This window comes from Pelagicoccus sp. SDUM812005 (assembly GCF_031127875.1).
Lineage (GTDB): Bacteria > Verrucomicrobiota > Verrucomicrobiia > Opitutales > Opitutaceae > Pelagicoccus.
This window is the reverse complement of record NZ_JARXIA010000001.1, coordinates 634,386-749,728: the sequence shown is the minus strand read 5'-3', so window position 1 is coordinate 749,728 and position 115,343 is coordinate 634,386. Positions and strand designations below refer to the sequence as shown.

Below are 115,343 nucleotides of genomic sequence, written 5' to 3'. Positions count from 1 at the left end.
CGGTATCCGCATCCTTAGCGAGCGCCATGACCGGAAAGCGCCGTTCCTTCGTTTCGTCATAAAAAACGGCGCTCCCTCCCGACGTTAGAAACAGGTTGCGCTCGATCCTGGCCCCTTCCAAGGGAGACTCCCGCAAAACCAAGTAGGACGGCGGAATCGACTCTCCGCGGAACTCGGCCGGCACTAAGTCCATCACCAGGTTGTTCTCCACGCGATTGTTCAGCTTCAGGACGATGCCCTTGGCGGTGCACTTGTAGATCACGTTTTCCGCAATCAGCGTATCCCGCTGTCCACCATCCGTCCGGATCGCAGCCTGCATGCGGGTGGGACCGAGAAGGTGGTGGATGTAGTTGCGACGGATCACGTTTCCCGGACCGGCCCCGCGAACATAGATTCCGTTGCCGTCCCCCATGTCGCTCATGACGTGATGGATCTCGTTGTACTCGATCCGGTTGTCGTGGGAGTGCAGAAAAGGCACGGCCTCCTCCCAGCTTTCCATCGTTTTCAACTCTCCCATTTCATGCCAACGGATGGTTCGTACCAATTCCCGGCCGTCGGGACGCCCGAAGAAGTGCGACAAGAATCCGGATACGATGATCCCGCAGTACGGGGCGTCGTGTATCAAGTTATTGACCACTCGATTCTCGCCGCTTTGCCACAGCATGATCCCAGGAGAGTGACGATAGATCTCCCCAAACTTTCGTATCCGGTTGTTAGATACCTCGTTCCTACCGTTCACGTCTTTCGTGCCCGGACCATATCCGCACAGCAAGATCCCGGTTCCTCCAATTTTTTCGATTTGGTTCCCCTGGAATCGATTCCCGCGTCCATACAGATCCAGACGAATCGCTCCGCCGCCGCTATCGCTAAAGCTGCACTTGTCCACAACGCAATTCTCCGCCCCTCGAAAGCGCATCAAAGCATTGTCGACATCCAGCATCTCCCAATCGTGCTGCAAGCCCGCATCGTCCTCCTTCAAGGTGTAGCGGTCTCCGTGCTTAAAGTGTAGCCCACGAAAAACGAGGTTTCTCACAGGAGTATCCACAGGCCCCTTACGGTCGATAGAGCCTTCCACCCGAATCAGCTCCCGCAATTGCGGACGGTAGACCGGCGTATCGGATCGAGGCCACAAATAGAGCTTTCCTTCCTGCGTATTCAAAACCCACTCGCCCGGCTCATCCAGTTCCTCGAGCGCATTCTCCACCCAAGCCAGCTTCGACTCTACCAGCTGTATGATCTGCGGGCGCAGGGTGTAGCTTCCCGGAATTTTAGTATAGGCCACGCCTGCCGCCTCGTCCACGGACGCCAAGGGAAGAATGTTGAAGATCCAAGCGTGCTGCGGACGAATGAAGAGCTCCACATCCTCCAGATTCGGCCAATCCTTGAGGGCGCCTTTCGGATAGTAGAGCTTGTTCTTGGTTAGCTTGAAGGCGGCTTGCTCCTCCTCCGATTCCGGAACCTGCGCCGCGAAGGAGGCCGAACGAGCGCGCGGCAAACGCCCTTCCCCGTCGTAGAGGGTAAGGAATTTCTCATCTACCTCCGCAACCCGTACCTTGCCTCGAGCCCTCGCCGGCAAAGCCGACGGGTATTCCTGCAAAAGCTTCCAGCCTTTCACCTCGACGGAAGAACGAAAGACTGGAGTCTCGCCGGAATAGGCTGCGTAGGTAACCGTTGCGGCCCCGCGACCGGAATCCTGCAGACCGAAAACCACCGTTTCGTCCAAGCGATATTCTCCGCCGCGGATCGATACCAGGATATCGCCGCCCTTCGCCTTCTTGAGTTCGCGCACCGCGTCGCGGGCTCGTGACAAGCTCGCGAAGGGACCATCGCTCCTATCGGCATTCGGCGAAGCCAAACGCCCCGACCACCGATCCGAGCCGTCCGTCGCGACATAGAAATCCGCCTGCGCAGGAGCAGCAGTGAGCGGAAAAGCGAATCCAAGCGCTCCGAGAAGCAGCAAACATAAAACAGGCATCTTCATAAAACAGGAAATAGTTCGTATCTTGATTTTCGATACAGGATCGCAGCAGAAGCAAACTGCTGGGAGCGGGATTCTAGTCCAACAGCGTGTAAGCGTCCGCACCCTCAGTCCTCAAGCCGATTTCCGACACGTCGATTTCGACGATGCCCATCTTCAAAGCAGGAGAATTCGGGCGGAATCGGAAGTCCTCGTTTTCCAAGTCTCTAAACAAGGGATCCGCCACGCGGCTATTCGCGTCCACGCCGTCGCTTTGCAGCTTGGCAAGCGTCTTCTCTGCGATGCTCGGGTCCGCCTTGCAGTAGAAAATATTGAAATCGGAATCCATATCCGCGAAACGGGCGTTCACCCGACCGCGGCTGTCTTCACCGTCGAGTCGGCCTCCTCCGTCCCCTGGCTCGGTCAGGAAGTTGCAGTCATCCAAGGTCGAATAGAAAATGTTGCGAAGGTTGCTGGCTCCAGTGGAAGGACCTTCCACGATCTTCATGTAGATCCCGCGCGGAGCAATCACGTCGGCGATGATATTGTTCTCGAAGCGGTTGTTGAGCTTCAAGGTCATCCCCTGCGACTTGCATTTGTACAGGATGTTTTCAGCGATGAGCGTATCCATCTGCCCCCCGTCGGTACGGATGCCACTCTGTTTGTTGGTGGCGGCCACGAGGTGGTGAACGTAGTTGCGGCGAATCACATTGCCCGATCCGGCGCCGCGAATATAAATGCCGTTGCCATCCCCGAGCTCCTTCATGACGTGGTGGATTTCGTTGTACTCGATGATGTTGTTGCGGCTGTGCAGGAAGCGCTCCACATCAGCGAACTCGAAATCCTTCGGCAGCTTCCCGACTTCATGCTTGCGAATAGCCCGTACCTGCTCCCGCTTTTCCGGCATATCGAAGAAGCGAATCACGCAACCCGAGACAATTAGGCCAATATAGTTCGTATCGTGTATCAGGTTATTGGCGACACGATTTTCCCCGCTCTGCCAGAGAAAGATCCCCGGAGACTGCCAGTAGATTTCACCCACATGGTGGATGTAGTTATTGTAGACGAGATTCCCCTTGTTCACGTCCTTGGTTCCCGGACCGTATCCACAAAGCAAGATACCGCCTCCGCCCATGTACTCGATGCGGTTGTTGGAAATTTGGTTTCCGATCCCGTGCAGGTCGACGCGGATCGCTCCACTCCCGCTGTGGAGGAAATGGCAGCGCTCGATGACGCAATTCTCCGCGCCACGCAGCCGCAGGACGGCGTTGTCCTTGTCCAGCATATCCCAGTCGTGCTGTAGGCCCGCGTCCTCATTCGTGAGCGTGTAACGTTCGCCATGCTTGAAAGTGAGACCGCTGAAGCGAAGGTTGCGAACCGGAACATCCGTCGGCCCCTCCTTGTCGATTTTTCCCTCTACGCGGATCAACTCCAACAACTGCGGCGCCACCACCGGCGAATCGCCGCGCGGCCAGAGGTAGACCTTGCCCAACTTGGAATTCAGGACCCATTCTCCCGGTTGATCCAGGGCCTCCAACACATTCTCCACCCAAGCCCCATGCCTGGTCATCCCATAGGTAGCCTGAACGGCGACGCGAGCCACGCCTTCGCTTTCGTCCACCGAAGCGAGCGGCAGCATGTTCACGATCCAGTCCCGAGTGGGACGCACGAAAATTTCCACGTCCTCGATATTGTCCCATTCCTTCAAAGCCCCCTTGGGAAAACGAAGTTCCCAAGCGTTGCTTTCCTTCAAGGGCTTGAACGACTCCGAGCGAGCCCGAGGCAATAGGCCTTCCTCATCGTAGAGAGTGAGGAACTTGCCCGATACCTCCGCTTCCCAAACCTTCCCCTGGGCCTCCTGCGGCAAGCCCGGCAGCGGCCGCTCCACCTTGCGCCAGCCCTTTATCTCGCGCCCGGAACTGATCACCGGAGTCTCGCCCGGATAGGCCGCGTAGCTGATGGTGGAATCTCCGAGGCCCGAATCCTCCAGGCCAAACACAAGCGTCTCATCGAGGGGGTAGGTTCCGCCCCGCACGTAGACGACGATATCCGTAGGCTTGCTCCGCTTCAACTCCCTCACCGCGTCGCGCGCTCGCTGCAAGCTGGCGAAAGGACCGTCCTTTCCATCGGCGGATGGTTCAGCCAAGGTGCCGGACCAGGCATCCGATCCCTGCGGCGACACATAAAAGTCCGCCGCAACTCGGGCCGCGAATGCGGAACCCATCAACGAAAAAGCCAACGCCAAGGCGCCGACATACCTCAAACAACGCTGCAACCGTATCATTTGTTTAATCATAGCAATAGGAATCCTCTCGTGGTCTTTCCATCGCCATCTAGGCAGCCGTTGCCTAAATTCCAGAGCGTGCCAGCTTGCGCTTCGCGAGCAACCTAGTCTCGCGCGCCAACCAACATGCATGGGGTTTCGGGGAAAGATTCCGGCGGAATCGTGAAGCAGCCATCCTACGCGAAACGCGCTCTGGCAAGTACCCCTCTTTTCAGTAGCGAAAGCGAATCTCCTTCGCCGCCGCTAGGCAAGGATGGGCGTTTCCTACAAAAGGCCGTCCCGTTAGCAGCACTTGCGAGAGCAACCTCCAAAAGACGCAATTCCTAAGGAAAGGACAAAATCGAGTTCGGACTCGCTCCCGCAAAGTGCTGGTTTCGTTTCGATCATCTAACAGGGGGCATCCAAGGGGATGGAGTTCATGATCGAGAATTCCCTCGCATGCATATTACCAAAGTTCCGAGCCGGAAGTTACCCTCAATTTGAGTAGTAATCGCTGGATACAAAAAACCTGCCCCCAAAATCCGAGGGCAGGTTTGCAATTTAAAGATCCGAATTCGCGACTTGGCCCCTAGCGGAAGGAAACGGAGACGCTGTTCACCGACCACTTATTGGTCGTCGCCGAGGAATTGGTCAACAGCGAGAAGTCGGAAACAAGCTCCGTTCCGGCCACCGCCTCGAGATCGATTTCATCCGGATTCGTTCCCAAGGATCCCAACGCGTAGACATCTCCCGCGACGCTTACCGCGATATTATCCTTTCCTCCGCTTTGACCATTGGCGATCTCGACCGACTTAAAAGACAAGTCCAAGACATCGGCGCTCGTCAACGAGCCTCCATTGGCCTGGAAGTCGATCACGCGCAGATTGCCAACGCCATCGATCGCTTCTCCATCGCTTCCCCTGAAGATCGCATCGGCTCCTACGCCCCAACTTGTCGCAGAGGTAGAACCGCCGCTGCTGCCGCTCTTGATCGAAGTTCCCACTTGCGGAACGACGTCGAACGCAATCTTGAAAGTCGCGATCCCATCGTAAGCCGTAAGCGTATCGGAGACCAAGGTCGCAACTTCGTCCAGACCGTAGTCGGTATTTGGAGACGCAAATACATCCACATCCCTCAAGGCGGGCACAACAAACGCAACCAAGGTCACAGAGGCGCTGTTAACACCGTCGCTAACAGTGAGCACGACCTCGTTTCGGCCGTAGTTGGCCGCAGTCGGGACGCCGCTCAAGCGCCAAATGCCGGTGCTGAACGGCTCCAGACTCAACCAGTCCGGACCGCTCACCTTTTCCAAGACAAGGGAATCGCCCTCGAAGTCATGGAAGTCGATGCCTTGGATCAGGAAGGTCTCGATCGCGCCGGGCACTTCCAAATCTTCGAGCGTGATCCGATCGCTCGACCAGACAGGAAAACCGGGAGCTCCCGGTACGAAATCCAAGGGAGTCGCATCGACTTGCAGTTCGATCTCCCGCGATCCGGAGCGTTCGTTCTCGGCTCGCAGGGTAAAGGAGTACTGCTTCGAGCTGGAAGCAGTAGGAATCCCGCTCAAGATCCAGACGCCTTCTTCTGTAGTTGATTTTTCAAGACTGAGCCACGCTGGGAAGTTCTTCGCATCCTCAACTGAGAGGCTTTCGATCGGGCTCCCTTGCGGATCCCAGAAGTCGACTCCTTCGACGAGCTCATGATAGTAGGCTTGCCCCGCTCTCGCCACGGGAAGAACCGTGAAGACTCGCGACCAGTTCACTTCATCGGGAGACTGAACCTCCTGCAGGTGATCGTCCATCAGGGTCAACTGAGCCAAGGCCCAAGGACGGAGCAACAGCGCCCCTGGAGCCGTGCTGTCGTCCGCAACCAAGGGAGCGCCCCAAGAGATCGCGCCCCCGCCGATCATCGCCTCGCGGTTCCAGAGGAGAAACTCCTCATCGGTCAGCCCCGGGTTGTTGCCGGCGTTCCAGGCGGCCGTACTCATGGGCGGATCGAAGTGCCCTACGACCTTGTCGTCCCAAGTCCAGGTTTGCGGATCGATGCCGGAGTGCACGTTGCCGTTGGTCTCGGTGATCTTTTGGATATGGGCGTAGTTGCGATCGTAGAGGCCATTGTCATGACGCCCGATCGTCTTCCCTCCATTGTACGGGTGACCGAACATGTAGTCGTCGAAGCGAGTCGCTTCGGAGAATGGGTTCAGCTCCTCCGTATCGCGCTCCGGACTGTTGTTGAAGGATACGGCGGCGTTGGCGTTCCCCGCGCGACAAGCAAGGGCGAAGGCTTCGTAGAGGCGCTGATCCTCCACGTTCCCTTCGGTAGCGACATCGCCATTGGTATACATCGCACGTCCCGAATCGAACAGCCAACCATCGATTAGCTCGCCATACTGAATGGAATAAGCCCTCAGCACGAATTCCGCATAGCAAAACATGTACTTGCGCTCCGGATACATTTCGGTCCCGTCTGCGTTGTATGCGATTTCATACTGCCCCGTCTCCGCGTTCCACACGCCTCGGTGGTAAAGCTTGCTGTCGATAAAGGCCTGGGCCGCCGGATTGGTATCGCACCATTCCTTCCAACGCTCCGTGATTTCCGGGAACACTCCTGGATTCGAGCCAGAGCGGGCCAGCATATTGTAGCTGTTCACGTAAACTTGGTTTCTCATCCCCGCATCCCGCACGGCTTCCAGCTGCTTCAGGTACGGGTCGAAACCGATCTCCTCCCGCGGCACCACGAGGTTGATCGGCAATCCGTTTCCATCAAGGTCTCCCTCCCAGAAGCTTTCCAGCAAGGGATTCGGAGCCATATGGGCCGGCGAATAGACGGAAGATTCGTTCAGGTGAGTCTGGATGTAGTCGATCGTGCGCAGCCCGCGGATTTGCTCGAGAAAGTCATCGATGACCAAGCTCTCGCTCAACCCGTTCTGTCGACGCGTCGGCTTCCAATTCAAGCCCCACGAACCGCGAAGCCAGTTCGCTCGTTCGCCTAAGCCAAGAATAACCTGCTCCTCCGCAGGCATGACCGCGCTTATCGAAACCTTGTCGATACCGGTGCTGTCGCCCTCGGTTTCCGAAGTGGTACCGCCCCACCAGGAAAGGCGAAAGGTAGCCGAACCGCCCTTGCCCAAATCCTTGTCGGCAAGCTGGCTGAGGTCGACGGATACGTTTTCCCAACCGGCCCCGCCCACGACCTCGCCGCGCGCCACGGTCCCCAGCGTGAGATCTCCCGATTCGACCGACAAGGTCCAGAAGCGTTGGGCAGCGGGATTGTTGGCGGATACGCTGAAATCGAACGAACGCAGTTCCGTACGCGGCCCCTGAGCCGTTACCGTAAAATCGACGAAGAAGGTTTCGTTCGCTTCGTTCCGCAGATAGCTATCGCCAAACAGCCGCCGCAAGAAGCTGAAGAAGCTACGGCGTCCGTGGCTGCGCTCGTAGCGCCGGTCCACCTGAACGCCGGAGCCGGCGGTCGCTACGCCGTTAGCCCCCCAACGGAAGGTCGGCCTTTGGGCGGACGCGCCTTGCCAGGCGTCCCAAAGCAGAATGGTTCTGCTCGATTCCTGCATGCGGGTCCTCACCGAAGAGGTCCACCGCTCGAAGGCCGCGTTCTTCTCTTGCCAGTGGTCGAGAAAACTCAACCGAAGGTCTGCCAGAGGACTCGGATGAGTCGCGCCAGCCGAACCTGTACTTCCGAAGTGAGCCGCGTATCCGACGCTACACCAGAGCGTCATCGCAGCGCCCAACAAAACGCCTTTTCTATTCATATTACTTTTGGGGGACTAGGTTACCTATTGATGCATCCAACCCTGCCGACGAGTTCGACGGAACCGGGGTGGAAAAAGTGGGGTGAGGCATCGCCTTTCGCTCAGAGACATACCTCCAAGATACAGAGAGAATAACCTGTCGCTAAAATTCCACTACCGCTGAATTCAGTGGTAGGGCCAATTTTAGATGGACACAAAAAAACTGGCAGCGCCGACCTGAGGTCTTCGCTGCCAGTTGACCATTATACTGACTGACTTACAAAAGTTAGCGGCTACTCGATGGCCTTCAGCTTCTTCTTGTTGATTTGAGGCGGCACGCGACCGTAGCTCGGATCGTAAACTGGGATTCCCATTCCCGCTGGCGTTTGCCAACCGCGCTTCGGCTTATGGGTCACGTAGGCATAGTACGGCGTCGCGGTGAGTTCCGGACTGATAAAAGTCGGGGCCAGCTTGGTAATGCCCTTCTCCAACCGCACCCGGAACGTTACTTCCTTAGCGCCTTCCGGGATGTCCTTCGTTTCATCGATATCGCCGATACGCAGGCGAGCTTGCTGGTAATTGTAAGCCTTGCCGTAGGTGCCGTCGTTGATCGCCTTGTCGGTTTCGACCGGCCAGCGTCGTAGTGAAATTTCGTATACACCAGCCCGTTCTACTTCGATCGCCCAGTGCGAAACTTCCGCGACGTCGCCGTTCTTGATGTGATCCTGGTTCCATGGCGGCAGCATATCGATCAGCCAGTCGTGCGAGGAAAGCGAAACGATGGGAGAATGGTCCGACCCGATCACCATGTAACTGGTCAGGTCGTGCTCGCGGGAAACGTCATTCCAAAAAACGTCGTACTCGGCCCGTAGGCGTTCGACCAACTCTGGATACTGAGGCGCCAGATCGGTCGTCTGCTTGGGGTCGTTTAGAATGTTGTACAGCTCCGTTCCGTTCACCAAGCGCCACTTGTCGGTCATGACCGCGCTCTTGCGCCACTTGATCGGGTCCACCACGCGCTGGCTCTCGACGATCAACGAACGGTCCGGCCAGTTTTCTCCGTCCGTGTAAAGCAGGTCCCTGATGTCGCTGCCGTCGAAGTCGATATCGGGCGCTTCCAAGTCGCAAAGCTCGATAAAGGTGGGCAGGACGTCGATGTGGGCAGTCAAGTTCTTGATGGTCTTGCCAGCTTCGATCTTGCCGTTTGGCCAACGGATGATGAAGGGAACGCGATGGCCGCCGTCGTATTCCGAATTCTTTTGGCCGCGCATGTTTCCGTCGTAGCCGCGGTCGCCTTCCAGGCCCGCAGCGGTTCCGTTGTCCGTCATGAATACGAGGATGGTATTGTCCGCGATGCCTTCCTTCTCCAGCATGTCCATCAGCTTGGCCATGTTGTCGTCGATATTGGTCACCATGCCGTAGAACTCGGGATGGGAAACGCGAGGATCGCCTTCGTAAGGATCGCTGTATTCGGTCGGGCAATACAAGGGCTTGTGCGGAGCATTGGGGGCGATGTAGGCAAGGAATGGCTTATCCTTGTTTTCCTTGATGAACTTCATTCCCTCTTCGAACCAGACATCGGTGCAGAAGCCTTCGATGCGCTTGAGTTCGCCGTTCACGACATAGGTGTCGTCGAAGTAGTCGTTGCCCCAGTAGTCGGGAGCCTGCCCCACGCCGCCGGCCTGGTGGTAGACGGTGTGCTGGAATCCGCGATCCTCGGGACGGTAGGGATAACAGTCGCCGAGGTGCCACTTGCCGAACATGCCGGTAGCGTACCCATTTTGACCGAAGATCTCGGGCATGGTTACCTCGCGGCGACGCAGCATGCTGCGGCCTTGCACGGTGTGCCAGACCCCGACGCGGTTCGAATAACGTCCGGTCATCAACGCGGCACGAGTGGGAGCGCAGGTGGGGTCGACGTGGAAGTTGTCGAGCAAGGTACCTTCCGAACGCAGCCGGTCGATGTTAGGCGTCTTGATGGCAGGGTTTCCGGTGAAGCCGAGATCGCCGTAGCCTTGGTCGTCGGTGATGACGATGATGACGTTTGGTTTCTCGCTCTGCCGCGGGGCCGCTTGCGTAATCGCAAGGCCCGTCGCGCAGGCCAGCAGGACAGGTAGTATAAATTTCAATACCGTTCTCTTCATAGTCGTTCTAGTTTTCTAAGTTTCGGAAATTGGAGCTGGCTGTGAGCTCGCCGGAGTTAAGGTTGACGAAGCATCCCGTAGCGCCCTTCGGCACTCGAGCGCTCACGACCCACTTACCGTCGCGTCGCTGCAATTCAGCGGCCGACTCTTCCCAGTGGCGGTCCCCCGGGTAGCCGCGGTCCTTGGTCCAAATCAACACGGCTCGGTCGAGCGCTTTGGACGAGTCGAAGACCACTTCCCAATCTTGCCCCTCCACCTGCTCGCCCACTTGCATGCACCAGGGCTTGCCGGAGCTTACCACGCTCTTGGCGAAGGCGTAGCTGTCGGGAGGATTGTAAGACGCGGAGGTGCTGTGCTTCATACCCGGCAGCAGGGACACCATGTAGGGCCCCGCCATGGCCTGGTAGCTCGCCGCCTGGCTATCGAGCGGGAAATGCTTGTCGTTCGGCCAGGAGAACCAGAGCGTCGGCATCTTGGCCCGCGGCAGGTAGTGCAACGGATCCCAGACTTCGCGATAAAATTCATTGTCGCCCAAAGCCTGGCCCCAGTGGTTGTCCACATCGGCCATCATCCCGCAGCCGTAGGTGGGAATTGCGAAGGCAAAACGATCGTCGATGCCCATCACCGTACTGGTGATGACGCCGCCCCAGGAAACGCCCATCACGCCGATCCGGTCCGCATCGACTTCCGGCAAGGAACGCAGCAAGGAGTTGGCCAGAACCGTATCCGCAACCGCGTGGTACATCCATTGGTCCTGCAAGGGCTTGTCGACGTCCTTGTAGTGCCCGCGGCGCCACGGTCCCGCCCAGGCGTGCTTTTCCCATTTGCGGTTTTCGTCGCGCCGCTCGACCTGGCCTTCGTGAGCGAAGGCGACCGCCGCGAATCCGTGATCGTTCCACTTCTTGACCCACTCACGAAAGGCGGTACCGCCGCCGCCGTGGACCAGAACGATTCCCGGAACCTTGCCCGAGCGTCCTTGCGGAATACCGAGCCAAGCGAAGACCTTGCTCGGCTTTCCTTCGTAGTCCAAGGTATCGATAAAGATCGGGGAAATGCCCTCCGAGGTCTCGAATCCCTCCGCCGGCATCGTGGCGGGCGCTTGCCTTAGCTCCCCTAAAGCCAGCACCCTTTCCCGCAGCTCGGCTGCATCTTCAAGGGAAAAAGCGCCTTGGGCAAAGCAGAGCGAAACGAGGAATCGCAGCACGAAACAAGTGGCTTTCATGACAACTACTTAAGGATGACTTTGAGCGCATAGCCGTTGGGACCGATCTCAATTCCACTGAGATCGACTTCCAAGGCCTTGTCCGACTGCTTCCACTTCAGCTCGCGCTCGCTACCCAGCAAACGGACGCTCGTGACCTTGCCCGCTTCCGCGCCCAAAGATTGGATACGGGCCTTGTCGCCCGGGTCGGCCAGGCTCATGGCGTAGACTGCGTCTCCCTTGGCGCTGAACCAGAATTCCTTGCCATTGGACACGGGCTGCTTGCCGCGCCCCCGCACCGAAGGCTGAACGTTCTCGTTGAACTTCGTCCAACGGCGGGTGCCAAAAATCGCCTCGGAATTAGTCTTCACCCATTTGCCCATTTCGCGAAATCCATCCACGCAGGGCTCCGGTACCTTGCCCGATTCCTCCGGGCCAATATTAAGCAGGTAGTTTCCGCCCTTGGATACGATATCGACAAACTTGCGCAGCAGCTCGTTCGAACTGTGCCAATCATGGTCGTGCGCCTTGAATCCCCAGGAGTGGTTTGCGGTGCCGCAGGTTTCGAAGTGCTTCGCCGCCAACTCGCTCTCGGTCGGAGTCTTGTTATCGCCCGCGTCCACGTAATCTCCGAAATTGTATCCAATTCTTCGATTCACCACGATATTCGGGTTCAGGTCGTAAACCATCTTGTAGAAGCGGAAGGATTGCTCCTCGGTGATGAGCCCGTCCCCATCGAACCAGATCAAGCGAAGGTCCGGCAGGAGCTTGATGAGCTCGGCCACTTGCGGGTAGGCCTTCTCCTCGAGATAGGCGGCATGGGAATTCGGGCTCGGATCCCACAGGTTCTTCCCGTTGGGGCGCGTATAGACGCCGTAGACGTCGTTGCGGGCCTTGACGTTCGCGTAGTTTCCGTCGCCGCCGTCCATCCAATCGTTGCCGTGGGAATAGTAGACCCCGAAGTCGATCCCTTTCGCCCGGCAGGCGTCGTAGAGTTCCTTGATCAGGTCTCCGTCGTAGGCGGTATGGTCGGCGATATCGAAATCTGAATACGCTGAATCGAACAGGGCGAAGCCATCGTGATGCTTCGAGGTGATGACCATGTAGCGCATGCCGGTTTCCTTGGCCAGGCTTGCGAAGTTCTCGGCGAAGGAGGAGTCGGGATTGAAGCGCTTGGCGTACTCGCGGTACTCCTCGCGGGAAATGTTGAAGGTAAACATCAACCATTCCGCTACTCTCGGACCGGAGATGGGCGAATCTTCGATCTTCACCCCTTTCCAGCTTCCAGCCGCCATCGAGTAGGCGCCCCAGTGGATGAACATGCCGAAGCGAGCGTTCTTGTACCACTCCATGGCTGCCACCTTGGGCGCCGACTGGTGCATCTCGAGCCAGGGCTCGTAGTACTTTTCGGAAGCGATGTAGATGCGGCTCTTGACGTAGCCCTCCGGTACCAAGCGCACTTGGCGAACCTGCAAGTCCGTATCCAGCGTAAGGGTATGCCTACCCGCCTTCTCGATCTTGGCCGGAGTCACGAAGCCCGAAACCAGGCCGTCCTCAATGATATAGGACTTTTCCAAGCCACCCTTCAGCGACACGCCGTCGATCGAAACCGCCGCCAGCTGCTTCTCGTAAGCCTGCTCCAGCGGGAGCACCAACTCGACCACGTAGTTGCCTGGATGGGACAAGTCGAAACTCCACTGGCGTTTGCCTTTGGCAACCGAGGCCTCGTCGACAGGCATCAGTACGCAGCTATCGGGCCGCTGTTCGATCGGAGACTTGTTCGCGCTCGCCTCGGCTAGGCCAAGGAACAGAGCGAGAAGGACCGCAAGAGAGCTAGGGATACTTCTAAACATCATGGGGATACACATTGGGTTTCCGTCATTATGGACCAAAGAAACGCGGGCGAATACCCTCTATTTGATCAATTTTTCTCTTCGATGGGCTTTTTTAGGGTCACCTTCACCACCGTGGCCCGCTCGTCGAGCGGCTTGCCTGGCAAAGAGAGGGATAGGGTCTGGCCCGACTGGGAGAACTTCACCTTCTTGCCGTTGGCCAGTAAGGAGGCGGACTTGACCGACTCCGTGAGCCCGCCCAACGCGAGGCTGCCGGACTCGGGCCAATCGAAAACGTGCAAGTAGAGCGTCTTGCGGTCCTTGCTCGCGGAAAGGTCGCCCCACTCCGGGCGATCCGCCAAGGGATTGCGCACGCAGCCGTAGATCGCCTCCCCGTTTTCCTCCAACCATTCGCCCATGGAGCGATAGATGCGCACGGCCTCCGGGTCCAGCTTCCCGTTGCCCATCGGCCCATTGTTGATCAAGGCGTTTCCGCCGGCGCAGACCGTATTTATGAAACGGTGCAGCATCTCCTCCTCCGAGTGGTAGTAGTGCTTGCCCTTGGTCTTGTATCCAAAGGAGGAGCTCACGCTGTCGGGCGACTCGACGTAGAGCGGGAGCTTCTTGGTCGGAACCTCCTTGTCGCCGATCGAAACGTAGTCGTAGTACGGCAAGTACTGGGCCTCGATCTTGCCCTTTCCCTTGTGGATGATGCGCGAGTTGATCAAGCAATCCGGCCGGTACTTGCGCACCATGTCGCTGAAGAGCTTCACCCGTTCCATGTTCATGCCGGCAGGCGTGTCGAACCAGATCAGATCGATCTCGTAATTCTTCATCAGCTCCTCGACCTGAGGCAGGCTCTTCTTGAAGATGTAGGCATCCATATCCGGCTCGTAGTCCTTCGGCAGGTCGGGATGCACGTCCCAGCGAAACTTCTCCTTGCTGGGAATGATGAGCGGCGCATCCGGCTCGTCCCAATCCTGGGCCTGCGAATAGTAGACGCCGAACTTGAGGCCGTGGCGATGGCAGGCTTCGCTGAGCTCCTTGATAAGGTCGCGCTTAAAAGGCGTGTAGTCGGCGATGTTGTAGTCGCTGACGTCCGAGTCGAAGAGAGCGAATCCGTCGTGGTGCTTGGACGTGATCACCACATAACGGATACCGCATTCCTTGAAGGTCTTCGCCCACTCCTCCGCGTCGAACTCGGAGGGATTGAACTGGGAGGCGATCTCTCGATACTCCGTCGCAGGAATCTTTCCGGAGATCTGTATCCACTCGCCGTAGCGGTGCTCCGAACCGCGTCCCTTGTATTCACCTTCCAAGGTCGAATAGACGCCAAAGTGGATGAAGGCTCCGAACTTCGCGTCGCGAAACCACTTCTCCTGGCGGGCGATGGAATCTGGAGTCTGGCGCAAGCTGTCGTCGAATCGGTATTCGAAGCTGCGATCGTCCACTGGCTCGTCGGGCGGCTCTTCCGCTGTCGTATTCGCAAAACAATTCAAGGCGCTCGCCGAAAAGGCCAGCAAGGGTAGTAAGCTTGTCTTCATAGGTTATCGGTATCGTTTCGTTAACAGGTTATAGTTCCTCGGGGGCCCACTCCGGTATCCCTCGCGTCTTCAGTTGCTCGTAGTATCGAATCGCCAGCGGCTGGTCCTCGGGCGAGACCTTGGGCAAACCTTCGTTCACCATCATAGGCACCACTGACGCCCACCACTGGTCGTAGGCCCTCCTGAGCTCCGCCACCACTTCCGGGTACTGGGCCGACACGTCGTTCTCTTCAGACGGATCCTTCGAAATGTCGAAAAGCATCTGGTTGTTCACGAAGCGCCAGCGATCCGTCCGCACCGCAACCTTCTTAAACTTCGCATCCTCGATCCCACCGGGATTCCAGCGGCCGCAATGCACGAACAGCTTCCGATCCGGCCAGTCCGCCTCGGTGTCCTCCAGCAGCGGCAGCAAGGAACGGCCGTCCAGCTCCTGCATCTTTGCAGGAAGCTTGGCTCCGGCCAGCTCGCAGAAGGTGCGATACAAGTCGATGTGGGCAGCCAGGGCATCGATATCGACGCCTTCCCCCAATACGCCTTGCCAGCGCCAAAAGGCCGGCACGTGCGTCCCGCCCTCGAAAGGCGAGTTTTTGCCGCCGCTCAAGTTCGCGTTGAAGTGCGTGATCCGCTCTCCATTCAACTCCCCCTTCAGGTGGGTGGCTCCATTGTCCGTCATGAAGATGACCAAGGTATCCTCCAGGGCTCCCCACGCTTCCAGCTTCCCTATCAGGCGCCCAAAGTTGTCGTCGATGTTCTCGACCATGCCATAGCGTCCCGCCGTACCGTCGTCGTAACCGAGCTCCAGGAAGCGCTTCTTGTAGGACTCCGGAGCGATCAGCGGACCGTGCGGAGCATTGAGGGAAATATAGGCGAAATAAGGCTGGCTCGCTTCGCGCTGCCGCTTGATCCAAGCCAGCCCGGACTGGAAGAAGAGGTCAGTGCAAAATCCCTTAGTCTCCACGATGGTATCGTTGTGCAGCAGGATGTTGTCGAAGTAGGGATTCTCTTCGTTCGGCGGAAAGTCCCCGTAGCGGGTCTGCCCGATTCCTCCCGCCCCGTGGATGAGCACCTCGTCAAAACCGCGGGCGCCGGGGAGGTACTCCTCCTCGTCCCCCAGGTGCCACTTGCCAAAAATCCCGGTCGCGTAGCCGGCCGACTGCAAGGCCTGCGGAAAGGTAAACGTATCCAACGCCATGCGCTCGCGCTGGAAGATAGTATGGGTCACGCCATTCTTAAAAGGAACGCGACCGCTCATCATGGCCGCTCGCGTCGGGGCGCAGGTCGGGCTCACGTGGAAGTCCGTAAAGCGCGTCGACTGCTCGTAGAAGCGGTCGATATGCGGCGTGCGGACGACCTGGTTTCCCATGCAGGATAGGTCGCCCATCCCTTGGTCATCGGTCATCACCAAAACGATATTCGGCCGGCGTCCGACCAGCTCTTCCGCTGCCGCGCCAGAACCGCAAGCGAGCCCGATGGATACCAACGCCAGGACCAACGTCCGAGGGGCTAAGCGTTTCGAAACGCGTTTATAAACGCTAAACATTTTCATGACATTTTCTCCTCTATAAACGTATTCATTCTATACAGACAACTTCCTTCAAGGTACGCGCGTACAAGCGGCCACTCGCGTAGCTCAGGGAGCTGAGGCTCCATGTCTCGCCGGCTGGCCCTAGGTCGTTGATCGCGACAATCGCGTTCGCGTTAAAGTTAGGCGCCTGGGTATCGATCACGTAGACCGTTCCCGACATCATGGGAAAATACAGGTATCGCCCCACCAGGATCGGACTGGCGGCCGAAACGTGTCCCCAACCGGTTCCCCGCGATCGCTGGTCCGAGAGCAATTCGATGCCACGGGAGTTTCGAGGCACGGAAGGAATAGCCTGCCGCAAATCCCAGATGAGCTGGCGGCTTCCGTCCGCTTCCACCGATAGCTGATACGGCAGGTCCAAATACTCGACCCGCTCGTTCCTTAGATCCACGCGACCAATCGCATTCGTCTCGTGGGCGAGGAAGTAATGCCAATCCCCCACCACGATATTGGTCGCATAAGTGTTCAAGCGCGGCTTCTTGCCCTCGAGGTCGACTCCCGCCTGAAAGACCCAATCGCCTGCCTCCGCATCGTAGCGCCATCGATCCACTTCGCGCCGCAAGGATCGCTGCGAACGCAGCCTCCCTGTCTCCGTATCCAAAATAACATGATCTTCGCCCGCGAAGGCGTAAACGCCCTGCTCATCCCAAACGTTTACCATCATCGGATTCACATCCTGGATCTCAGTCGACCACAAAGGCTCCCCTTCCCGCCCACGCGATAAGCTGCTCAAGCTCAAGCCGTAAGGCGTTTCCAAAGCGTGGTGGGGCCCTCCCCGAGCGTGCAGGACCGCCCATTCTCCGTTCGCGAGCCTGCCGACGCTGGGACAGTTATGCACCACCGTCCCCGTCGATTCGGTCCAAAGCAATTCACCCGAATACGCATCGTAGCCATGCACGTAGGTCCAAACCGAACGCGCATTCACGTCCTCCGGCACCGGCTGGTGGCGCTGCAGCTTCCGGGCTGCCTCCTTGTCTCTCACTTCGACCACCAGCAGCTGGCCGTTCAAGAGTATCGGCTCCGCTTGCCGGTTGGTATGACGATTGCGAGGAACGTATTCACGATTCCATACGCGCTTGCCCTCCCAATCGTAGCAAGCCATCGAGCCGCTGCGGTTGAAGAACCACACGTAACGTCCATCCGTAACTGGAGCAAATACGCTGGCGTCGCTAAAGATCCCCGCTACCCCTACCGCGACGGACCCCGGCAATTCCGCCGTCCACAAAACCGACCCGTCCTTCGCGTCCAGGCAATAGGCCAACAAATCCGTACTGCTCGCCGCTTCCGCCGCCGACTCCAAGGGCTTGTAACTCGTCAAAAACAGGCGATCTCCCCAAACCGTTACCGAACTCTGACCACCTTCCGGCAAGGTGGAGCGCCACTTGATATTTCGATCCTCAACCACGCTCCATTCCGTAGCCGCCGTGCCCGCCACCTTCCAGCCGAAGTTCGGGCCCGCAGCTTGCGGCCAATTCTCCCCCGCAAGCGCGGCACTCGCCAAAATACCCTGAGCACAAAGCGCTGCCACGACGATTCCCCTTCGCAACCCAACAACCGCTCCCCTCCTGCGCGGCAACGCCTCCCGAAAACGCTCTTCAAGCGTAGCCGGCAGCCAAGGGAACAGCTTCTGCAAGGAAGCTATCCTTGTATTGCTTTGTTCGGTACAGGTCATCAAATCACTCGCAACAGCGGGAATGCCCTACATCGCAGGGGCGATGCGAATGGACTTCAAGCTCGCCGAATCCAGATTCCCCTCAAGGCAGGAAACGGCAACTTGATACCGACCCGCTTCCGGAAAATTGAGCCAGCCAATCGGAAACTCCTGATAGTTGTGCGATGAGTTCTGCTGATTCTGGATACGCTCGCCGCCTACGACTTCCACGCCCCAAACCAATCGACCCTCGCCCGCGTAGCTCAGGCTTACGCTATAGTCTCCGGGACGCAAAACCTCGACCTCCCAGACAACCTTTCCTTCCGACGTCCACTGGCGAGCGGGATAGACGCAGATCCATTCGCCAAACTTCTCCATCCAGCGATGCTTGACGATCTTAGCGCCAGTCGCCGTCGCGAACTCCGCCAAAATCTCGGTACCTTGGCTCGGATCAATACCAAAGGTTTGATCCACCTCCGGCGTATCCACTAACTCGATCTCGATCACCGAAGCCAATTCTTCGGGAGGGCGAGCCGGCAGGTCCAGCACCGTCCAACCTTTCTTGCGCTTGAAGCCGAGCGTTTCGCTCTCTTTCCCCATCAGCAAACGGGCAGACTCGATCTCCGTTTTCAATCCCGGAACGTAAAGCCTGCCGTTTTGCGGCCAATCGAAGACCGACAAGAACAGGCGATTGCCTTTCACCGTAACGTCCCCCCAGGGCAAGGCGTGCCCCCAAGGCGAGGAATCAGTGCCGTAAACCACTTGCGGATAGCGACGAATCCACTCGCCAGCTCGCCTCAGGGAGCGGGCAGCCCTCTCCGGCACCACCCCTTTGGCGTCAGGGCCTACGTTCAACATGTATGTGCCGCCGCGCCCGACGCAGGCTACCAGGCGATTCAAGATCTTAGCGGGCGACTTCCAGTTCTCGTCGTACCAGGCATAGGCCCAGGAATCGTTGGTCGTATCCACGCTTTCCCACATGCCTTCCACATTGTGGTGCGGTACTTCCATATCGCCCAAGGTACGGTAGTCTCCGAGGTCGTGGCCCGCACGTCCGGAAACGAGGGCCCGAGGCTGGTTCTTGCGCACAACGTCAACCAGCTGCTGCACATAGGACTTCTTCATGCCGCCGGGAGTATCGAACCAGATCAGTTCGATCGGACCATAGAGCGTGGTCAACTCCTCCACCTGCGGAAGACACTTTTTATAGAAATAGTCATCGAAGGAAGCAGGCTTTCCGTTCGCGTCGAACTCAGGCCCCTTGCGGCCGCCCGGAAAGGTCCAGTCCTGACTATGGGAATAGTAGAAGCCGAACCCCAAGCCCGCCTCGCGACAAGCCTCCGAGAGCTCCATCATCGGATCCTTCCCCCAGGGCGTGGCATCCACGATATTAAAATCGTCCACCGCCGTATCGTACATGGCGAACCCGTCGTGATGCTTCGCAGTGATCACGATGTACTTCATCCCGGCTTCCTTAGCCAAGGCAGCGATGGCCCGAGCGTCGAAATCGACCGGATTGAAAGTCCCAGCCAGTTCCTTGTACTCGTCGACCGGGATACCGGCCATTTTCGGGTCCATTATCCATTCGCCGATTCCGTAGTAAGTCTTCCCGTCGACCTTGTTCGCCAACTGGGAATAGAGCCCCCAGTGGATGAACATCGCATAGTTCCCTTCATCGAAGAGTTCGCCCCGCTCGGCATTCTCTGCCCTGAGCTTAACGGTAGTCTCACCCCAAAGGGCATCCATCTCCTGCTCTTTCTTCGCTTGGAGCGAACACACACAAACAATCACTCCAAGACCAATAGCATATAAATAGTTTTTCATATAAACGTATTACTAACCCAAACAAAATCGAGCGAACTCACGCGCTTCGCATTCCACACAAAAAATCAAAGTGCAAATACTCTCAATCGTTCACATACTTAATCAGTCAGCCCTTTCTTTATTTTCATTTTCTACAACAAGGTCTCCGAAGCGGTTTTCTGCCACCTCGGAGACCACTCCAATTAAACTTATACTATATTCTAATCAAAACTCTACATCGAGACCGAGCTTGGCGCTGCGCGGAGCGCTAATGCGGTACGTCACGCCATCCAAGGTAGTAGCATTCACCGTGGTATAGCGGAAATTGAGATCATCGAATGGATTCGTTACATTAAGACTTACGTTCCACTTCAAATCTTGCCAGTGAAAACCGTACCGAGCGAAGGTCGTCATCTCGTAGTAATCGTCCACGAAGATATCATCCCCCTCTGCTGTCCGGTTGATGTTATTCTTTCCGCGATACTTCACGCCACCCCCGAAAGCGAAGCCCTTCAGGGCGCCGTCTCGGAAGGTATACTTCGTCAATACGCTACCGTTCATTTTCTGCACGCGGGTGTTCGACAAACCATCGGTAGAGCGGCGATTGGCGATGATCGTATTGATGCCATCGATAACGCCTTGCACGTAATCCGGAGTGGTAGGATCGGCATCCTCGGCAGCGAGCGCCAACCAACGCGTGGTTTCCTGGGCCAAGTACTCATCCATGGCAAAGCCGTAGGAGTCGGTATTCGACGTCTCAGGGAACGCCAGATTCGCGGTCAAGGTCCAGGATTTCGTTGGGTTGCCAGTCACGTAAATTTCGTATCCCGTGGAGGTAGTGGTCGCAGTGTCGCTCCGTTGGCCCAGTTCTCCCAATCCCAGTCGCTCGTGAATGAGGCCAACTCGATTGATGATATTGTTCACGTTGATCGGATTGTTCTCCTGCAAGGAATCGTAGGTTCCAATCGATCCGGAAAGCTTCCTGCCTAGGCGGAAGCGGAGCCCAAACTCAGTGGATTCGCCAATGGGAGGCGCCACCGTTTCACCGAGGAAGCTCAGCTGGCGCTTGTCTCCGAAAACGAAGGACTTGCTATAGTTACCGTAAAGAGAAACGGAATCGGTCAAATGGTAGACGGCTCCGTAGGATGGCGAGTCGATGGTGTCTGCATCGTTGTCGCTCAATTCGCTGCGCAAGTATTCCTTGGTAACCGGATCCGCGATGTATGTATTATAAGCGTCTACGTTGAACTTGTCCCTGCGAATACCAACCGTCGTCTTCAACTTGCCCTTTTCACCCCAAGATCCGGAGGTGAAGAGCATCATGGAAGTGAGCTCGTCCACGGTGTGGGCTTGCCCCGCTCCATTGCCGGCGTTCACGAACTCCAGCACGGAATCGCCGATCGTGTAGGTCTCGCCATCGCGGTACTGGGTGAACTGGTCGAGCGGATCCGTCAAGTAATGGCGGAAACGGGGGCGATTGGCCGCTACCGACTGGTCTGGATTGCTGCCATTTATAATCGTCAACGACTTACGGTATTGGCCGCTGCGCGACTCGCGATAGCTCACGTTGCCACCGATATCGAGCTCGAACCAATCTCCCGCCAAGCGATAGATCGCGAGAGCGCGGTATTCGTCGCTCTGCACGTAGTCCTGCCTCACTCCGGGAGTGGCGGAGATGAACGGCTTCAAGAAGTTGGGATTCACGTTCGAACCATCGATCAAATAGCCATCCGGCAAGGTCTGGCTGAGGTCGTAGTTGATGATATTAGGGTTGCCGTCCTGCGAATGCCATTTCCGGTCCTCGTCCTGGTGGTTGTAAGCAACCTCCATGAAGAACTTGTCCGAAAACTTCTTTTCGAGAAACAGCGAATAGGTTTCGTGCTCTCCTACCACCGAACCTGCCATCAACAGGTTGCCATAGTCCCAGTCCGGAAAGACCAAGGCCGATTGAAACTTGTCCGCCGGGTCCGTTACCAAAGTAGCGGGTTCGGTAAGGCTTGCCTCTTCGTATACCGTACCGGAGGTCAGGCCCACGTCGACGAAAGGCTTCAGGAAGGAGTTGCTGCCAGCGGAAATCAGCTTTCCACCCCAGCTTACGGCCCCTGCATCTGGACGATTAACGTCGATATAAGGAGCGGCGTTGGTTCCCTCGAGCGCTACGCCCGCTGCTGCGTTAGCCGCGTTTTTCTGGGCGTTGGTTCCGGTCGTGGCAGCCGCTAGCGTGTAGTGGTCCCAATTGTTGGTGCTATCGCGAATGGCCGTTTTCGGGGAAATGGTTTCGGAATACCCTTTCTCGCCTTCGAAGCGAACGGTGAATCCATCCATAACCTTCCAAGTACCCGCCAGGGCGAATCCGTCCTTAGTGCTGTTGCCGTAGTCGCGCCAAGTATCGATATCTTGATAGAACGCGTTGAACCGGAGGGCTAGCTTGTCCTCCAGCAAAACGCGATTGATATCGATGGCCGCGCGACCGCCGCCTTCCGAAGCGAAAGAAGTAGAAACCTTGTTCAGATCGGAGAAAATGGCTTGCTTGGTCGTTATATTATTAAGCCCAGCCAAGCTCGAGGCGCCGAACAGCAAGGCGTTCGGACCCCGCGAGGTATCGATACGTCCAACGTTGAACTTGTCGGAATTGATCGACCACTTGAAGAAATTTCTCGCTGCCGTGGACTGAATCCCTCGGATATCGATCGTTAGGTTTCGTCGCTCACCGTCGGCGATACCTGTCGCGTCGCTACTGGTGCTATCTCCTACGTCGGAAGCGGTGGAATTCACCGACCAATCCATGGCTTCCTGCATGTCGAAGGCGCCAAGGTCCTCCATCATCTCCGCCGTCATCACAGAAATGTTTGCCGGAATATCCGAAAGGTTCTGCGAGAAACGAGAACCTGAGAGCGACTGCGTGGTTACGTAACCGGAATCGCCCGATCCATCCACCACAAAGGGACTGAGCTCGAATACATCTTCCCCCTCGGCTTGGTCAACTTGCGCATCTAGGGCAAAAGGAAGGAGGCCAAACAAAGCAAAGGAAGGCATAGAGAGTCGGAAAGTCCGACAAGCATGGGAATAGCACGTATACGTTTTCATTATTAGGGTTGTAGTTTAAGCATGAACCGACCAGCCGCGCCTGCGACCGCCCGTGCTCTAGTTCATCGCCAATCTAGGGTACGACGCCTGAACCGCCTTAAGTTTACCAGATAATCCAGTCATTTAACACCCCTATTTTGTGTGGTAACTAGCGAACTCCCTCGGAATCCACCGGCGTTCCTGCCAGCAAACGAACCGCTCAAACAAAGCAAAAAGCTACCGATACGCTTTCGCGCATCGGTAGCCGGTAAAGAACCAAGATGCTTCCCAGGCTAGAAGTCTACGCCGACGCCCAACTTCGCGCTTCTAGGCGAACTGATGTTATAAGTAATACCGTCCAGAGTCGTGGCATTAACCGTCTTATATTCGAAGTTCAAGTCGTTGAACGGGTTGTCAATATTGAGGCTAACGTTCCACTTGAGGTCCTTCCACTTGAAGCCGTACTTCGCGAATACCTTATAAGTGAGGTAGTCGTCCGATACGATCTCGTCGCCTTCAGCCGTACGGTTAAGCACTCTTTCGCCGTTATAGCGGACGCCAGCGCCCAAGGACAATCCCTTCAGCGAACCTTCGCGGAAGCTGTAGCGAGTAAGGAAGTTTCCGTTGATCTTAGACAAGCGCGTCGCGCCGAGACCGTCGTTTACGCGACGATTTTCGATGATATTGAGGATATTCGTCCAACGAGTGGTGATGGCATCGATAGCCTCCACGTCCACGCCAGACCCTTCGCTGGTATCGATATTTGCAATGTCGTCCGGAGATGTGATTCCAGCAGCAGTCGCGGCATCGACGCCCGCTGCTTCAAGCCAAGTAGCCGGTACCGTAGATAGGTATTCGTCCATGGCGAAACCATAGGAATTCGTATTCATTCGCTCAGGGAACGAAACGCTACCTGTCAAGGTCCAGGACTTGGTCGGATTACCCGTCAAACGAAACTCGTAACCTTCCGAAGCGGTAGTTGCCGTGTCACTACGCTGTCCCAGTTCGTCCCAACCGAGGGCGTCGTGAATGAAACCGATTTGATTAACGATATTGTTTACGTTGATCGGATTGTTCTCCTGCTGCGAATCATAGGTATTAAGCGATCCGGACAGCTTACGTCCAAAGCGGAAACGTACGCCGTACTCCGTGGATTCGCCGATCGGGGGCGCTACCGTTTCACCTAGGAAGCTAAGCTGACGCTTGTTTCCGAATACGAACGACTTGCTGTAGTTTCCGTAGACAGAGAGCCAATCAGTGAGATGGTAGACGGCGCCATAGGAGGGCGAATCGATCGTATCGGCATCCGTATCGCTCAATTCACTACGAAGGTACTCCTTGGTAACAGGATCCGTGATATAGTTATTGAAGGCTTCCACGTCGAACTTGTCGCGGCGAATGCCAATCGTAGTTTTCAGCTTTCCTTCATGGCCCCAAGAGCCGGAGGTGAAGAGCATCATAGAAGTCAGCTGATCCTGCGTGTGAGCTTGCCCGCCACCTGTGCCAGCATTGACGTATTCGAGAGTCGAACCGCCGATCGTGTAGGTTTCTCCATCGCGGTACTGGGTGAATCCATCGGTCGGATCGGACAGGTAGTGACGGAAGCGCGGCTTATTCTCCGAGGCAGAAAGGTCAGGATTGTCGCCATCGACAATAGTAAGCGCCCGGCGGTATTGTCCGCTTTGGGACGAGCGATAGCTAACGTTGCCGCCTACATCGAGCTCCAACCATTCCCACTTCATGCGGTAGATTCCGAGCGCACGGAACTCGTCGCTCTGCACGTAATCCTCGCGCACCCCAGGCATGGCCGTAATATAGGGCTTCAAAAAGTTTGGATTATCGCTCGAACCATCGATCGTATAACCGTCCGGCAAAGTTGGGCTCAGATCGTAATAGATCTGGTTCGGTCCACCGTCTTGCGAATGCCACTTGCGGTTTTCGTCCTGGTGGTTGTACGCAACCTCAACGAAGAAGTTATCGGAAAACTTCTTCTCTAGATAGACGGAATACGTTTCGTGCTCACCTACGACGGAACCAGCCATCAATAGATTACCGTAGTCCCAATCAGGAAGCAGCAGGGCGGATTGAAAAGAATCCGCAGGATCATCCACCAGTGTCGTCTGTTCGGTTAGATCCATGGGGACATATTCCGTCCCCGAAGTAAGTCCCACATCTACGAACGGCTTCAGGAAGGCTCCGTCGCCCCTTGATATAACTTGGCCAGCCCAGCTTACGGCGCCCGCGTCCAAGTTGTTGATATCGATGATCGGTGCATAATTGGCAGCGATTGCAGCTACGCCCGCCGCAGCGTTCGCAGCGTTCGCGGCGCGTCGGTTCGCAGCCGTATTGGGATTCGCAACCGCAACTTCGAGCGTGCTGTGGTCCCAACCGTTCGTGTTGTCGCGAATCGCGGATTTCGGAGCCACGTTTTCCGTAGTGCCCTTCTCTCCTTCGAAACGAACGGTGAAGGTATCGTTCACCTTCCAAGTACCGGCCAGCGCGAAACCGTCCTTCTTGGAGTTTCCGTAATCTCGCCAGGAATCCATATCATGGTAGAAGGTATTGAAACGAAGGGCCAGCTTGTCATCGATCAACACTTTATTGACGTCGAGAGCAGCGCGCCCGCCTCCGGTAGAGGAAAAGGAAGTAGAGACCTTGTTTACTTCCTTAAAGATGGCTTGCTTCGTGGTAATGTTATTCAAGCCCGCCAAGCTGGAAGCTCCGAAGAGCAAGGCGTTCGGTCCGCGCGAAGTATCGATACGGCCGACGTTATAGCCATCGGAATTGATCGACCACTTGAAGAAGTTCCGCGCCGTAGTCGACTGGATGCCGCGAATGTTAATGGTCAAGTTCCGTCGCTCCAAGTCCGTGATGCCGGTAGCATCCGAACTGGTCGTCTCCCCTACCCCAGATACTTCGGAATTGACCGACCAAGCCATGGCGTCCTGCACATCGTAGGCGCCCAAGTCCTCCATCATTTCAGCGGTAATGACCGAAATATTGGCGGGAATGTCGTTAAGATTCTGGGAGAACCGCGAACCTGACAAAGACTGGTTTGTTACGTAGCCGGAATCCTCCGATCCGTCGACCACGAAGGGGCTCAATTCGAACACCTCCTCCGAGGCTTCATTGGCGTCATCCTGCGCCATCAGGGCAGATGATCCCAGTCCGACGCAGGTCAGGCTGGCAAGGAATCGTCTGACATAACGACTCTTGGGGTTATCGTGTGTAATCGCTTTCATAGTTTGTATAGGTAGGGTACGTTATTAGGGGTTGACTGGGGTTAGCCAAAGGTCGTCTCTCGACCGAGAGAACCAAGAACAGCCTACAAGACACTCGAAATAGCGAATACCGCCATTTTTAGGGGTGCCCTAAAAAACCATTCCGTACGACAATAACCAGAACCCCAGCTCCTCGACCCTCAGTGCCATTCCCCTTCTTCAAATACAGTACCGTTTGCTGCTGCCTCCTTCTGGCCATAGCCTGCGCCATCACGCTCGGCCGGGATGGCCATGCCCAGCAGCAGTCGCAGTCCCTCAGCCAGTTGGAGGAGCTGTCGGGAAGCGAACTCGAAGCGCGCCTGGCCGAGATCAACTTCCAGCTGGCCAACCTGGCCAGCTTCAGCCTACGCGGCGGCACCGGCGCCATCGGCTACCGCTCCTATTGGAGGAGCCCCACCGAATGGGTGGAGATCAAACTGGAGCGCAGCTACCCGCTCGACGAGATTGTCCTCGTCCCCTGCCTTTGGCGCCACCCGGAAAAAGGCTTCCTCGCCGACGCCTTTCCGCGGAAGCTGAGAGTCATCGCCGGGAACGGCCCGGACGACCCAGGCAGCGAAATCGCGAGCTTCGAGCAACCCGCCGGAGCCTCCCAGGGAATCGACCCGCTGGTGCTCCACCTCCCTCCCACCGAGGCGAACTGGATTCGTATCGAAGCCCTCGAGCTCTCGGAACGTAACTTCGACGGGCTCAAGGTCCTGCAGCTGGCCGAGGTCATGGTTTTCAGCGGCGAAGAAAACGTCGCCCTCCACCGCCCCGTAACCTGCTCCTCCACCGACCGCCGCGGCGTAGCGGGAGTCTGGCACGAGCGCTTCCTGGTGGACGGCTTCCTGCCCTACCTCATGGACGCTTCCCAAGGCACCCGCAGCAACGCCTTCATCGCCTTCGCCGACGGCGACTCCCACATCACCTTGGACCTAGGAGAGCCCCAGCTCATATCCCGCTTCCGCCTGCACGCCGTCGACCAGAGCGACACCGTTCCCCAGGCCTATCCGGGCGACCTGGGGATTCCCGACAGGATCCGCTTCGAGGGGGCCCTGCGCGCAGACTTTTCCGACGCAAGCCTGCTCCTCGACTACCGAAAAGGGGGCATGCTCGAAACGGGCCCCACCATTATCCAACAGTTCCCCGCCACCCTCTGCCGCTACGTTCGCCTCATCCCCCTGCCCCCATCCCTCGAGGACTTCGCGCCCATCAGGATCGGATTCTCGGAGATCGAAATCCTTTCCGAGGGAAAAAACGTCGCCCTCAACGCTCCCGTATCCAGCTACGGGCTGCGGTCCGGACACCGCTCCCCCTCCGCCCTCACGGACGGCAACAACCTCTACGGCGAGATCCTCAGCATGCGGGACTGGATGAACCAGCTCGCCCAACGCGGCACCCTCGAACGCGAACTCCCCATCGTGCAAGCCGCCCTGACCCGGCACTACGAACGGCAAAAGAAGCTGCTGGCCCGCATGTTCCAGCTCGTGCTGGTCCTCGTCGTGCTCATCGCCTTCGTCATCCTCATCGACCGGCACCTCCGCCTCCAAAAGGTCAGCCAGATCCGCGAACGGATCGCCGCCGACCTGCACGACGAGCTAGGGGCGAACATCCACACCATCGGTCTCATCAGCGATATCGCGAAGAACTCGCTCGACTCCCGAAGCGAGACGGAAGCCCTGCTCGACGAGATCCGCGCCTACTCCGAAAAAAGCGGCGAAGCCGCCCGCTACTGCACCAATATCCTCGAAGCCCGCGGCGTCTGCGAAAACCTGGTGGAAGAGATGTCCCAATTCGCGAACCGAAGCCTCGCCGACCTCGAGCACGAATTCCACGTCGAAGGCGAGGACATCATCAAAGACCTTCCTACCCATACCCGCATCGACCTGTTGCTTTTCTACAAGGAATGCCTCACCAACATCCTGCGCCACTCGGGAGCATCCAAGGTCAAGACTCGGCTCTTGGCGGATCCCAAGGCCATCAGCATGATCGTCAGCGACAACGGAATCGGCCTCGAAGCATCCAACCAAGAGGAAACGCCTAAGTCCCTCAAGCGGCGGGCCAAGCTGCTCAAGGCGTCCATCAAATCGGAACGCTCCGTAACCGGCGGCACCCGCGTCACCCTAATTCTAAAAACCCGAAAATTCAGATTTTTCAAATGAGCAACAAATACAACATAATGCTGGTCGAAGACCACGTCGGCTACCGCACCACCCTTATCCGAGCCCTCAAGTGCTCCATAGACATCGGCTGTATCCACGAATTCAGCACAGCGGAAGTCGCCCTCCGCAAGCTGGAGCAAATGGGGGCCGAAGAAACGCCCGACATCCTCCTGCTCGACCTGAACCTCCCCGGCATGACCGGTATCGAGTCCATCTCCTGGTTCAACAAATACTCCGAAAAGCTCAAGATCATCATCCTCACCCAATCCATGGTGGAAGAAGATATCCTGGCCGCCATGTCGGCCGGAGCCTCCGGTTACCTGCTCAAGTCCTCCACCGTTACCCAGATCTCGGAGGCGATCCAGTCCGTGCTTGACGGCGGCGCCTCCATCGATCCGAAAATGGCGAAATTCATCCTCAAGCAGATCGAACTCAACTCCAGCAAGAAGCCCGCCCTCAAAAAGACCCTCTCCGATCGCGAACTGGAGATCCTCCAGCTGCTCGCCCAGGGCAAGGTGCGGAAGGAAATCTCCCAGGAGCTCGACATCACCATCAACACCGTCGCCTACCACGTGGACCACATCTACGAAAAGCTGGAAGTCGTCAACGCGCCCGCCGCAGTCGCCAAAGGCTTCCGCTCCGGACTCCTTTAGGCCTCGCCTAAACTCTTCGCTCTGCGGACTGGCAATTCGATCGCCGCTCGCTACCATGCCGTCCCTTCATGAATAAGTCCGATACACCACGACCGCCCACCGCGCGAGAAGCCTCCCTCTGCCCCTGCAAGAGCGAGCTCAACTACAATATTTGCTGCCAACCCTTCCACAACGGAAAAGCCAAACCTCAAACCGCGGAACAACTGATGCGCTCGCGCTACAGCGCCTACTTCTTCCGCAAGCCCGACTACCTCTACGAGACCACCCATCCGGACACGCGCGACGCCAACCTCAAGAAAGAGCTCTACGACACCATCAACGACGTCAACTGGAGCTTCCTCACCATCGTCAACACCACCCGCGGCGGCAAGGACGACAAGACCGGCAAGGTGGAGTTCATCGCCGAATACTTCGCCAACGGCGAACCTTACGAGCTGCACGAGCTCTCCCGCTTCAAACGCCATAAGGGCGCCTGGAAGTACCTCGACGGCAAATCGGGCTAACGAGCCGCCCCCCCGCGACCTCAGCTGCTAACGCGGCAATTCCAAAGGCGGTTTATCCGCCTTTTTTCGTATCCAATTTATGGAACGATGCACCTTCCCCAGCTTCACGATCCGAATCTGCAGTTTCCGCTTCCCGGGGAAGTCCACCAACCCCACCCCCAAGGCGATCGTCAGCAGCCCTTGACCGGGCAAAAGCAACATCGCCAGCCCAGCCACCAGCAGAATCCAGCCGAGGACATTCTTGAGGATCCGCCGCAGCAATCGCAAGGGGTTCAGCGGGATGCCTCGCTTCTCCGGCCGCACGAAAAAGTCCGCGTCCATGGCGACCACCACGATCGGCACCGCGATCAAGGAGCCCAGGAAGGTCACGACGCTGACGCCTACCATCCAAGCCACCCACGCTTGCTCTTCCTCGAAAGCGCTCGCCAGCCAATCCCAAGCAGCTGCCAACGAATCCATCATAGCGGCAACTCCTCCAAGCTCGTCCGCACGTGGTAGGCGGCGAGGAACTGACGGGCCTGCTGCGGATCGTTCAACAGCAAGGAGCCCTCCACTATTCGCGGGCGCTTCTCTTCCGAAAGCCGCAGCGGACACGCCTCCAAGCAACGCTCGCCCCACTCCGCCAAGCTCGAGCCGAAACGCTTCTTGACCTGGGCCTTGCTCACCACTTCGAAGAAACCGACCGATGTCGCCGCATTGCGCTGCCCCAGCTCCAAGGCCACTCGCCCCATGGTGTAGCGCGGATTGAACTCGACCACCGGCTTGAGCAACAGCCGCCCCGCGCCATCGCGAAAGATGAAGGCATCGATTCCCATCGGCCCTTGAAATCCGATCTCCAACAGAGACTTTTCCAGCGCCGGCAAAAGCGTCTCTTCGTACCAATGATAGAGACGGGGACGCCCCTCCACCCGCTGCATGATGAACTTCACCAGCTCCGGATCGAGCCCCTGGCAAAACCCGTTGGTCACGATCCCGCGAAACTGTCCGCGAGCGTTGTTAAGCAGCCGCGTGTACCCCAGGACCCGCAAACCTTCCTCGCGCATCTCCAGCTGTATCGAAAAATCGTATACGCGATCAAGCCACGGTTCCACCACGAGGCTCCCTTGCTCCCGCAACACTTGTTCGATCCAAGGCACCAGCGCCCCAGAAACGGCCTCCCCAGCCAGTAGACGCCGCATTCCATTGGCAGCCGTACCAAAGGGAGCCTTCAAGGCGACAGACGGATACGACTGCTCCGCAAAGGCTTCTCGCAAGCGCGTCACCTCTTCCAAAGTCTCGGCAGTCTGGCCTAAAACCTCGCCGCCCACGATCCAATCGCAGGGCTCGCCTTCCTCCAAGAAAGCAGCAGCCCAGCGGGCTCCCCAGGCCTTCGAGTGCAGCTCCCGGACGCGCTCGTTCCACAGTGTATCCACCTTCCGAGGACGCGTTACGCGAGCGAACAGCTCCGACAGGAAAGCGACGCTATCGGGCGTCCAGGCCCAGGGCCGGATTCCGCCCAATTTTCGCTTCAACGCGGGTGCCTTGCTTCGCTCGTTCGGCTGGTAGCAATAGATCTCCGGCAGTTCCATTCCTGCGGCCTTCAGCGATTTCAGAAAGGCGGCAGAAGGCCGCTCCTGCATTAGCAGCACGTCGTCCCGACGCGACAGGAAGGCCGGGAGAAACTCCAGGTCCCGCTGCACTGCCGACAAGGCCTTGGCATCGAAGCCAGCCGCGGAGTCCTGCGCAGCAAAACGTTCCGCGTCCGGATTGAACCAATACACGAAAGGCGTCCGTCCGCGGGACTGGCTGAAGACCTCGAGGTCCTTGATGAAGGAACTGTCCAAACCGGCCTCGCTGCGACCTTGGCGATTGAAGAAGTTCCCCTTCGCCCGGGCTGGCGACAGCGGAAAAACGAGGCGCTCGCGGAAGGCTTCCCAATCGGTCTTTCCCTCCGCCTTCCAGCGGCGAAACCACTTCAGGCCAAAGCCGACATGGTCGATCTCGTCCCGGTAGATCTTGTCGAGGATGTTCGCGGTAGCGCTATCGCCCACCGTTTCGAATATCTTTCCGTACTCGCGAGAGTAGTCCAAGTTCGCTTGCTCGAAGGTCAGCGACAAGCGCGTCACGTAATCGAGCGGATCTTCCATGGACGAAACGCTGCGCCAAAAGTAGTCGCTCAAGGGCAACTCCCCGAACTCCACCCCGCACTGCCTCATCCGGTGCAGATACAGTTGGGTATGCATCTGCTCGTCCTTCAAAGTCTCCAGCAAGCCCCTGCGAAAACTGGTCGGCGCTTCGGGAAACTTCAGGATCGCCAAGGCCATCAGCTCCGTAGCAAGCAGTTCGTGGTTTCCGAAAAAATGCAGCAGGCGCCCGCGCTCCTTCTCGTCCACCAGCTTCGCTTGGCTCGGATGGCTGGCCTTGACTCCGTTCTCCCTCAGGACCAAATGGCTCGGACGGGAGAGCGTCCGAGGCGTTTTGATCGCTTCGCCACGTTTCGTATCCACGATTTCCTCACGCGGAAAGGAGAGCTTTTCCTCCATGGTCCTGCCGAACAAGACCTGTTTTGCGAAATCCTCCAGCTGTATCGCCATGACAACTACAGTCGCCCCCAAGCGCGTACGCAAACCGGATTCCCGATTTCGATGCGCGTATCCACCGGGTCGAGCTCACCCGACTCGGGATCGATCGCAAACACCCGCACCTCGCCGGAGTGTTGACCAGCGACGATCAACCATTTTCCGGAATCGCTAATCGTGAAGTTCCGCGGCCAATTGACCCGAGCGTCCTCGCTCTCGATTCGCTGCAAAAGTCCCGTTTCCGGGTCCACCGAAAACGCCACGATCCGATTCAAGCCCCGCACCGCCGTGTACACGAAGCGACCGCTTTTGTGCCTTTGAATCTCCGAAAGGTTCGAGTTCTCCACCTGATCCTCCGCGTTAACCGCTGAAACGTACTGCAGCGGGCTGAAGCGGCCACTCGTCGCATCGTAGAAAAGGGAATTGACCACGAGGTTCAGCTCGCCGCTCACGTAGGCGACTCCCCCTTGCTCCGGCAAAGCCATATGGCGCGGGCCGGTCCCCAGCGGAAACTTGACCTTGTGCTTCAGGACCACGCTTTCCGCCGCGTCTCCCACCGCATAGGTCCAGATCTCGTCCGTCCCGAGGTCGACCGAATGCAGCAGGCTGTCGCCGCCCGCAAAGCTCACCCAATGCGGGCGGGCCTGACGCTGCGGTCGCTTCGGTCCGCTCCCTTCCTGGGCCAGCCGCTTGATACGGTTCGAAATGCTGCCGTCCGCCTCCAGCTCGAGCACGTAATTGACCCCTTCGCTATAGTGCGCCCCCGCCAAGAAACGACCGTTCGCGCTCACCGCCAAATGAGCCGTGCCGGAGGCCACCCGCTGCACGCTCTGCAGCTCCAGGCTCCGGCCGTCGCCGCTCGGCTTAAACGACGCGTACCCCGCCCCCTCCTCGTCCGCGTAGCTCGAGTACAGGACATCCAGCTCCGGATGAATCGCCAGATAGCTGCCCGAATTGTAGGCGCAGGCCAAGACCGGCTCCGACAAGCGGCCGGACTCGTCATCCAGCTCGACCCGGTAGACGCCTCCTTCACCCGCGATCCAGAGCGGCTCGCCGCCGAGTCGGGCGAGACAAAGGAAACCACAGAGGAATAGAGAGCTTAGGGGCGATACTTTCATACCCTTCAACCTGTAAGAAAGCGCCTGTTCGTAAAGCCGCATCTTATCGCTGCCGGAGAATTGAAGCTCAAGCGAGCGCTACTCAGCTAATCAACAACAACCTAGCCGCTTCGCCATCCCGCGTCGTAGGGGCCCGATGAATACAGGGCAGGACCGGACTGCCGGGGCATAGGGTTGCAATTCGCCACAGGTGCCCGAAGCCAAAGGGATACGGCTTGGCTCCCTCCCGCGCCGCGTAGTGCAAATCGTAGAAGCGCTCCGTCAAGTAGGCCGCAAACCCGGCGTCGGCCGCCCCGCCATACTCTTGCAACGCCTGGGCCCGATAGTCCGGCAGATCCACGTAGCGAACGGCCTCCTCATTGCGAATCCCCTCCGAGCTGGCCACCGTGTAGCTGCAAAGGAAGGTATCCGTGGCCACCGTGGCGCTGTCCGCATGGAAGTCGTAGACGTCCACCGGGATCGCTCCCGCCGACCCGCTTCTGGGATACGACGGAATCAGGTCCAGGTTCGGCTGCAGCCCGGCCGATCTCAGCAGACGCAAGTCCTCTATCAGCTGCGCTCTCGCCGCGGCGCCCGCTGGACTCAGATTCAGCGACTCCAGATCGTCCTCCTCCAAGCTGGTAATCTCGTCGAGCTCGCCCACCACCTCCGCGATCTCATCGAAATTCCCTTCGAGCGAGCGCTTCCAGCAAATCGCGTTCACCTTGCCCTCGAAACGGGCCGCCAGCAGCTCCGAAAAGCTGTCCACAAAGCGCACGCAATCCAGCCCTGAGGCGGGCTGCAATGACTCGGAAATATCGTTCATCGCCGCACCTAAACGCTTCGTCCCTCCGGAATCAATCTAAAGCGGGAACGGCCCTTCCCGTTCTTCTCCCCCGGCCAGCTCCGGCCAAATTCCTCCGACAGTCAACAAAGGTTGCCTTTTGGCCGCCCGCAAGTACCCACGAATCATGAGACCCCTATTACCTCTTTGTATCCTGATAGTCATGACCGTATCGACCGCCCTCGCCGAAACCACCTACAAGCTCCCCCTCTGGGACGGAACGCCGCCGAACCATAAGGCGTCCGACCTAAAGGAGACCGTCTTCAAGCGAGGCGCCGACCACGATCTCGACCGCATTGCCTACGTGCAGGATCCGACCATCGAGGTCCGCCTTCCCTCCCCGCAAAGCGCCACCGGCCAAGCGGTCGTCATCTGCCCGGGCGGCGGCTACACCGTGCTCGCCTACGACTGGGAAGGCGTCGATACCGCCAACTACCTCAACGCCCACGGCATCGCTGCCATCATTCTCAAGTACCGCTTGCCGGAGGATGCCAGCAACGAGGTCCCCCACCTTAGCCCGCTGCTCGATACCAAGCGCGCCCTCCGCCTCACTCGCTTCCACGCCAAGGATTGGAGAATCGACCCTAAGCGCGTCGGCATCATGGGCTTCTCCGCGGGCGGCCACGCCGCCTCCACCCTTGGCACCCACTTCGACGCGGGCGATCCCGAGGCCGCGGATCCTGTCGACCGCCTCAGCTCCCGTCCCGACTTCATGGCCCTCATCTACCCGGTCATCACCATGGATTCGGATTTCACGCACGGCGGTTCCCGCAACAACCTGATCGGCAAGTCTCCCAGTGCCGATCTGATCGAGCTCTACTCCAACGAAAAGCAAGTCAGCCCCGAAACGCCGCCTACCTTCCTCGTGCATTCCGCCGACGACAAATCAGTCCCCGTGCAAAACAGCCTCGCCTTCTACCAGGCCCTGCTAGCCAACGGAGTCGACGCTGAAATGCACTTGTATCCATACGGCGGACACGGCTACTCGCTCGCCATCGGCCGCGGCCACCTTTCCGATTGGCCCGCCCGCTGCGTGGCTTGGATGAAAAGCCTGGAAAGCGAATAAGCAGCGCCACCTCGCCCAGCTACGGAAAAGCCGCCAGTCGCATCACGACCGGCGGCTTGAAAAATATAGCTACCTTGCGGCTACTCGCTGGCTCGGGCTGCTACCTGAGCATCGGGAACAACCTTGGACTCGCTCCCCTTGCCGTAGATCCACTTCAGGGCGTTGCCCATATCATGCACCACTAGGTTCGTAATCGGTACGAAGTAGAGCGTAATAAAGGTGGCGAACAGGATTCCCCATCCCAGCGACACCGCCATCGGGATCAGGAACTGGGCGCTCAAGGCGCTCTCGAACATGAGCGGCAGCAAGCCGACGAAAGTCGTCAAGGAGGTTAGCAAAATCGGACGGAAGCGCTTGGGACCGGCCATGCGCACCGCGTCCGGCAGGCTCATGCCTTCCTTGCGGCGCTGGTTGATATAGTCCATCATGACCAAGCTGTCGTTCACCACCACTCCGGAAAGCGCCAACATTCCGAGTATCGACATCATGGTTACGTTAATCACCGGATTGTTCGAGCGTTCCAGCACCGATTCGTAGACGAAGCTCATCAAATCGTGCCCCATGATAGCGCCCACTACTCCGAACGGAATGGCAGTCATCACGATCAGCGGCTGCACGTAGCTCTTGAACGGTATCGCCAGCAGCACGTAAATCACCACGAGCACGAGGTAGACGCCTTTCATGAACTCCCGATTGTTGTCGCGAGATTCCGCCGCATTTCCCTGCAAGGTGAAGGACATGCCCGAGTAGTTGCTCACCAGCTCCGGCAGGAAGTTCTTCTCCAAATCCGTTTGGATAGCCTCTTCGTCCGTCTGGTTCTCGTCGCCCGAGGCCGTCACGCGAATGATGCGGTTCCGGTCGAAACGCTGGATCGACGGAAGGCTCTTGCCGGGCACGACCTTGGCAACTTCCTCGAACGGCACTTCGGAACCGTCCTGGGTTCGGATCTTCATGTTGTGCAGCGAGGCAATGCTCTTTCGCTGGGCCTCCGGATAGCGCACCATCACGCGAATATCGTCCCGACCGCGCTGGATACGCTGCGCCTCCGCTCCGTAGAACGCCGTTCGCACCTGCGAAGCGAGTTGTCGCGAGGTTACGCCTAGGTGCACCGCTTGCGGCTTCAGCTCGAGCTCCAGCTCCTCGGTCGCCTGCTGGAAGGAATCCTCGATGTCGTACAATCCTTCGTAGGTGGCCAGCTTGCGCTGCAAGGCCTTGGACGCTTCCACCAAATCCTCGATCCTCGGTCCCTCCAGCTGCACGTTGACGGCATCGCCGCCCCCGCGAGCGAAAGCGATATCGAGCGACTCCGCTTCCGGCACCGGCCCGACCAAACGCCGCAGCCCCATCGAAATTTCGCGGCTACCGATCTCCACTCCGGACTCCTGCACGGAAGCCAGCTCCAGGACGATCTCACCTTCTTCCGCCACTCCTGCCGACGAACGCCAGCTGGAGAACGGACGCCCGCCCGCGGTCGCGAAAATGTTTTTGATGATCTCCGTCCCGTGCTCTTCCCGCAGGTTGGTCTGCAGCTTCATCGCCGCGGACTCCACCCGGTCGACCACTTTCTGGGTCGCCTCGAAAGCGGTGCCCACCGGCATCACCACGGTAGTGGTCACGATGGTACGGGGAATACGAGGAAAGGTCGTATAGGAAAGGTGCCCTGCCATAAAGCGAGCCACGAACAGGCCGAGCACTCCCAGAAAGACCATCAGCACCGCGTATCGATATTTCAAGCACACCTCGAGAGAGGGACGGTAGATCTTGTCCACGAAACGCTCCAATCCATTGGCGACCCCACGCTGCATTCGCGTGATAAAGGATTTCTTGGAGGTGTTCGCGTTGTTGATCGGCCGACAATGCTTCAAGTGGGCAGGCAAGATCAGCTTCGATTCGATCAAGGAAAAAAGCAGCACCGGAATCACCACGAAGGGGATCTGCTTGAAAATATTACCGCGAAATCCCGTCATGTTGACCAAGGGATAAAAGGCCGCGATCGTGGTCAGCACCCCGAAGATCACAGGAATCGCCACCTCCTGGGTTCCCTTAATCGTGGCAGTCAGGGAGTCCTCTCCCGCTTGCATACGCTGGTAAACGTTTTCCCCAGTCACGATCGCGTCGTCCACCACGATGCCGAGCACCAGGATGAAAGCGAAGAGGGTGATCAGGTTCAAAGTGATGCCCATCATCGGCAGCAGGAAGAAGGCGCCGGAGAAGGCGATCGGAATCCCCAAGGCCACCCAAAAGGCCAGCGAAGGCCGCAGAAAGAGCGACAGCACCAGCACCACCAGAATGTATCCAAAAATGGCGCTTCCCTTCAGCATGCTCAAGCGCTCGGAAATGCGCTGCGAATCGTCCTGCCAATAGTCCAGCGTGATGCCCTCGGGCAACTGCTCGCGCTTGACCTCCAGGTAATTCTTAACCTTCTCTCCGAGCTCGATAATGTTTTGCGTACCCACTCGGTAAACGTCGATCGCGACGGAACGCTTTCCGTTGAAGCGGGGATTGATCGGCGTCTCGTCAAAGCCGTCGTTTACGCGGGCCAGCTCGCCTACCGTGATGCGCGTTCCATCCGCTCGGGTAAAGACGACGATCTCCGAGAACTCCTCTTGGGTGTACGCTTGCTGCGAAGTGCGCAGCATGATGTCGCCGCTGGTGGACTTGATTCGACCCGCGGATAGGTCCAGCGAGTGGGCCCGGATAGCGGCAGTGAGGCTATCGAGCGTCAATCCGTATTCGCGTAGTGTATCCTCGGATACCTCGACCGAGATCTCATAAGGTCGAGTCGCCTTCAGGGAAGCGATGGTAATGCCCTCGATATTCGTCACTTCGTCGCGGATCTGCTCGCCGAGGCGCTTGAGGTCCATCTCGCTCAAATCTCCCGAAGCGACGATCGTGATGACGCGCTCGCGCCGCTCAGGCATGCTCACCTGCGGACGCTCCGCTTCCGCCGGGAAGGTACGGATCGAATCGACCCGGTTCTTAATCTTATCCTGCGCTTCCGCCAAGCTGTAGCCTTCCTCGATCTCCAGCGTCACCGTTCCCGAACTGGACGAAGCCCGGCTGGTCATTTCCTTGATGCCGTCGATATCGTAGAGCTCTTCCTCCAAGCGCGTGATAATGGCCTGCTCCACTTCGCGCGGCGTCGATCCTGGATACGGCACTGAGACCGTGATGTCTCGCGACGGAAAGTCCGGAAACTCCTGCAGCACCACCCGATTCATCAGGGAGTTTATCCCCAACGCCACGATCGCGACCATCAACAGATTCGCCGCGACGCTGTTCCTTGTAAACCACTCAATTAATTTGTTCATACCAATCCCCTCTTGTTTTGTTTCGGCCTAGCCACGTGGTTGCCCAGCCATCGGATTCGGAGGCATCTCCTCGCCGTTAGCCGCAGCCCAAGAGGCGATCTTTCCCATCAAGGGACGCAGTTTGCTGAAATCCTTCGAAGCCTTCACCGCTACCAGCTCGTCCTTGAGAGCCGCCGGCATCTTATCGCCCAACTTGGCCAGAACCTCATCGGGATAGGAAGCCCCGCCTCCGCCGCCGCGATTGCCCGGAGAGCCCTCCGCCATCATCGAGCTCTTCTTGGGGGCGCCTTCCATATTGGCCACCACCTGCCAACCCTCCAGGGCATAGGGCACGTCGGTCAAGCAAAGCAAATTGCCCTCCATCAAGCCCTCCCGCACCACGATGTTCTGATCGTTTTCCCAAACCGTCTCCACCGCCCGGCGCTCCAGGCTGCTGCCTTCGCCAACGACCAATACGTAACTATTTTCTCGATACACCGTGCGCGGCACGACGAAAACGTCCTCCAGGGTGCTGCCTTCGATTTCCGCTTGCACGAAGGTGCCAACCTTCAAGGGAGGACGCCCGGGGACGGAAGCTCCGTAAGGATTCTCGATCTGGGCAACGACGAAGATTTGCCGCGTACGCTCGTCGACCGCGCCTTCCGAACGCACGATTCGCCCTTCCCAGCTATAAGTCTGCCCTCCCACCGCAGTGCTGAGCACCACCTTGGGTCCATCCTTGATCGAAGGATTCGAACCGCGATAGATCGACGGCAAATCGAGGTAGCCGATTTGGGAAGCGGTCAAAGGCAAGCGCACCTCCGCGAAGTCGACCGCGTAGATGTCCGCCAGCTGGCTGCCGATAGAGACGTACTGCCCGACGTCCACATTCTTCGATAAAATGCGTCCCGCGTAGGGAGCGGTCACTTTCGAGCGCGTAAGATTGAGCTCCGCCGTGGCGACGCGTGCTTCCGCCGACGCAACCGCTGCTCTCGATTGACGTATCTGCGGTTCGCGCAAGGTCAGCTCCGAAGCGTTTACCCCCGGATTGAGACGCTCCCAATCTCGGCGAGCTTGCTCGTAGCGAGCAGTTTCCTGCTGCAACTCGAGCTCTGCCTGGGCCAAGGCAGACTTCGCCATGGCGAGCTCCGCAAGGTAATCGCTGTCGTCGATCTCCAGCAGCACCTCGCCTTCCTCGAAAAAGGCGCCTTCCTGGAAGTTGGGCGACACCTTTACGATGCGTCCGCGCACCTCGGGAATCAAGCTGCTACGGGTTCGGGCCCGTACCGCCCCCTGAGAGCGAAGCGTGATCTGGAAGTCTTCGCGAACCAACTTGCGAACCACCACTTCCGGACTCGGCGGAGCGTAGCGACGCTGTTGGGGCTCTTCCTTGCTCGCGAGAATAAGGACAATCACGACTCCGAAAAACAGGAGGATGCCAATCGGCAACAAAACTTGAAGGATGCGTCTCATAACTTGGTGTGCGTAAAAATTCTAAAATCGAGTGCCTAAGCGACTAGTGCGCCAATCATGCTCCGAAGCCTCCGCCCAGAGCTAGGTAGAGATCGATCCGGCTTTGTATCCGTCGATTGGCTACCTGAATAAAGGAGCGCTGCGCCGAGATGGAACGTCGGATCGAATCGAGCACCGTGGTGATCGTGGTCAATCCGCTGGAATACTCCTCCCAAGCGAGCTTCTCCGCTTCAACTGATTCGAAGGCTGCAACCTTCAGCGCTTCGTAATCCAAGCTGAAAGATTCCTGGTCCGACAAGGCGTTCTCCACCTCCCGAAAAGCCGTCAAAACCGTATCCGAATAAGTGGCGACCGCCTGCTCGTGCAGGGCCTTGGCCCGTCGGTAGTTCGCCTTCAAACGCCCGCCCTGGAATAGCGTCTCGGCCACGCTGAGCGATTGCGTCCAGATGCGCTGCTCCACGAAATCGAAGATGTTGTCCAAGTCGTTGACGCTGGTTCCGCGACTCAAGCTCAAGTCCAAGCTGGGCAAGCGAGCCTTGCTCGTCTCGAACTTCCGCTGCTCCGCAGCCGCCAAGCTCCGCTCCGCCGATACCACGTCCGGCCGGCGCAACAACAATTCCGAAGGAAGCCCTACCGGTATCGAATCGCTCAAGTCAGGAAAAGTGGATACGACATCCAACTCGTTCTTCGGATAGCGTCCTAGTAGCGTTTCCAGGTTTCGGATCGCCGCGTCGCGACTGCGGCGACGGCCTTCCAAGGAGCTGCGGCTCGATGCCAAATTCGCCCGGATCAATCGCACGTCCAAGGCGCCCGCGATCCCGCTGGAAAAGTTCTCCTCCACGATGCGGCTGCTTTGCGTCAAGGCGTCGAGGATGCGCTTTTCCAGCTCGAACTGCTGGTTGGCCTCCACCGCCGCGTACCAAGCCTGAGCGACCCGGCCCATGAGCGACAGACGGGCTGCCCGGTAGTCCGCCAAGGCCGCCTCCGCATCCGCCAAGTCTCCGCGGTAGCCGTTGCGCAGCTTTCCCCACAGGTCGATCTCCCAGTTCATCCTCAGGTTCAAGCCATAGGATTCGTTGGTCGCCGTTTGGGAAGTGCCCGAGGCGCTGGGATTGCGGCGCGACTCGCTGCCGCTGCCGGAAAGGTTCAAGCTCGGCCACACCTCGCTGCGGCCCACCCGCGTATTGGCCAGCGAAGCCTCAAAGCGCGAAGCGGCGATCCTCAGGTCGAAATTGTACTGCAAGGCCTCTTCCAAGATCGCTTGCAAGCGAGGATCGTTAAAGTCCCGCACCCAGGAATCGGCATCGAAAACCGCGTCGGATTTCGACTCGGTCGCCCAGGCGCTGGGGACCTCCGCTTCCAAGGCGTCCATCTTGGACGCTGGACTGGTGTAGCAAGCCGACAGGCCCAAGCCTACAGCGGCGAGCAACGCCGATTTGGCAACGAATCGCACCTCGAGAATGCGGTGAGGAAAAACAGGCCTAGTTGGCATAATCTGGCTGAGAAAAGGAAGAGAATCTATGAGAGTTATCTGAGAAGGTTCCCGGCGCACGCAACTGCCGCGCCAAGTCCTCTCCGCCCCCGATCGCGGAAACGGACTAGTTCACAAGTCGAATTCTAAAATTTTGCAGAAAACGAAAACAAACCGCCTCCGCCTCCCGCGCCATCCGATCCGAAAGGGACTTGCCCCTTCTTTCGACTTGCCTCGATTAAAACAAACGTTTGATTCGGCAAGGCAATATTAGAATGAACAAAACCCAGGTTAAGTTGATCGAGGCAGCGGAGCACGAATTCGCCAAGCACGGGTTCCACGGAGCCTCCATTCGCGATATTACCGCTCGGGCCAAGGCGAACATCGCCGCCGTCAACTACCACTTCGGCTCTAAGGAAACCCTCTTCATCGAGATGATCCGACACCGGCTCGAGCCGCTCAACACCCTTAGGATCGAGCTGCTCGACGACGCCGTGGCCAAGGCCGGCAAGCGTCCGCTCAAGATTCGTCGCATCGTCGACATCCTCGTGCGCCCCATGGTGGAGTCCGTGGTCAACGGCCCGCAAAACCGCAACTTCATGCGAGCGATGGGACGCGGCATGTCCGAGGAATCGGAGTTCATGCAGCAAATCTATAAGGATGTACTGGCCAAGGTCGTGGAGCGCTTCCGGCTCGAAATGGCCCGCAGCCTCGCAGACCTGCCGGAAAGCGTGGTCGCAATCTGCTTCGCCTACCTGCGCAGCACCCTCAGCGGGGTGATGCAGATCCGGAAGAACAACCTCGTCCTCGACACCAGTATCCAGTTTCCCGATGCGGACACCTTGGTCGCCTACATCAGCGGCGGCATCGAAGCGATCGCCAAAGACTATCGAACCCAAAACAAGTAGTCCCCGACTACTCTGCCGATGAAGCTACTCAATTCGATCTGCCTCCCCCTCCTGGCGGGCCTCCTCGCCTCCTGCCGGAGCGCTTCGCCGCCCGCCCCGCCGCCATCCCTTGACCACATGGCGCCAGCGGCCTGGAGCAATCGTAGTGGCGAAATCGATACAGGGCATTGGCTTTCCAGCCTAGGCTCCCCCCGGCTCCTCGAGCTAGCCCAGGAAGCCGAAGCCAAAAACTTCGGCCTCGAAGCCGCGTACCAACAAACCCGAGCCGCCGCGGCAGCTGCCCGCATTTCCCGCTCCCTGCGCATTCCCAGCCTTTCCGCCACCCTCCGCTCCAGCAAGAGCCGGAGCATGGCCACCCTAGCCCCGCCAAGCTCGGTCGAGAGCGAGAGCCATTCCCTAAGCCTCTCCGCCCGCTGGGAAGTCGATATCTGGAACCGACTCGGCCTGGAGGCCAGCTCCGCCGAAGCTCAGTATCAGGCAAGTCGATACGAACTCGAAGCCTTCAAGCTCTCCCTCTCCGGTCAGGTCGCCAAGGCCTGGTTTTCCGCCATCGAGGCAAAGCTGCAATACCAGCTCGCCTCCGCCAGCGCCGAGAGCTTCGCGTCAAACCTGCAAAGCCTGGAGAAACGCTACTCACGCGGACTCGTCGACGCCTTCGACCTCCGGCTCACCCGCGCCCAAGCCGCCACCAGCAAAGCCACCGCCCTGAGCAGACGAACCCAGATGGACGCCAGCATCCGCAACCTGGAAGCCCTGCTCGGTCGCTACCCTGCCGCCGAACTGGAACTCCAGGACGAGCTTCCGCAGCTGCCGAGCGCCCCCGCCGCCGGCATCCCTTCGGAACTGCTTTCGCGCCGCCCTGACATCCTCGCCCAGCGAAACCGCCTCCTCGCCGCTCTCTCCCTCGAAAAGGCGGCCCATCGCAATTGGCTGCCCAGCCTCGCTCTCACCGCGTCCGACGGCACCCTTTCCGACAGCTTCTCGGAGCTTCTCGACCAAGACTTCAACGTCTGGTCAATCGTCGGCGAACTCAGCGCCTCCCTTTTCCAAGGCGGCCGCCTAGCAGCCCAGCGGGAACAGCTCAACGCAAACCAGCTGTCCCAGCTCGCCAACTACAACGAAACCGTGCTCAACGCCTTTCGCGAAGTCGAAATCGCCCTCCGCTCCGAGTCCGATCTCAGCGAGCTCGAAGCGGCTACCCGCGTCAGCGCCGTCGAAAACCAACAAGCCGAGCAACAGGCCTGGCAGCTCTACGAGCGCGGCTTGGTCGACATCACCGCCGTGCTCGACGCGGAACGCCGTTCCTTCAGTGCCCGCTCCCAACTCCTCTCCATCCAAAACCAACGCCTGAGCAATCGCGTCAACCTGCACATCGCCCTCGGAGGCGACTTGTAATTCTCCTGCCACTACGACCATGGAAGAAAAAGAATATCGCCCCAATTTCCCGCAATGGCTCCTTCTCCACGTCCTGCCAGCCATCCTACTCATCCTCTTTGGCGGCGCCGCCATCATAGCCCTCGCCCTCTTCCTCAAACGGCCACCCGAAACGAAGCCCTTGATCAAAGTCGTCCCCACCGTGGAAGTAATCGAGGCCCAACCGACCACCACCCGAGCCGTCGTGGAAAGCCAAGGCATCGTGGAAGCGCGCACCCAGACCACCCTTTTCGCCGAAGTTTCCGGCCGCATCGAAAGCGTGTCGCCCGCGCTCTATGCCGGCGGCTTTTTCGCCAAGGGCGACGTTCTCGCTAAAATCGACGACACCGACTACGTCGCCAACCTAGCCGCCGCCAAAAGCCGCCAAGCCGAAGCCCAGCTTGCCTACGAGCAGGAACGGGCCACCAGCGAACAGGCCCTCGAAGACTGGAAACAAATAGGCAGTGGCGAAGCGCCTAGCGACCTAGTCCTGCGCAAGCCCCAGCTCGCTCGCGCTCTCGCCAACCTCGAAGCCGCCACCGCCGCCGTCAAGTCTGCGGAGCGGGACCTGCAACGCGCCTCCGTCAAGGCTCCCTACGATGGACGCGTCCAAAGCAAGTTCGTCGACATCGGCCAGTTCGTGAACGCCCGCACCAGCCAAATCGCTAGTATCTACGCTGTGGATACCGTAGAGGTTCGGCTCGGCATCAGCCTCGACGATACGCGCCTCATTTCCATTCCAGAGGCCTACGCCGACGGGACTACCAGCGGCAAGAAACCTCCGGTTACCCTGACTGCCACCTACGGCGGCAAGGACTACCAATGGGAGGGCATCATCGACCGCTCCGAAGGTTCCGTCGATCCGCAGACGCGCCTGCTCTACCTCGTCGCCCAAGTATCCGCGCCCTACGCCAAAGGGCAAGGCGCCCCCCGTCCGCCGCTTAAGATAGGGTCCTTCGTAAAGGCCGAAATCATAGGCGAACAAAGCGAAGACTCCTACACCCTACCGCGTCGGGCTTTGCGGGAAAACGACAGCCTCTACATTGTGAAGGAAGACCGAACTCTGGAAATCCGCGAGGTCACGCCCTTCCAAAAGACGCGCGAAAGCGTAATCATCAAGGACGGCCTGGAGCCCGGCGAGCTCGTTTGCCTAACGCCTTTGCAATACGTGGTAAACGGCATGGAAGTCCGCCTCCCCTCCGATCCCGATCCTCACTCCCAAGAGGAGGACGGAACCGACTCCGAAGCCAACGCGAAAAAGTAACCACGCAACCACTACAACGCAATGATCGCTTGGTTCACAAAAAACGGAGTCGCGGCAAACCTGCTGATGCTCATCCTAGTTGTGGGCGGGCTGGCTTCCGCCTTCACCGCCAAGACCGAACTCTTTCCGGACTTCTCCCTCGACATGGTCACCGTACGCGTGCCCTTCCTGGGCGCCTCGCCGGAAGAAGTCGAGGAGCTGGTCGTCATTCGCATCGAGGAGGCCCTGCAAGGCGTCAACGGCATCAAGGAGATCAACTCCGTCGCCTCGGAAGGATACGGCTCCGTCACCGTCACCGTCAACAAAGGCTACTCCGTCTCCAAGCTGAAGGACGATATCAAAACCCGCGTCGACGCTATCCCCAGTTTCCCCGCCAATACGGAACGGCCCATTGTAGAGGAAATCCTGATACCCAAAGACGTCATTCGCGTTTCGGTCTACGGCGACACCAGCGAAATCCAGATCAAGAAAATCGCCCAACGGGTTCGAGACGAATTGACCGAAATCGCCGGCATCAGCCAAGTATCCATGGAAGGAGTACGCTCCTACGAACTTGCGATCGAGGTCACCGAAAACGCGCTGCGCAACTACAACCTCACCTTCGATCAAGTCGTAGCCGCCGTACGTTCGAACTCCCTCGATCTTCCCGGCGGCATGATCAAAGCCGACGGCGGCGAGATTCAGCTGCGAACCAAGGAGCAAGCCTACAACGCCTTCGATTTCGAAAACATCGTCCTGCTCACCAAGGCCGATGGCTCCCGCGTCTACGTAAAGGACGTCGCCACCGTGAACGACGGCCTCGTCGACAACGACTCGGCCAGCTTCTTCAACGGCAAACCCGCGGCCACTATTCTCGTTCGCGAGGTGGGCGACGAAAACCCGTTGGAGATTTCCGAAGCAGTCTACGACTACGTGGAAAAGGCCCAGTCGAGCTGGATACCAGACGGCGTCACCCTAGAGGCTTGGAGCGATTCCTCGTTCTACCTGCGCGGACGCATCGACATGCTCCTGGAAAACGGCCTCATCGGCTTCGCGCTCGTCCTCATCTCCCTCACCATCTTCCTGCGCCCTTCCCTCGCCTTCTTCGTCGCCATCGGCATTCCCGTGAGCTTCCTCGCTACTCTCGCCATCGGCCCCTTCGTGGGCATCACCGTCAACCTGCTCTCCCTCTTCGCCTTCATCCTAGTGCTGGGGATCGTGGTCGACGACGCCATCGTAGTGGGCGAAAGCGTCTTCACCGAATTCCAAAAAGGAGGCCCCGGCGTCCAGAGCGCCATCGCCGGTACCCATAAGGTTTCCACGCCGGTCACCTTCGCCGTCCTGACCACCATGGTCGCCTTCGTACCCATTTTCCTACTACCGGGCATGGCGGGCAAGTTCATGGGCGTCATTCCTTTCGTCGTTATCCCCACCCTCGCCTTCTCCCTCGTGCAAAGCAAGCTGGTGTTGCCCTACCACCTTTCCCTTTGCCATGTCGGCGACAAGCATGACCGCGACAAGCTCAACGCCTTTTCCCGCTTCCAGCGGAAATTTTCCGACGGACTGGAACGCTTCATCGAGACCACCTACCAACCCTGGCTCAAGCGCGCCATCAAGTGGCGCTGGTACACGTTCGCCATCTTCTCTCTCTTCTTCGCAGCAGCCGTCGCCTTGCCCGTATCGGGAGCGATCCGCTTCGTCTTCTTCCCCAGCGTCCCCTCCGACTATATCTTTACCAGCATCACCATGATCGAAGGCACCCCGGTTTCCGAAACCGAAAAGGCCCTCGACCGCATCGAGCAAGCCCTTGAGGACATTCGGCGCGAAGACCTGGAAGCTGGCTTGGTCGACCCAGTTAAGAACAAGCTGGTAATCCTCGGTTCTTCCAGCAACCCGGGCGGTCCCGGCGGCGGTGGCGGAGGAGCCTCCGGCAGCAACGTCGGGCAAATCGTGCTGGAACTGGCCAAGAGCGAACTGCGGGACTCCAACGCCAACGACGTAGTGGAACGCTGGAGACAGAAAGTCGGCCAGATCCCCGGAGCCAAACGCCTCAACTTCCAAGCCAACGCCAGCGGCCCGGTCGGCTTGCCCGTCGACGTGCAATTGACCGGGCGCGACTTCGACCAACTCAAGGCCGCCTCGCTCGAAATCCAGGAACGCCTCAAGGAAGTCAGCGGCCTCTACGACATTCGCGACACCTACTCCGAAGGAAAACGCGAACTGAAGATCAACCTCAAGGACAACGCCCGGGCTCTCGGGCTCAACGCCGCCGACCTCGGGCGACAGGTCCGCAACGCCTTCTACGGGGCCGAGGTCCAGCGCGTGCAGCGCGACAAGGAAGACGTGAAGATCATGGTCCGCTACCCGCGCTCGGAACGCGAATCCCTCGGCGACCTCGAAAACATGCGTATCGTCACCCCGAGCGGAGCCCGCGTCCCCATCCAAGAGGTCGCGGAAATCACCATGGGTATCGGCTATCCGTCCATCGCCCGACTCGACCGCAAGCGGATCGTAAGCGTGCAAGCCGAAGCCGACAAAGCGACCATCACCACCAACGAAATCAAGAGCGAGGTCTACGACAAGATCCTCCCCGAGGTGCTTCGCAAGTATCCGAGCGTCACCCCAGCCATGGGGGGCGAAGCGAAGGATTTCGCCGAATCCGGCCCCGCCCTCCTCGGCGGATCCCTCATCGTGCTGGTGCTAATCTACATGCTGCTGGCCATCCCCTTCAAAAGCTATATCCAGCCCCTCATCGTCATCGCCGTCATTCCCTTCGGCGTGGCCGGCGCCATCGTCGGCCACCTCTACGGCTTCCAGGACCTCAGCCTGCTCTCCTTCATCGGCATGATCGCCATGGCGGGCGTCGTGGTGAACGACTCGCTAGTGCTGGTGGAGCGCGTCAACAGCCTGCGGGCGGACGGCATGAGCCTCTTCGAAGCCGTGCGCGTCGGCGGCATGCAACGCTTCCGCGCCATCCTCCTCACCTCGGTGACCACCTTCGTCGGCCTCGTCCCCATCCTGCACGAAACCAGCCTGCAAGCGCAGTTCCTCATCCCCATGGCAACTTCGCTCGCCTTCGGGGTCGCCTTCGCAACCTTCATCACCCTCTTCCTCGTCCCCTGCGTCTACCTCATGCTGGAAGATTTCAAGTGGGCCCTGAAAACCTGGTGGAACGGCCTGCGCCGCAGCTACGCAAGGTAGCGTCCGTTTTTTTAGGCGCACTTCCTCGCAATTCTAACAAAGAGACACCCTCGACCCGAGGCTTGAACACTCTGCGCTATAGCAAGAGCAACGCTTGCTGCATGCTTGAGCTTGCGCGTTTCGTAGACCTCCCACTCTCTCTTAAGCGTAGACGCTGACCGAGAGATCAAGCCTAACAAACGAGAACCCCACCCCACCTATCGCCATGGAAAAACCACGCGTACTGATGAAGGACGTCGCCAAAGTCGCCGGCGTCCACCAAACCACCGTCTCCCTCGCCCTTCGCAACCACCCCAGCTTGCCCCAGTCGACCCGCGACCGCATCCAGAAGCTGGCCAACGAAATGGGCTACCGGCCCGACCCCGCCCTATCCGCCCTCGTCGCCTATCGGCAGGCCACCAAGAACCAGCCCAGCGAGCAGGTCATCGCTTGGATCATCAACGTTAAGGACGCCCGGCGCATCAACGATCAACACGTGCACCGCCTCCTCATGGCGGGAGCCAAGGAGCGAGCCAGCGAGCTGGGCTACAAGCTCGATACCTTTTGGCTCGGCAAGGAGTACAAGGACAGCAAGTCCCTCAACCGCGTCCTCAAGGCCCGCGGAATCCAGGGCGTCATCTTCGGAGCGTTCGACTACTACGAAGAGCCCTTCGAGCTGGAATGGGACCTGTTCTCCTGCATCAAGGTCAGCCCCCTCCCGGAAGACCTCGCCTTCGACACCGTCCTCTGCGACCAGATCGACGCCGTCGGGCAAGTCGTCTCGGAACTGCATCGACTCGGCATCAAGCGCTTCGGGCTCGCCGTCTCCGAGTTCGAGGAAATCCATAAACGCTTCACCTTCGCCGCCGGCTTCCACACCCATCGACGCGAAATCGCCCCCGAAAACTGGGTCCCTCCCTTCTACTTCCAGCACGGCGCCGACTACAGCGAGGACGTCGTGCCGGCGACCCTGGAATGGGCCCGCCAAAACAAGCTCCAAGCTATCATCAGCAACTGGAACAACATGGAGGAGGTCGCCCGCAAATTGAACGAAGAAGGGCAAGATTGCCGCTTCATCTCCCTCGACGCCGACGAGCACACCGCTCGCAACGGCGGCATCAACCAGGACCACCACGAAAACGGCCGCCGCGCCGTCGACATGGCGGTCGGCCAAATCAAAACCTTCCGCCGCGGACGCGAAACAAGCCCCTGCACCACCCTGGTCGCCCCCAAGATGATCCCCATTCCGGCCGAATGCCCCATCAAAGCGGAAACTAATTCCCAAGCCCTCGCCTCCTAGCCCTAAGTTTTCAAGCAAAGCAAAGTCACGCCAGGCCGCGACCCCACAAGGGCGCGGCCTTGCTTGCGCAAGGATCCTGCCCCAACCCCCGCCCCAAGCTCATCCTCCCCAAGGATGAAACGCCTTTGAACCACGATTGACGAACGGCTTGAGCGCTTGAACACCAAGAACGAACAACACCTGCCAATCCGACTCCCGCCAGACCTGTTCATACTTTGTTCATTTTGTTATTGAAACAAATTCGAATCAGTGTTTTAAGTTCAAACATGATCCAAGATAACGAGACCAGCACTGGCTACAAAATCGGCACTGCCGCGAAGATGGCGGGCATCTCTCCCAACACCATCCGCACTTGGATGCGACGCGACTACTTCACTGCCTCCATCGAGACCGAGTCCGGCGAGCGCATCCTCAGCAGCTCCGACCTCAGGCGCCTCATTTCCCTCAAGTCCCTCATCGACCTCGGCGACTCCATCGGCCAGATCGCTCGCCTCGACAACGAGGCCCTGCAGAAGCGGCTCGCCGAACTCAAGTCCACCACCGAAGGTTCCTACGCCAACGAAATCCCTTCCCTAGCCGACCTCGAGGCAGGATTCGTCACCTCCCCCCACAGCGTGCGCCTCGCCGCCGCTACTCCCCTGTTCTGGAACTCCAAGACCTTCGACACGGTGGAAAGCCTCGCGTCCTACGTGGAAGGCGAACACCACCTGAGCATTGCCCTTATCGACAGCCAAGGTCCCAATCCGGTCGAGAAGAGCGCCGTCCTCGAGTTCGCAAAGAAGAACCCGGAAATCACGGTGGTGCTCATTTTCGACTTCATGCCGCGGGCCCTGCTGAAGGACTTGGCCAAAGCCCAGGTCCACCTCCTGCGCTGGCCCATCAACAGCATCATGCTGGAACGCTACCTGTACAGCTTGATGCCAAACATGTCGCACCCGCGTGCCCGAGTCGCCGCCAATAGCGAACCGCCCCCACGCCTTTTCAACGAACGCCAACTGTCCGAAATCGCGAACTCCCTGCCGGAGCTCGCCTGCGAATGCCCTCGCCACGTCAGCTCCCTCATTACCAGCCTAGGCGCCTTCGAGGACTACAGCCAACAGTGCCTCAACGCCAGCGAGAAGGACAAGGAAATTCACGAGTACCTTTACGCCGAAACCGCCAAAGCCCGGCGCACCATGGAACTCGCCCTGGTCCGGCTCTGCAAAGAGGACGGGATAGAAATTCCTAAAAGCTAGGCCCAACCTCCCTTCGCGTCGCGGACGCGCAGGCCCCCAACTCCAACCCAATTACACTCATGAGATCCCTGGCCATAATCGGCACGGGCATCGCCGGGATGGCTTGCGCCTACTTCCTGCGAAACCGCTACCAAATCACCGTCTACGAAAAGAACGACTACGTCGGCGGGCACACCAACACGGTCTACCTGCCGGAGGGCGACGAACAGATCCCGATCGACACCGGCTTCATGGTCTACAACGACAAGACCTATCCCAACCTGATACGTTTCTTCGAGCATCTCGGTATCGCCTCGATGGATACATCCATGTCGTTCAGCGTCAACGAAGTCGATAGCGGTTTCGAGACCAGCTATTCGGACCTGAGCACCTTCTTTCCCAAGCTCTCCAGCGTCATCGACCCCAGACGCTACCAGCTGCTGCTGGGCATGAGAAAACTCTTCAAATCCGGTCGCGATTTTCTGAAAAGCGCAGACGATCCTAGTATTCCACTCGCCGACTTCATTCGAAACTACTGGATTAGCGACCTCGCCGTGGAGAAGTTCCTCCTGCCGATGACCGCAGCCATCTGGTCCACTCCTACCGAGCGGATGCGGGACTACCCCGCCATCACCCTCCTGCGCTTCCTCTCCAACCATGGCATGCTCGGCTTCGGCGACCAGTTCCAGTGGAAGACCCTTATCGGAGGCAGCCAACAGTATAAGAACAAGGTTCTCTCCAAAATAGGCTCCCGCGTGAAAAAAAGCTCCGGCATCACCCAGATCCGACGGCTGGGCGACAAGGTTCGCCTCGTCGGCCAGCTAGGCGAATTCCAAGACTTCGACGATGTCATCGTCGCCACCCACGCCGACCAAGCTCTCGCCTTGCTGGACCAACCGACGGAGCGGGAAAGCAACCTGCTCTCATGCTTCAAATACAACACTAATCCGGTAGTCCTGCACTCCGACTCGAGCGTGATGCCGAAAAGCAAAAGAGCCTGGGCGTCGTGGAATTATCGATACGAACCGTTCCACTCTCGCCCAACCGGCTCGACTCACTACTGGATGAACAAGCTGCAAAACGTTTCCCAGCAGCGAAACTACTTCGTCAGCGTGGACTACCCGGGTGAGATCGCAGCGGACCAAACCCATTGGCGCTACACCTACGAACACCCGCGCTTCGACGCGGCAGCCATCGCCGCCCAACCTGAGCTGCCGTCCCTCAATGCCAAGGGCCCCATCTACTACTGCGGCAGCTACTTCCGCTACGGCTTCCACGAGGACGCCTTCACCTCCGCCTTGAATCTCTGCGCCCAGCTCTGCGACGGACGCGACCCGCTCTCATGAGATCCTGTCTCTACCAGTGCCGCGTCGCCCACAAGCGCCTGCGCCCGAAGCCCCACAGCTTCGCCTACAGCACCTTTACCTTCTGCATCGACCTCGACGAAATCGATGCCCTCCACCGATCCCTCAAGCTCTTCAGCGCCAACCGCCGCAACCTCTACGCCCTACACGACCGCGACCACCTCGACCAAGGCCAATCCAGCATCAAGGAAAACCTACGCTCCTTCCTCAACAGCAAGGGCTACCACCACGAAATCGGCCGCATCGAACTGGTAACCAATCTCCGCAGCTGGGGCCATGTCTTCAACCCGGTCTCCTTCTACTTCGTCTACGCACCGGACCAATCGCTGGCCCTTTGCGTCGCCGAAGTCGCCAACACCTTCAACGAGCAAAAGCTCTACATCGTAGACCAATCCAGCAAGTCGCCGCAGCGCCTCCAGCAGTCCCACGACAAGCTTTTCTACATCTCCCCGTTTTCGGACCTGGATACGCAACTCAACTTCGACCTGCATCAACCCGACCAACGCCTAAAGCTCGCCATCACCGAAAACGACAGCGCTGGCACCTACTTCTACAGCTCCGTTTCTGGCAAGCGTATCCCCATAACCGATACAGCTCTCGCCGCCTACAGCCTACGTTTCCCCTTCCTCACCCTCGGCGTCCTCTTCGCCATCCACTGGCAAGCCCTTCGCCTCGCCCTCAAGAAGGTGCCCCATTTCAAGAAAGCCCACCGCCCTGACCTGCAAACCGACACCCGCACTTACCTAAAACCGAAACCCAAACGCTCCGTCCGGAGGCAACGACTATGAAAATCCAAGACCTCATCCTAAGCTTCTTCGAAAAAGCGCACCGCGGCTGCCTTCGCCTCACCCTGCCGGATGGCCAGGTAAACGTTTACGGAGAGGTAAAAGACTCCCCTCCCGTCGATCTCACGGTGAACGATCCCAACTTCTTTCGCCGCGTCGCCCTCAAAGGGGATATCGGATTGGGAGAAAGCTATATCGAAGGCGAATGGGATTCCTCCGCCCCGGCCGCCCTGCTGGGTTGGTTCATCAAGAACAAGGACGCCCTCATGAGCGACCGCTTCGAATGGGCCATGCCCATGATCTCCCGGCTCGCAGCCTGGCAAGAGCGCTTCCTGCACCGCAAGAACGCCAACACGAAAGCGGGCAGCAAGCGCAACATCGAAGCCCACTACGACTTGGGCAACGACTTCTACGAACTTTTCCTGGACGAAAGCATGACCTATTCGTCCGCCTACTTCCGGAACCCAACGGACAGCCTCCAGCAAGCCCAGTTGGAAAAGTACGACCGCATCTGCCGCAAGCTGGACCTTGGCCCCGCCGACCGCGTGCTGGAGATCGGCTGCGGCTGGGGAGGCTTCGCCGTCTACGCCGCCGAGAACTACGGCTGCTCCGTCACTGGCATCACCCTTTCGCCCAGCCAATACGACTACGCAGTCGCCCGCGTCCAGAAGGCCGGCCTCTCCCACAAGGTCGAGATCCAGCAAATCGACTACCGCGACATGCGCGGCCAATTCGACAAACTCGTATCCATCGAAATGATAGAGGCCGTCGGGCACGAACACCTCCCTAGCTACTTCGCCGCCATCGACCGCTTGCTCAAGCCAGACGGACTCAGCTGTATCCAAATAATCATGTCGGCCGATCACCGCTACAAAAGCTACCGCAAAACCTCCGACTACATTCGCAAACACATTTTCCCGGGCTCGCATCTGCCCTCCATCGGCGCCCTCTTCGAAGCGAAGGAGCGCGCGGACTTGAACCTGTACCACATGGAAAGCTTCGGCCTCCACTACGCCCGCACGCTCGAGCTCTGGAGGGACCGCTTCGAGAAGAGTTGGCCGCAAATCAAGTCCCTCGGCTTTCCCGAAACCTTCCACCGAAAATGGCGGCTCTACTTCGACTACTGCATCGCCGGATTCAAGGAACGCCACATCAACCTAGCCCAAGTCGTCTTTGGGCGCCTGAACTGCGAAAGCTACCGCTTCGAGCAAAGCGATTTCGCAGACCGCGCCGAATCGACGCTCCGCTTCGACGAGAGCCTTCTGGAAACCGCCAGCCGCTAACCATCAAAACACCCGAACCATGAATGCAATTTCCCTCGCAGAAAACGGCTACCTTCCCACCTGGATCGTACGCCACGGAATCCGCCAACTCGTAAAGAAGCGGCTCAAGGACGAAAGCGAAAACCACGACCTGAAAAAGGAACGCCTCATCCAACAGCTCCAGTCCAGCCCCCTCGCGGTGGATACGGACGCCGCCAACGAGCAGCACTACGAGGTGCCCGCCGCCTTCTACAAGATCGCCCTCGGCAAACGGCTGAAGTACAGCTGCTGCTACTGGCCCGAAGGCGTCGACACCCTCGACGCGGCAGAGCTCGCTTCCCTCCAGCAAATCGCGGAACGGGCTCAACTCCAGGACGGCCAACGCATCCTGGAGCTCGGCTGCGGCTGGGGATCCTTCTCCCTTTGGGCCGCGGAAACCTACCCGAACTCCCAGGTCGTATCCGTATCCAATTCTTCAGGACAGCGGCTGCACATTACCGGCGAAGCGAAAAAGCGGGGCCTGGACAATTTGCGGGTACTTACCGCGGACATGCGGGAATTCGAAACCGAAGAACGCTTCGATCGCGTCGTCTCCGTGGAAATGTTCGAGCACATGCGCAACTACCAGCAACTGTTCGCCCGCATCCACTCCTGGCTCAATCCCCAGGCCAAGCTCTTCATCCACGTCTTCTCCCACAAGGAAATCGCCTACCTTTTCGAGGACAAGGATGCGGACGACTGGATGGCCCGACACTTCTTCACCGGAGGCATCATGCCCTCCCACGACCTGCTCCCTCGCGTCTGCGCCCCCTTCAAGCTCGAACGCCAATGGCAGCTCAACGGGATCCACTACCAGAAAACCGCCGAAGCGTGGTTTCGCAACCTGAACGAAAACAAAGCTCGCACTCGAGCCGCCATGGAAGAAATCTATGGACGGGAAGACGCTCGCGTCTGGGAAAACCGCTGGAAGATCTTCATGCTCTCCTGCGCCGAGCTCTTCGGCTACCGCAAGGGCGAAGAATGGGGAGTCTCCCATTATCTCTTCGCAAACGAATAAACCCAATGCCGCCCCCAGCCTAAACGTATCCAGAACCATGTGGCCCATACTCACTTTCTTCCTGCTTCACTGGTACCTTTCCGTATTCGCCCAAAGCTTTTTCCTGCATCGCTACGCGGCCCACGGCATGTTTCACATGAACAGGTTCTGGTACCGCTTCTTCTACCTGTTCACCTGGATCACCCAAGGCGCCAGCTACCTCAATCCGCGAGCCTACGCTATCCTCCACATGGAGCATCACAAGCACAGCGACACCGAAGAAGACCCGCACTCGCCTCACTTCTTCGAAGACGTCGTATCCATGATGCTCAACACCAAAAACGTCTACCAAGGCATCCTCGCCGGAGACTACGACCACCGGCCCGACGTCGCCCTCAAGGACTATCCCTCCTGGCCGCTGCTCGATCGCATCGGCGACAGCTGGATCACCCGCATCGCTTTCTGCCTCGGCTACACCGCCTTCTACCTCGCCTTCGCTCCCCATCCGCTCTGGTACGCCCTCCTGCCGGTCCACTTCCTCATGGGGCCCGTGCACGGAGCTTTCGTGAACTGGTGCGGACACAAGTACGGCTACGCCAACTACAACAACGGCGACCATTCCCGCAACACCTTCGTCTGGGACCTGTTCTTCGTGGGCGAATGCTTCCAAAACAACCACCACCGCTACCCGCGGCGCGCCAACTTCGCCCAGCGCTGGTTCGAGCTCGACCTCACTTACCCGCTCATCAAAACCATGAACCTGCTCCGCATCATCCGCTTGAGGCAGTGAACGCCGCGCACGCCTTCGACCCTTGCTTTTATAATTAATTACAAAACTTTCTTTAATTAGGGTTTGTAACTGGGGCTCGATTCGTTGATATGATCAACCTGATTCGCAAAGCGCAGTCAGCTAATGAACATACTGGTCATCAACTGTGGGAGCTCCTCCCTGAAATTTTCCGTAATCGAGGCCTGCTCCGGCAAGGATCTCGCTCGCGGTCTCTTCGACAAGCTGGGATCCGAGACTCCGTGCTACAAGATGGAGAGCCCCCTGCTTGAGGCGCCCGCCACCGGCTCGCTTCCTTGCCACGCGGGCTACGAAACCGCCCTCGACACCCTTGCCGCCTACTTGGCCTCAGAGCAACTGCAGCTCCGAATCGACGCCATCGGCCATCGCATCGTCCATGGCGGCGAACACTTTACCGGAGCTTGCCTGCTGGACCAGCCGGCGATGGACGCGGTCAAGTCCTGCTCCTCCCTCGCCCCCTTGCACAATCCGGCGAACCTGCTCGGCATCGAGTCCGCCAAACGACACTTCCCCAAGCTGCCTCAGGTCGGAGTGTTCGATACCGCTTTCCACCAAAGCATAGAACCCGAAGCCTTCCTCTATCCGATTCCCTTCGAGCTCTACCAGCAGCACGGCATTCGCCGCTACGGCTTTCATGGCTCCAGCCACAAGTACGTCGCCTCCGAGGCGGCCCGCATCCTTGGCAAGCCGCTTAAGCAGACCAGCATCATCTCCGCCCACCTTGGCAACGGCTGCAGCGCCGCCGCCATCGAAAACGGGAGCTGCGTGGACACCACCATGGGCCTCACCCCGCTCGAAGGTTTGGTCATGGGCACTCGCAGCGGCGACCTCGACCCCGGCGTCATCTTCCACCTGCATCGATCCCTCGGACTCAGTATCGAAGAAATCGATACGCTGCTCAACAAGAAGAGCGGCTTGCTGGGACTTTCCCAACGCTCCAACGACATGCGCTCGCTGCGCCAAGCTTCCGCCGAGGGCGACGTCGCGGCCCAGCGAGCCGTCAAGATCTTCACCCGCCGCCTCGCCAAAAGCATCGCCGGCCTGCGCTCCACTATTTCCAGCTGCGACGCCCTGGTGTTCACCGGCGGAATCGGCGAAAACGACGTCCAAACCCGGGCCGAAACGCTTGCCCGCCTCGCACACCTCGGCATCCAGCTCGACCCCGCCGCCAACGCGAGCGCTGGCCGAGGCCAGAACGGAATCATCACCCAGCCAGACTCTCCTTTAAAAGCCATCGTGATCCCCACCAACGAAGAACTCATGATCGCCCGCGAAACAGCGCAACTCGTCGGCAGCAACTAAGATGAAGCACGTATTCCTAACCGTACCGACCGGGGCCAAAGTAGGTCTCTCGACCGTATCCATCGGGCTTGTACGAGCTCTCGAACGTCAAGGCGTAAGAGTCGGATTCTTCAAGCCCATCGCCCAGCCCGTCACCCCCGACGAGACCGGCGACCGCTCCACCAGCTTCCTTCGAGCCGTCACCACCTTGACGCCTCCCGAGCCCATCTCCATGGCCGAGGCTAAGACCTTGGTGAGCGAGGAACATGTCGAATTGCTGCTGGAGAACATTATCCAGCGTTTCGAGGAAGCTTCCAAAAACGCCGACGTCGTCATCGTCGAAGGACTGATCCAAACCGAACGCTTCCCCATGGGAGCCCGCCTCAACTCCAAGCTCGCACAAACCCTTTCCTCCAAGCAGATCCTCGTGTCCGCCCTCGGATCGAGAAGCCTCGACCACCTGAACAAGGAACTCGAACTCTCCGTATCCGATTTTAAAGGACGCGTAGCCGGTATCGTCATCAACAAGGCGGACGTCGACGGCGCCCGCGAAAGCATCGACTTCGATGGGATCGGTATCGAACCCCTCAAGCAATTCATCACCGACAACTGCCCCGTCTTCAAAAACGAGGACCTGGAGCTGATCGGCATGATTCCCCGCGACGAAAAGCTGCTCGCGCCCCGCGTGTCCGACGTCGCTAAACTCGTCGATGCGGAAGTGCTCAACGAAGGAGACATGGCCAACCGCCGCGTCTTCAACATCGAGCTGCTCGCCCGCAACGTGCCCAACATCATGCACACCCTCAAAACGGGCAACCTGCTCGTGACGCCGTCCGATCGCAGCGACATCATCCTCGCCGCCAGCATGGCCTCGCTCAACGGCACCCGCCTCGCCGGACTGGTGCTCACCAGCGACCAGCGCCCCGACGAACGCATCGTCAAGCTCTGCCAAATCGCCTGGAAAAGCGGCCTGCCCGTCCTGCGCGTCGGCAAGACTTCCTTCGCCACCGCCCGCGCCCTCTACGACATGAATCTGGAGATCGCACCAGACGACAACGACCGCATCAACCAAGCCATGGAAACGGTCGCAATCAGCATCAGCAGTAGTTGGATTCGCAATACGCTTTCCTCGCAGATGAAGCGCCAGCTCTCGCCGCCGGCCTTCCGCCACATGCTCACCCGCAACGCTCGGCTCAAGCCGAAGCGGATCATCCTCCCCGAAGGCGACGAGCCGCGCACCATGCAGGCGGCCGTCACCTGTACCGAACGCGGCATCGCCAAGTGCGTCCTGCTGGGGAATCCCTATTCCATCCAACTCAAGGCCGACGCCATGGGCCTCACCCTTCCATCCGGACTGGAAATCGTCAATCCGGACGTAATCCGCGAACGCTACGTCCCCTCCCTCGTGGAAATGCGTCGCCACAAGAACATGACCGAGAAAATCGCTCGGGACCACTTGAGCGACAACGTCGTGCTCGGCACCATGATGCTCCAGCACGACGAGGTCGATGGCCTCGTTTCCGGCGCCGTCCACTCATCGGCAAATACCGTGCGCCCCGCCATGCAGTTGATCAAAACCCGTCCCGGGGCCAAGATCGCCTCCTCCATCTTCTTCATGTGCCTGCCGGACCAAGTCCTCGTCTACGGCGACTGCGCCATCAACCCGGACCCCAACGCCGAGGAGCTTGCCGACATCGCGATCCAGAGCGCCGACTCCGCCAAGGCCTTCGGCATCGATCCTCTCGTGGCCATGATCAGCTACAGCACCCTTGGATCTGGATCCGGAGCCGACGTCGACAAGGTCGTGGAAGCCACTCGCCTGGTAAAGGAAGCCCGCCCGGACCTCGTCATCGATGGTCCCTTGCAGTACGACGCCGCAGCAATCGCCGACGTGGCCCGTACCAAAGCGCCGGACAGTCCCGTCGCGGGCAAGGCGAACGTATTCATTTTTCCTGACCTCAATACCGGAAACACCACCTACAAGGCCGTGCAGCGCTCGGCCAACGTGATCTCCATCGGCCCCATGCTGCAAGGACTCAAGAAACCGGTAAACGACCTCTCGCGCGGAGCGCTCGTGGACGACATCGTCTACACCATCGCCCTCACCGCCGTACAAGCCCAGCAAAACGACTAGCTGTACGACTCCTACAAAATCGCTCCCGGGGCGATTACTCGACGAAGTTGACCGGAATGAGGCGGTGCTCGATCGCGTAGCGCGTGATCGTCGCCACGTTGTGCAAGTCCAGCTTCCGCATCATGCTGCAGCGATGGTTGTCCACCGTCTTCACGCTGAGCTCCAGCTTGGCGGCGATGTCCTTGTTGCTGTTGCCCTGGGCAATCAACTGGAGCACCTCCCGCTCGCGATGGGTCAGGTTGTCGTTGTACTGATTGGACTTCTTGTTGTCGCTCACCACCGAGCGCAGCACCTCCGTAATGTTGAAGCCGAAGAAACAGCCACCCTCGTCCACGATCTTCACCGCGTTCATAAACATTTCGAAGTCGACCGACTTCTCCACGAATCCATGGGCGCCCGCCTGCAAACAGGCCTTGATGCTCTCGCTCAGCTTAGTGTCGGAAAAGACGAGAAAACGCATGTCCGGAAACCGCGAACGGACCTTCGCGATCAGGTCCGCGCCGCGCCCGTCCGGCAAGTTCATCTCCAAGATAAGCATCTTGGGTTGCGTTTCAGCGATCTCGTCGACCACTCCGGCGATCTTGTCCGAGGTCCCGACAACCTCGAACCCACGAGATCTTAGACTTTCGGCAAGCATCTGGCAGACAGTCTTTTGACCGTCGACGATGTACAAATTATTCATGTGGGGTGATACAGACACAACGAAATGATAAACCCTAGGTTTATTTCTTTAAGGACAGGCGATGGCTAGGTTTCTGAAGCTTCGGTAAAGCCGAGACAATGGTATTTTAAAAAATATATGTTAAATAAATGCTATTTGTAAAACCCCTTCTGGAATCCGGAAATTGCAGAAACGGCACGGAATACAATACGAACGAGAGCGAAAAGCGACCGAAGGTGATTGACGCAAAGCTGCGCGCGGCTACCCCTTGCGGCTTCCTTTAGCTAGAAAACGCGCGGGGGAAACGCATCCCTACGCTGCCATTCTCGACTGAGCGCTCGAAAACTCGAGCAACAACAACGCCAACAAACCATGTTCGATCTCATCATCAAACGCACCAACAACGCCAAGGACGACCTGCTGTCCGGGCTGACCGTCGCCCTGGCCCTCGTGCCGGAGGCCGTCGCCTTCGCCTTCGTCGCAGGAGTCGATCCCCTCGTCGGCCTATACGCAGCGTTCATCATCGGACTCGTGACTGCGACCATCGGCGGACGTCCGGGCATGATCTCCGGAGCCACCGGCGCCATCGCCGTGGTCATCGTCGCCCTCGTTTCCCAGCATGGCGTGGACTACCTCTTTCCCGCCGTCATCCTGATGGGCATCATCCAGATCCTCTGCGGCGTGCTGAAGCTGGGACGTTTCGTGAGGCTGATTCCCCATCCCGTCATGCTCGGCTTCGTCAACGGCTTGGCCATCGTCATCCTCATGGCCCAGTTCAGCAGCTTCAAGACCGAGACCGGTGAATGGATTTCCGGTTCGGAGCTCTGGATCACGCTCGGCCTGGCGGCCCTCACCATGGTCATCATCCAATTCCTGCCTAAGCTTACCAAGGCCATCCCCTCCACCCTCGCTGGCATCGTAGTGGTGAGCCTCGTGGTCATCTTCTCCGGCTTGGATACCGTAACCGTAGGCGACAAGGCGGAAATCGCCGGCGGCCTGCCCCGCCTCTTCACGCTCAACGTCCCGCTCAACTGGGAAACCTTCCAAATCATTTTCCCCACCGCCTTCATCATGGCCATGGTGGGACTGATCGAGTCGCTCATGACCCTGCAGCTGATCGACGAAATGACAGAAACCCGCGGCAAGGGCAACGTCGAGTGCGTCGGCCAAGGCGTCGCCAACGTTGTCACCGGCATGTTCGGCGGCATGGGTGGCTGCGCCATGATCGGCCAATCCATGATCAACATCCGCTCCGGCGGCCGCGGCCGGCTCTCCGGCATCAGCGCCGCCCTCTTCCTGCTTTGCTTCATCCTCTTCGTCTCCGACTACATCGAGATGATCCCCATCGCGGCCCTGACCGGCGTCATGTTCATGGTCGTAATCGGCACCTTCGAATGGTCGAGCTTCCGCATCATCCGCAAGATTCCGAAATCCGACGCCTTCGTCCTAGTCGCCGTTTCGGCCATCACGGTCTTCACCGACAACCTTGCCCTCGCCGTCTTCATCGGCGTCATCATCGCGGCCCTCGTCTTCGCTTGGGAGAACGCACGCCACATCCGTATCGAAGTTAAGAATACAGCGGAAGGCAGCAAGGAGTACGACCTGCACGGCCCGCTCTTCTTCGGCTCCGTCCAGCATTTCCAGGACATCTTCAAGCCGGCCGAAGACCCTGACGACGTCATCATCGACTTCATCCACTCCCGCGTCTGGGACCATAGCGGACTCGAGGCCATCAGCGCCCTCACCGAACGCTACCGCAAGGCAGGCAAGCGCTTGCACCTTCGCCACCTAAGCCCCGAGTGCCGCAATCTTCTCAGCAATGCCTCGGACATGGTCGAGGTAAACGTCCTCGAGGATCCGCACTACAACGTGGCTAACCTCGGCCGCAAGGACTAGAGCCTTCGCTGCTAAGCGAATACGAAAAAAGGCGACTGATGAAAATCAGTCGCCTTTTCTTGTTTAAAACCGTGGCCGGAAGCTAGGCCTTCGAGTCGTCCAGCAGGATCTTGTACTCCACCGCGTCGCGGATGGCCTGCCAACTCGCTTCGATGATATTGTTCGAAGCCCCGACCGTGCCCCAAAGCTCTTCTCCGTCGCTCGATTCGATGAGCACGCGAGTCTTGGCTTCCACGCCTTCCTTCGAATCGAGGATGCGCACCTTGTAGTCCTTAAGGGTCAACTCCGCCAAGTTCGGGAACGCGTCGCGCAAAGCCACGCGCAGGGCCTTGTCGAGAGCTCCCACCGGACCGGGATCTTCCGCAACCACGTAGCGCGGCTCGCCGTCGACCTTCACCTTGATCGTCGCTTCCGACATCGGATCTTCGTCCTTGGAACGCTTTTCCACGATCACGCGGTAGCCTTCGAATTCGAAGTGCGACTTGTGCTTGTTGGTGAGACGATCGAGCAGCAGGCGCAAGGAACCGTCGGCAGATTCAAATTCGTAACCGTTGTACTCCAACTCCTTGAGCTTCTCGATAATGATCTTGGTCTCCGGCGAATCGCGGTCGATATCGAAGCCAAGCTCCTGAGCCTTCATCAACAAACTGCTGCGTCCTGCCATATCGGATACAAGCACGCGTTGCTTGTTGCCGACCTTGGTGGGATCAACGTGCTCGTAGCTGTAGCTAACCTTCTTGGTCGCGTCCGCGTGAGCCCCGCCCTTGTGCGTGAAGGCCGACAGGCCGACGAACGGCGCCTTGCCGTCGTGCTCCAAGTTGGCGAGATCCGCGATAAACATCGAAAGCTCCCGCAAGCGCTTGAGGTTCTCGGCGCAATTGAGCGGGTACCCCATCTTCAAGGAGATGTTCGGGATGATCGTAGTGAGATTGGCATTACCGACGCGCTCGCCGTAACCATTAAACGTTCCTTGTACCAGCGTAGCCCCCGCGTCGACGCCGCCGAGCGAAAGCGCTACGCCAAGCCCCGAGTCGTTATGGCAATGCACGCCAACCGCGACATTCGGAAAACGCTCCACGACTGCCTTGGTGATCTCCTGCAGCTCGCTCACGAGCTTGCCCCCGTTGGTATCGCAAAGGGTCAGGTTGTCCGCTCCGCCGCGTACCGCAGCCTCGAGCGTCTTCATCGCGTAGTCCGGACTGTCGACGTAGCCGTCGTAGAAATGCTCCGCGTCGTAGATCACTTCGCGGCCCTTGTCCTTCAGGAAACGCACGCTGTCCTCGATCATCGCCAAGTTCTCTTCCGGAGCCACGCGAATGACTTCCGTCACGTGCAAGAGCCAGGTCTTGCCAAAGATGGTAACCACGGGAGTTCCGGCATCGATCAAAGTCTGCAGCTGCGGGTCTTCCTCCGCCTTCAGGTTCGCCCGCCGCGTGGAGCCGAAGGCTGCGATTTTCGCGTGCTTGAGCTTGAGCTTCTTCGCCTCTTCGAAGAAGGCCATGTCGCGCGGGTTCGATCCAGGCCATCCGCCTTCAATATAATCAATACCGAACTGGTCGAACTTCTCCGCAATGCGGAGCTTGTCCGTCACAGAAAAGGAGACGCCCTCACCTTGGGTGCCGTCTCGCAACGTGGTATCGTACATTAGTATCGTTGGCTTGCTCATAATAAAAACCGATTGAAAGGGAAATCTGAGGAAAAAAGGGGCAGCTATTGCTTGGAGCGGATAAAGGCCTTGATCGAGGCTTCGTCCGGAGCGACGGAGAACTTGCGAATCTCCTTCGACTTCAAGGCTTCGAGGCTGGGATGCGTCGGCTCCACGCCAGTGCATTCCTTTACTACATCCGGAAACTTGGCCGGATGCGCCGTTGAAAGCACAACCGCCGTCTCGAGCTTGTCCAGATCCTTGAAACCGCAAGCGGTGTGCGGATCTGCCGTGTAGTTATAAACGCGATACACTTCGGAAATGGTTTTCGCGATCTCCGCGTCGTCCATACGGGTGCTCGTCATGAACTCCGTGATCGCCATGCCGCCCACCTGGAAGCTTCCATCCCGCTTGAAGCCTTCCATGATCTCGCGCGTCATGTCGGCGTTGCCGCCGAGGGAAAAGTATAGGAAGCGCTCGAAGTTCGAAGCGACCTGGATATCCATGGAGGGAGCGTGGCTGGGCTGCACGTCGCCTACCGAATAGTCGCCCGCATCGAAGAAGCGATGCAGGATATCGTTCTGGTTGGTCGCCACCCGGAAGCCGTCCACGATCATGCCCATGCGGGAAGCCATCCAGCCCGCCAGCACGTTGCCGAAATTGCCCGTAGGCACCACGAAGGTGGCCCGCTCGCGACGCTCAGCCGGCAATTTCAAGTACGCGTAGATGTAGTAGACGCACTGCGCCAATATGCGGGCGAGGTTGATGGAGTTCACCGCAGAAAGGTGGACCTCCTGGCTAAATGCCTTGTCGCCGAAAACTTCCTTCAATGCCGCTTGGGCATCGTCGAAACTGCCCTTGATGCAAAGCGGAAAAACATTGTCCTCATCCAAGCAGGTCATCTGCCGCTCCTGCAAAGGAGAGACGCGACCGTCCGGGTACAGGATGAAAATGTTGACGCCCTTCTTGCCCAACAGCCCGTTGATGGCCGCCGCTCCGGTGTCTCCCGAGGTAGCGCCGAGCACGTTGATGCTCTCGCCGGTAGCAGCCACTTGACGCTCGTAGAGGCACCCGAGCAACTGCAGGGCGAAATCCTTGAATGCTAAGGTCGGACCGTGAAACAACTCTTGCACGTAGAGCTTTTCGCTCAACTTGACCAAGGGAGCGTGCTCCGCGTGGTCGAAACGGCTATAGGCCTTCTCGACGAGAGCCTTCAGTTCCGCCTGCGGAATATCGGTGGCGAAGTGCTTGAAAAATTCGTAGCACAATTCCGGATACGACAATCCTTCCCAAGTCGGAATCTCCGCGCTTAGGTCGGGCATCTTCTCGGGCACGAACAAGCCCTTGTCGGGAGCGAGCCCGATCTTGACCGCTTCGGAAAAGCTATGCGGCTCCGTCTGTCCTCTAGTGCTTACGAATTTCACGAGCGTTAGGCGTCTACCTTATCCAAACCGAAAGCGTTGTGCACCACGCGAACAGCCTCTTCCGCGCCCTCTTCGTCGATCACGACGGAGATCTTGATTTCGGATGTACTGATAATCTGGATATTCGACTTAGCCTCCGCCAGCGACTTGAACAACTTGCTCGCAACGCCGGAATGGCTGCGCATGCCGATGCCTACCACGGAAAGCTTAACCACCTCGCCAAACACGGAAACTTCGCCGCCGCCGAGCTCGTTGAGCACCTTCTCGACCGCGTCGAGGGAGCGCTTGGAGTCGTCCCGCGTCACCGTGAAGGTCAGGTTCGCGACGCCGTTGCGGCCGATGTTCTGGACAATCATGTCCACGCAGACGTTGGCCTTGCCGAGAGCCTCAAAGATTTGAGCTGCCGAACCAGGCTTGTCTGGGATGTTGCTGACCATGATCTTGGCCTGGTTGCGATCGAGCGCCACGCCGCGTACCACGACGTCTTCCATTGAGCTTACTTCCTGTTTCACGATTGTGCCGGGGATTGAGGTGTCAAAACTGGATCGTACTTCGAATACGACATTGAACTTGTTTGCGAATTCGACCGAACGGGCCTGCATCACCTTGGTGCCGAGACTAGCCATCTCGAGCATTTCTTCATAACTGATTTCCGGGATCTTGCTAGCCTTGGGAACGATGCGCGGATCCGCCGTGTAAACGCCATCCACGTCGGTATAGATCTGGCAAAGGTCAGCCTTCAGGCCGCTGGCCAAAGCGATCGCGGAAAGGTCCGAACCGCCGCGTCCCAAAGTCGTGGTCGTGCCTTCGTCGTTAACCCCTTGGAAGCCGGCCACGATAACGACACTGCCTTGCTGCAAGGCCGCTTCGATCCGCTCGCAACTCATGCTCACGATACGGGCCCGGGTATGGGCGGGATCGGTCTTGATACCGGCTTGGGCGCCGGTCATGGAGATCGCATCGATGCCCAAGGCGTGCAGAGCCATTGCCGTGAGGGCGATCGTCTCCTGCTCGCCTACCGCGAGCAGCACGTCCATCTCGCGATCGTCGGGCTGCTCATTGATCGCCTTCGCGCGAGCGATGAGCTCGTTGGTCACGCCCGAGCGAGCCGAAACGACCACCGCGACTTGATGCCCTTGCTCGACATCCTGCTTGATGATGTTCGCTACGTTCTTGATGCGATCGACATCGCCCACCGAGGTGCCGCCAAATTTTTTAACTATACGAGCCATTGCGTTTTGCTTCCAAAAATTGAATACAGCTTAACCTTCGAAGCTGCTGATAGGCATCGTGAAAGGCTTGCCCTCCACGCAGGAGCTTTCCTCGAGGGCCTTCACGGCTTCAAGAATCGCTTGTTCAGTGGTGACATGGGTCGTCACGATCAAGGTCGCGCTCGTCGCGTCTTCCTCGACTTCCTTCTGCGTCACGCTGGCGAGGCTAACCTCGTGCTTGGCGAGCAGCGAAGTCACCTCCGCCATCACGCCAGGCTTGTCGGCCACCTGCAAACGCACGTAGTAGCGGGACTTGATCTCCTCGGGCTCGGCCAATTCGATCTGGTCGCCACCGCGAGGGGCCGGGTCGATGAAGCGTCCCGCGCCGCCGTTCACGATCAGCTTGGCCGCGTCCACGATATCGGCGATCACGGCGCTGGCAGTCGCATCCCGTCCCGCGCCCGGACCGATGTAAACGGTTTCCCCTACCACGTCGCCGTGAACGGAAACCGCATTGAATACGCCATCGATGCTGCCGAGTACGTACTTTTTGGATACCAAGGTCGGGAGAATCGAAATGTACAGCTTGCCGGAAGCATGGGCAACGTCGATGACCGCCAACAGCTTGATCGCGTATCCATTTTCCTTGGCAAAAGCGATGTCGGCCTGCGTGACCTCGGCGATACCTTGCACCAGCAAATCCTTGAACGGCACCCAACGTCCATAGGCGAGGTAAGCGAGGACCACGGCCTTGTGGGCCGCATCGATGCCGTCCACGTCGAAGGATTCGTCCGCCTCCGCGTAACCGAGGGCTTTCGCTTCCGCTAGGATCTCCTGATACCCCGCGCCTTCGTTGGTCATGCGAGTCAGGATGTAGTTGCTGGTACCGTTGAGGATGCCGTAAATGCTATTGAAGCGATTGACCACCAAGCTGTCCTTGATCGCCTTGATGACCGGGATGCCGCCCGCCACGCTCGCTTCGAAAAGCAACTGTCCGTTGCCCTCCTTCGCCGCTGCAAACAGGGTTTCCCCATGGTCGCAAATCAGGGCCTTGTTGGCCGAAACGACGATCTTGCCCGCCTTCAAGGCAGCAAGCGTCACTTCGAGAGCCAACTCCGTTCCGCCCATAAGCTCGCAAACGACGTCCACTTCCGGATCGGTGGCGATCGAAACAGGATCGGTCGTCAGCATCGACGCGTCGAAATCGAAATCGCGCTTCTTGCTGGTATCACGAACAGCGATACGCGTTACCTTTACGCGAGCGCCAAGCTGGTCGCTCAATGCATCCTCGCGTTTTTGCAGGTGATTGAACACCCCCTGCCCTACGACACCAAAGCCGCACAGGCCTACCTTTATCACGCGGTCACTCATCTACTTCCTTGCAAATTTATTCTCTTCGCCTCGCATCAGGCGAACGATGTTATCCTTGTGTCGCACCACGACCAACGCCCCGAGAGCGAGCGATACCCAAGTGAGGGTCGCCGGAGCCCCGATAACGAGGTTCGTAATCGGCAAGCTGATCGCTAGGCATATCGATGCCAGCGACACGTAACGGGAGGCATAAAAGACGGCGAGCCAAACCAGTACGCCCACCAAAGCGGCTACGTACATCAAGGCGACCACTCCTCCGAGCATGGTCGCGACTCCCTTGCCTCCACGAAACTTCGTGAAGAGCGAAAAAGAATGTCCTAGAACGGCGAATACAAGGCCCACCAAACCATAGTGAAACGTCTGGTCGGCCAGCAGGATCGGCCACGCAGTGGCGGCGAAGCCCTTTACCGCATCGAGCAAGAAAACGAGGTTGCCCGCCTTTTTGCCCACGCAGCGCTTCACGTTCGTGGCGCCGGGGTTCTTGCTGCCGACGCTGAAGATATCAACGCCGTTCGCCTTCGCCACCAAATAGCCAAAAGGCAGGGAACCGATAAGGTACCCTGCTCCTGCGGCACTAAGTGCGACTATCAAATCGATAGACATTCTCTATATCCACGAAACGACTACAAGTGGACGATCTTCGCCTGCTTGACCGCCTCGATGGACTTGATTTCTGCCAGGGCAGCCTCGCTCGGCTCGCTATCCAAGCAAGCGATGTTGAGAGCGACTCCGCCTACTTCGTTGCGGCTGAGGGACATGGCGGCGATGTTGACGCCGTCCTTGCCGATGATGCTGCCGACCTTGCCCACGATGCCGAGCTCGTCGCTGTTCGCGATTACGAGCATGCAGCCATGCGGCTCGACTTCGACTTCGCGGCCGTTGATCGAAACGATGCGCGGCGAGTTGCCCTTGCCGATCAAGGTACCCTCGGCCGATACGTTTTCGCCGTTCACGCAAACCGCTTCAACCTTGATGAGCTCGGTGTAGTCGGTCTCTTCCGAGGACTTGAGGACGTCGACCTGCAGGCCGAGACGCTCCATGATGACGAGCGCGTTGACGAAGTTGACGTTGCTGCTGACGTCCTTGAGGAAGCCCTTCAGGATGCCGCGGGTCAAAGAGTTGGCGTCGATGTCGACGACCTTGCCGGAGTAAGTGATCTTTACCTTCTCGACCTTCTCCAGAGCGAGCTGCTGCACGAGCGAACCCAAAGCCGAGCAAAGCTCGAGGTAAGGGCCGACTGTCTTGAGCGTTTGCTCGTCGAGGGAAGGCATGTTGATCGCGTTGCGAATGCCGCCGCCGCGCAAGACGCTGGTGACGCTTTCCGCGATTTCCAGTCCCACGCTTTCCTGAGCTTCCTCGGTCGAAGCGCCGAGGTGAGGCGTCAGGATGAGGTTCTTCTGCTTGCGGAAAGGATGGTCTTCGGGAGGCGGTTCGCTGGTATATACGTCCAGACCGGCTGCCGCGACCTTGCCGCTTTCCAAGGCTTCGAGCAGGGCGTCTTCGTCGATGATGCCGCCACGGGCGCAATTGAAAAGGCGGACGCCGTCTTTCATGGTGGCGATCGACTTCTTGTTGATCATGCCGCGCGTCGCGTCGGTGAGCGGCATGTGTACTGTAATATAGTCCGACTCGCGGAAAAGCTTATCGAGCTCGACCTGCTTCACGCCCATGGCTTCCGCCTTGCTGCCGGAGAGGTAAGGGTCGTAGGCGAGCACCGTCATGCCGAAGGCCTTGGCGCGCTTGGCCACTTCGGCGCCGATACGGCCCATGCCGCAGATGCCGAGCGTCTTCTTGAAGAGCTCGCTGCCGCCGTAGATCTTGCGATCCCAGCGGCCTTCACGCATCGACTGGGCTGCTTGAGGCACTGGACGCGCTCCGCAGAGCATGTGGGTGAAAGTGAGTTCCGCCGTAGCGATGGTATTGCCGCCCGGAGTGTTCATGACGACCACGCCGAAGTCGGTAGCCGCTTCCGAGTCGATGTTGTCCACGCCTACGCCGGCGCGGCCAACGGCCTTGAGGGTCGGGGCCGCCGCTTCGAAGACTTCCCGATTTACCTTGGAATCGCTGCGCACGATGATTGCGGCCGCGCCCTTAGCGAGCTCGAGGAATTTGGAATAGTCTTCCTTGAAGGTGCCGTAGGCTTCTACGACTTCAAACCCTTCCTGCTGCTTCAGGAAGTCGACTCCAATTGACGAGATTTTGTCTGCTACTAGGATTTTCATCGGAAAAAAAAGAGTGCCCATCAAAAGTGATGCCTTTCAAAAAGCAAATATAGAATAGGTAAGCTTCCAAACCCTTGCCAGAAAGCTCCGCCCCGCCGGAGAATCCGCCTACAAACCACCTAAAAAGCTGCGAATCGAAGCCCAGTAGCGCGAGCTCGCTCGGTCTACGAGGTCGTTGTGACCGACTCCCTCCACCCAGAACGTCTTCGTCAGCTCGGACGGAAGCCGCTCCGCGAGCTCCTCGCCATGGAAAAAGCCGACCACCTGGTCCTCCTTGCCATGGATCACCAAAGTCGGACAGGACACTTTCCCTGCCTTCTTGGAATTGGCGAACTTGTCCCCCGGCACCCAAGTTAAGGGCAGGTACACCTGGTACGCGCTCAGGAAGGCGGACTCCATGATCAAGCCCATAGCCGGTCGCGTGGTAGCGAGCTCCATCGCGATACCGCCCCCCAAGGATCGTCCGTGAAACACCACCCGCTTCGCGTCCACGCCGAGATTCGCCACCGCATAGTCGAGAACCGTCCTGGCGTCCTTGTAGCAATTCTTCTCGCTAGGACTCCCCTCCGACAGGCCGTATCCACGGTAGTCGAAGCTCAGCACGTTCACCCCCTGCAAACGATAATTGTTCAGCACGAAGCCCGTTTGGCCCAAGTCCTCGCCGTTCCCATGGAAGTAAAAGACCGTCTTGCTCGCCCCGGGAACCGGTCCCCAAAACACCGCTAGTCGCGTATCGTCTTCAGACTGCACAAAGCGGATCGACTCGTCCGCCTCGTAGCTGGCCGGCCCCGGCCGGAAGAGCAACTGCTTGGTCACGACTTGGGCGAAGAGAAAGAAAAAGAGCACGCAAACCGAGATCAACACCAGCAAGGTATTGAAGCCGTTCTTTCGCTCTCGCTCCCTCATCGCCCTTTAACCCGCAGCTAAACGAGCTCGCGTACCGCCTCCAACAATTGCCCGCGCGGAATGTCCTGCTCGCTGCGATCCGCCAAATTGCGCAGCTTCACCACGCCCTTCTCCAGCTCCTCCGACCCGTAGATCAGGGAAAAGCGAGCGCCCGAGGAAACCGCGGCCTTCATCTGCTTGCCGAACGCCTGAGCCTTCAGCTGGTACTCCACCGAATAACCGGCCTGGCGCAGCAACGCGACATCCGAAAGGGCTGCCAACTTCTCGTCATCGCCGCCGGTCACCGCAAAAAAGTCCACCGTATCCACGAACTCCGGCATCTTGCCGCGAGCCTTGAGCAACTCGCCCAAAACGACGTCGCCCATGCCGAAACCGACCGCTGGCATGTCCGGACCGCCCATCTTCTTCACCAGAGCGTCGTAGCGACCGCCCCCGGCCAAGGCGCGAAATTCGCCCTTCTTGTCGAAGGCCTCGAAGACGAAACCCGTGTAGTAGGCCAAGCCGCGCACGATGCTCAGGTCGATTTTCACGAACCCGCCGAAGCCCATCGCTCCCAGTCCATCCAAGACCACTTTCCAATCCACCAAACGAGCCGACAATTCTTCCGTCGCAGCCTCTTCGGCGGCCAAGCCGGCGAAGCAATCGCGGATCGCCTCCAGCGAATCGAGCTTCAAAAAGGTATCCACCGCAGCCTTCAGCTCAGCGGCCTTCTCGCCTGCGACTTCTTGCAACTGAGCGAGCAGCTTGTCCTCCGGCATGCGCTCCCACTTGTCGACCACTCCCAAGATCGAGCCGATCGCCTCCCCCTCGTAGCCGTGGGCGGCAAGGTAGAGCATCCAAAGATTCCGGTCGCTCAGGCGCACGAAGAAGTCTTCCTCCGTCAGCCCAAAGCCGATCAAAGTCTGCACCAGCAGGCCGATCAGCTCTACCTCCGCACTGGGCCCCTGCTCGCCGAGCAAGTCGACATTGAGCTGGGTGAAGCAACGCAAACGCCCCTTCTGCATGCGCTCGTAGCGAAAATTGTCGCCGATGCTGAACCACTTGATCGGACGCTTCAGCCCATTGGCCCGGGCCGCCACCATGCGAGCCAAGGAAGGCGTCAACTCCGGACGCAGCGACACCTGCCGCCCGCCCTTGTCCTCGAAGCAAAAGAGCTGGCTCTCGATTTCCGGACCGGACTTGGTAGTGAACAGCTCGAGCGACTCGAGGATCGGACCGTCGAATTCCTGGAACGCAAAGCGACGCGCGACCTGCCTCCAAATCTGGAAGATGTGCTTACGCTGAGCGTAGTCCTCAGGGTAGAATTCACGAAATCCGGGCAATGTATTAAAAGTGGCCATGTCTCTAAAATCTAAAACGCGGGACTATGCCCAAGCCCCGATTGCGAAGGCAACAATAAGCTTCAGCCCGAGACCGCTAAGCAAGGATCACCCAAGCCAATGCATCCCCAAAACCGGATATAAAAAAAACGGTTCCCCATCAGAGGAACCGCCAAAAGGATTGCTGCCTGCGAACGCCGCGCTCAATCCAAGGCATCCAAGTCGATGTCCTTGATCTTCGCCTTCAGGACCTTGCCCGCCTTGAACTTCACCACCGCTCGGGTCGGGATCACCACATCGGTTTCCGGACGGTTCGGGTTGCGCCCTACGCGAGCCTTGCGCTTCTGCACCTCGAATACGCCGAAGTTACGGAGCTCCACATTTCGCCCCTCTGCCAAGGCATCCAAGATAATATCCAGAGTCATCTGAACAGTGTCCTGAATTTTGCTTTGAGGAATGTCCTTCGTCTTTTCAAAAATCCGAAGAACGATATCGCGTTTAGTGAGGTTGTTGGACATGGCGGCAATTGGAGTTGAAAACTCGTTACATAGTTGAGGGTAAGCTACTTCCACAGTTTAGGTTGCGTCAACCTCAAAGCCATCAAATATCCGCACCCAATGAGCAAAGACGATAAGCCCAAAGACCCAATGGAAGAATTGCAGAAGAACCTGCAGGACCTCTTCAAGCAGGGAAAAGCATTCATGCCCTTCGGCGGCCCCATGGGGGGACCAAGCGGCGTCGCTTCCTCTGCCGGCGGCCCGACCGACCCTTCCAAAGCCCAAGAGGAGGAAGACGCCGAGCGCGCCGAAGCCCTCAAACGCATCGAAGCCTTCAACCTGAAGCCCCGCGAGATCCGCGACTACCTCGACCGCTACGTCATCCAGCAAAACGAAGCCAAGAAGGTCATCTCCGTCGCCATCTGCGACCACTTCAACCACGTGCGACGCTGCCTCGAGCGGCCGGACCTGGCTGACTTGGACTACGCCAAGCAAAACATCATCCTGCTCGGACCGACCGGCGTCGGCAAAACCTACCTCATGCGCAACGTCGCCAAGCTGGTCGGCGTGCCCTTCGTCAAGGCCGACGCCACCAAGTTCTCCGAAACCGGCTACATCGGCGGCGACGTGGAAGACCTCGTGCGCGACCTCGTCAAAGCCGCCAACGGCGACACCGAGCTGGCCCAGTACGGCATTATCTACATCGACGAAATCGACAAGATCGCCAACAAGGCTAACGGCGGGGGCGGCCGCGACGTATCCGGCCGCGGCGTGCAGATCAACCTGCTCAAGCTCATGGAAGACACCGAAGTCAACCTGCAGAGCCAGACCGACATGATGGGCCAGATGCAGGCCATGATGGACCTGCAAAGCGGCAAGAAGCGTAAACGCACCGTATCCACCAAGCACATACTCTTCATCGTCAGCGGCGCCTTCGACCAAATGGACCAGTCCATCAAGAAGCGCCTTACCAACACCTCCATGGGCTTCGGCGCCCACCATGCCTCGGACGACGACGAAGACGTCAACTTCCTGGACAGGGTCGAAACCCGCGACTTCATCGACTACGGCTTCGAGCCCGAATTCGTCGGCCGACTCCCGGTACGCGTCGCCTGCCAGCCCCTCAAGCCGGACGACCTCTTCAAGATCATGACCACCTCCGAAGGCAGCGTCCTGCGACAGTACATCTCCGACTTCGAAGGCTACGGCATCACCCTCGAGATGGACAACCCCTCCCTCCAGGAAGTCGCCCAACGCGCCTACAAGGAAAAGACCGGCGCCCGCGGGCTCATGACCATCCTCGAACGCGCCTTCCGCGGCTTCAAGTTCGAGCTCCCCTCCACCAGCATCAAAACCCTCAAGGTCGACAAGGCAACGATCGAGGATCCGGACAAGCACCTCAAGCAGCTCCTGCGCGACAACCTCTCGAACCAGCACGATGTATTGAAAAAGGAGATACAGGAGTTCGCCGATCGCTTCGAAACTCAGTACGGATTCAAGCTCGACTTCACCGAAGACGCCATCTTCGCCCTCATCGAGGAGTCGCTCGAGACCGACAAGACCATTCGCGGCCTCTGCGAGCGCAAGTTCCACGACTTCAACCACGGTCTCACCCTCATCGGCCGCAACACGGGGCAAAAGGCGTTCACCATCGACGCAAGCGTCATCCAGGACGCCGAAAAGGCTCTCTCCAACTGGGTCGTCGCCAGCTACCAAAAGGAAAAAGCGAGCAACGAAGACTAAACAGGGAAATTCTAGCCTTCCCTTTCAGCCTTCCTTTTTCACCTTTTACCCTTCCACATGCCGGACCCAGACAAAGTAAACTCCATGTTCAGCCGCATCGCGGCCAAGTACGACCTCGCCAACCGCGCCCTCAGCCTCGGCATCGATACCCTCTGGCGCGATCGGCTGGTCGACGAAGTCTGGCTGCGCAACCCTAGCCACATCACCGACCTGGCGACCGGCAGCGGCGACGTCGCCTTCGAGCTCCGCAAGGAGTTCGATACCGACATCCGCATCGACGGACTCGACTTCTGCGAGCCCATGCTCGCAGAAGCCCGCAAGAAGCAAGCCAAAGCCGGCTTCCAAAACATGAGCTTCGCCGTCGGCGACTGCCTCGCCCTTCCCCTGCCCGACGCCTGCACCGATGCGGTTACCATCTCCTTCGGCTACCGAAACCTGGCAGACCGCCACCAAGGCCTGCTGGAAATGCGGCGCATCCTCCGCCCCGAAAGCGGATACCTTTATATATTAGAGTTCTCCCAGCCGCTCAAAGCGATCCGCCCCCTCTACTACTTCTACCTCAAAACCCTCCTGCCCAACATCGCCGGAGCCCTCACCGGAGACGTCAGCGCCTACCAATACCTGAGCGACTCCATCGAAGCCTTTCCGCCCAAGGAAGGCATCACCGAAGAACTACGCCGCGCCGGCTTCCGCGACATCCAAGCCATTCCCATGACCGGCGGCATGGTCGCCCTGCACATCGCCAAAGCCTAGCAGCCATCGCGGTCCCCCGAGGCCCCGTGCTCAGTCCACCTTGGCGAAGCAATTCATGCGGCGCTCCTGCTCGACCGTGGTGAGCGGACCGTGTCCCGGAGCCAGCACCGTGTCCGCCTCCAAGCTCAGAATTCGCTGTACCGAAGCGAGGCCATCCTCGTAGGAAACGTTCGCCCCGCCCATGGATCCGGCAAACAAGGCGTCGCCCACGATCGCGATCCTTCGCTCCAGCCCGTCCACCTCGAAACTCATGCCTCCCCGGGTATGCCCCGGCGTGTCGAACCCGCGCACCTTCAGCTTCCCCAGCTCGAAGGCGAAGCCCTCCTCGATCGCCTCCGTCGGCACCGAAACCTGCCCGTCCTTGGCCCCCAGGAACACGCGGGCGTCCGGCCAACGACGCAGCAGCTCCGGCGCCCCGTCGAAATGGTCCCAGTGGGCGTGCGTCAAGACCAAGGCCCGCAGCTCCAGGCCCTTCGCCTCCAGCAGCTCGATCAAAGGCGCCGCCGTGGTGCCCGTATCGAAAACGATCGCCTGCTTGAGCTCGCCATCCCACAGGGCAAAGGCGTTCACCTGCCAATCGTAGAAAGGGCTGCAAACCTGAGCGAAGCCCTCCATGGGCGGCACCTCGGCCGGGCGCCAGCTCCCCCGGCCCAGCTCGAGCAAGGCGGGCACATTCAAGCCCAGCTCCTTCCCCAGAGCCTCCACCGCCTTCGCGTCGAACTCCCCCCTCCGAGCGGCGCGGACCTCGTTTTCCGGCACGCCCGAGCGCGCGGCCAGGACCTCCGTGCTCAAGCCCTGCCCCTTCTGGGCCTTGCTCAATACGTCGCTAAATTCGTCTTCTACCGGAAGAATCATGGCCCTGCGTTACCGCGGGGTTAATCTTCTTGCAAGCACCGAGCGAGCTGCATCTCCTCTGCCGCATCGCCCCTATGTTCGATATCGAATTCAAGAAACTCTCGAGCAGCGACCTGGAACAGGTCTACCAAATCGATCGCTCCGAAAGCGTCGACACCATGTACCGCCCTTCCGGCGAAGAACTGGAAGCCTACGACGATTCCGTCGAAGTGTCCTCCGATCCCGCCTTCTGGAAGAAGCTGCTGGGCTGGTGGAAGACCGAGTTGAAGGAGGGCGCCGAAGCCTTCGGAGCCTTCGACGGGGACACGCTTACCGGCATCGCCATCATCAAGCACGGCATCCGCCCCGGCGTCGACCAGATCATCGCCATGTACGTGAGCGCTGAATACCGCCTCAGCGGAATCGCTCGCTCCCTCTACTTCGAACTGGAAGACTCCGCCAAGGCCGCCGGGGCCAAACAACTCTTCGTTTCCACCGAGCCAACCGGTTCCGCCGTCGGCTTCTACCTCAGCCAAGGCTTCCAGTTCGACGCGGGATCGAGCTGCTCCATCGACAAGAACGAGGAGCACGAAATCCCCATGGTGAAACGCCTCAAGCGGTAAATCTCGCCGCCGCCCCTCCGGCTCAAGGCCGAAAAAAATCTCCGACTTCTCGCTTGATCTCCCCTTGGCCTCCCGTTCCTATCTGCCGCGATGGCAGAATCGAACTACACCGAGTCGAGCATCAAATCCCTTAGTCCCCGCGAACACATCCGCCTGCGCCCAGGCATGTATATCGGTAAGCTAGGCGACGGCTCCTCCCCAGACGACGGCATTTACGTACTGATCAAAGAGATCATCGACAACTCGATCGACGAGCACACTTCCGGTCACGGCAAGCGTATCGACATCACCATACAGGATGACACCGTCACCGTACGAGACTACGGTCGCGGCATCCCGCTGGGCAAAGTCGTAGCCTGCGTATCCGAAATCAACACCGGCGCCAAGTACGACAGCGAGACCTTCCAGAAGTCCGTCGGCCTCAACGGCGTCGGCACCAAGGCCGTCAACTTCCTTTCCGAATCCTTCATCGCCGCCGCCTACCGCGAAGGCAAGACCAAGCGCGCCACCTTCGAGACCGGCGAGCTCGTCGAGGAAAGCCGCCAGCTCAAGACCGAGGAGAAGAACGGCACCTACGTGGAATTCGTTCCCGACCGCACCATCTTCAAGAACTTCAAGTACCGTCTCAACTTTGTGGAGACGATGCTCTGGAACTACGCCTACCTCAACACCGGCCTCACCCTCAGCCTCAACGGCGAAACCTTCAAGTCCGAGAACGGCCTCAAGGACCTACTCCAGGACAACCTTTCCGGCGACATCCTCTACCCGATCATCCACCTCAAGGGAGACGATATCGAGGTAGCCCTCACCCACGGCACCCACTACGGCGAAGACTACTTCTCCTTCGTCAACGGCCAGCACACCACCATGGGAGGCACCCACCAAGCCGCCTTCCGCGAAGCCATCGTCAAAACCGTGCGCGAGTTCTTCAACAAGAACTACGATCCCGCCGACATCCGGACCTCCATCGTATCCGCGATCTCAGTACGCATCCAAGAGCCCGTCTTCGAGTCCCAAACCAAGACAAAGCTCGGCTCCCAGAACGTCTCCCCAAAAGGCCAGTCCATCCGCAACTTCGTCAATACCTTCATCAAGAAGGAGCTCGACGACCACCTGCACCGCTACCCGGAAACGGCCAAGGCCATCCAGCAAAAGATCGTCGCCTCCGAAAAGGAGCGCAAGGAGCTCTCCGGCATCCGCAAGCTCGCCCGCGAAAAGGCCAAGAAGGTCAACCTCCACAACAAGAAGCTGCGCGACTGCCGCGCCCACTTCAACTCCAAGCACAAGCAAGCCGACGAAGCGACCCTCTTCATCGTGGAGGGCGATTCCGCGGGCGGATCCATCACCAAGACCCGCGACGTCAACACCCAGGCCGTCTTCTCCCTCAAGGGCAAGCCCCTCAACGCCTTCGGCCTGAGCAAGAAGATCGTCTACCAAAACGACGAGTTCAACTGCCTCCAGTCCGCCCTCGATATCGAAGACGGACTCGATAACCTCCGCTACAACAAGGTCGTCATCGCCACCGACGCCGACGTCGACGGCATGCACATCCGCATGCTGCTGCTGACCTTCTTCCTCCAGTTCTTCCCCGACCTCGTACGCCTCGGGCACCTCTACATCCTGCAGACTCCGCTCTTCCGCGTGCGAAACAAGAAGAAAACCCTCTACTGCTACAACGAGCAAGAGAAGGAACGAGCCCTCAAGAACCTCGGCAAGGCAGCGGAGATCACCCGCTTCAAGGGCCTCGGCGAAGCCTCTCCCGACGAGTTCGCCACCTTCATCGGCCCCGACATGAAGCTCGATCCCGTCACCATGGCCCACCTGCACAACATCGACGAGCTGCTCTCCTTCTACATGGGCAAGAACACGCCGAAACGCCAAGAGTTCATCATCGGCAACCTTCACATCGAGAAGGACGTCATCGAAGAAGAAGCCAGCTAATTTCCGTGGGAGCGTGCTCGTCACGCGATTCAAACCACCCGCCATCTCCCCTCTCCCGAATGTCCGACGACACCCAAGACCAACTAGATTTCGACAACCTGCCAGAAGACGAGCCCTCCTCCACGGAACTCGTCCCCGCCGAAGGCGAAGAAAAAGCCGGCAATGCCAAAGCTCCGCTAGCCAGCTCCTACCAGAACTGGTTCCTCGAGTACGCCTCCTACGTCATCCTCGACCGCGCCGTGCCCGCCCTGCTCGACGGACTCAAGCCCGTGCAGCGCCGCATCATGCACTCCCTGCGCGAGCTCGACGACGGACGCTACAACAAGGTCGCCAACGTGGTCGGCCACTCCATGCGCTACCACCCGCACGGCGACGCCTCCATCTACTCCGCCATGGTCGGCATGGGCCAGCGAAACCTGCTCATCGACACCCAAGGAAACTGGGGCAACACCCTGACCGGCGACGGGGCCGCCGCCGCCCGTTACATCGAAGCCCGCCTCTCCCCCTTCGCCCGCGAAGTGGTCTTCAACCCCAAGACCACCCATTGGCAACAATCCTACGACGGCCGCAACAAGGAGCCGATTAACCTTCCGGTTAAGTTTCCACTTCTCCTCTCCGAAGGGGCCGAAGGCATCGCCGTAGGCCTCGCCTGCAAGATCCTGCCCCACAACTTCAACGAGATCATCGACGCCGCCATCTACCACCTCAACGGCGACGAGTTCGAGCTGTATCCAGATTTCGAGACCGGCGGCATCGCCGACTTCTCCAACTACAACGACGGCCTGCGCGGCGGCCGCGTCCTCGTACGCGCCGTCTTCGAGAAGGTCTCCAAGTACCAGCTCGTCATTCGCGAGATCCCCTTCGGCTGCACCACCGGTTCCCTCATCGACTCGATCATCTCCGCCAACTCCAAAGGCAAGATCAAGATCAAGAAGATCGAGGACAACACCTCCGACAAGGCAGAGATCATCATCACCCTGCCGCCCGGCACCGAAGCGGACGACGCCATCGACGCCCTCTACCTCTTCACCGACTGCCAAGTCTCCATCGCCCCGAACGCCTGCATCATCCAAGATGACAAGCCGCAGTTCATCGGCGTCAGCGAGATCCTCCGCCGCAGCACCGACAACGTAAAGGCCCTGCTCAAGCGCGAGCTGGAGATCAAGCTGGCCGAACTCGAAGAGAAGTGGCACTTCGACTCCCTCGAGCGCATCTTCATCGAGGAACGCATCTACCGCCGCATCGAAGAGTGCGAAACCTGGGACGCCGTCATCTCCGAGATCCACAAAGGACTCGATCCCTTCAAGCCCCAGCTCAAACGCGAAGTCACCGACGACGACGTCACCCGCCTGACCGAGATCCGCATCAAGCGCATCTCCAAGTTCAACTCCTTCAAGGCCAACGAGGAGATCAAGAAGACCGAGAAGGAAATGCGCGCCACCAAGCGCAACCTCAAGAACCTCACCAAATTCGCCACCGACTACTTCGAAGACCTCAAGGAAAAGTACGGCAAAGGCCGCGAGCGACGCACCAAGATCGAAAGCTTCGAAACCATCAAGGCCGCCGAAGTCGCCCTGCCCACCCAAAAGCTCTACGTCAACCGCGAGGACGGCTTCATCGGCTTCTCCCTCAAGAAGGACGAATTCCTCTGCGAAGCCTCCCAGTTCGACGAGCTCATCGCCTTCTGCGCCGACGGCACCTTCCGCGTTTCCCGCGCCGCCGACAAGGTGTTCATGGGCAAGGATATCCTGCACGTTGCCCCATGGAAGAAAGGCGACGAGGAAACCATCTACGACATGGTCTACCGCGACGGACCGCGCGGGCCTTCCTACGTGAAGCGCTTCATCGTCAACGCCGTCACCCGCGACAAGGAGTACGACCTCACCAAAGGCACCAAAGGCTCGAAGGTGCACTACTTCAAAGCCAACCCCGACGGCAAGTCCAAGCCCATCAAGGTCCGCCTCACGCCCAGCTGCAGCGCCCGCGTCAAGGAGTTCGACTTCGACCTCGGCGAGCTCATGGTCAAAGGCCGCGGCAGCAAAGGCAACATGCTCACCAAGTACGCCGTCAAAACGATCCGCACCTTCTTCAGCACGGAACTGTAGCCATCCCGCAGCGCGGAGCTTCAGCCCGCGCCCGCGGAGAATGGATCTTGCACTGCCGACGCGGGCTGGAGCTCCGCGCTACGGGATTGGGGCTACTCGCCCATCGCCTTGAGCAGCTGCTTCAGCTTTTCCGAAGAGGCGCCCGTGGCCGACTTCAGTTGCCCGCGGCTGATGCCCGCTGCCGCCAAGCTGTCCTCCTCTTCGTTCCAATAGCTGCTTTCGCCGGGCAAAGGCTTGCCGATCTTCTCCGCCATGCTGCCCGCGAGGTTGAGCATGTAGGCGTAGCGGTTCACATCCGGAGCCAAATCCGGCTGATAGTGGTAGCGAATCCCCACCAGCAAACGCTCCGGGAAGCCCCAAGACTCCATCACTTGCTCCACCATCTGAGAATTGGTCGCTCCAAACACGTCCTGCTCCCACATGAGCAAGGGCAGGTCCGCGTCGTGATCGTAGATCGGCGGCTTGGAATGGCTCTTGGCGCAATTGTCGATCACCAGCTTGCCGAGCGACTTGAGCAAACCGGCCGTATACGCATCGGCCCGATCCTCCCCATTGGCAGCCGCCAGCTGTTCCATGCAAATGCCCACCGCCAAGGCGTTGTGCCAGATCGCGGCGCCTGAAACCTTGTAGGCAAGATTCCAATACTTGAAAACGCCCGCCACCGAGGCCACGCCCACGATCCGATGCAGCTCTTGGAATCCGATGCGATTGATCCCGACCTCCAAGCTGTCGATCGGCTCTCCTGTATTAAAGTACGGCGTATTGCAGAGCCGGAAAACGCGAGCCACCAGCGAAGGATCCTTCTCCACCAAGCGAATGACATCGTGCATCTCCGTATCCTTGTCCTTGAGCATGCGACCCAGCTTCACGAATATTTCCGGCGAAGCGGGAATCTTCAAAATGGCGGCCTTCATTTCGAGCGGGGTGATATGGTAGGTCTTGTCGATCATGCGTAATGGAAATAAGAGCTAACGCTCACTATCGGCTTAAAATCCGAATTCGTGAACGCTTCCCTCTTTTAATTGAAGGCCGCGAAAACCGCTCCCCACGCCTTGCGAAAAGGGGTTCCTTCACAAACCTTTAACAAGCGAAGGTTCTGGAATCCAAAACAAGGCTCGCATTCGTAAAAGCCTTGTAAGCAGCGATCGAAAATCTGGATACAAATTCGAACTTCACGCTTCTTTCACTGTCCAAGGACTTAACAAATAGGCCAACTTGGACGATACTCTTGGTAACGAAACCGACCGAGTTTCCCACACAACAAACGACAAGGAGGACACCATGACACTGTGCATCGACACGCAACTTACGCTGAGAGATCTTGAAACCTACATCAAGGTTCAACTGGACGATCCCCGCTACGCGCACATCGGCATGGACCCAGTCCTGGATATCATTCTTCACGCCAAGAAGCGACTCATCCGCGGCGACTACATGCCGCGCGTCGTTTCCGAATCGATGGTCAGCCTGGACGAGTACCTGATGCTCGCATCCGATTGCGAGCACGCTTGCATGACCTAAAAAGCGCTTTCGTATCGATTTATTCGATACGCCATATCAGCATCACAATCGAACAGCTCCGTTCGTCGGCTCCCGACAACGGAGCTTTTTCGTGCCCTAAGCGCTCGAGCGTCTCGAAGTCTGGCATTGATACTTAGCCCGAAACGCATATCCATTTGGCGAACGTTCTCGAAAGCTCCAATCCCAATTCCCCCATGAAACGCTCCTCGATCCTCGCCACCGCCTGTGCCGCCCTCTTCCTCAACGGCTGCGCCCCCGCCAGCAAATCGCCCAGCTTCCCCGATACCCTCGCCGTCGGCGAGCGCCCCGAAAGCATCACCAAAGGCTTCGACGGGGATTACTTCGTAACGGTTATGGGCGCCAAGGAGCCCGGCGACGCCCATATCGCCCGCATCCACGAAGGCGCTGTATCCATTTTTTCGAGCGGCATGGACGAACCGAAAGGCATCGCCTTCGATGGCGCCTACCTTTACGCCACCGATCTCAGAAGGGTTTGGAAGATCGACGCCGACGGACGCAAAAGCGAATTCGCCACCGAGAAAGATTTTCCAGTCGCGATCCGCTACCTCAACGACGCCGCGATCGCGCCGGACGGAAAAGCGCTCTACGTGACCGATTTGGGCGCCAACGACAAGATGTTCGGGCCCGACGGCTTCTGGCCTCTGGATAGCGAGGAGGCGAAGAACATCCCCGTGATCGGACGCGTATTCAAAATCGACCTCGCCTCCGGCAAAGCGGAAATCGCCCTCGACACCAATCCCCTCATGCCCTGCCCCAACGGCGTGGGATTCGGTAAGGACGGCCAAATGCTGGTCGGCGCCTTCTTCCGCGGCAACTTGCTGGAAGCTCACGGCGACCACCTGCACGTCGTAGCGGACGGCCTGCGCGGTGCTGACGCCGTCGAGCAAGACTCCCAAGGCAACTACTACGTCTCCAGCTGGAAGTTCGCCAAGGTCTGGAAAATCGACGGCCAAAGCAAAGAGGTAACCGTCCTAATCGAGGGCCTGCAATCCGCCGCCGACTTCTACTTCAACGAAGCCGAAGGCTTCCTCCTCTTGCCGGACATGCTCGCCGGCACCATCACCCGCGTCGACCTCTAGGCCAAGCGAGCGCCTACCAGCTCAGCGCCTCTTGGTGGGCCTTCAGCCAGGCTTCGTGGCGGCGATAGTCGGGACAGGCGCCCTCCACCAACGCCCAGAACTCGGGGGAATGGTCGAAGCGCTTCATATGCATCAGCTCGTGGATGATCACGTAGTCCCGCGTCGCCGTATCCGCCAGGACAAGACGCCAGTTCAAGGAAATCGTGCCGCTGGTGGAGCAGGAGCCCCAACGCGTTTTCTGGTCCCGCACCACGACCTTCTTCACCGACTCGCCAAACCGTTTGGCGTACTCGTGGACCCGCTCCGGAAATTCCGCCTTGGCCAGCTCCCGCAAGTGAGCCTTCAAGGGGCGCGAAAGGTCCATGCTCTCGTCCGCGATGAAAATCCGCTGCTCCGCGAAGCACAGAACCGGCCGGCCGTAGTCCTTCTCGATCCGCAGCTCAACCTGTTCCCCGCGATACCAAATCAGGTCCCCCGCCCGCAAGCCGGGCCGACGCCGCTCCTCCTCCAGCGCTTGCAAGGCCAGGGCTCGCTGGCTTTCCAGCCACTCGCGATTCTCGTTGGCGAAAGCCAAGGCGGCCCGCTGGGTGCCGATGCGCGGCACGGTCAGAACGATGTTCCCCTCTTTATCGACCTTGGCAAGGTAGCGCTTAGCCTTCGGGTGCTTCCGAAAGACCACGTCCTTGCGCTTCAGCGGAATCGCTTCGGGAGGGAACTTGGCGGAACGGAATAGAGACATAGGGCTTGTGCGTGTCCGAAGACTTCGGATACGTTTTTTATTTCAAAGTCCCAGAACCCTGAAAATCAAATGAAGATTCATTCCAAATTCACTTTTGCAGCAACCGCTGCCGCTCTGGCGCTGCTCGCCGGCTGCGGCCAAAACGACAAGAAGGTCGCCGACCTCGAAGAGCGCGTACGCTACCTGGAAACCCAGGAGCCCACCCTTTCCCACGGCTTCCAGATCGAAGAGATCGCCAAACTCTACCCCTCCGCCCAGTCCACGGAGAGCGGCCTGCACTACATCGTTGAAAAGGAAGGCACCGGCGAAAAGCCTCAGAAGGGCCAGACCGTTACCGCCCACTACCACGGCACCCTGCTCAACGGCGAAGTCTTCGACAGCTCCGTCGAGCGCGGATCCCCCTTCCAGTTCCCCGTCGGCATGGGCCGCGTGATCCGAGGTTGGGACGAAGCCTTCCTCGACATGAAAAAAGGCGAGAAGCGCAAACTCATCCTCCCCGCCCAGATCGCCTACGGCCTCCGCGGCAGCCCACCGGTCATCCCGCCCAACTCCGTGCTAGTCTTCGACGTCGAGCTCATCGACTTCAAGTAGAGCCGCCTCCTAGGGCTATCGCTCGCGACACGCAGCCCAGCCCGGGCTGAGAGCTCCGCAGCTTGCCGCCAGCGAAAGCCCTACAAAAAAGGACCGCCACTTCGGCGGTCCTTTTCTTTTGGAAACTTCTTTGGCGAGTAGCCCAATCCTAGTGGCTGCAACCGCAACCGCCGTGGCTATGCCCTTGCTCCTTGGCAGCATCTTGACCGCCGCCACAGCAACCGCCCTCTTCCGCTACCGCCTCTTGGGCTGGCTCTTCGCCGCTGCATCCGCAGCCGCCGCCACCACCACCGCCGCAGCAACCGCCGGCGCTGTGAGCATGGCCGTGGGCCAATTCCTCCTCGGTCGCGTCGCGCTTCGCCACTAGATCGACCGAAAAGATCAGGTCCTCGCCCGCGAGCGGGTGGTTCGCGTCGAGCGTAACTTGGTCGCCCTCGACCTTCACCACGCGAACGATCGGCGCATGGCGATCCGGACCGGCCTGGAAGTAGTCGCCTACCTTTACCTCGTCCACGGGCAACTGGGAAATATTGATGGTGTCGATCTGCGACTCGTCGCGGAAACCGTATCCCTTCTCGGGACGCACGACCACGTCTCCGCTCGCTCCCTCTTCCATGCCCAGGAGGTTTTCTTCGAGACCTTCGATGATCTGGCCCACGCCGGACAGGAATTCGAGTGGACGCCCTTCTGGAGACTGATCCAAGACCTCGCCGGCCTTGTTACGCAAGGTGTAGTTGAAGCTGATGACTTGTTGTGTCGACATTCCCCCACGCAAAGTCCGCTCCCGCTCCATGGCAACCCCTAAAAACGCGACGCCGCGCTTGCCCTTTCCCCTCCGTCTGTTCAAGTCTCTCGCCTTGCACCCATGAAGATCGGACTCGCGCAGATAAACACCACCGTTGGCGACCTCGCCGGAAACCAGAACCTTATCCTCAACGCCTACCGCTCGCTCGTCTCCCAAGGAGCTGAGCTCGTGGTATTTCCGGAACTCGCCGTCTGCGGCTACCCGCCCCGCGACCTGCTCTTCAAGCGCCGCTTCGTGCCGGACCAGCTGGAAAGCCTCCAGCAGATCGCCCGCGAAATCGGAGCCGCCCCAGCCGTCATAGGATTCGTCGACCCAAATCCCTCCAAATCCGGACGCGACTTCTTCAACGCCGCCGCCTTCTGCCACGACGGCAAGGTCCAACAGATCGCTCGCAAGAGCCTCCTGCCGACCTACGACGTCTTCGACGAGGACCGCTACTTCGAGCCCGCCGACCTGCCTCTCGTCTTCCAGTGGCAGGGCCAAAAGCTCGGCATCACCATCTGCGAGGACATCTGGGGCAACACCGACGTCTCCCGCGAGCGCTACCCCCATGCCCCCGTCGAGTACCTCAAGGAGCAAAACCTCGACCTGCACCTCAACCTCTCCGCCAGCCCATGGCACTGGGGCGGCAAGGGCGAGCAGCGCGAAGGTCTCGTCTCCGGAGCCTCCAGAGCCTGCGGCTGCCCCACCATCTACGTCAACGCCGTCGGAGGAAACGACGAACTCATCTTCGACGGCCGCTCCATGGTCGCGAACGCCCAAGGCGAAATTATCGCTGGCCTCTCCGCCTTCGCCACCGACCAGGCCGTGGTCGACCTCGATGCGGACTCCGCCCAAATCGCCTCCACCTTCCGCCAGCAGCTGATGGACAACATCGAGCAAGCGCTCGTGCTCGGCCTGCGCGACTACGTGCACAAGTCCGGCTTCAAGAAGGCCCTTATCGGCCTCTCCGGCGGGATCGACTCCGCCGTCGTCGCCGCCCTCGCCGCCAAGGCTCTCGGTCCGGAAAACGTCACCGGAGTCAGCCTACCCTCCGCCATTTCCAGCGACCACTCCAAGAGCGACGCCAAGGAACTCGCCGAGAACCTCGGCATCGCCTTCCACACCGTGGCCATCGCCGACATCGTCGCCGCCGCCGAGGACACCCTCTCTCCGCTCACCGCCGGCTACGGACGCGACGTCACCGAGGAAAACATCCAAGCCCGAGCCCGCGGACTCCTGCTCATGGCGCTTTCCAACAAGCTCGGAGCCCTCCTGCTCACCACCGGCAACAAGTCCGAGCTCGCCGTCGGCTACTGCACGCTCTACGGCGACATGTGCGGCGGACTCGCCGTCATCAGCGACCTGCCCAAAACCCGTGTATTCGAATTGTCGCGACACATGAACCGCGACAAGCCAACCATCCCGGTCAACACCATCGAAAAACCGCCCAGCGCCGAGCTTCGCCCCGACCAGAAGGACGAAGACAGCCTCCCGCCCTACCACATCCTAGACGGCATTCTCGAAGGTTACGTCGAAAAAGGCATGTCCACCAAGGAGCTCATAGAGCAAGGCTACGACGCCGATGTAGTGAAAGACATGATACGCAAAGTCGACCTCAACGAATACAAGCGCAAGCAAGCCGCGCCCGGGCTCAAGCTCACCCCGCTCGCCTTTGGCGTTGGCCGCCGCATCCCCATCGTGCAACGCTACGTCTCGTAACTTCCCTTTTAACCACTCACTTTCCAAACGTCTCCATGTCCATTTCATCCGATCTCTTCAAGCGCGCCCAGGAACTCATCCCCGGCGGCGTCAATTCCCCAGTTCGCGCCTTTCGCTCCGTCGGCGGCGCCCCCTTCTTCACCAAGAGCGCCCAAGGCGCCACGCTAACCACCGCGGACGACCAGGAAATGATCGACTTCGTCTGCACCTGGGGCCCAGCCATCCACGGCCACAACCACCCCGTTATCCGCGAAGCCATCTCCCACGCCCTCGAGAAGGGGACCAGCTTCGGCACCCCTAATCCCTACGAAGTCGAAATGGCGGAGCTCATCATCAAGATGGTCCCCTCCGTCGAAAAAGTGCGTATGGTAAATTCGGGTACGGAAGCGACCATGACCGCCATCCGCCTCGCCCGCGGCTACACCCAACGCAACAAGATCATCAAGTTCGCCGGCTGCTACCATGGCCACGTCGACAGCCTGCTCATCGCCGCTGGCTCCGGAGCCCTTACCCTCGGCAAGCCCGACTCGGCCGGCATCCCAGAAAGCCTGGCCCAAGAAACCATCGTCCTCCCCTTCAACGATCTCGCCAAGGTCGAAGAAGCCTTCGCCAGCTACGGCGACCAGATTGCGGGCATCATTCTCGAGCCCTTCCCCGCCAACGTCGGCCTCATCTTTCCAAATGCAGGCTACCTGCAAGGCCTCCGCGAGCTCTGCACCAAACACGGCAGCGTGCTCATCTTCGACGAGGTCATGACCGGGTTCCGCGTATCCGCAGGAGGCGTACAGGAACACGTCGGCATCACCCCCGACCTTACCACCCTGGGCAAGATCATCGGCGGCGGCCTGCCCGTGGGAGCCCTTGGCGGCAAAGCCGAGATCATGGACCACCTCGCCCCGCTCGGCCCGGTCTACCAAGCTGGCACGCTCAGCGGCAACCCGCTCGCCATGGCAGCGGGCATCGCCTCCCTCAAGCTCCTGCTGGAAGGCCAGGCCTACCAAGCCCTCGACCAAATGGGCAAGCAGATCGCCTCCGCCATCGAAGCCACCGCCAAGGAGATCGGCCTGCCGCTCACCGTGCCGCAGGTCGGCTCCATGTTCTGCGTCTACTTCAGCGAAAAAGCCGTATCCAATTTGGACGACGCGATCGCCACCGATACGGACCGCTTCAACAAGTACTTCCACCGCTGCCTCGAAAAAGGCGTCTACCTGCCCCCTTCCAAATACGAGGCGAACTTCATCTCCACCGCCCACGAACAAGGAGCGATCGACCGAGCCACCGAGATCCTCACCGATACGCTCCGGGAGCTCTAGGCCAGAGCTCCGCGATAGGACAAATCTTAGAATGATAGCACCCTTCTTTTGTATGAGGGTGCTATTTTCTTAACGGGTTGAATAGCTCCACGACTCGCGCTAACGGATTGGGTAAATACTCAACGACACTTCGTTGGCGTAATACGCCCCTGCAAGCCGCAAGGCCAACCCCCAACCCTAGAGATCATCGTGGAACTATCCGGTATCAATCGTCGCAACTTCGTCAAAGGAGCAAGCTCAGCCGCTGGCCTCTTCCTGCTGCCAAACTTTTCCATCGCCAAAGGAAAGTCCTCCGCCAACGGGAAGCTCAACCTCGCCTTCGTCGGCGTCGGCGGAAAGGGAGCCTCCTCCATCGTCCCGCTCAGGGACGAAAATATCGTGGCCCTCTGCGATGTGGACAGCGCCAACGTGGAAAGGACCATTACCCACGAATGGACGCCTAAGATCTTCGGCGAAGTCCTCGCGGAAGCGAATGCCAAAGGAGCGAAGTGGTACACCGACTACCGCAAGATGTTCGAGGAAATGGGGGACCAGATCGATGGCGTAGTCATCTCCACCCCGGACCACATGCACTACCCCATCGCCCGCAGCGCCCTGAACCTCGGCATCCACGTCTATTGCGAAAAGCCGCTCGTGCACACCGTGCAGGAAGCGCGATGGATCGACGAAGCCGCCCGCAAATCCGGCCTCGTTACCCAAATGGGCAACCAAGGTCACTCCAACGCCGGACAGCGCCTCGCCCGCGAATGGCTGCAAGCCGGCGTCATCGGCGAAGTCAAAGAGATCATTTCCTGGACCAACCGCCCCATCTGGCCGCAGGGCATCTCCGCCCCCGACCACTCCAAGATGATCCCCGTCAAGCCCGCCACCCTCAATTGGGACCTCTGGCAAGGCGTGGCCCCCCGCCGCGCTTACGATCCCTCCATCTGCCCCTTCAACTGGCGCGGCATGTGGGACTACGGCTGCGGCGCCGTCGGCGACATGGCCTGCCATATCATGGACGTCGCCTACTGGGGCCTCGACCTCGGCATGCCCTCCAGCGTGGAAGCCGTAACCACCAGCTTCAACGACTACAGCGCCCCGAGCTCAGCAGTGGTCACCTTCGAGTTCCCGCGTCGCGGAAAGTTCGCCCCCGTCACCTACAAGTGGTTCGAAGGCGGACTGCTTCCCCCCATCCCCCACGGCCTCGACGCCTCGGTCTACGACGACAAGAGCGGCGGCACCCTGATCATCGGCGAGCACGCCTACATCTATTCCGACACTTACGGGAAAAACGTACGCATCTACCCAGACTCTAAATTCCAGGAGCTCAAGCCGAGCCTTCCCCCGCGCAGCATCCCACGCGTCAAAGGCACGCACCAAAAGAATTGGACCGACGGCATCCGAGGCGAACTCACCCCGTGTTCAAATTTCGAATACGCGGCAGGACTCACCGAAATGGCCCTGCTCGGCAATGTCGCCATGCGCGCCCAACGCCGCATCGAGTACGACGCCAAGGCCATGAAGATCACCAACGTGCCGGAAGCCAACCAATACCTAAGCAAGGAATACCCGAAGGGGTGGATACTTAGCTAAGCTTATAAGCTCCATCACAAGCTTCCGCTCCCTGCAGGCTCATCCTAAGGATGAGCCTTTCTTCTTCTCGAAGCTAAGGAGCGTTGGCAACAACGTCCCCCAGTGCTCGGAACGGCTCCTACAGTTCGTCTTCCTCTTCCGCTTCGCGCTTGGCCTTCTTGCGCAGCAAGACCCCGGCGATGATCAAGGACAGTTCGTAGAGCAGAATCATCGGCACCGCCATCATGATCTGCGTAATCGGATCCGGCGGCGTCAGCACCGCCGAGGCGATAAAGAACACGATGATCAGAACCCGCCGCAAAGAACGCAGCTTTTCTAGGCTCACGATGTCGAGGTAGACCAACACCACCGCAACCAAGGGAAACTGGAAGGACACTCCCATCCCCAAAACGATCCAAGTGATAAAGCCGAAGTAGCTGTCCGGCGACCAGATGATCTGGAAGCCCATCATGCGATTGAACTGCATCGTCACCTGTATCGCCTTCGGCAACAAAGCGAAAAACGCGAAGGCAGCCCCCGTCACGAACAAGAGGAAGGCGCTGGCCGTGCCGGGTAGCAGGAGCTTCTTCTCCTTCTTGGTCAAAGCCGGAGCGAGAAAGCGGCCGACGTAGTACAGGAAGACCGGAGAGGCGACCGTGACGCCCACCAGCAAGCCGATGTGTAACATCGCAGTGAATACACCAGTCGGATTGCGGGTGGCCAAGCCGCTAAAGGTTTCCAAGTCTTCCGGCGTGTAGTTTTGGTTGAGCGGAAACATCAGCACGTCCTTGACGTGCTGGATGAAAACGACCGTCACCACGAAAGCTACGAAGAAGACCGCGAGCGGCTTGATCAGCGTCCAGCGCAATTCCTCGACGTGGTCGAGGAACCCCATCTTCTTGGGATCCGCGGCCCAGTCGAGGTCTTCCTCTTCTACTTCCTCATCTGAATCTTTCGGGACGATTTCGCTCATAGCATTCGCTTGAAAGCGGACCTTAATGCGCAAGTCATTCCCAGCGGGCAATCGCAAATCGCCTCGAGTTGGTGTTAGCCGAGCGTGCGCCTAAGCAGCATTCCCGTTGACACCCGCAGTAGCATCAGTATGAGGAAACCCTTTTCGAAACTGGGAAGAGGCAACTCCGCGTCTTTCACTCAACCACATCGCATAACCCAAGCTATCGAAGTATGGCATCCAAAACCACAGCGAAACGCGCAACAGCGGCCAAGAAGGCTGCACGTAAGCCCGCTAAAAAGGCAGCTAAGAAAGCTCCTCGCAAAGCAGCGGCAAAGAAGAACGTAAAGTACGTTTACTCCTTCGGTCAACAGACTGACGGCGACGCTACTATGAGAAACCTGCTCGGCGGCAAGGGTGCGAACCTCGCCGAGATGGCCAACATCGGCCTCCCAGTTCCTCCAGGCTTCACCATCACTACGGAAGTCTGCACCTACTACTACGCCAACGAGCGCACCTACCCCGCATCCCTCCAGGCTGAGATGGAAGACGCCATCGCCAAGATGGAAAAGCAGATGGGCACCAAGTTCGGCGCCACCGACGGAATGCCTCTTCTCGTAGCGGTTCGTTCCGGCGCTCGCGACTCCATGCCAGGAATGATGGATACAATCCTCAACCTCGGCCTCAACGACGAGTCCGTCGAAGCCCTCACCAAGGCCACCGACAACCCACGCTTCGCTTGGGACTGCTACCGCCGCTTCATCCAGATGTACGGAGACGTCGTTCTCGGCGTACAAGCCGGACCGGACGAAGACGTCGAGCCTTTCGAAGCCGTTATCCACAGCTTCAAGCACGAGAAGTACGGCAAGGACGTCATCGACTCCTCCCTCACCGCCGAAGACCAGCAGGAACTCGTCAAGCGCTTCAAGCAGCTCGTCAAGGACCGCACCGGCAAGGGCTTCCCGAACGATCCTTGGGACCAGCTCCGCGGAGCTGCCGGCGCCGTATTCGGTTCTTGGATGAACGACCGCGCTATCGTCTACCGCCAGAAGTACGGCATCCCCGCCGAGTGGGGTACAGCCGTCAACGTCCAGGCCATGGTATTCGGCAACACTGGCGAAACTTCCGGCTCCGGCGTTGCCTTCACGCGTAACCCAGCCAACGGCGAAAACGAATTCTACGGCGAGTTCCTCGTCAACGCCCAGGGCGAAGACGTGGTAGCTGGCGTTCGTACACCAGAGCCTGTTATCAAGCTCAAGGACGTCATGCCAAAGTCCTACGCCGAGCTCCTCAAGGTTCGCAAGAAGCTCGAGAAGCACTTCAAGGATGTACAGGACGTCGAGTTCACCATCCAGGAAGGCAAGCTCTACATGCTGCAGACACGTAACGGCAAGCGCACCGCCGCCGCCGCTCTCAAGTTCTCCATCGACATGGTCAAGGAGCGTCTCATCAACTGGGAAACTGCGGTCCTCCGCAACCCAGCCGACCAGCTCGACCAACTCCTCGCCCCCATCTTCGACCTCAACGAAGTCAAGAAGGCAAAGGTACTCGCCACTGGCCTCCCCGCAGGTCCCGGCGCCGCTTCCGGCAAGATCTACTTCAACGCCGAGCGCGCCGTCGACGCGGAAGCTCGCGGCGAAAAGGTTCTGCTCACTCGCGTTGAAACCTCCCCTGAAGACCTGCGCGGCATGATCGCGGCGGAAGGCATCCTCACCGCTCGCGGTGGCGTTTCCTCCCACGCGGCCCTAGTTGCCCGCCAGATGGGCAAGGTCTGCGTTTGCGGCGCCGCCGATCTCCAGATCGACTACGACAAGAAGACCCTCACCGTTGGCAAGAACGTCTTCAAGGAAGGCGACTACCTCTCCATCGACGGAACCACCGGCGAAGTCTACGCAGGCGAAATCAAGGCTGCTCCATCCGAAATCATCGACGGATTGATCAACGGCAAGAAGGCTGCCCAAAAGACCCAGAAGTTCCAGGACTACGTCCAGCTCATGAAGTGGTGCGCCAAGGCTACCAAGCTTCAGGTTCGTACCAACGCCGACACACCAGAGCAGACTAAGAACGCCATCGCGTTCGGCGCGGAAGGCATCGGCCTCACCCGTACCGAGCACATGTTCTTCGAAGGCGACCGTATCGACGCCATGCGCGAAATGATCCTCGCCGACTCCCTCGAAGGTCGCCAGAAGGCTCTCAAGAAGCTCCTTCCCTACCAGCGCAAGGACTTCGCGGGCATCTTCCGCGCCCTCAAGGGACTCCCAGCGACGATCCGTCTCCTGGACCCACCACTGCACGAGTTCCTTCCTCACACCAAGGAGCAGCAGATGGACCTCGCTCGCACCCTCGGCATCAAGGTCGAGAAGATCATGCAGCGCGTTGCCGACCTCCACGAATTCAACCCGATGCTCGGTTTCCGTGGCTGCCGCCTCGCGATCAGCTACCCAGAAATCGCAGAGATGCAGGCTCGCGCCATCTTCGAAGCAGCCGCCCAGGTTGAGAAGAAGGGCATCAAGGCTCGTCCAGAGGTCATGATCCCGCTCGTCGGCTTCAAGAAGGAGCTCGATATCCAGGTTGAGATCGTTCACCGCGTCGCCAAGGAAGTCCAAGAGAAGAAGGGCGTAAAGCTCGACTACACCGTTGGAACCATGATCGAAGTGCCACGCGGCGCCCTCACCGCTGACGAGATCGCCGAAACCGCGGAGTTCTTCTCCTTCGGAACCAACGACCTCACCCAGACCTGCCTCGGCATGTCTCGCGACGACACCGGTTCCTTCCTCGGCAAGTACCAGGAAGTCGAGATCCTCAAGGCCAACCCCTTCGCATCGATCGACCAAACTGGCGTTGGCCAGCTCGTCGAGACTGCGATCGAAAAGGGACGCAAGACTCGTCCCGGCATGAAGCTCGGTATCTGTGGCGAACACGGCGGCGATCCAGCCTCCGTCAAGTTCTGCCACAACGCGGGCCTCACTTACGTATCCTGCTCGCCATTCCGCGTACCAGTAGCTCGCCTCGCCGCCGCGCAAGCAGCGATTGAAGCGAAGCGCGCCAAGTAAGTGATTATCGTATCAAATAACTAATTACACAGCCCTGCTTCCGACACTCGGAGGCAGGGCTTTTCATTTTCCTTGTAGGAGCGAGCTTGCTCGCGAAAATCCATGCAAAATCGCGAGCAAGCTCGCTCCTACCTCCCGGGACCCAACACCCGCGACCCGGAACCCAGACAGAATGTTCGATCTCGAAGATAACAGAAAGAAAGTCCAACGCGCCCTGCTCGTGGGCATCCAAGACTCCAAGATGTCCAGCGAGGATGCGGAACGCCTCCTCGACGAACTGCAGGAGCTCACCGCCAATCTCGACATCCCCACCGTCGACCGCGTCGTCGTCAAGCTGCGCAAAGCCCACCCCGCCTTCCTGCTCGGCACCGGCAAGGTACAGGAGCTCATCGCCCACGCCAAGGAACTCGAAGCCGACGTCATCATCTTCGACGACGAGCTCACCCCCGCCCAGCAACGCAACTGGGAAGCGGAATCCAAGATCACCGTCATCGACCGCCAGGAGATCATCATCGATATCTTCTCCGAACGAGCCCACACCAAGGAAGCCGCCCTCCAAGTCGCCCTCGCCCGCATGGAGTACTCGCTCCCTCGCCTGCGCCGGGCCTGGACCCACCTCTCGCGCCAGCGAGGCGGCGGCACCGGAGCTCGCGGCCAAGGTGAAACCCAGCTCGAAGCCGACTCCCGTATGGTACGCGACCGCATCGCCGTCACCAAGAAGGAGCTCAAGGAAGTCATCCAACACCGCCACGTCCAGCGAGCGAAACGCCTGCGCAAGCCCGTTCCCACCGTCGCCATAGTGGGCTACACCAACGCCGGCAAGTCGTCCCTGCTCAATACCCTCACCGACTCCGACGTGCTGGCCGAGGACAAGCTCTTCGCCACCCTCGACCCCACTACCCGCCGCCTCGAGCTCGACAACAGCCAACACGTTCTCGTCACCGACACTGTCGGATTCGTTCGCCGCCTGCCTCACCGATTGGTCGAAGCCTTCAAGGCGACCCTGGAAGAAGCGGTCGTAGCCGATTTGCTGATACACGTGGTCGACGTCACCAACCCCGACGCCGAAAAGCACTTCGAGACCACCATGGAAGTCCTCAAGGAAATCGAAGCCGACAAGAACCCCATGCTCGTCGTCTTCAACAAGATCGACGCCCTCGAGGAACAGAGCGACCGCGAACGCTTCCTCTTCACCCACAAGGACGCCCTCTACCTCAGCGCCAGCACTGGCGAAGGCGTACCCGAGCTGAAGGCCGCCATCGCCCACCACCTCAACGCCAAGTACAAGTCCACCCAGCTCCTGATTCCCCACGAGCGCTACGACGTGATTTCCAAGCTCCACAGCAGCGGCGGCATTCGCGAGCAACGGACCGAAGACGACGGCGTTCACATCGAAGGCATCTTCCCGCCCGCCCTTTCCGGAGTCATCGAACCATTCGTTTTGAAGCCTTAACAATTGTCTCCAAAACGTAGCCGAACAAAAATCGACTCCGATCGCGCCTCTCCCTACATACGCCCCATGTCATCGCACACTACACGTAGAGACTTCATCAAGGACGCCGCGCTCGCGGTCGGATTCATCGGACTGCAAACCTACATGGCTGGCTGCTCCCGCTCGAACGGTATCGGCTACGGCCCGCTGCTCGAAGATCCCAACCAGCTGCTCAAGCTTCCCAAAGGCTTCAGCTACTCGAGCTTCTCCAAAACCGGCGAGCTCATGGACGACGGGCTATTCGTCCCCGGAGACCACGACGGCATGGCCGCCTTCCCCCTCGACGCCGACCGCGTCATACTCGTGCGCAACCACGAAATGGGCCCTGGCAATCCGGAGAACGGTCCCTTCAAGGGCGACGCCCAACTGCTGAAGCTGTATCGAGAAAAGCACTACGATGCGGCCCACGACACCGGCAATAGCAGCGGCGGCACCTCTACCCTTATTTTCAACACCAAAACCCAGCAGCTCGAGCAACACTCCCTCAGCCTGCTCGGCACCATACGAAACTGTTCCGGCGGCCCCACCCCTTGGGGCAGCTGGGTCACCTGCGAGGAGACCAACATTCTCGCCGGAGGCGATTTCGAAAAGGACCACGGCTACTGTTTCGAAGTGCCAGCCAGCGAACAAATGGGCCTCGCTCTCCCCGTACCCATCAAGGGCATGGGCCGCTTCAACCACGAAGCCATCGCCGTCGATCCCAAGTCGGGCATCGTCTACCTGACGGAAGACCGCGGAGACGGCCTCATCTACCGCTACATTCCCAACGAACCGGGCAAACTGATCAACGGTGGCAAGCTGCAGGCCCTCGCCATTATCGACAAGGCCTCCTGCGACACCCGCAACTGGCCGAAGGAGAATCAGCCGGAATTCCCGATCGGAACGCCCGTATCCACAAAATGGATCGACCTGGAAGACATCGACGCGCCCAAGGACGACCTGCGCCACCGCGGTTTCATCACCGGAGCCGCCCGCTTCGCCCGCGGAGAAGGCATGCACTACGGAAACGGATCCATCTACTTCGCCTGCACCAACGGAGGCCCCCAAGAGTTCGGCCAAATCTTCAAGTACACCCCCAGCGTCTACGAGGGAACGGAACGCGAGAGCGAACTTCCCGGCGAACTCGAGCTCTTCGTGGAGTCGCACGACAGCCAGCTCATGCAGGCCTGCGACAACCTCACCGTAGCCCCTTGGGGAGACATCGTCATCGTCGAGGACGACAACGAATCCAGTGCTATCGTCGGTATCACGCCCCAGGGCGAGCTCTACCAGATCGGGCACGTCGCCATCAAGAGCGAGCTGGCCGGCGCCTGTTTCTCCCCCGACGGCAGCACCCTTTTCGTAAATATCCAAAAACGCCCCGGGCAAACGCTTGCGATCACCGGTCCATGGAATAGAACGATACCTTCCTAACAATCCAACCTTCATGTCCTCCCCTCTCAGTTCCCATTCGGCAGAACCTCACAAGAAGAGCATTTTCGGCAAGCCCGTCCTGATCGGCTGCTTTGGCCTCGTGGCCATCTTCACCCTGCTCCTCGCAGGCGGAGCCTATTGGCTCTTCACTTCAGGCAAAACCGTTATCAGCGACGAAATCCGCAAGGAAGTCATCGCTGAGATTGAGAGGTCAGGACTGGCGCCAGAGCAGCAAGCCGCCCTCAAGGCGGAGATCGATCGCCTCACGGAGCAATTCCAACAAGGCGAGATCTCCATCAGGGAACTCATCGAAATCATCGAGGGGCTCGAGCAGAGCCCCGCCATGAGCATCGTGCGCTACTACCAGGCCGAAGGCGATCCGCTCGACCGCAATTCCATCACGCCCGAGCAAAAGGACGCGGCCATGCTGACCATTCGCCGCTTCATCTACGGAGTATTCGAAGAGCGGATACCCGATACCGCCATCGAGGAGCTGATGGAGCCCTTCATCCTCGACCGCGGTACCGACGAGGAATACCGCGACCTGCAGTTTCGCTCCAACATCTCCGACGAGGAAATCTTCGCCGCCCTCGCCAAGGCCAAACGCTACGCGGACGAAGCCGGCATCCCCGAAGACAACCTATCGCCCGACATCGCCCGCGAGATTCGCGAGATCATCGATCGTATCCTCGCTAAGCATCGACGCTAGGACGCCGTCTTTTCGCTGCAACGATTCGCCAACCACTGGTCGCGCGTAATCGCCAGCGAATCCTGAGCTATCCACTCGCCGTCCTTTTCGAAGCCCTCTTCGATGTGCACCTTGAAACGGAATCCGCAGCGCTCCAGCACCGTGCGGCTGGCTATATTCCAGTCCGCGTGACAGGCGCTCACCTGATTCAGGCCAAGCGTCTCGAAGGCGAACTCTAAAATCGCCGCCAGCGCCTCGCTAGCGTATCCCGCTCCCTGATACTTGGGGTGGGTCCAGAAGCCGGCGTTCCAACCGCCGCAGCGCCGTTCGATCACGATGCGGCCCAGCGGCTGGCCCGACGTCTTGTCCCGAAAGGTAAACAAGTAGCCGTCCCCCGAACGCCAACGCTCCGGCACGTTGCCCACGAAGGCGTCCAGCTCCTCCTTGCTCTCGGGCTTGTTCCACATCATGCCGTCGTTGAAGCCGGCATAGCGCGTCGCATCCCAGACAAAGTCGGTCTCGTCCGGCTGAGACATTCGCAGCGTCAAGCGCTCCGTTTCGATCCGATAATCCAGCGGTACTAAATCCATAGTATAAGCCTTTTCTGGGGGCTAAACTAAGGAACCGCGGAGCCTTCAACAAGCTCCGATATCCGCAAAGTCACGCGCGGCGAAAATCGCCTAGCCGTGAGTCTCGTGAGCGCAGCAAGGCTTCTTGCAGGTGGGCTTGTGCCAGTGCCAGTTCTTCCAGTGCCCAAGCACGAAAACCACACCGCCGACGATGGTCGCCAAAGGATGCAACTCCTCCGCCAAAAGCGGGCGAATGCCTGCAAAGATCACCACTCCGATCGCTAGGAAGACGAAAATCGCCTTCTTCCCGTGGCGCCGGTAACCGTTGAAGTAGCTCACGCCAGCGACCACAAAAATGATGCTCATCATCACCCACTCGAACTCGTGGTCCGCCACGAAGTCGAGACCGACCAGCGGCAGCACCCCCATCAAGAAAGGAACCGAGAGACAATGGATCGCGCAAAGCACCGACAGGCCGATGCCCATTACATCCCATTTTTTCGTATCCACGCTCTGCATTGTCGCTTCCATGGATTAACCCAATCCAACGAAAATCGTGCTAACGCAAGATCTTTGCATCAGCTACCGATAAAAACTTGCGTTAAGGGCTAGGATTCCGCCCCGACCAGCAGCTCCGCCTTGCGCTGCATTACCCATTTCTCGATCCGCTCGATGGCGGCCGGATACTTCGGGTCGTCCTTTTTCATGCGGTCGAGAATGCCGATCGCCGCCACTGCGTAGTCGTTGGGGATCGCCGTCGGCAGGGTGTCGAGCTCGCGCGGATCCATCTCCCCGTTGCGAATCATGCTACGCGCCTCTTCCTCGATTTCGTTGCGGGTACCGCCCGAGGTATCGGAATAGTTCGCGTTTTTCTTCGAGGGAGCGCCGCCACCGCCGCCCGCTCCCGCGCCTTCGCCGGAGCTGCCGTCGTTCTTCTCGCGCTCTTCCCCGCCGTGACGCGCCGTCTTCTCGATGCCGGTCGGATAGCTCTTGCCGTCCTTGCCGATCACCTTGTCGGGATGGTCCAAGCCCATGGCCTTGCGCACCCGACGCACCAGCTCGATGGAAACCTTGCAAATGTCCGCCAGGTAGGCGTTCGAGTGGCCGGTCCATTCTTCGAGGGCGATTTCGACGGCGTGGCGCTTGTCCGCATTGGTGCGATAGAGCCCGTTGGTCGCGTTGGCGCCAAGCGCCGCCACCAAGGCGTCCGTACGAGAGCCTTCGCGAACCTCCGCCTCGATGTCGCGCTCCTCGATACGCTTGGCCGCCAGGAAGCGATGGAAACCGTCGGCCAAATAGTACTTGGACCCGTCGAAATACAGCACGATCGGCGGAAATTGGGCCCCCTGCTTCATGTCCTCCGCGTAGCCGGATACGGCTTCGTCGTTGGTCGCCACGCGCGTCTGCGTGCCGGAGTAGATGTCGATTTGGTCGAGGGCTATTCTCTGCAAGTTCATGTAGTTAAAATCTAGATACTCTTAATGCCTAAAAGCGGGGAACCGCTGAGACTTGCGGAGAGCGAATTTGTGGCAATGAAAATCGCCTCGGAATCGTTTTACGGGAATAAACGGGGCCCAGCCGCGCTCTTTGAACAAAGCCCAAGACCCCCAATTTCCCACCATGATTAAACGACTCGCCCTTGCCCTCGGCATCCACCTTCTATCTAGCTCCCTTATGGCTAACGATCCTTCAGAATCCGCGGAACTTGAAACCATCACTCTGGGCGCCGGCTGCTTCTGGTGCGTCGAGGCCGTCTACCAGCGCCTCGAGGGAGTCCAATCCGCCGTCAGCGGCTACATGGGCGGAAGCGTCAAGAACCCGACCTACAAGGCGGTCTGCACCGGCACCACCGGGCATGCGGAAGTCGTACAAATCAAGTTCGACCCGAAGCTCACCAATCTCGAAACCCTCATCGACTTCTTCTGGGAAGCCCACGATCCCACGACCCTTAACCGGCAAGGAGCCGACGTCGGCACCCAGTACCGCTCCGCCATTTTCTACGAAAACGAAGAGCAACGAGCCATCGCGGAAGCCTCCAAGGCCAAAGCGATGGCCTCCGGAAAGTTTTCCCGACCGATCGTCACCGAAATCAGCCCCGCCAGCACTTTCTACGTCGCGGAGGACTACCACCAGGAGTACTACGAGCTCAACAAGAGCTACCCCTACTGCCGCGCCGTCATCACCCCGAAGCTCAAGAAGCTCGGGCTGGAGTGAGCGGCTCCACAGCAAAACGCGGTATCCCCGAAGCCATTCGAGCCTAGCCTTGATCAACGAAGGATGTGCCGTACCTTTGGCAGAGTTCCATCCACTCTCGCCGCATGCCTCCGTCTATAAACAGAATTGCCACCCTACGCCGTGGCAGGCAAACGCTCGCCCTGCTCGCAGCGCTCGGCGCCCTGCTCCTCGGGCCGGCAAGACTGAGCGCTGAACCCGGCCCCAAGACCGAGCTCGGCCTCCCGGATTTCCGCATCCACTCCACCCAAGAAATCGGCACCACCCGCGGCAGCCGCTTCGTCTCGCTCGATACCAACGGCCGCATCCTCTACTCCAGCGAAGGCGAACTCTCCAGCTTCGACGGCACCGAATGGAAACGGATCTCCACTCCCCACCGCCGCTCCAACGAAGACCTCATCGCCATCGAGCAAGGCCCGGACGGCCAGCTCTATGCCGGCGGACTCGGCTACTGGGGACGCCTCCAAGTCGACGATCAAGGACGCTACGAAGTCGAGTACTTCTCGAATCAGGAGGAACAGGCCGCCACCTCGATCGAATACTTCGACCAAATCGCATTCGTCGGCCAATACGTGTACTTCAAAGGGATCAACCACCTCGTCCGCTGGCACCCGAACGAAGGCAGCCACCTCTTCGACCTCAACTATATCGACCTTATCTTCCCGCTCGCAGGAAACCTTTACGTCTCCAGCGAAAGCGGCTTCCACCGAATCGACGGCGATCGAATCGTCACCCTGCCGGACTCCGTAGCCCAGCTCGCCAACGAGGGCCGCAACGTTCGTTCCGCCCCCTGGGACGAACAGAGAGCGGCTGTCTTCAACACCCTGCACGGGCTCATGCTCTTCGACGGAGAAACCTTCGAAGACATCGACGACGATCTGGAGGGCGCCACAGGCGCCGGCTGGGCCAACGACATGCAGCGCATCGACGAGGAAACCCTAGCGGTCACCCTCGTAGAGAGCGGACTGCACCTCCTAAACCGAGAGGGCCGCTCCATCCTGAACCTCAACAAGCGGCTCGACCACCGCTTCCTCGACTGCGGCAGCATCGTGGTCGCGCCGGACAAGTCCATATGGGTCACCCTCTCCGACGGGGTTGTGCAAATCCAAGCCTCCCGCCCCGTCTCCTACATCGACCAGCGGCTCAACGTCCCCCTCAACTACTTCGACATGGCCCGGCTGGGCGAAACCATGATTATTCGCTCGAACGGAAAGCTGTACCGCGGCGCCTACAACGACTCGAACAACCTTTCCCACTTCGAGCCCTACCCCGCCCTAGCAGGTCAAACCGTCTACGAAATCTCCCAATTCGGCAAAGCCATCCTAGCCTCGACCAACCGAGCCATCTACCTGCTAGCGGAAGACCAGCCCCCTCGCCGCCTCCTCGACATCCCCAACGTCTACCGCTTGCAGGCAACCCGATTCGCCACTCCGCAAAAGATCATCCTCGCCGACCCCAACCGCACTTACTTCACCCAATTCGAAGGAAACGAGCTGCGGGTCGTCGCCGAAGTCGAAACCACGGGGCGCTACAACAAGATACTGGACGACGCCCAAGGCGACTACTGGCTGGAACGCGGGATCGCCAACATCGGCCGCATCACGAAAACGGGCGACACCTACTCCTACACCGAATACGATCCCAGTTCCGGCATTACTTCCGACCAATGGATCCCCATCTGGCGCAACGGAGACGAAGTCCTCTTCTCTACTCGCAAAGGACCGCTCCGCTTCGACCGAACCAAGGAACGCTTCGAAATAGCGACCGATATCAACGCCCTCATCCCCCGAAACACCAAAAAGCTCACCCGCCCCGCCTTCTCCCCCAAAGGGGATCTTTGGGCCATTTCCAACGAAAACCCCGTCATTCTGAGAAAACAGGAGGACGGCAGCTTCCTGCCCGACTTCCACACCCTCAACCACCTCAGCAACCTCCAACTCGACGAAATCCAGTTCGAGGACGGAGGCGATACCGCTTGGCTAATCACCCGCAAAGTGCTGGCTCGCATCGACGATTCCTCGCCGCAGGCAGCGATCTCCATCCCGCCTCCCCAAATCAATTCCATCAGCAACTTCCGCACAGGGGAGCTCCTCTACCATTTCGCCCGCAAGGACCTGCGCTTTCCCAGCGTCCTCGACCCGGCGCAAAACAGCATCCAGATCCAGCTCAGCACCCCCTACTACCAAAACACCGGAGGCATCAAGTACAGCTATCGCCTCGCCGGAGAAAGCGAGCAATGGAGCGAGCCGATCAACAGCTCCGTCGTCAACCTCGACCGACTCCCCGCCGGAGACTACCGCTTCGAAATCGTAGCGATCAGCGAAAACGGCCTGAAAAGCCCCGCCACCAGCATCGCCATCGCCGTCGCCAATCCCATCTACCGCACCCTTCCCGCCTACTTCCTCTACGCAGCCTGCCTCGTCCTCCTCGTCATGCTGCTCATCCGCCTGAGGCATACCAAGCTCATGCGTCGGCAGCATCTGCTCGAAGAAAAGGTAGCCATCCAAACTCGAGCCCTCCGGGACAAAAACATCCAAATCCACGGCGCCTTCCTCAGCGAACGCGAACTCAAGAAACGCGCCGAAAAGGCCAACCTCGCCAAAAGCGAGTTCCTCGCAATGGTCAGCCACGAAATCCGCACCCCGATGAACTGCATCATCGGCATGGCCGACCACCTGCTCGCCACCCCCCTCGAGCGAGAGCAATTCGAGATGCTCCGGGCCATCCATTCCAGCGGCCAATCCCTCGTGGCCATCATCGCCGACATCCTCGACTTCTCCAAAATCGAGGCCGGCAAGATCGAGCTTGAAGAAATCCCCTTCTCCCCCTCCCAAACCGTGAGCGACGTCATTCAGCTATTCCGGCGCTCCTGCGAAGAAAAAGGCCTGCTCCTGAAGACCGAAATCTCGCCCGATCTTCCGCGAGTCGTCATCGGCGACCCCACCCGCGTCAAGCAAGTCCTCATCAACCTCATCGGCAACGCCCTCAAGTTTACGGAGCACGGCGAAATCTCCGTCAAGCTGCTCGCCACCCAGAGCTCCCGCCAGAAAGTCGCCCTCCAGTACACGGTGGTCGATAGCGGGCTCGGCATTCCGGAGGACAAGATGGAACGCCTCTTTAAAGCCTTCAGCCAGATCGACTCCTCCAACACCCGCAAGTACGGCGGCACCGGACTCGGACTCGCCATCAGCAAACGACTGGTCAACCAAATGAACGGCGATATCGCCGTATCCAGCCAGCCAGGACAAGGCTCCTCCTTCTCCTTCTCCATCGCCGCCAAGATCGCCACTCCCGCAGAAGCCGACGCCTTCGAAAAGAGCGTCCCGCAATTCGCGGGCCCGCTCCCCCTTCCACCCCAGCCGCAGCCCACGAACTATTCGGGCAACAGCTCCATCACCGGCGACGCCAAGGACGTGCTGCTCGTCGAAGACAATCCCATCAACCAACAAGTCACCGCCATGATGCTGCGGCGGCTCGGCTACAGCTACGACCTCGTCAACAACGGCGAACTCGCCTGCCAAACCGTCGCCCGGAAAAAATACCGCGTCATCCTCATGGACATCCAGATGCCCGGCATGGACGGGGTCGAATGTGCCAAGCGCCTCCGCCGCGAAAACGGCGACGCCACGCCGCCCATCCTCGCCGTCACCGCCAAATCGTCGGACTCCGACCGCAGCATCGCCCAACAAGCCGGCATGTGCGACTTCCTCACCAAACCGCTGGAACGTCCCAAGCTCAAAGACGCCATCCAGCGCGCCCTGCAGCGCTCCCCCCAAAGCCAGCCCCACGCCCCCAAAATCTAAGCGCCCCCAACACTCCCGGCACAAAAAGAGCCGCCAGCAATAATCGCTGGCGACTCGCTTATGTGACAAAAAAAACGCACGCCCTAGGCGAAGGTATCGAGAAGCCTACCCACCTGCTCCTTGCCCCTCGCCGCCGCAGGTTCGGGACCCGTCCCCTGCTGCGACTTACCTCCCATGCCCGCCTCCGTAACGGCGGCAGCCGGAGCCCGCGCCGACGACTGCTCCGCCTTGCGCTGGAACCACTCGTCGAAGGTAGAGCTAATGAGTTTAATGATAGGAGGAAAATCCATGATCGATCCTTTCGTTGTTCTTGGCGATTCCCAGTTCCTCTGGGCGATCCTGAGAACTTCAAGAATATCACGAAAGCCAAAGCAGAGTAAATAGAGCCCTTGGCCACATCGCCCACCTTTCTTCCTCCAAGGCGATCCGCTCCCGGCTAGAGAAATCTCTCCACCCAGCCCCCGCAGCGCCCGCCAGACCGCCCTCGCGAATCCCATCGCACAAAGCGCTTGATCCTTCAGCGTCATTCCCTGAGAAACGAGCCGACTTTGCACCGCTATCCACAGGCGTAACGCGACAACCTACCATTCCCTCTACTATGAGCAAAAAAGTCCTAATCATCGGCGCCGGCGGCGTCGGAAGTGTAGTCACCCACAAGTGCGCCATGAACCGTGACGTATTTGGCGAAATTTGCCTCGCGAGCCGCCGCAAAAGCAGCTGCGACAAGATCGCCGACCAGATCGACAGCGAAATCCATACCGCCCAAGTCGACGCCGACAACACCGCCGAGACCGTCGCCCTCATCAAGGACTTCCAGCCCGACCTCGTTCTCAACGTCGCGCTCCCCTACCAAGACCTCGCCATCATGGACGCTTGCTTGGAAACTGGTACCGACTATCTGGATACAGCCAACTACGAGCCCCGCGACGAAGCGAAGTTCGAGTACAGCTGGCAATGGGCCTACCACGACCGCTTCAAGGACGCCGGTATCATGGCCCTGCTCGGTTCCGGCTTCGACCCCGGCGTGACCAACATCTTCACCGCCTACGCCAAAAAGCACCACTTCGACACCATCGACACCCTCGATATCATCGACTGCAACGCCGGCGACCACGGCAAAGCCTTCGCCACCAACTTCAATCCGGAGATCAACATCCGCGAAGTCACCGCCAACGGCCGCTACTTCGAAAACGGCGAATGGAAGGAAACCCCACCGCTCTCCGAAAAGCGCGTATTCGATTTCCCGGACGGCATCGGCCCCAAGGACATGTACCTCATGTACCACGAGGAAATGGAGTCGCTCACCAAGAACTTCCCGGACATCAAGCGCATGCGCTTCTGGATGACCTTCGGCCAGCAGTACCTCACCCACCTCAAGGTACTCGAAAACGTAGGCATGACTCGAATCGACCCCGTCATCTACAACGGCCAGGAAATCATCCCGCTCCAATTCCTCAAGGCAGTCCTGCCCGATCCCGGATCCCTCGGCGAATCCACCAAGGGCCGCACCTGCATCGGAATCGTGGCCGACGGCCACAAGAACGGCGAGCGCAAGCACTACTACCTCTACAACATCTGCGACCACGAAGCCTGCTTCGCGGAAGTAAACTCCCAAGCCATCAGCTACACCACCGGCGTTCCCGCCATGATCGGAGCCAAGATGATGCTCACCGACAAGTGGCGCGGCAAAGGCGTCTTCAACGTCGAGCAATTCGACCCAGACCCCTTCATGGAGCAACTCAACGTCCAAGGCCTCCCCTGGACCGAACAGTGGCTCGACAAGAAGCCCGAAGTCCTCGTCTAAACAGGATTTACTACAAGAGGCGCAAAAGTCACAAAATCGAGCCGTACCGGCTCCGCTTTTTGTGATTCTTGTGCCTTTTGTGGTTCAAACAAAAAGCCAGCATGGATCATATCATCCACTACGATCCGGAGCTTCCTCCGGAAACGCCCTCGCCAGCCTACGTCGTCGACCTCGCGCGACTTCGCTCCAACCTGGAATTAATCAAATCCGTGCAGGAGCAAAGCGGGGCCAAGATCCTCGCCGCCCTCAAAGGCTTCGCCATGCACAGCGTCTTCCCGCTCATGCGCGACTACGTGGCCGGCGTCTGCGCCAGCGGACCGTGGGAAGCGCAGCTCGGAGCCGAGGAATTCGGCAAGGAAGTGCACTGCTTCGCGCCCGCCTTCACCGACGAGGATATGCAGGAAGTCCTGCAGTTCGCTCACCACATCTCCTTCAACTCCGTTTCCCAGTTCCAGAAGCACCAAGCCGCCGTTCGATCGGCCCAGCGAAAAGTCTCCTGCGGCCTGCGCGTAAATCCTGAATACAGCGAAGTCGAAACGGATATCTACAATCCCTGCGTCGCCGGCTCGCGCCTCGGCATCCGCCGCCCCGCTCTCGACGGTCAGGACCTTTCCCAAGTCGAAGGACTCCACTTCCACACTATGTGTGAGCAAAATTCGGATACGCTCGAACGCACCCTCGTGCACTTCGAGGAAAAGTTCGGCGACCTGCTCTCACAGATGAAATGGGTCAATTTCGGAGGCGGCCACCACATCACCTCCCCCACCTACGACCGCGATCGCCTGGTTCGCATCCTCAAAGCCTTCAAGGCGCGCTATCCGCACCTCGAGGTCTACCTCGAGCCGGGCGAAGCCATGGCCATCAACACCGGCGTGCTCGTCGCCACCGTCCTCGACGTCATCGACGAAGCTCCCCCCATCGCCGTGCTGGACCTGTCCGCCACCTGCCACATGCCCGACGTGCTGGAAATGCCTTACCGCCCGGAAATCGTCGACGCCGGGGAAGCCGGCGAAAAAGCCCATACCTACAGCCTTGGCGGACTTTCCTGCCTCGCGGGCGACATGATCGGCCACTACTCCTTCGACCAGGAACTCGCCCCCGGCGACCGCCTCTACTTCCTCGACATGGCCCACTACACCATGGTCAAGACCAGCACCTTCAACGGCATCAAGCATCCCGCCATCGCGACCTGGGACCCAGAAGCCCAAGAACTCAAAGTCGTAAGAAAATTTGGATACGAGGACTACCGCAACCGCCTCTCCTAGAAACGGCTAGAGAGCGAAGCGGCCGCTCTCCACACGAATGAAGTCGGGCAGGTTCGTCCATAATTCTGACAGGCGTAACAATTGATTACGCTATTTTCCTACACGCTTTACGGTACAGCATAACGGGGTATAAACGGAAGAAGTTCACTCAAAGCGACTTCCGTAAACAGCAGCGAATTGGGACGCTCCGCTGGCGCAGCACTTGCCTGCTTTGATTCGTGCCAAGTGGCACGAATCAAAACCCTAAACCCACTGAGTAAGAATGAAAACAACCCATATTGCTTCGCTCGCATTCGCCGCAATCTTCGCCTGCGCGACCTTACAAGCAGTCGTCGTAACCATAACCCCAAGTTCCACAGATTGGGGCAATCCTTCTGGCGAAAACGGAGGTGGAGGTTCATCGAGCATCACAAACACTAGCCCTAGATCTGGAAACGGTTCGGTCGAATTATTTGGGGACCGTACCAGATTCGTAGGCCTAGGAAACTTCTATGACCCCTCTTCTAATCTCGGGTTACTATCCAACCTCTCCTCCTTCACTTTCGATTGGAGCGTTGCTCTAGATAGCATTTCAAGCCTCGGTCTCAATTATACGCCCGCCCTGAGACTGCATTTGTGGGACGGTGCACAAAGAAGCGAACTGATCTGGGAAGGCGCTTACAACGCTATCGGCAGCGTAACGAAAGGTGATTGGTATACCACAGGCGGATCCGACAACTTTTGGCAATACCAGGCCGGAATCGGCTCCACATTGATATACGATCGCGATATATCTGAATGGCAGTCCATCTACTCCCCAACAGCCTATATCGCGGGCATTAGCGTGGGAGCTGGCTCCTCGGTAGGTTCCGACTACCACGCATTCGCCGATAACGTCACATTGACCTGGAAAGACGGAAATAGCACGACCTACAATTTCGAGACTAACAATCAAGGAGTATCCGACACTGGCTCCACGTCGTTACTCGGTCTCATCGCATTGAGTTCGTTGATAGCCGCCAGACGGCTTACCCACAAGAGGAGGTAGTCGCTCAAGTTACTACTACGACCAACTAAAGCCTAACGTTCAGTTAGGCTTTTTTCGTCGATTCTCTTTGCTAGTGATCACCTCGCTTCTCAGTTTCGAATCGATCAGTTAGAACGAGCCCACCCATATGCCAAACGATCTTTACAAAAACCCACCCGCCTTTCATTCGGACGACATCGAGCCGTCCAACATGCACGACGCCGCCTTCCATATCATTCCCGTCCCCTGGGAAACGAGCGTATCCTACGGCGGCGGTACGGCCAATGGGCCGAACGCTATCCTCCACTCCTCCGTGCAATTGGAGCACTGGCTCGACGGGTCCTTCCCGGGCGACGCCGGCATCTTCACCGCCGATCCCGTCAACTGCAACGCCCCCGCAGCCAACGTCATCGAGAATATCAAAGTCGCCACCCGAGCGGCTCTCAACATCAACAAGTGCCCCATCCTGCTCGGCGGCGAACACGCCCTGACGCTTGGTCCCGTCCAAGCCTGCGCCGAGCTCGATATCCCCTTCGGCATCGTTCAGTTCGATGCCCATGCCGACCTGCGCTACGCGTATCAAGGAAACTTATACAGCCACGCCAGCGTCATGGAACGCTGTACCGACCTGGGCATCCCACTCCACCAAATCGGCGTTCGCGCCCTGTGCAAGGAGGAGGCGGATCGCCGTATCGAACGCGGCGTCACCTACCTCGACGCCGCCGACCTCTACTGGAAAGGCTACCCCGAGCAACTTCTCCCGGACGACTTTCCCGAACACGTCTTCATCACCTTCGACGTGGACGGCCTCGATCCCTCCATCATGCCGTCCACCGGCACCCCCGTGCCCGGCGGCCTGAATTGGTACCAAGCGATCGACGGATTGGAACGAGCCCTGAAGGGACGCAAGCTGCTCGGCGCGGACTTCGTGGAGCTGGCGCCGCAAGCCGGACAGCACGCCCCCGATTTCCTCGTAGCCAACTTGATCTACAAATTCATGGAAATCGCCCAGCGCCTCGACTGTCTGCGCTCCTAGGAATCGCGCGGAAAGGTCGCAGCCCGAAATTTCTTTGGAATAAAATCGGGCTTCGACCGTTCCCCTTCCTAGAGAATTATCAGACATGAGAAAACTAGCCTTCCTACTTTGCTGCATCGCAAGCCTCCCATTCGCCCAAGCGCGAAACGCAGACGAGGTCACTCCTCTGCTCATCGGACAAAAGACTCCTAAGGTCGACGTCGTAGACGAAACGGGAACCAAGCAATTCCTTCCCTCCCTGCTGAAAGACAAGTACAGCATCGTCGTATTCTACCGCGGCGGCTGGTGTCCCTACTGCAGCACCCACCTGCAGGAGCTTGCCGAAGCGGAGTCCCAGTTCCTCGAGCTCGGCTACCAGATCATCGGCATCAGCCCGGATTCCCCTGAGATGCTCGCCAGCATCGAGAAGGACGGAGACCTTCCTTACTCTTTGTATTCAGATAGCGGATTCGCCGCCATCGAAGGCTTCGGCATCGACTTTTCCCTCAACAAGCCGACCTTGCTCAAGTACAAGGGCTACGGCATCGACCTAGCCAAGAACTCGGGCGGCCTCAACAAGGATCGCCTGCCCGCTCCAGCCGTTTTCATCGTAACGCCTGACAACGAAATCGCTTTCTCCTACGTAAATCCGAACTACAAGGATCGCATCCCAGGCGACCTTCTCCTCGCCGCAGCGAAAGCGATTAAGGAGTAGGAGCGAAGCGCGTCCCCTTACCACCGCTACCGTAGGTCCGGCACGATCGGAGTCACTCCGCGGACCTTCGGTACCTCTCCCGGGCCCAGCACGAAGTGGAGCTGCTTCATTTGCGATCCGTAGTTGATCTGCATGTCCACAAAGATTTGCCACTCGCGAGCGTAGAGCTCGTGCCCGACTTTCATAACGGTTTTCCCAGTGGGACGCCGCTCGAAAAAGTACTCCCTGCATCGCTCGAAATCTCGAATGATGTAGTCTGGCTTGTGATGCGTCAGCGCCTTGGCCTTCTCTTCGTCGCCTTCTTGCAAGGCCGTCAGGAAGCTAGAGACCACGGTCGCCGCATGTTCCTCCCCCTCCATATACTCGGGCTCTGGTCCGTCTCCACAAGCTGACAAAAAGAGTGCTGCGAGGAGAGCGACGACGGGGTAAAACTTCATGTGGGGTAAAGTAGATTCTATTTCTTCGGCCTGGCAAGGCCCTAGAACATATCGACCGGCACCGTAGCCAAAGCCTCCGCCAAGGTTGAAATCCCGTCCTTCACCTTCAAAAGGCTATCCTGGTGCAGCGTCTTCATGCCCGACTTGACCGCGGTACGTTTCAGGTCAGCCGTTTCCCGCCCCTTGTTGATATCCTCGATCAGCTGCTCGCTGCTCGTCATCAATTCGTGGATACCGACTCGCCCCTTGTAGCCCGTATTCGAGCAACGGGGACAGCCCTTCGGGTTGTGCTTGAAAATGGGTCCGCTCCAGCCAATGCCCGCTTCGAGCACATCGCGCTCTCGGCCTTCCGGCTCGTACTGGATACGACAGGTCTTGCAAACGCGGCGCATCAGACGCTGAGCGCAAACGCAGAGCAAGGACGAGGAAATCATGAAGGGCTCGATGCCCATATCCGTCAGACGAGCTACCGTGCTCGGCGCGTCGTTGGTGTGCAGGGTACTGATTAGCAAGTGACCGGTAAGTGCCGCTTCCACCGCGATGTTCGCCGTCTCCTGGTCACGAATTTCCCCGACCAGAATGATGTCCGGATCCTGACGCAAGAAAGCGCGCAAGGCGCTCGCGAAGGTCAGACCGATCTGGCGGTTCATCTGCATCTGGTTGATCCCGTTGAGCGTGTACTCGATCGGGTCTTCGGCAGTACGGATGACGAAACTGGGATCGTTGATCTCGTTGAGAGCCGAATACAAAGTCATGGATTTGCCCGAACCGGTCGGTCCGCAGTGCAAGATCATGCCGTACGGCTGCTGGATCACTTCGCGGTAGCGAGCGAGATTTTCCTCCGAGAAGCCGAGGGCCGGCATCGGCAAGGTCGACTTCTGCTTGTCCAGAATACGCATCACCACGCCTTCGCCATGGTTGAGCGGCGCGGTCGAAACGCGGAGGTCGATATCGACGTTCTTCTTGGTGTATTGCTTGAAGACGATACGGCCATCCTGCGGGAGACGGCGTTCCGCGATATCGAGGTTCGACATGATCTTCAAGCGAGCCACCAAAGAGCCGGACACCTTCTGAGGCAGCTTCAGCTTCTCCTGGCAAACTCCGTCAATGCGGTAACGAACCACAAGCTCCTTCTCGCGCGGTTCGATGTGAATATCCGACGTGCCCGCAAAGTAGGCGTCTTCGATGATCCGGTTGGCGAGCTGGATGATCGGAGCGGACTCCTCGCTGTCGAGGCCCTCCTCGTCTTCCTCGATCTCGCCCTCGTCGAACTCCATGCCGACCGCTTCCACCACATCCTCGAAGTGGGTTTCCTCCCGCTTCTGATCCTGCTTGAGGATCTCCTTGATGTCGCTTTCCGGCGCCAGCAAGGCGACCACCGTCTTCTTGCTGATCTCGGAAATCCGCGAGGTAACCGTCAGTTCGAAAGGATTGGCCAAGGCGACCGCGATGTAGCGACCGTAGGCGCTGACTGGCACCACCTGGTTCTTTTCGCAAAATTCCTGGTCGAGCAGCTCCCAAGTCCCCTTGTTGATGGCAACGTTCTTAACGTTGATGGGAGTGACGCCGTAAGTCTTTGCCTTGGCGACGTTTAATTGGTGCGGCGAAATCCGGTAATCCGCCTGCAAGAGATCGTCGAAGGCGCTGCCGCTGAGCTCCTCCTCGCGAGACTTGAGCAGCTGCGACTGCTCCGCATCGAGATACTTGAGCTCGTGCAGATGGTCTACGATGCCTGCCTGTAGTCGACCTAACGCCATTCAGGACTAGCTCGCAACCATCGCGGCCTTGGCCTCCTCTGCCTCTTGAGTTTCCAGATAATCCGAAATCGTCTCCAAGGGAGCGGCGAACCAGACGATATTGCCTGAAATCTTTTGCTCCCAAAAAGCGCGAACGGCTGGACTCATGTAGTAGGCAGTCGCGATGTAGCGGGTGTCCTCTACCAAATCGAATGGTACAGACCAAGTGGCCCAGCATTCGGCGCGATCAGTGGCGGAAACCAATTCTTCCGGCACCTCCATATTTCGCACGTCGATAATGCCAAGACCTTCTTCCTCAACGAGATGCTCCATGAGCTTGCCTTCTTGCACGCTCTGCTTCTCGTTGATCAGAATCGATAGCAAGCTCAAGCGCAGCTCACCCGAAGCATTCGAAAGAAGCTCGAGAAAGCGCTCATTCGCAGCGTCGAGGGCCTCGATGCTAACGAGGCCACGCTCCACCAAGCTCGCTCCGAGCAGGCGGTTTGCACGCATTATGAGTGGCTTAAGACTGGCCATGGTTTAAGTGGGAGAAACTGGTACTAATGTGATTCCGAGTCGTCGTTCGCGGATTCGCTCTCCACTATCTCGGATTCTTTCGCACTAGCTTTAGCTTCTGCCACCTTTTCCCAGAGAAGTTCCTTATATTCTGGGATGCCTTCCTCCGACAAGCAGGAGATCGGCTGCACCACTACATCGTGGCGCTTACGGAATTCCTTGAGGTTCTCTACGGCCGACTCCTCGTCCATCTTATTGGCCAAGACGATGCGCGGCTTCTCCAGCAGGCTCTTGTCGTAGGCGCCCAGCTCCGCGATCAGCTGCGAGTAGTCGTCCCAAGGCGCCCGCTCGTCGATGCCGGACATATCGATGATAAAGGTGAGCACGAAACAGCGCTCGATGTGACGCAGAAAGCGATGCCCGAGGCCGCGGTTTTCGCTAGCGCCCTCGATGATTCCCGGAATATCGGCCATCTGCAGGCGCTCGTAACGGTCCGGATACTCGATCACGCCAATGCCCGGGTGCAGCGTCGTAAACGGGTACGGAGCCATCTTGGGGCGAGCGTTGGTGATCATGTTCGTCAAGGTCGACTTGCCCGCGTTCGGATAGCCGACCAAGCCCACATCCGCGATGCTCTTGAGCACCAGCTTGAACTCTCCCTTTTCGCCAGGATCGCCGGGATTGGCCCGACGCGGGGCACGATTGACCGAACTCTTGAACTTGGCATTGCCCCAGCCGCCGTTTCCGCCCTTGAGCAAACGGACCCGCTGGCCGACTTCCAAAATTTCCGCCAATACCTGGCCCGTCTGGTTGTCCATGACGATAGTCCCCAGCGGAACGAGCAAAACCGCGTCCTTGCCGCACTTGCCGATCCGGTCCGATCCCATGCCGTGCTGCCCGCGCTCCGCGTTCCAATGCTGCTGGAAACGGTACTTGATGAGGTTGTTCTCGTTGTTGGTACCCTCGAGAATCACGTCACCGCCCTTGCCGCCGTCCCCTCCATTGGGGCCGCCGAAGGCCTCGTATTTTTCGCGGCGGAAGCTGATACAGCCGTTCCCGCCGTCACCCGCTTGGGCAATGATTCTGGTTTCGTCTACGAACATGCAGCGAAACCCATAGGACTAAGCGCGAAGAATGCAACACCGCCGCGCTAGCGCTTTCTACAGGGCCAATACCTCCAACAAGGCGCTTCCCGCCACCCCATTCGCCAGCTCGATCAACACCACATAGTTACCGGCTTCCAGCCAAACGCGCTGCGCCGCATCCTTCGCCTCGTCCGCCAAAGGCGATAATTCCAGCTGCTCGAAGCCGCTCGCCAAGGCTCGAAACGCCCCCTGGGCGCTCTCGCCCTCCCCGGAAAACAGGGCCCCGTCCCGCCAATCGTCGTTGGGAGCCAGCCTTACCGCCGCCCCACCTTCCAATCGGTAGAGCGAAATCTTCGGGTCCTCGGCCCCGGACACCGAAAAAGAGGGACCTAAGCCGCGGACCAGAACCTCCAAAGGCTCCTCGCCTTCAACCGAAAAGGCGATCAAACCGCTCCCCGTCTTGGAAATGGGAGTCTGCAGCCGGATTCCGCGCACGATCTTGGCATCCAAACTCAAGGCTCCCGACTGGACCGCTGCCGCCACCGAAGCGGCCACCGCAGTCCGCCCCTTATCGCCAGCCATCCTCAAGGACTCTCCTTTGGCACCAAGCAGCACGAAGGGCCCCAACTCCGCCGGCAAACGAGCCTCACCCGCAAGGGCGCCCGCTCTAAGGTTTTCCAAAGTCAAAACCTCCTGCTGCAAGAACTCAGAATACATGCCGGCCGCCCCGCTCCCGCTCGGATAGCCGCCAACTAGGCCGCCTTTCAAAACAGCCGAGCTACCGAGACCCTCTTCCTTCAAAAACATCGGTTGCCCTGCCCAAGTCCCCCGGACCGAACCGCTGCCCGCATCGATCGTCAACTCCACCGGCGCGCCGGAAGCGGACACATGCAACAGTCCGCCATCAATCCCAAGCGATCCAAACGCCAGATCCGCATCCGGCCCTTCCCGCCACAGAAACGTCCTTCCATCGGGAAGAACCTCCAAGCGCGCCGAATCTCCCGGCGCCCCAATTCCTCCGCCCGCATAGCTCCCCGCAAAAGGCGAATTGGAACTCGGAACCGCCTGCAGCTCGCCTCCAAACGTCAGGCCCTCGCCTAGCACCTCCAGCTTAAATTGCCTCAAGGCAACCCCGCTCAGCTTCCCCGAAGACTCCTCTGCCGATTCGAATTCGCCCCGCTCGCCGAAGTGAACCAGCTCCCGCACCCGATAGAAGCCAGACTCCGCATCGAACACCGTTGCGTATCCAAACTCCAAAGACGCATCCACTTCCAACCAAGCCATTCCGCCCTCGTCCGAACGCCCCAAGTAGTGCCCCTCCGTCAATCGACCATCCCAAACCTCGATCTCCCTTTCGATAACCCGAGTCGCCACCCCGTCCGACACCTGGGCTCGCGCCAAATAAATCCCCTCTGCCGCAAAGTTCACCTCAACGGTCGGGCCGCCGCTTTCCGAAAAATCGAGAGCTCCCTCTCGATCGAAATACCAATCCACCTGCAAGCCGCCACTGTTCTCCAAACCAGAAAGCTGCAAGGTCGCGAGCTCCTCCCGCACAACCGATTGCGGCGCCTCAATCGCAACGCCGCTCCAGCGATCCTGCATCAAGGAAGCGCCGAGCTGCACCACCTCATCCGCGCCCAGGGCTCGATCGTAAATGCGAACATCCGCTATCAAGCCCTCAAAGGAGCGATCGCCAACATCGTTGTTACCGACATAGGACAAGCCTGGAGACGTTACCATCGCCCCTTCCGGCGCCTGCTGCAACCTCACCACCTCTTCGCGACCGTTGACGAACAAACTAGGCGTATTCAAAAGATCGGTACTGTCGTAGGTACCAACCAGAAAATACCACTGATCGTCCTTAACGGAACGCGGCGGCGTGTTCCAGACGCCAAAGCTCGTGTAGTTGGAAAAGAACTTCAGGGTTTGCCGGTTGCCATCCGGATACTCCAAGCCTTCGCCCGACGAGAAATAGAGGTAATAGTAGGGCA

83 protein-coding genes (2 of these 83 cut by a window edge) are annotated in these 115,343 nt (G+C 58.9%); 40 read left to right on the top strand and 43 right to left on the bottom strand.

The window, feature by feature from the left end; genetic code table 11:
- The 12 genes from QEH57_RS02785 to QEH57_RS02730 form a co-directional block, all read right to left on the bottom strand.
- Positions 1–1,981, bottom strand: the 5' portion of a protein-coding gene (locus QEH57_RS02785; protein WP_309005151.1) for a right-handed parallel beta-helix repeat-containing protein. The gene continues 239 nt to the left of window position 1, outside the view; only the first 1,981 of its 2,220 coding nucleotides appear in the window; it begins with the start codon at positions 1,979–1,981; its stop codon lies off the left edge, out of view.
- Positions 1,982–2,054: 73 nt separating this feature from the next.
- Entirely contained in the window at positions 2,055–4,181 is a 2,127-nt protein-coding gene (locus QEH57_RS02780) for a right-handed parallel beta-helix repeat-containing protein (protein ID WP_343224744.1), read from the bottom strand.
- Positions 4,182–4,809: 628 nt separating this feature from the next.
- Positions 4,810–7,986 carry a hypothetical protein gene (locus QEH57_RS02775; protein WP_309005149.1) on the bottom strand — a complete coding sequence of 1,059 codons (3,177 nt, stop codon included), beginning with the start codon at positions 7,984–7,986 and terminating at the stop codon, positions 4,810–4,812.
- A 272-nt stretch (positions 7,987–8,258) separates the two neighbouring features.
- A complete protein-coding gene (locus tag QEH57_RS02770; RefSeq protein ID WP_309005148.1) occupies positions 8,259–10,109 on the bottom strand; it encodes an arylsulfatase in 1,851 nt (616 codons plus the stop codon).
- Positions 10,110–10,116: 7 nt separating this feature from the next.
- Positions 10,117–11,331, bottom strand: a complete 1,215-nt coding sequence (locus QEH57_RS02765) for an acetylxylan esterase (protein ID WP_309005147.1) — start codon at positions 11,329–11,331, stop codon at positions 10,117–10,119.
- A gap of 5 nt (positions 11,332–11,336) precedes the next feature.
- Positions 11,337–13,166 (bottom strand): alpha-L-fucosidase, encoded by a 1,830-nt coding sequence (locus tag QEH57_RS02760; RefSeq protein ID WP_309005146.1) that lies wholly within the window; start codon positions 13,164–13,166, stop codon positions 11,337–11,339.
- Positions 13,167–13,231: 65 nt separating this feature from the next.
- Positions 13,232–14,686 carry an alpha-L-fucosidase gene (locus QEH57_RS02755; protein ID WP_309005145.1) on the bottom strand — a complete coding sequence of 485 codons (1,455 nt, stop codon included), beginning with the start codon at positions 14,684–14,686 and terminating at the stop codon, positions 13,232–13,234.
- Between the two features lie 28 nt (positions 14,687–14,714).
- Complete coding sequence (locus QEH57_RS02750; RefSeq protein WP_309005144.1) at positions 14,715–16,232, bottom strand: arylsulfatase; 1,518 nt, start codon at positions 16,230–16,232, stop codon at positions 14,715–14,717.
- A 25-nt stretch (positions 16,233–16,257) separates the two neighbouring features.
- Positions 16,258–17,799, bottom strand: a complete 1,542-nt coding sequence (locus QEH57_RS02745; RefSeq protein ID WP_309005143.1) for a PQQ-binding-like beta-propeller repeat protein — start codon at positions 17,797–17,799, stop codon at positions 16,258–16,260.
- Between the two features lie 171 nt (positions 17,800–17,970).
- Entirely contained in the window at positions 17,971–19,668 is a 1,698-nt protein-coding gene (locus tag QEH57_RS02740; protein ID WP_309005142.1) for an alpha-L-fucosidase, read from the bottom strand.
- Positions 19,669–19,950: 282 nt separating this feature from the next.
- Positions 19,951–22,761 carry a TonB-dependent receptor gene (locus QEH57_RS02735; RefSeq protein ID WP_309005141.1) on the bottom strand — a complete coding sequence of 937 codons (2,811 nt, stop codon included), beginning with the start codon at positions 22,759–22,761 and terminating at the stop codon, positions 19,951–19,953.
- A gap of 323 nt (positions 22,762–23,084) precedes the next feature.
- Complete coding sequence (locus tag QEH57_RS02730; protein ID WP_309005140.1) at positions 23,085–26,033, bottom strand: TonB-dependent receptor; 2,949 nt, start codon at positions 26,031–26,033, stop codon at positions 23,085–23,087.
- 182 nt (positions 26,034–26,215) lie between these two features.
- Here QEH57_RS02730 and QEH57_RS02725 point away from each other — a divergent pair, with 182 nt between their 5' ends.
- The 3 genes from QEH57_RS02725 (at position 26,216) to QEH57_RS02715 (ending at position 29,369) form a co-directional block, all read left to right on the top strand.
- Positions 26,216–28,213, top strand: a complete 1,998-nt coding sequence (locus tag QEH57_RS02725; RefSeq protein ID WP_309005139.1) for a histidine kinase — start codon at positions 26,216–26,218, stop codon at positions 28,211–28,213.
- A complete protein-coding gene (locus QEH57_RS02720; RefSeq protein WP_309005138.1) occupies positions 28,210–28,866 on the top strand; it encodes a response regulator transcription factor in 657 nt (218 codons plus the stop codon). The genes QEH57_RS02725 and QEH57_RS02720 overlap by 4 nt, the downstream gene beginning before the upstream one ends.
- A 68-nt stretch (positions 28,867–28,934) precedes the next feature.
- On the top strand, positions 28,935–29,369 hold the full coding sequence (locus QEH57_RS02715; RefSeq protein WP_309005137.1) for a YchJ family metal-binding protein: 435 nt from the start codon (positions 28,935–28,937) through the stop codon (positions 29,367–29,369).
- A gap of 27 nt (positions 29,370–29,396) precedes the next feature.
- Here QEH57_RS02715 and QEH57_RS02710 read toward each other — a convergent pair whose 3' ends face one another.
- The 4 genes from QEH57_RS02710 to QEH57_RS02695 form a co-directional block, all read right to left on the bottom strand.
- The gene (locus tag QEH57_RS02710; protein WP_309005136.1) at positions 29,397–29,831 is read right to left on the bottom strand and encodes a PGPGW domain-containing protein; all 435 of its coding nucleotides are present in this window, start codon (positions 29,829–29,831) and stop codon (positions 29,397–29,399) included.
- The gene (locus tag QEH57_RS02705; protein ID WP_309005135.1) at positions 29,828–31,942 is read right to left on the bottom strand and encodes a DUF455 family protein; all 2,115 of its coding nucleotides are present in this window, start codon (positions 31,940–31,942) and stop codon (positions 29,828–29,830) included. Before QEH57_RS02705 ends, QEH57_RS02710 begins: the two co-directional genes overlap by 4 nt.
- Positions 31,943–31,947: 5 nt before the next feature.
- Positions 31,948–33,045, bottom strand: coding sequence for a lactonase family protein (locus tag QEH57_RS02700; protein ID WP_309005134.1), 1,098 nt, complete (start codon positions 33,043–33,045; stop codon positions 31,948–31,950).
- Between the two features lie 82 nt (positions 33,046–33,127).
- Positions 33,128–33,850 (bottom strand): hypothetical protein, encoded by a 723-nt coding sequence (locus QEH57_RS02695; RefSeq protein ID WP_309005133.1) that lies wholly within the window; start codon positions 33,848–33,850, stop codon positions 33,128–33,130.
- Between the two features lie 145 nt (positions 33,851–33,995).
- Between QEH57_RS02695 and QEH57_RS02690 the strand changes: the two genes are divergently transcribed.
- Positions 33,996–34,934, top strand: coding sequence for an alpha/beta hydrolase (locus QEH57_RS02690; RefSeq protein ID WP_309005132.1), 939 nt, complete (start codon positions 33,996–33,998; stop codon positions 34,932–34,934).
- 80 nt (positions 34,935–35,014) lie between these two features.
- On the opposite strand, the gene QEH57_RS02685 is transcribed toward QEH57_RS02690, so the two are convergent.
- From QEH57_RS02685 to QEH57_RS02675, 3 genes are read right to left on the bottom strand one after another with little or no spacing between them, the layout of a single operon-like run.
- A complete protein-coding gene (locus QEH57_RS02685; RefSeq protein ID WP_309005131.1) occupies positions 35,015–38,245 on the bottom strand; it encodes an efflux RND transporter permease subunit in 3,231 nt (1,076 codons plus the stop codon).
- 27 nt (positions 38,246–38,272) lie between these two features.
- Complete coding sequence (locus QEH57_RS02680) at positions 38,273–39,697, bottom strand: efflux RND transporter periplasmic adaptor subunit (protein ID WP_309005130.1); 1,425 nt, start codon at positions 39,695–39,697, stop codon at positions 38,273–38,275.
- 55 nt (positions 39,698–39,752) lie between these two features.
- Entirely contained in the window at positions 39,753–41,189 is a 1,437-nt protein-coding gene (locus QEH57_RS02675; protein ID WP_309005129.1) for a TolC family protein, read from the bottom strand.
- Between the two features lie 254 nt (positions 41,190–41,443).
- On the opposite strand from QEH57_RS02675, the gene QEH57_RS02670 reads away from it, so the two are divergent.
- The 13 genes from QEH57_RS02670 (at position 41,444) to pta (ending at position 59,096) form a co-directional block, all read left to right on the top strand.
- Positions 41,444–42,076, top strand: coding sequence for a TetR/AcrR family transcriptional regulator (locus tag QEH57_RS02670; RefSeq protein WP_309005128.1), 633 nt, complete (start codon positions 41,444–41,446; stop codon positions 42,074–42,076).
- Between the two features lie 18 nt (positions 42,077–42,094).
- Positions 42,095–43,471, top strand: a complete 1,377-nt coding sequence (locus tag QEH57_RS02665) for a TolC family protein (RefSeq protein WP_309005127.1) — start codon at positions 42,095–42,097, stop codon at positions 43,469–43,471.
- A 19-nt stretch (positions 43,472–43,490) separates the two neighbouring features.
- Positions 43,491–44,753: an efflux RND transporter periplasmic adaptor subunit gene (locus QEH57_RS02660; RefSeq protein ID WP_309005126.1), complete on the top strand. Its 1,263-nt coding sequence runs from the start codon at positions 43,491–43,493 to the stop codon at positions 44,751–44,753.
- 21 nt (positions 44,754–44,774) lie between these two features.
- A complete protein-coding gene (locus tag QEH57_RS02655; protein WP_309005125.1) occupies positions 44,775–47,933 on the top strand; it encodes an efflux RND transporter permease subunit in 3,159 nt (1,052 codons plus the stop codon).
- A gap of 205 nt (positions 47,934–48,138) precedes the next feature.
- Positions 48,139–49,212, top strand: coding sequence for a LacI family DNA-binding transcriptional regulator (locus QEH57_RS02650; RefSeq protein WP_309005124.1), 1,074 nt, complete (start codon positions 48,139–48,141; stop codon positions 49,210–49,212).
- Between the two features lie 266 nt (positions 49,213–49,478).
- Positions 49,479–50,447 carry a MerR family transcriptional regulator gene (locus QEH57_RS02645; protein WP_309005123.1) on the top strand — a complete coding sequence of 323 codons (969 nt, stop codon included), beginning with the start codon at positions 49,479–49,481 and terminating at the stop codon, positions 50,445–50,447.
- Between the two features lie 59 nt (positions 50,448–50,506).
- Positions 50,507–51,772 carry an FAD-dependent oxidoreductase gene (locus QEH57_RS02640; RefSeq protein ID WP_309005122.1) on the top strand — a complete coding sequence of 422 codons (1,266 nt, stop codon included), beginning with the start codon at positions 50,507–50,509 and terminating at the stop codon, positions 51,770–51,772.
- Entirely contained in the window at positions 51,769–52,578 is an 810-nt protein-coding gene (locus QEH57_RS02635; RefSeq protein ID WP_309005121.1) for a DUF1365 domain-containing protein, read from the top strand. Before QEH57_RS02640 ends, QEH57_RS02635 begins: the two co-directional genes overlap by 4 nt.
- A complete protein-coding gene (locus tag QEH57_RS02630; RefSeq protein WP_309005120.1) occupies positions 52,575–53,858 on the top strand; it encodes a cyclopropane-fatty-acyl-phospholipid synthase family protein in 1,284 nt (427 codons plus the stop codon). The genes QEH57_RS02635 and QEH57_RS02630 overlap by 4 nt, the downstream gene beginning before the upstream one ends.
- 19 nt (positions 53,859–53,877) lie before the next feature.
- Positions 53,878–54,894: a cyclopropane-fatty-acyl-phospholipid synthase family protein gene (locus QEH57_RS02625; protein WP_309005119.1), complete on the top strand. Its 1,017-nt coding sequence runs from the start codon at positions 53,878–53,880 to the stop codon at positions 54,892–54,894.
- Positions 54,895–54,931: 37 nt separating this feature from the next.
- Entirely contained in the window at positions 54,932–55,663 is a 732-nt protein-coding gene (locus QEH57_RS02620; protein WP_309005118.1) for an acyl-CoA desaturase, read from the top strand.
- Positions 55,664–55,786: 123 nt separating this feature from the next.
- The gene (locus QEH57_RS02615; protein ID WP_309005117.1) at positions 55,787–56,983 is read left to right on the top strand and encodes an acetate kinase; all 1,197 of its coding nucleotides are present in this window, start codon (positions 55,787–55,789) and stop codon (positions 56,981–56,983) included.
- Between the two features lies 1 nt (position 56,984).
- Positions 56,985–59,096 (top strand): phosphate acetyltransferase, encoded by a 2,112-nt coding sequence (gene pta / locus QEH57_RS02610; RefSeq protein WP_309005116.1) that lies wholly within the window; start codon positions 56,985–56,987, stop codon positions 59,094–59,096.
- A gap of 34 nt (positions 59,097–59,130) precedes the next feature.
- On the opposite strand, the gene QEH57_RS02605 is transcribed toward pta, so the two are convergent.
- A complete protein-coding gene (locus tag QEH57_RS02605) occupies positions 59,131–59,778 on the bottom strand; it encodes a response regulator transcription factor (protein ID WP_309005115.1) in 648 nt (215 codons plus the stop codon).
- Positions 59,779–60,129: 351 nt separating this feature from the next.
- Here QEH57_RS02605 and QEH57_RS02600 point away from each other — a divergent pair, with 351 nt between their 5' ends.
- Positions 60,130–61,653: a SulP family inorganic anion transporter gene (locus QEH57_RS02600; RefSeq protein WP_309005114.1), complete on the top strand. Its 1,524-nt coding sequence runs from the start codon at positions 60,130–60,132 to the stop codon at positions 61,651–61,653.
- 82 nt (positions 61,654–61,735) lie between these two features.
- On the opposite strand, the gene cimA is transcribed toward QEH57_RS02600, so the two are convergent.
- The 9 genes from cimA to QEH57_RS02555 form a co-directional block, all read right to left on the bottom strand.
- Positions 61,736–63,298 carry a citramalate synthase gene (gene cimA, locus QEH57_RS02595; protein WP_309005113.1) on the bottom strand — a complete coding sequence of 521 codons (1,563 nt, stop codon included), beginning with the start codon at positions 63,296–63,298 and terminating at the stop codon, positions 61,736–61,738.
- Positions 63,299–63,363: 65 nt separating this feature from the next.
- Entirely contained in the window at positions 63,364–64,722 is a 1,359-nt protein-coding gene (gene thrC, locus QEH57_RS02590; protein ID WP_309005112.1) for a threonine synthase, read from the bottom strand.
- 5 nt (positions 64,723–64,727) lie between these two features.
- Positions 64,728–65,954, bottom strand: coding sequence for an aspartate kinase (locus QEH57_RS02585; RefSeq protein WP_309005111.1), 1,227 nt, complete (start codon positions 65,952–65,954; stop codon positions 64,728–64,730).
- A gap of 30 nt (positions 65,955–65,984) precedes the next feature.
- On the bottom strand, positions 65,985–67,304 hold the full coding sequence (locus QEH57_RS02580) for a homoserine dehydrogenase (RefSeq protein WP_309005110.1): 1,320 nt from the start codon (positions 67,302–67,304) through the stop codon (positions 65,985–65,987).
- Positions 67,305–67,907 (bottom strand): glycerol-3-phosphate 1-O-acyltransferase PlsY, encoded by a 603-nt coding sequence (gene plsY, locus QEH57_RS02575; protein WP_309005109.1) that lies wholly within the window; start codon positions 67,905–67,907, stop codon positions 67,305–67,307.
- A 20-nt stretch (positions 67,908–67,927) separates the two neighbouring features.
- Positions 67,928–69,526, bottom strand: coding sequence for a phosphoglycerate dehydrogenase (gene serA / locus QEH57_RS02570; RefSeq protein ID WP_309005108.1), 1,599 nt, complete (start codon positions 69,524–69,526; stop codon positions 67,928–67,930).
- A 108-nt stretch (positions 69,527–69,634) separates the two neighbouring features.
- A complete protein-coding gene (locus tag QEH57_RS02565; protein ID WP_309005107.1) occupies positions 69,635–70,432 on the bottom strand; it encodes an alpha/beta hydrolase in 798 nt (265 codons plus the stop codon).
- Positions 70,433–70,449: 17 nt separating this feature from the next.
- Positions 70,450–71,772, bottom strand: coding sequence for a histidine--tRNA ligase (gene hisS / locus QEH57_RS02560; RefSeq protein ID WP_309005106.1), 1,323 nt, complete (start codon positions 71,770–71,772; stop codon positions 70,450–70,452).
- A 182-nt stretch (positions 71,773–71,954) separates the two neighbouring features.
- Positions 71,955–72,269: an HU family DNA-binding protein gene (locus tag QEH57_RS02555; RefSeq protein WP_309005105.1), complete on the bottom strand. Its 315-nt coding sequence runs from the start codon at positions 72,267–72,269 to the stop codon at positions 71,955–71,957.
- A gap of 99 nt (positions 72,270–72,368) precedes the next feature.
- Between QEH57_RS02555 and QEH57_RS02550 the strand changes: the two genes are divergently transcribed.
- Entirely contained in the window at positions 72,369–73,991 is a 1,623-nt protein-coding gene (locus tag QEH57_RS02550) for an AAA family ATPase (protein WP_309005104.1), read from the top strand.
- A 57-nt stretch (positions 73,992–74,048) separates the two neighbouring features.
- On the top strand, positions 74,049–74,744 hold the full coding sequence (locus QEH57_RS02545) for a ubiquinone/menaquinone biosynthesis methyltransferase (protein ID WP_309005102.1): 696 nt from the start codon (positions 74,049–74,051) through the stop codon (positions 74,742–74,744).
- A 30-nt stretch (positions 74,745–74,774) separates the two neighbouring features.
- Here QEH57_RS02545 and QEH57_RS02540 read toward each other — a convergent pair whose 3' ends face one another.
- A complete protein-coding gene (locus tag QEH57_RS02540; protein WP_309005101.1) occupies positions 74,775–75,599 on the bottom strand; it encodes an MBL fold metallo-hydrolase in 825 nt (274 codons plus the stop codon).
- Positions 75,600–75,673: 74 nt separating this feature from the next.
- On the opposite strand from QEH57_RS02540, the gene QEH57_RS02535 reads away from it, so the two are divergent.
- The 3 genes from QEH57_RS02535 to QEH57_RS02525 all read left to right on the top strand — a co-directional run bounded on the left by QEH57_RS02535 (position 75,674) and on the right by QEH57_RS02525 (position 80,247).
- The gene (locus tag QEH57_RS02535) at positions 75,674–76,201 is read left to right on the top strand and encodes a GNAT family N-acetyltransferase (protein ID WP_309005100.1); all 528 of its coding nucleotides are present in this window, start codon (positions 75,674–75,676) and stop codon (positions 76,199–76,201) included.
- Between the two features lie 90 nt (positions 76,202–76,291).
- Positions 76,292–78,142 carry a DNA topoisomerase IV subunit B gene (locus QEH57_RS02530; protein ID WP_309005099.1) on the top strand — a complete coding sequence of 617 codons (1,851 nt, stop codon included), beginning with the start codon at positions 76,292–76,294 and terminating at the stop codon, positions 78,140–78,142.
- Positions 78,143–78,201: 59 nt separating this feature from the next.
- Positions 78,202–80,247: a DNA gyrase/topoisomerase IV subunit A gene (locus tag QEH57_RS02525; RefSeq protein ID WP_309005098.1), complete on the top strand. Its 2,046-nt coding sequence runs from the start codon at positions 78,202–78,204 to the stop codon at positions 80,245–80,247.
- A 92-nt stretch (positions 80,248–80,339) separates the two neighbouring features.
- Here the strand turns inward: QEH57_RS02525 and QEH57_RS02520 are convergent, their stop codons facing one another.
- Entirely contained in the window at positions 80,340–81,197 is an 858-nt protein-coding gene (locus tag QEH57_RS02520) for an HDOD domain-containing protein (RefSeq protein WP_309005097.1), read from the bottom strand.
- Positions 81,198–81,528: 331 nt separating this feature from the next.
- On the opposite strand from QEH57_RS02520, the gene QEH57_RS02515 reads away from it, so the two are divergent.
- The gene (locus QEH57_RS02515; RefSeq protein ID WP_309005096.1) at positions 81,529–81,768 is read left to right on the top strand and encodes a hypothetical protein; all 240 of its coding nucleotides are present in this window, start codon (positions 81,529–81,531) and stop codon (positions 81,766–81,768) included.
- 194 nt (positions 81,769–81,962) lie between these two features.
- The gene (locus QEH57_RS02510) at positions 81,963–82,868 is read left to right on the top strand and encodes a hypothetical protein (protein ID WP_309005095.1); all 906 of its coding nucleotides are present in this window, start codon (positions 81,963–81,965) and stop codon (positions 82,866–82,868) included.
- Positions 82,869–82,881: 13 nt separating this feature from the next.
- Here the strand turns inward: QEH57_RS02510 and QEH57_RS02505 are convergent, their stop codons facing one another.
- Positions 82,882–83,607, bottom strand: a complete 726-nt coding sequence (locus QEH57_RS02505; protein ID WP_309005094.1) for a SprT family zinc-dependent metalloprotease — start codon at positions 83,605–83,607, stop codon at positions 82,882–82,884.
- Between the two features lie 69 nt (positions 83,608–83,676).
- On the opposite strand from QEH57_RS02505, the gene QEH57_RS02500 reads away from it, so the two are divergent.
- Positions 83,677–84,198, top strand: coding sequence for an FKBP-type peptidyl-prolyl cis-trans isomerase (locus QEH57_RS02500; protein ID WP_309005093.1), 522 nt, complete (start codon positions 83,677–83,679; stop codon positions 84,196–84,198).
- A 148-nt stretch (positions 84,199–84,346) separates the two neighbouring features.
- Here QEH57_RS02500 and QEH57_RS02495 read toward each other — a convergent pair whose 3' ends face one another.
- Entirely contained in the window at positions 84,347–84,961 is a 615-nt protein-coding gene (locus QEH57_RS02495) for a peptidylprolyl isomerase (RefSeq protein WP_309005092.1), read from the bottom strand.
- Positions 84,962–85,063: 102 nt separating this feature from the next.
- Here QEH57_RS02495 and QEH57_RS02490 point away from each other — a divergent pair, with 102 nt between their 5' ends.
- The 3 genes from QEH57_RS02490 to QEH57_RS02480 all read left to right on the top strand — a co-directional run bounded on the left by QEH57_RS02490 (position 85,064) and on the right by QEH57_RS02480 (position 89,592).
- On the top strand, positions 85,064–86,704 hold the full coding sequence (locus tag QEH57_RS02490; protein ID WP_309005091.1) for an NAD+ synthase: 1,641 nt from the start codon (positions 85,064–85,066) through the stop codon (positions 86,702–86,704).
- 35 nt (positions 86,705–86,739) lie between these two features.
- The gene (hemL, locus tag QEH57_RS02485; RefSeq protein ID WP_309005090.1) at positions 86,740–88,017 is read left to right on the top strand and encodes a glutamate-1-semialdehyde 2,1-aminomutase; all 1,278 of its coding nucleotides are present in this window, start codon (positions 86,740–86,742) and stop codon (positions 88,015–88,017) included.
- 189 nt (positions 88,018–88,206) lie between these two features.
- Positions 88,207–89,592, top strand: coding sequence for a Gfo/Idh/MocA family oxidoreductase (locus tag QEH57_RS02480; RefSeq protein WP_309005089.1), 1,386 nt, complete (start codon positions 88,207–88,209; stop codon positions 89,590–89,592).
- 118 nt (positions 89,593–89,710) lie between these two features.
- Here the strand turns inward: QEH57_RS02480 and tatC are convergent, their stop codons facing one another.
- The gene (gene tatC, locus QEH57_RS02475; protein ID WP_309005088.1) at positions 89,711–90,544 is read right to left on the bottom strand and encodes a twin-arginine translocase subunit TatC; all 834 of its coding nucleotides are present in this window, start codon (positions 90,542–90,544) and stop codon (positions 89,711–89,713) included.
- A 212-nt stretch (positions 90,545–90,756) separates the two neighbouring features.
- Here tatC and ppdK point away from each other — a divergent pair, with 212 nt between their 5' ends.
- The 4 genes from ppdK to QEH57_RS02455 all read left to right on the top strand — a co-directional run bounded on the left by ppdK (position 90,757) and on the right by QEH57_RS02455 (position 97,190).
- Entirely contained in the window at positions 90,757–93,576 is a 2,820-nt protein-coding gene (gene ppdK, locus QEH57_RS02470) for a pyruvate, phosphate dikinase (protein WP_309005087.1), read from the top strand.
- A gap of 172 nt (positions 93,577–93,748) precedes the next feature.
- The gene (hflX, locus tag QEH57_RS02465; RefSeq protein ID WP_309005086.1) at positions 93,749–95,029 is read left to right on the top strand and encodes a GTPase HflX; all 1,281 of its coding nucleotides are present in this window, start codon (positions 93,749–93,751) and stop codon (positions 95,027–95,029) included.
- 66 nt (positions 95,030–95,095) lie between these two features.
- The gene (locus tag QEH57_RS02460) at positions 95,096–96,481 is read left to right on the top strand and encodes an alkaline phosphatase PhoX (protein ID WP_309005085.1); all 1,386 of its coding nucleotides are present in this window, start codon (positions 95,096–95,098) and stop codon (positions 96,479–96,481) included.
- A 13-nt stretch (positions 96,482–96,494) separates the two neighbouring features.
- The gene (locus QEH57_RS02455) at positions 96,495–97,190 is read left to right on the top strand and encodes a hypothetical protein (protein ID WP_309005084.1); all 696 of its coding nucleotides are present in this window, start codon (positions 96,495–96,497) and stop codon (positions 97,188–97,190) included.
- Here the strand turns inward: QEH57_RS02455 and QEH57_RS02450 are convergent.
- From QEH57_RS02450 to QEH57_RS02440, 3 genes are all read right to left on the bottom strand, one after another.
- Positions 97,187–97,759: a GNAT family protein gene (locus tag QEH57_RS02450; protein ID WP_309005083.1), complete on the bottom strand. Its 573-nt coding sequence runs from the start codon at positions 97,757–97,759 to the stop codon at positions 97,187–97,189. The genes QEH57_RS02455 and QEH57_RS02450 overlap by 4 nt on opposite strands.
- A gap of 90 nt (positions 97,760–97,849) precedes the next feature.
- On the bottom strand, positions 97,850–98,269 hold the full coding sequence (locus QEH57_RS02445) for a MerC domain-containing protein (protein WP_309005082.1): 420 nt from the start codon (positions 98,267–98,269) through the stop codon (positions 97,850–97,852).
- Between the two features lie 77 nt (positions 98,270–98,346).
- Complete coding sequence (locus QEH57_RS02440; RefSeq protein WP_309005081.1) at positions 98,347–99,195, bottom strand: ParB/RepB/Spo0J family partition protein; 849 nt, start codon at positions 99,193–99,195, stop codon at positions 98,347–98,349.
- Between the two features lie 163 nt (positions 99,196–99,358).
- On the opposite strand from QEH57_RS02440, the gene msrA reads away from it, so the two are divergent.
- Both msrA and QEH57_RS02430 read left to right on the top strand, forming a co-directional pair.
- Entirely contained in the window at positions 99,359–99,952 is a 594-nt protein-coding gene (msrA, locus tag QEH57_RS02435) for a peptide-methionine (S)-S-oxide reductase MsrA (protein WP_309005080.1), read from the top strand.
- Between the two features lie 104 nt (positions 99,953–100,056).
- On the top strand, positions 100,057–103,773 hold the full coding sequence (locus tag QEH57_RS02430) for an ATP-binding protein (RefSeq protein ID WP_309005079.1): 3,717 nt from the start codon (positions 100,057–100,059) through the stop codon (positions 103,771–103,773).
- A gap of 83 nt (positions 103,774–103,856) precedes the next feature.
- Here QEH57_RS02430 and QEH57_RS02425 read toward each other — a convergent pair whose 3' ends face one another.
- The gene (locus QEH57_RS02425) at positions 103,857–104,063 is read right to left on the bottom strand and encodes a hypothetical protein (protein WP_309005078.1); all 207 of its coding nucleotides are present in this window, start codon (positions 104,061–104,063) and stop codon (positions 103,857–103,859) included.
- Positions 104,064–104,371: 308 nt separating this feature from the next.
- On the opposite strand from QEH57_RS02425, the gene QEH57_RS02420 reads away from it, so the two are divergent.
- The 5 genes from QEH57_RS02420 to QEH57_RS02400 all read left to right on the top strand — a co-directional run bounded on the left by QEH57_RS02420 (position 104,372) and on the right by QEH57_RS02400 (position 109,578).
- The gene (locus QEH57_RS02420; RefSeq protein WP_309005077.1) at positions 104,372–105,577 is read left to right on the top strand and encodes a saccharopine dehydrogenase family protein; all 1,206 of its coding nucleotides are present in this window, start codon (positions 104,372–104,374) and stop codon (positions 105,575–105,577) included.
- Positions 105,578–105,678: 101 nt separating this feature from the next.
- A complete protein-coding gene (nspC, locus tag QEH57_RS02415; protein WP_309005076.1) occupies positions 105,679–106,842 on the top strand; it encodes a carboxynorspermidine decarboxylase in 1,164 nt (387 codons plus the stop codon).
- A 262-nt stretch (positions 106,843–107,104) separates the two neighbouring features.
- The gene (locus QEH57_RS02410; protein ID WP_309005075.1) at positions 107,105–107,869 is read left to right on the top strand and encodes a hypothetical protein; all 765 of its coding nucleotides are present in this window, start codon (positions 107,105–107,107) and stop codon (positions 107,867–107,869) included.
- A gap of 127 nt (positions 107,870–107,996) precedes the next feature.
- A complete protein-coding gene (gene speB / locus QEH57_RS02405; protein WP_309005074.1) occupies positions 107,997–108,884 on the top strand; it encodes an agmatinase in 888 nt (295 codons plus the stop codon).
- A gap of 85 nt (positions 108,885–108,969) precedes the next feature.
- On the top strand, positions 108,970–109,578 hold the full coding sequence (locus QEH57_RS02400; RefSeq protein ID WP_309005073.1) for a peroxiredoxin-like family protein: 609 nt from the start codon (positions 108,970–108,972) through the stop codon (positions 109,576–109,578).
- Positions 109,579–109,604: 26 nt separating this feature from the next.
- On the opposite strand, the gene QEH57_RS02395 is transcribed toward QEH57_RS02400, so the two are convergent.
- The 5 genes in view from QEH57_RS02395 to QEH57_RS02375 are tightly spaced (at most 57 nt apart) and all read right to left on the bottom strand, a layout consistent with a single transcriptional unit that may run on beyond the window.
- Positions 109,605–110,015, bottom strand: a complete 411-nt coding sequence (locus QEH57_RS02395) for a hypothetical protein (RefSeq protein WP_309005072.1) — start codon at positions 110,013–110,015, stop codon at positions 109,605–109,607.
- 41 nt (positions 110,016–110,056) lie between these two features.
- Complete coding sequence (locus QEH57_RS02390; RefSeq protein ID WP_309005071.1) at positions 110,057–111,772, bottom strand: ATPase, T2SS/T4P/T4SS family; 1,716 nt, start codon at positions 111,770–111,772, stop codon at positions 110,057–110,059.
- 6 nt (positions 111,773–111,778) lie between these two features.
- Positions 111,779–112,288 (bottom strand): hypothetical protein, encoded by a 510-nt coding sequence (locus tag QEH57_RS02385; RefSeq protein WP_309005070.1) that lies wholly within the window; start codon positions 112,286–112,288, stop codon positions 111,779–111,781.
- Between the two features lie 23 nt (positions 112,289–112,311).
- Positions 112,312–113,370 carry a GTPase ObgE gene (obgE, locus tag QEH57_RS02380; protein ID WP_309005069.1) on the bottom strand — a complete coding sequence of 353 codons (1,059 nt, stop codon included), beginning with the start codon at positions 113,368–113,370 and terminating at the stop codon, positions 112,312–112,314.
- Positions 113,371–113,427: 57 nt separating this feature from the next.
- On the bottom strand, positions 113,428–115,343 hold the 3' end of the coding sequence (locus tag QEH57_RS02375; protein ID WP_309005068.1) for a S8 family serine peptidase. Its footprint extends 2,152 nt past the window's final position; 1,916 of the gene's 4,068 nt are visible here — the last part of the coding sequence; its start codon lies off the right edge, out of view — the gene reads right to left on this strand; it ends in the stop codon at positions 113,428–113,430.

Bases quoted from the DNA above. Each gene is read 5' to 3' on its own strand.
- QEH57_RS02430 (WP_309005079.1), top strand. From the start codon at position 100,057: ATGCCTCCGTCTATAAACAGAATTGCCACCCTACGCCGTGGCAGGCAA.
- QEH57_RS02520 (WP_309005097.1), bottom strand. From the start codon at position 81,197: ATGATCGACAAGACCTACCATATCACCCCGCTCGAAATGAAGGCCGCC.
- QEH57_RS02460 (WP_309005085.1), top strand. From the start codon at position 95,096: ATGTCATCGCACACTACACGTAGAGACTTCATCAAGGACGCCGCGCTC.
- QEH57_RS02660 (WP_309005126.1), top strand. From the start codon at position 43,491: ATGGAAGAAAAAGAATATCGCCCCAATTTCCCGCAATGGCTCCTTCTC.
- QEH57_RS02715 (WP_309005137.1), top strand. From the start codon at position 28,935: ATGAATAAGTCCGATACACCACGACCGCCCACCGCGCGAGAAGCCTCC.
- QEH57_RS02390 (WP_309005071.1), bottom strand. From the start codon at position 111,772: ATGGCGTTAGGTCGACTACAGGCAGGCATCGTAGACCATCTGCACGAG.
- QEH57_RS02760 (WP_309005146.1), bottom strand. From the start codon at position 13,166: ATGATGTTTAGAAGTATCCCTAGCTCTCTTGCGGTCCTTCTCGCTCTG.
- QEH57_RS02695 (WP_309005133.1), bottom strand. From the start codon at position 33,850: ATGAACGATATTTCCGAGTCATTGCAGCCCGCCTCAGGGCTGGATTGC.
- QEH57_RS02490 (WP_309005091.1), top strand. From the start codon at position 85,064: ATGAAGATCGGACTCGCGCAGATAAACACCACCGTTGGCGACCTCGCC.
- nspC (WP_309005076.1), top strand. From the start codon at position 105,679: ATGGATCATATCATCCACTACGATCCGGAGCTTCCTCCGGAAACGCCC.
- hflX (WP_309005086.1), top strand. From the start codon at position 93,749: ATGTTCGATCTCGAAGATAACAGAAAGAAAGTCCAACGCGCCCTGCTC.
- QEH57_RS02735 (WP_309005141.1), bottom strand. From the start codon at position 22,761: ATGCCTTCCTTTGCTTTGTTTGGCCTCCTTCCTTTTGCCCTAGATGCG.
- QEH57_RS02515 (WP_309005096.1), top strand. From the start codon at position 81,529: ATGACACTGTGCATCGACACGCAACTTACGCTGAGAGATCTTGAAACC.
- QEH57_RS02455 (WP_309005084.1), top strand. From the start codon at position 96,495: ATGTCCTCCCCTCTCAGTTCCCATTCGGCAGAACCTCACAAGAAGAGC.
- QEH57_RS02685 (WP_309005131.1), bottom strand. From the start codon at position 38,245: ATGAACAAATTAATTGAGTGGTTTACAAGGAACAGCGTCGCGGCGAAT.
- QEH57_RS02700 (WP_309005134.1), bottom strand. From the start codon at position 33,045: ATGAAAGTATCGCCCCTAAGCTCTCTATTCCTCTGTGGTTTCCTTTGT.
- QEH57_RS02445 (WP_309005082.1), bottom strand. From the start codon at position 98,269: ATGGAAGCGACAATGCAGAGCGTGGATACGAAAAAATGGGATGTAATG.
- QEH57_RS02665 (WP_309005127.1), top strand. From the start codon at position 42,095: ATGAAGCTACTCAATTCGATCTGCCTCCCCCTCCTGGCGGGCCTCCTC.
- QEH57_RS02780 (WP_343224744.1), bottom strand. From the start codon at position 4,181: ATGGGTTCCGCATTCGCGGCCCGAGTTGCGGCGGACTTTTATGTGTCG.
- QEH57_RS02680 (WP_309005130.1), bottom strand. From the start codon at position 39,697: ATGAGACGCATCCTTCAAGTTTTGTTGCCGATTGGCATCCTCCTGTTT.
- QEH57_RS02750 (WP_309005144.1), bottom strand. From the start codon at position 16,232: ATGAAAATGTTTAGCGTTTATAAACGCGTTTCGAAACGCTTAGCCCCT.
- QEH57_RS02705 (WP_309005135.1), bottom strand. From the start codon at position 31,942: ATGGCGATACAGCTGGAGGATTTCGCAAAACAGGTCTTGTTCGGCAGG.
- QEH57_RS02545 (WP_309005102.1), top strand. From the start codon at position 74,049: ATGCCGGACCCAGACAAAGTAAACTCCATGTTCAGCCGCATCGCGGCC.
- QEH57_RS02670 (WP_309005128.1), top strand. From the start codon at position 41,444: ATGAACAAAACCCAGGTTAAGTTGATCGAGGCAGCGGAGCACGAATTC.
- QEH57_RS02525 (WP_309005098.1), top strand. From the start codon at position 78,202: ATGTCCGACGACACCCAAGACCAACTAGATTTCGACAACCTGCCAGAA.
- plsY (WP_309005109.1), bottom strand. From the start codon at position 67,907: ATGTCTATCGATTTGATAGTCGCACTTAGTGCCGCAGGAGCAGGGTAC.
- QEH57_RS02625 (WP_309005119.1), top strand. From the start codon at position 53,878: ATGAATGCAATTTCCCTCGCAGAAAACGGCTACCTTCCCACCTGGATC.
- QEH57_RS02410 (WP_309005075.1), top strand. From the start codon at position 107,105: ATGAAAACAACCCATATTGCTTCGCTCGCATTCGCCGCAATCTTCGCC.
- hisS (WP_309005106.1), bottom strand. From the start codon at position 71,772: ATGGCCACTTTTAATACATTGCCCGGATTTCGTGAATTCTACCCTGAG.
- QEH57_RS02550 (WP_309005104.1), top strand. From the start codon at position 72,369: ATGAGCAAAGACGATAAGCCCAAAGACCCAATGGAAGAATTGCAGAAG.
- QEH57_RS02540 (WP_309005101.1), bottom strand. From the start codon at position 75,599: ATGATTCTTCCGGTAGAAGACGAATTTAGCGACGTATTGAGCAAGGCC.
- QEH57_RS02710 (WP_309005136.1), bottom strand. From the start codon at position 29,831: ATGATGGATTCGTTGGCAGCTGCTTGGGATTGGCTGGCGAGCGCTTTC.
- QEH57_RS02420 (WP_309005077.1), top strand. From the start codon at position 104,372: ATGAGCAAAAAAGTCCTAATCATCGGCGCCGGCGGCGTCGGAAGTGTA.
- QEH57_RS02400 (WP_309005073.1), top strand. From the start codon at position 108,970: ATGAGAAAACTAGCCTTCCTACTTTGCTGCATCGCAAGCCTCCCATTC.
- hemL (WP_309005090.1), top strand. From the start codon at position 86,740: ATGTCCATTTCATCCGATCTCTTCAAGCGCGCCCAGGAACTCATCCCC.
- QEH57_RS02565 (WP_309005107.1), bottom strand. From the start codon at position 70,432: ATGAGGGAGCGAGAGCGAAAGAACGGCTTCAATACCTTGCTGGTGTTG.
- QEH57_RS02440 (WP_309005081.1), bottom strand. From the start codon at position 99,195: ATGAACTTGCAGAGAATAGCCCTCGACCAAATCGACATCTACTCCGGC.
- QEH57_RS02425 (WP_309005078.1), bottom strand. From the start codon at position 104,063: ATGGATTTTCCTCCTATCATTAAACTCATTAGCTCTACCTTCGACGAG.
- QEH57_RS02495 (WP_309005092.1), bottom strand. From the start codon at position 84,961: ATGTCGACACAACAAGTCATCAGCTTCAACTACACCTTGCGTAACAAG.
- QEH57_RS02385 (WP_309005070.1), bottom strand. From the start codon at position 112,288: ATGGCCAGTCTTAAGCCACTCATAATGCGTGCAAACCGCCTGCTCGGA.
- QEH57_RS02615 (WP_309005117.1), top strand. From the start codon at position 55,787: ATGAACATACTGGTCATCAACTGTGGGAGCTCCTCCCTGAAATTTTCC.
- QEH57_RS02505 (WP_309005094.1), bottom strand. From the start codon at position 83,607: ATGTCTCTATTCCGTTCCGCCAAGTTCCCTCCCGAAGCGATTCCGCTG.
- cimA (WP_309005113.1), bottom strand. From the start codon at position 63,298: ATGTACGATACCACGTTGCGAGACGGCACCCAAGGTGAGGGCGTCTCC.
- QEH57_RS02645 (WP_309005123.1), top strand. From the start codon at position 49,479: ATGATCCAAGATAACGAGACCAGCACTGGCTACAAAATCGGCACTGCC.
- QEH57_RS02775 (WP_309005149.1), bottom strand. From the start codon at position 7,986: ATGAATAGAAAAGGCGTTTTGTTGGGCGCTGCGATGACGCTCTGGTGT.
- QEH57_RS02605 (WP_309005115.1), bottom strand. From the start codon at position 59,778: ATGAATAATTTGTACATCGTCGACGGTCAAAAGACTGTCTGCCAGATG.
- QEH57_RS02600 (WP_309005114.1), top strand. From the start codon at position 60,130: ATGTTCGATCTCATCATCAAACGCACCAACAACGCCAAGGACGACCTG.
- QEH57_RS02675 (WP_309005129.1), bottom strand. From the start codon at position 41,189: ATGCCAACTAGGCCTGTTTTTCCTCACCGCATTCTCGAGGTGCGATTC.
- QEH57_RS02770 (WP_309005148.1), bottom strand. From the start codon at position 10,109: ATGAAGAGAACGGTATTGAAATTTATACTACCTGTCCTGCTGGCCTGC.
- QEH57_RS02740 (WP_309005142.1), bottom strand. From the start codon at position 19,668: ATGGATGCCCTTTGGGGTGAGACTACCGTTAAGCTCAGGGCAGAGAAT.
- QEH57_RS02535 (WP_309005100.1), top strand. From the start codon at position 75,674: ATGTTCGATATCGAATTCAAGAAACTCTCGAGCAGCGACCTGGAACAG.
- QEH57_RS02655 (WP_309005125.1), top strand. From the start codon at position 44,775: ATGATCGCTTGGTTCACAAAAAACGGAGTCGCGGCAAACCTGCTGATG.
- QEH57_RS02640 (WP_309005122.1), top strand. From the start codon at position 50,507: ATGAGATCCCTGGCCATAATCGGCACGGGCATCGCCGGGATGGCTTGC.
- QEH57_RS02555 (WP_309005105.1), bottom strand. From the start codon at position 72,269: ATGTCCAACAACCTCACTAAACGCGATATCGTTCTTCGGATTTTTGAA.
- QEH57_RS02450 (WP_309005083.1), bottom strand. From the start codon at position 97,759: ATGGATTTAGTACCGCTGGATTATCGGATCGAAACGGAGCGCTTGACG.
- QEH57_RS02395 (WP_309005072.1), bottom strand. From the start codon at position 110,015: ATGAAGTTTTACCCCGTCGTCGCTCTCCTCGCAGCACTCTTTTTGTCA.
- QEH57_RS02510 (WP_309005095.1), top strand. From the start codon at position 81,963: ATGAAACGCTCCTCGATCCTCGCCACCGCCTGTGCCGCCCTCTTCCTC.
- QEH57_RS02720 (WP_309005138.1), top strand. From the start codon at position 28,210: ATGAGCAACAAATACAACATAATGCTGGTCGAAGACCACGTCGGCTAC.
- msrA (WP_309005080.1), top strand. From the start codon at position 99,359: ATGATTAAACGACTCGCCCTTGCCCTCGGCATCCACCTTCTATCTAGC.
- obgE (WP_309005069.1), bottom strand. From the start codon at position 113,370: ATGTTCGTAGACGAAACCAGAATCATTGCCCAAGCGGGTGACGGCGGG.
- QEH57_RS02585 (WP_309005111.1), bottom strand. From the start codon at position 65,954: ATGGCTCGTATAGTTAAAAAATTTGGCGGCACCTCGGTGGGCGATGTC.
- serA (WP_309005108.1), bottom strand. From the start codon at position 69,526: ATGAAAATCCTAGTAGCAGACAAAATCTCGTCAATTGGAGTCGACTTC.
- ppdK (WP_309005087.1), top strand. From the start codon at position 90,757: ATGGCATCCAAAACCACAGCGAAACGCGCAACAGCGGCCAAGAAGGCT.
- QEH57_RS02635 (WP_309005121.1), top strand. From the start codon at position 51,769: ATGAGATCCTGTCTCTACCAGTGCCGCGTCGCCCACAAGCGCCTGCGC.
- QEH57_RS02730 (WP_309005140.1), bottom strand. From the start codon at position 26,033: ATGAAAGCGATTACACACGATAACCCCAAGAGTCGTTATGTCAGACGA.
- QEH57_RS02580 (WP_309005110.1), bottom strand. From the start codon at position 67,304: ATGAGTGACCGCGTGATAAAGGTAGGCCTGTGCGGCTTTGGTGTCGTA.
- QEH57_RS02620 (WP_309005118.1), top strand. From the start codon at position 54,932: ATGTGGCCCATACTCACTTTCTTCCTGCTTCACTGGTACCTTTCCGTA.
- tatC (WP_309005088.1), bottom strand. From the start codon at position 90,544: ATGAGCGAAATCGTCCCGAAAGATTCAGATGAGGAAGTAGAAGAGGAA.
- speB (WP_309005074.1), top strand. From the start codon at position 107,997: ATGCCAAACGATCTTTACAAAAACCCACCCGCCTTTCATTCGGACGAC.
- QEH57_RS02500 (WP_309005093.1), top strand. From the start codon at position 83,677: ATGAAGATTCATTCCAAATTCACTTTTGCAGCAACCGCTGCCGCTCTG.
- QEH57_RS02765 (WP_309005147.1), bottom strand. From the start codon at position 11,331: ATGAAAGCCACTTGTTTCGTGCTGCGATTCCTCGTTTCGCTCTGCTTT.
- QEH57_RS02630 (WP_309005120.1), top strand. From the start codon at position 52,575: ATGAAAATCCAAGACCTCATCCTAAGCTTCTTCGAAAAAGCGCACCGC.
- QEH57_RS02755 (WP_309005145.1), bottom strand. From the start codon at position 14,686: ATGAAGACAAGCTTACTACCCTTGCTGGCCTTTTCGGCGAGCGCCTTG.
- QEH57_RS02690 (WP_309005132.1), top strand. From the start codon at position 33,996: ATGAGACCCCTATTACCTCTTTGTATCCTGATAGTCATGACCGTATCG.
- pta (WP_309005116.1), top strand. From the start codon at position 56,985: ATGAAGCACGTATTCCTAACCGTACCGACCGGGGCCAAAGTAGGTCTC.
- QEH57_RS02530 (WP_309005099.1), top strand. From the start codon at position 76,292: ATGGCAGAATCGAACTACACCGAGTCGAGCATCAAATCCCTTAGTCCC.
- QEH57_RS02650 (WP_309005124.1), top strand. From the start codon at position 48,139: ATGGAAAAACCACGCGTACTGATGAAGGACGTCGCCAAAGTCGCCGGC.